The following is a 115,343-nucleotide window of genomic DNA, read 5'->3' on the forward strand; positions in this document are numbered from 1 at the left end:
TGTCGAGCATATCCAGACCGCCACCGCAGGGCTTCCGGTGTCCGCCCTGAGGAAGGGTTGGGGTTTGGGCGGCAGGATGTGAGGAAGGGTTGGGGTGGAAGCGGCAGGACGTGAGGAAGGGTTGGGGTGGAAGCGGCAGGACGTGAGGAAGGGTTGGGGTGGAAGCGGCAGGACGTGAGGAAGGGTTGGGGTTTGGGCGGCTCCTCACCTTTGGTCAGTTCGGAGGGCCGACGGCGGTTCAACAGGGCTCTTTCCGGTGGCACTCCAGCTCGTGAGAGACCGGTGATCGAGATGTCGGGACTCACAATGACAAGCGGCGTGGACCCACCGGTTACGCAGGACGATAGCGGGGTTCGCAGGCCGAGGTCAAGCGTTTTATCAAATAGTCCGCCGCTACCCCGGAAAGGCGTGGTTCGCCCCTGATTCCTCCAAAGGTGCATCCGCAGAGAACGAGAATCCAATTTTGCTAAAACGCTTGATCACGAGCAGCATTAACGCTAACTTACTCGTGATCAAACGCTTTAGCAGAACGGACATCAGCGCAGATGAAACGCCCAGTCTTCTTCCAGCCCACCGATGGATGGGTTGGGGACCTTATTCCCTTCGAGAAGGATGGAGAGTTTTGGCTCTTCTACCTTCACGAAGTCCGCTCGGACCCGAAGCCCGGCACCTCATGGAACCTCGTCACCACCAAGGACCTGACGCAGTTTGAGAACCATGGCATCGCACTGCACCACGGCAGCGAAACCGATTTGGACTTCAACGCCTACACCGGCAGTATCGTCGTCGACGGCACCGGTACCCACCACCTCTTCTACACAGGCCAGAACCCACGCAACATCGGAGCCGACGGCGCGCCTCTCCAGCTCGTCATGCACGCCACGAGCACAGACGGCATGCAAACATGGGCGAAGCACCCTGAACTCACCTTCGGCGCCCCTGAAGGCTACGAATCCGGCGACTGGCGTGACCCCTTTGTCTTCCGGGACGAGGAAGCCGGGCAGTGGAGGATGCTTCTGGCGGCGCGGCATTCCACCGGGCCGGAACGCCGCCGCGGCGTCATCGCCCAGTGCGTATCAGCTGACCTGAAGACCTGGCAGTACGCCGAGCCGTTCTGGGATCCCCGGCGCTACATCACCCATGAATGCCCGGACGTCTTCGCCTGGGGTGACTGGTGGTACATGGTCTATTCCGAGTTCTCCGAGTCATTTACCACCCGCTACCGCATGGCCAAAAGCCCCAACGGTCCGTGGACTGTGCCGAATCTGGACAGCATCGACGGCCGTGCCTTCTACGCCTCAAAGACCGCGGAGCGCCATGGACGCCGCTTCTTCTTCGGATGGATCGCCAGCAAGGAAGGCAACTCCGATCAAGGGCCCTGGCAGTGGGCCGGCACGATGTCCGTGCTGGAAGCCCGCCAGAACGCGGATGGAACATTGGGATTTTCGTTTGCGGATGAACTCGTGGACAGCTTCTGGGACGACGTTCCGGTGTCGCTGACAAACGATCTGCCCACACGGCTGAATGCGCCGGACGGATATACCGCCGTCATTTCCGACGAGGACCTGCCCAGCCAGTTCTACGCGAAGGCGGTGTTGGACATCGGTGCCAATACCAGCGAATGCGGGCTGTTGCTGCGCTCCAGCGCGGACGGAGACCGGTCCTACATCATCCGCCTGGAACCGAAACGCGGCCGCATGGTGTTTGACCGGTGGCCCCGCAACATCACCGGTGACGCACAGTGGCAGGTCTCCGGGGATGTTCCGTTCGACATAGAGCTGGAGCGACCCTGCAACCTCAGCCCCGGGGAACACATGCTCGAGGTTGTCGTGGACGGCGACCTCTGCGTCGTGGTCCTGGACCGCCAGGTGTCCCTCAGCACCAGAATTTACGACCTGCCGGAAGGCCGGCTCGGCGTGTTCGCCGGCGAAGGTTCCGCCGCCGTCACCGAACTTGAGATACGTCAGCGCTCCAACAGCTGAATAAGTCATTCACCCTCCTCGTCCGTTCCAATCAAGGAAGATTGCCGCAATGAAAAAACTGTTCCGAACCGCTGCCGTGGCAGCAGTCACCGCCCTGGCCCTGGCCGGCTGCGGCGGCGGAGGGGCCAGCAACCCCTCCAACGTCACCCCCACCGGCGAAATCAAGCCCCGCGAAATATCATGGCTGTTGTCCCGCCCGGCCGACGGCGCCGTCATCAACATCATGAAGAAGCTTGCCGACGACTACGCCAAGGACCACCCGGGGTTCTCCCTGAACTTGATCACCACGCCGGACAGGCCCTCCTACATTCAGAAGCTCGAAACCCTCGCCGCCGCGAACAAGCTTCCCGAGCTCTTTGACACCGATGCAACCCCCTTCGCCCAGCAGCTGGCCAAACAGGGCAAAATGGTCGACGCCGAGAAACTGCTCAAGACGCTCAACGTCTACGACAACTACCGGCCCGCCGCGCTGGACTACCAGCGCTTCGATGACCGCTCGCTCTACATGATCCCGTTCCAGTTCGAGCTCGAATTCATCTGGTACAACAAGTCCCTGCTACAGAAGGCGGGAGTTTCCGCCCCCAAGTCCCTGGACGACATCCCCGCCATGTGCACGTCCCTGCGCAAGGCGGGCATCACCCCGATCGCAATCGACGGACAGGACCAGTGGCCGCTGGAACGCTACGCCGCCTATCAGCCCTTCCGCGAGGCCGGCCCGGACTTCATCCAAAAACTGAAGAAGGGCGAGGCCAAGTTCTCCGACCCGGCAGGGCAGAAGACCGTTGAATGGCTGGCCGCCCTGGGCAAGGCCAAATGCTTCCAGGACGGCTTCTCGTCGCAGGGCTACTCCGATGCGCAGAACCAGTTCACCTCCGGCAAGGCAGCCATGTACAACATCGGCACCTGGGAACTGCCCAGCCTGGCCACGGAGAAGCTGAACCCCGCAGTGCGTGATGACATCGACTTCATCACCCTTCCGACGACCGAAGGATCGGCCACCACGGCCAACGAATTCGTCTCCCCGTCGGGCATCGGCATGGCAGTGAACGCCAAGACGTACGACCCGCTCGTGAGTGACTTCCTCAAGTTCGCCCTGGAGAAGTACCCCGCCGAATACGCGGCAACCGGTGCTCTCGCCCCGACGACGAACGTCAAGACGGCCATACCAGCCAACGCCACTCTGCTGTACAAGAAGGCGGTCGAGATGGCGAACGATCTCGGGGATGAGCAGGCCATGCCATGGGACACCCAGCTCGATCCGACCACCAACGGCAGGCTGCAGCAGGAGCTCGTGCTCCTGGTCCAGGGCGACATCACGCCCGAGCAGTTCACCAGCACGATGGACAGCACTGTCGCGCAGAACGCCCCGAAGTTCTTCAAGTAACTCCCAGCGGCGGGGGACTCTGCGTCCCCCGCCCGAAAGGCCCAGCCATGCTCCCCAACCGGTCCCGGCTCTCAGTCCTGGTCTTCCTGCTCCCGCCGCTGCTCCTCTACGGTGCAGCCGTGCTTTTCCCAATCCTCCAGTCCCTGTTCCTGAGCTTCTTCTCCTGGAATGGCATCAGTGACATGGAATTCGTGGGTCTGGCCAACTACGTCCGGATGTTCACCGCCGACGACGTCTTTTGGCGCTCGTTCTTCAACGCCCTCGGATACCTGGCCATCTGCCTGGTTCTGCAGTTGGGTGGCGCCCTGCTGGTGGCCAGCCTGCTGACCTCGCTGCGGCGCGGCCGCGAACTCATCAAAACCCTCTACCTCCTGCCGGCTGTCATCTCCACGGTTGCGATCGCTTTCCTGTTCGTTCGCATCTACTCCATCGACCCCGTGGGCCTGCTCAACCAGCTCCTGAACTGGATGGGCCTCGGCAACCTGGAACGCGCCTGGCTTTCGGACGTCAACACGGTCCTCGCAGCTGTCTCCGCTCCCGAAGGCTGGCGGTTCACCGGACTGTACATGCTGATCATTTATGCAGCATTGATCTCCGTCCCGAAGGAGCTGGAAGAGGCAGCCGTCCTCGACGGCGCTTCGCGGTGGACCCTGTTCACGAAGATCCGCTTTCCGCACATCCGCCCGGTATGGATCACCACCACGATCATGGCCACCACCTACGGGCTGCGCGGCTTCGACATCCCCTACCTCATGACCAACGGCGGCCCCGGCCAGTCCTCGGAACTCCTCACCACCTACATGTACAAGACAGCATTCACCAGTACAGATTTCGGGTACGCCAGCACCATCTCCGTGTTCATCGTGATCGAGTGCCTCGTCGCCGTCGGCCTCATCCTCGTCATGCTCAAGCGGAAGGCAGAGTCATGATCACCCAGACAGCCCCCGCAACACCGACCGCCCCGTCATCGGCGGCCCCGCCGCCTCAGCGCCGGCGCCGCCGCCCCAGCCCCTTCCGTACCCTGTCCCGCGTGCTTGTCGCACTCATCGTCATCGTCCAGGTCTACCCGCTCGCCTGGCTTTTCCTGACAAGCCTGCGCAGCGAACACGACTTCGCCACTGGAGACCCGTTCGGCCTGCCCAAGGCGCTCACCCTGGAGAATTACGCCCGGGCCTTTGAAACCGGGGACCTCGGAAAAAACATCCTGAACAGCTTCATCGTCACGATGGGCGCCAACGTCCTGATCGTGCTGCTGGGCATGATGGCCGCCTACGCCATCCAGGTCCTAGGCTTCCGCCTCAGCCGCCCGGTCCGGGGGCTGTTCCTCATCGGCATCATCGTCCCCGTCCAGATCGCACTGGTCCCGCTGTTCATCGACTACTCCACGGTGAACCTTCTTGATACGTACCAGTCGATGATCATTCCCCTGGCGGGGTTCTCCCTGCCCATGTCCGTCTACCTGTTCTCCTCGTTCTTCGAATACATACCGCGCGAAACCTACGAGGCGGCATCGTTGGACGGCGCCGGACCCTACCGGATCTTCGGCCTGATCACCCTGCCGCTGTCCCTGAACACCGTCGTGACCGTCGTGCTGGTCAACAGCATCTTCATCTGGAACGACTTCATCTTCGCCAACACCTTCGTCCTGTCCGAGGAACTGAAAACCATCCCACTGGGCCTGCAGAACTACATCGGCGCCATGGGCAAGGTCGACTGGACGGCAACCTTCGCAGCCGTGTGCGTCACAATCACCCCGCTGCTGCTGGTCTTCCTGGTCCTCAACAAAGCCATGATCCAGGGCCTGGAAAGCGGGGCGACCAAAGGATGACGGCCGCGGTTGACGGATATACTCCTGACGGAGGGCAGATGGTTTCAAAGGAGAAAAGTACGGGCGAGCCGGCGCCTGCGGTTCGTGCCCCGAGGACACCTGAACGCGCCCACCCGGTGACCCTCCGCGAAGTTGCTGAAGCAGCGGGTGTATCCACTGCCACGGTGTCGCTCGTGATCAACAAGAAGAAGAACGCGCGCATTGCCGAGGAGACGCGTCAGCGCGTCAAAGACGCGATCCGGCAGCTCGGCTACCGCCCCAACGCGATGGCCAAAACCCTGGTCAGCGGCACCTCAAAGTTCATCGGACTCGTCGCGGACGGCGTAGCGACCACCCCGTTCGCGGGTCAGATCATCCACGGAGCGCAGGACGAAGCCTGGAAACACGGATACGCGCTGCTGATAGCCAACACCGAGGGGAACCGCGATCTGGAAAAGGACGCGATCGCCATGATGCTGGAATACAAGGTGCGCGGCATCCTGTACTCGACGTGGTTCCATCGTCCTACCGTCATCCCGGAAACGCTGCGCGAGGCGGACTTCGTCCTCGTCAACTGCTTTTCTCCGGAGCCGGGCACGGCCCGTGCTGTGGTACCCGACGAAGAGCAGGGCGGGCAGTCAGCGACGGAGATCCTGCTCCGCGGCGGCCACCGGCGCATCGCCTTCATTAACGCCACGATCCCCGCCCCCGCCAAGGACGGACGGCTCCAGGGCTACAAAGACGCATTGGAGGCTGCCGGAATTCCGTTTGACCCCGAGCTGGTTTTGGAAGCCTATCCGGATCAGGAAGGCGGATACGGCGCAACCACGGAACTACTCACACGCGACGTCACCGCCGTGTACTGCTACAACGACCGTATGGCCATGGGCCTCTACGACGGCCTGCGGGAAAACGGGCTCTCCGTTCCAGACGACATAGCCGTTGTGGGTTTTGACAACCAGGAAGTTATCGCGGCTCACCTCCGGCCTCCGCTGTCCACGGTGTCATTGCCCCACTACGAACTCGGGGCGGCAGGAGTCCGCATCCTTCTGGGCCTGGACGAAGCCCCCAACGACTCCGCCGTGAAGATCGCGTGCCCGGCCGTTGAACGCGCATCCGTGGCTGCGCACTCGCCCGCATAGGTCACTAAGCCCAGGGTTAGATTCAGAGGCGGCCAGTGCTGGGATCCCCGTCGCCCAGCGGCGTGGTCGGGTTGATGGACGACGGCGGCACCTCCCGCCGTCGTCCGCCTACGTACGTTTCTGCCACCTCAAGATTGACCAACCCGGTTGGTTCGTGACCGCCGGGTTCCCCGGGCGTAGGATTCGGTCCTCGGAACGCCACAATCAGTCAGAGGTGGGCACAATGCAGCTTGACGAGGTCGTCGACCGGTTTCATCAAACGATGAATGAATTTGCCAAAGGAGACCCGGAACCAGCTAAGGCTTTTTTCTCCCACGGCGAGGACGGGTCCCTTGCGAATCCCTGGGGTCCTCCGGTTGTGGGCTGGGATCGGGTATCCAAGGCCCTCGATTCAGCCGCTGCCCGTTTCAGGGACGGGCGTCTCGTTGCTGTCGATGGCCTCACCAGGCACGTTACTTCCGATCTCGCCGTCTTCCTCGACATAGAACATTGGCAGGCCAAGATTGGAGGAGGAGCCGAAATATCGCAGTTTGATTTGCGTGTCACGAGCGTCTATCGCCCCGAGGGCGACAGGTGGGCATTGGTGCACCGCCATGCCGACCCGGTCATTGCCCCGCGTCCCCCGGACGCCGTCCTCTGAGGAAGCGTTGGGGATCAGACGGCGGGATCTGAGGAAGGGTCCGGTTGGAGGCGGCGGGATCTGAGGAAGGGTCCGGTGGGAGGCGGCGGGATGTGAGGAAGGGTCCGGTGGGAGGCGGCGGGATGTGAGGAAACGTTGGGGATCAGGCGGCAGGATGTGAGGAAGGGTTTGCCGTGAGGCGGCGGGATCTGAGGAAGGGTCCGGTGTCAGGCGGCGGGATGTGAGGAAGGGTTTGCCGTGAAGCGGCGGGATGTGAGGAAGGGTCCTAGGGGAGCGGGGCGAGGCGCGTTGCCAGGTGCAGGCCGGCGAGGCGGCCGGTTCCCCGGGGGTCGCCGCCGCAGAGGTCGAAGATGCGCTGCAGCCGGTGGTACATCGACTGCCGCTCCAGGTGCAGCTCGCGTGCCGCCTGCGCCGTGTTGCAGCCGGAGTCCAGCCAGACCGTCAGGGTGTGCAGGAGCTGCGAGTTCCGCTGCTCGTCGTGCTCGAGAATCGGCCCCAGCGTGCGGCGGACGAAATCGCGGCGGGCACCGCCGTCGATGCTCTCGGCAGCCAGCCGCTCGGCACTAAAAGCATCCGCATCCCGCACCTGCCGGGGTCCGCCGGCGGAGCGGCCAGTCCGCGGCGCCAGATCCAGGGTCCGGCGGGCCTCCGCCATGGACCAGGCGGCCTCGCCGATGCCCTGCCCCAGAGGTCCGACGGCGATCGCGGAACCCTCCGGGACGTCGAGGTTCCCCAGCGCCTCGATCAGCGACGCCCGCGCGGCCCGGGTTCCTTCGGGCGGGAGGCCGGCCAGTGCAATGAGCTCCAGCTTGTCCGCATAGCTCGCGGCACGCGGGACCGACTCCGCCAGAATCTTGTCCAGCGCCGGGCGCAGCCGACCGGAAGCGGCGGAACGGATCATGACGGCGGCCACCGGGCCGTCGACGGCGAACCCCGCCGCAGCCCCCAACTGCTCCAGCCGCCACGGCTGGGCGCCGGAATGGACGGCGCGCATCAGTTCCGCTCCCGCCAGTTCCTTCAGGCCCGGCGGCATCCGCTGCAGCAGTGCCAGGCCTAGTATGTCGACGGAGCGTTCGCCGGCCACCCGGACAAACGTCGGGTCGATCCCCTCGGGCGCCTCCAGCTCCAGCCGGGCGGCCAGCACACCGCGGACCGGAACGTCGACCGCCGTCGTACTCACTGGTCCCAAAGCGCCGGTTCCGGAACCGCCGGATCCCAAACCACCGGTCCCCAAAGCGCCGGTTCCGGAACCGCCGGCGGTACCGCCGGCGTCGGCCGCTCCAGTACCGTCGGCAGTACCGCTCGCGGAACTTCCGCCGGCGGAACCCCCGCCGCCGTTGGCACCCGCACTCCCCAGCGTCAGCCCCGCCGGGGACACCAGACGGACGCTGGTCCCGGTTTGCCCGGCGAGCACGGCGAGCACCTCATCCAGTCCGCCGCCGTGGGCGAGTTCGGCGGCCATGGCGTGGCTGATCTCGTCCCCGCGCTGCAGCAGCTCCACGGACTGGCTCACCAGGATGGAGTTGATCTCCTGCATGATGCCCACAAAGGGAGCCACTTTGCGCAGCTCGTACAGCGGCAGACCGTTGGACTCAGCTGTGACGAGCATCGACTCGGGAATGTCGGGCAGCGTCGGCCCGGTCTCGATGGCCAGGGCGGCGACGCCGCGGCCCGCCAGCTCGCGGACGTAGCCCACCCGCCGTTCATCGGATGCCGTCGCCAGGGCCTGCCCGCCGCTGAGGAGGAGCTCGCCGCCGCGCAGCAGGGGAGCGATGTCCAGAACCTCGCTGGAGTGGACCCACCGCACCTGCCGGCCGGGCACGCTGCCCGCGGCGGCCCGCAGCAGCGGGTCAGCCGCCTGGACGGTCCGGTGCTTCAGGACGTCTTCGAGGAACACTGATCTTACACTCCGTCATAGGCAAGGGAATTCTGCTAGACAGATCGTACCTTGTTGCTGTGATGTGGCGCACATAGGCTTGTTGCATCCCTTCTTCACGGAGGCTCTTCTTCCTCACACGGAGGCTTTTCCGATGCACAACTCCTCAACACCGCAGTCCGGGCCCGCAATGGAGCAGGCCGAGGACTTCGAAGCCTGGCTCCAGCCCATTCCGGAATCCGCGCGCACCCGCAAGGTGTCGGGCCAGTTCTGGATCTGGGCGGGCGCAAACCTTGCCCCGATCAACTGGGTCCTCGGCGCCCTGGGCATCAACCTGGGCCTGGGCTTCGCCGACACCGTCACCGTCCTGGTTCTCGGCAACCTGATCGGCATGCTGCTCTTTGGCTGCTTCGTCCTGCTGGGTCAGAAGACCGGCGCCACCGGCATGGTCCTGGCCCGCGCCGCCTTCGGCCGCCGCGGCAACTACCTCCCGGCCGCCATCCAGGCGCTGCTCGTCGTCGGCTGGTGCGCCGTCAACACCTGGATCATCCTCGACCTGGTCATGGCGCTCTTCGGCAAACTCGGCTGGGTCGATCCCGCCGCCCACAACTACGCCTGGAAGATCGGCGTCGCCACGTTCATCATGGCCGCCCAGGTCGCCATCGCGTGGTTCGGCTACAAGGCGATCGCCGCCTTCGAAAAATGGACCGTGCCGCCCACCATCATCATCCTGGTGGTCATGTCTGCCGTCGCTTGGTTCGGCCTGAAGATCGACTGGACCTACGCCGGCCCCGCGGGCAACATCCTCGAAGGCTCCGAACGCATCGCGGCCATGAGCGCCGTGATGACGGCCATCGGCATCGGCTGGGGCATCACCTGGTTCACCTACGCCGCCGACTACTCCCGCTTCGTCAGCACCACCGTCCCCAAGAAAAAGGTCTACCTGGCCTCTGTCCTGGGCCAGTTCATCCCCGTCGTCTGGCTCGGCGTCCTCGGCGCGAGCCTCGCCACCAACAGCGGCGAAGTCGACCCTGGCAAGCTGATCGTCCAGAACTTCGGCGCCATGGCGCTGCCTGTGCTCCTGATGGTGCTCCACGGACCCATCGCCACCAACATCCTGAACATCTACACCTTCTCGGTGGCCACGCAGGCGCTGGACATCACCATCAGCCGCCGGAAACTCAACCTGTTCGTCGGCGTCTTCTCGCTCATCGCCGTCGTCTTCTTCATCTTCCAGGAGGACTTCGCCTCGGTGCTGGACGCCTGGCTGATCGGCCTGGTGGCCTGGGTGGCAGCCTGGGGCGGTGTGATGCTGGTGCACTTCTTCTGGCTGGAGAAGCGCTGGCCGGGCAAGGTGGAACGGCTGTTCGACGGCGTCGGCACCCGCCGGCTGCCCGTGGTCAACTGGGCCGGCATCACCGCGCTGCTCGCCGGGATCGCAGCCACCTGGCTGTTCATGTACGGGCTCATCCCGATCATGCAGGGCCCCATCGCTGTTGCCCTGGGCGGCTGGGACCTCTCCTGGCTCGCCGGCGGACTCACCAGCGCCGCGGTCTACGCGGTTCTCGGCCCCCGGCTGCACCGGCCGTACGTGACGGTGACGGACGACGGCGGAACCACCGCCGCGGTCAGCGCACCTGACGCTGCGCAGGCACCCCAGCCCGTTCCCGCCGTCGAACTCTAAATCCTTCTCTTCCTCTCCACTTCGCCCTCTGACGAAAGGAACCCCGGCATGAGCACCAGCGCCTTCGCGGATTCCCAGCACCCCATTACCTGGCCCGCCGGTTTCACCGCCGCCGCATCCTTCACCTTCGATGTCGACGCCGAATCCTGCGTCATCGCGCACGATCCCACCAGCACCCGGCGCATGTCACTCATGAGCCACCAGTCGTACGGGCCCAAGGTCGCCGTGCCACGGCTGCTGCAGATCCTCGCGCGGCAGGATATCCGCGGGACGTTCTTCATCCCCGGCTTCACCGCGGAAAGCTACCCCGACGTAGTGCGGCAGATCGTCGACGGCGGCCACGAGGTAGCGCACCACGGGTACCTGCACGAGCCGATGCAGGGGATCGACGCAGCCACCGAGGCGGGCTACATTGACCGGGGACTTGAGGCGCTGGAGAAGGTCGCAGGGATCCGGCCGGTGGGGTATAGGGCACCGTGGTGGGAGCTGAACTGGCACTCGCCTGCACTGCTCGCGGACCGCGGCTTCCTCTACGACTCCAGCCTGCTCGACGGCGATGCACCGTACCGGATGTCTGTCTCCTCGGGTTCTCCTTCCGGTGCCGGCGACACCCGCGACATCGTGGAAATCCCGGTGGACTGGACGCTGGACGACTGGGAGCAGTACGCGTTCTATCCGGGCGTGACGGGCAGCGGCGTGATCGAAAGCCCGGCCAAGGTGCTGGAGATGTGGACCCTCGAGGCGCAGGCGCACCACTCGCAGGGAAGCTGCTTCGTGCTGACGAACCACCCGTTCATCTCGGGCCGGCCGTCCAAGGCGGTGGCCCTGGAGCAGCTCATCGAGCGGGTCAAGGGCATGGACGGCATGTGGGTGACAACCCTGGAGCAGATCGCGGAGCACACCAAGGCGACAGTCAGCGAAGTCCACACGCACGCTCGCATCGAGGTACCTGTTGCTCCCGGTTTCGGCGCCCGCTTCAAGCCGGGCCAGGTGCAAGTGCCGGCTCTTAGCTAACTCAGCTAGCGCGGCTTCTCGAGCGCGAACGGACATTTGAGGCCCTTGCTACGTGCCCAAGTGTCCGTTCGCGCTTCCTGGGTTTCCGCACGCGCGTCGCCTCGGCCCCGCAGCCGGCCGAACTGCAATGATCAATCCATGAGCAGAGTGGACGGCGCAGGACACCAGGCATCACACTTCGACCGGCCGGCGCATCATTCGCGGCTGCGGTTGCTGGTAATGGCCGTCGTCGGACTGGCCGTGGCTGGTGCCGTCGGGCTCCTGCAGTCATGGACCTATGCGCCGGCCATGGGGTGGGCGGCCGCCTCAGCCACCTACCTCATCTGGGTGTGGGCGGTCATCGGGCGCCTGCCGGCGGCGGCCACGGCGGCCCACGCGCGGCGCGACGATCCCGGCCGGGCCGCATCCGACGCCCTGGTGCTGGCCGCTACCGTGGCAAGCTTCGGTGGCGTTGCCCTGATCCTCCTGGACGCTTCCAACAGCCAAGGGGGAGCCAAATCGGGCATTATCGCGCTCGGGCTGGGGACCTCAACCTTGTCCTGGTTCCTCGTGCACACGCTCTACACGCTGCGCTACGCCTCCATCTACTACCGCGACAAGAGCGGCGTCGACTTCAACCAGGACGATCCGCCGCGCTACACGGACTTCGCATACCTGGCCTTCACCGTGGGCATGGCCTACCAGGTCTCGGACACCAACCTCAAGACCGACGCCATGCGCGGCGCGGTGCTCCGCCACGGGCTGCTGTCCTACCTGCTGGGCGCGATCGTGCTGGCCACCACCATCAACCTGGTCTCCGGCCTGGTCGCCTGACGGGTCCTCGGCTCGCCGCTATGCCAAAAAGGGCCGCTTCAAGGCCTCACTGCCTCGTCGTTTTGCCAAAAAGGGCCGTGTGGAAGCCCCTTGCCTCGACGGTTTACCAAAAAGGGCCGCTTCAAGGCCTCACTGCCTCGTCGTTTTGCCAAAAAGGGCCGTGTGGAAGCCCCTTGCCTCGACGGTTTACCAAAAAGGGCCGCTTCGAAGCCTCACCGACCGGCCCTTTTTGGCGAAACGGCGAACAGGGCAGCAACGTCCTCTAGTGCCCGGCCTTCACCGTGAGTACTTTCAGGGCGGCAGCGTTGACCGCCGCGGCGAACGCCGGATTGTGCTGGGCCAGCTGCAGCACGGCGGTGTACATTGCCGGAACGGAGCGGGCGTTCGCACACAGCAGCATGGTTCCGCCGGCGTTGATGAAGCTCGTGGCCCGCGTGCCCAGGGCCCACGGAGCCAACTGCGCCGCGTTGCAGAGATCATCGGACAGGACGACGCCGGTGAAATGCAGGTCCGTGCGCAGCATCGTCCGCATGATCAGAGGCGAGAACGGGGCGATGTGGCCGGGGTCGATGCGCGTGTAATAGGCGCTCGAGACCATGACCCACCTGGCGCCCGACTGGATCGCCGTCCGGAACGGCAGCAGGTACGGGTCGGTGCGCGTGGTCACGGTGTCCCTGACGTTCCGGCTGGTGTCCGTGTTCAGGACGACTCGGCCCAGGCCCGGAAAATGCTTGATCACGGGTGCGATGCCCGCCGAGCGCATGCCGGCCGCGAAGGCGCCGCCATGGGCCGAGACCGCCTGCGGCGTGAACCCGTATTCGCGGGCGAAAAACCCGATGGGCGCGTTGCGCGGGGCGAACTGTCTGCTCGGCACGGTGTCCAGAACCGGCGCCAGGTTCATCGTGAGCCCGGCAGCGCGCAACTGGCTTCCCCACACCCGCGCGTTTGCCTGGAGGGCCGCGGTCGTCTGTGTTCCTTGGGACAGCGCTGTGGGGATCGCCGAGAACCCCGGCCCGCTGAGGACCTGGACAAAGCCGCCCTCCTGGTCCGTCGCTACGGCAAGGCGGATGCCGCCGGTGGTGGCCGCCGACACGGTGGCGGTCATCCGGCGGACGACGGCGGCCGTCGCGGCGGTGCCCGCACGGCTGCGCCCCGCAAGATAGACATTCCCCACATGGAACCTGGTGAGGTCGGACATGGTGTTGGCGTCCGCTCCAGTGGCCGTGGCCGCCACCATGAACAGTTGTCCGACGCGCTGAGGCAGGGTGAGCCGGGCGAGCTGCTGCGCCGGAGTGGGCGCCGCCGTCACGGGCGCCGCCGTCACAGTGGCAGCATGGCGGACGGCGGCCTGGCGGACAGAACGGGGGACAGCTGCTCGCTGGCTTGTTGGGGGCTGGTTCGTTGCGGGCAGGAACGCTGCGCTCGTCGCCGATAGGGATTTACTCGTTGCGGACTGGGGCGGGCCGCCCGCTGCAGACAGAGCAAGCAAGAGCGCTGCTCCCAGAACTGACAATCTACTCAGATGACGCATGTTCACACGGCTTTGCTGGGGCACACATATACCAATGAGAGTACGCCGTTTCAGCGGCGTCGGAGCCACGCGGCTGCGCAGCGTCGTTTCACCAAAAATGGCCGCTTCGAAGCCACATCAGGCGGCCTTTTTTGCGAAACCGTGCACCGGGCTGCACTGAACGGCACGGACCCGAAGAAGGGCATGCACCCGCCGGAGGGCATAGAAATGCCGCCCTGCGGTGTTGGGGGGCCATCGCAGGACGGCATGGATCAACGGTACTGTGCCGCCCTTCGCCGCAACAGCAGCTCCTCCGCTGGCGGCGCCAATCTTAACGTTTTTTTAATGCCTCTCCAGCCTTACAGCGTCCGGGCACGCAGACACGGCGAGGCCCTGTCCGCTCTTACCGGACAGGGCCTCGAGCTCTAACGCGGGACCTTAGTGCCTTCTGAAGGCGTCCTTAATCTTTTCGCCGGCCTGCTTGAGGTCGGCCCTGATGTGGCGGGCCCTGCCCTCGGACCGGAGCCGTTCGTCTCCGGTCGCGCGCCCGGCCGCTTCCTTGCTTCTGCCGTGGGAGTTTTTCGGCGGCGTTGTGGATCTTGTCACCCAAACCCATCGTGACCTCCTGTTCGGGAAAGCCGGGGCGGCCTGCTGCCGCGGCGGCCATTCTCAGTCTATCGACGGCGGGCCGGGGCGGCCATGCCCACTTTGCGCGCCAGGGCGCTACCGCGAGGGCAGCTGCTCCGGTTCCCTTGCGGCTTCCGGTTCCAACGAACGACGACGGCGCCTGGCTTCCGCTATCGCCGCGTCCAGGAGGATGAAACCGAGCAGACTCCAGCCAAGGAGCGGCAGGAACATGCCCACGACGACCATCACCGTGATCGCGGTTAGGACTCCTGCCCAGTGTCCGCGGAGGAAGGCTCCACGCGGTGCCGGCCTGCCCATCGCCAAGGCGCTGCCGCGGGTGGGCCGGCGCTTCCACCACATCACATAACCCCAGACCACCATCGCGGCCAGACCGGCGGCCACTGCGAGCAGGACGAGCTGGTTCGGCAGGCCGAAGAGCAGGCCCATGTGCGCCGCGATGGCCCAGCGGGTCAGCTTCGCCGCCAGGCCGAAGTCCTTGAAATCGGCGCGGCTGGTGACCTTCTCGGTAGCCGGGTCGATGGCCACAGCGCTCGCCGTGGCCGGCCATTCCCTGCCTGCCTCGGTCACGGTCCAGGCCTTCCCCGCGGAGGCAGGCGGCTTGATATCGACCATCGGTGCTGTGATGATGTCTGCCCGGGCGATCCGTTGGACGGTGTCGTATGCTGCCGGGTCCGCTGCAGCGCTGGCGGGTGCCGACGACGAGCCGTGGCCGGAGTGATCGCCGGCCGGTGCTGAGGGCTGCCCGTTCAAAGATGTGGAAACGGTGGGGGTGAGCCAGCCGAGGCTGGTCCGCAGGGCCGTGATGTTGTCGCCCGCGTTGGCGGACCAGGTCAGGCCGGAGGCGGAGAGGAACAGGAATACGGCGAGCAGGACGGTGCCGGTGGTGCCGTGGAGCCAGACCGTCTTGGCCCTGCCGGAAGCGGGCCGGGTCTTCGGGGGTGATGTCCGGCGTCGGCGGATCCTGTCGATCCATAGACCCAGCCCGCCGAGCGCGACCACCCACAGCCAGGAGGCGGCCAGCTCGCTGTAGATCCGGCCGGGCTCGCCGAGGTTCAGGGAGCGGTGGAGGTTGGAGATCCAGGTGCGCATCGGCAGCGCGCCGCTGCTGCCGTAGGTGGTGAGGTCGCCGCGGATTTCTCCGGTGCCGGGATTCACGAAGACGGTCCTGTACTCGGATTCACCCAGCGATGGGTCGGAGAAGAGGACGCGGGTGGTGTCCTCGGGGCCGGGCGCCGGGCGGACGGTGACCGGCGTGGCGCCGCCGGCGGAGTCGATGGCTGCCTTCACTTGGGCCGAAAGCGGCAGCGGCTTCGCGACCGCGGGGACATGCAGTTCCTTGGTGTAGACGGCCTGTTCCAACTGGGGCGTGATGGCGTAGAGGCCGCCGCTGAGGGCGGCGATGAGCAGGAAGGGACCGGCGAGGATGCCGGCGTAGAAGTGGAGCCGGAGCAGGAACGCGCGGAACCATCCGCGGCCTTCCGGTACGTTGCCGGCGGGAACATTGTCCGGCGGGGTTGGTTGGGTGGACTTTTGAGGGTTGGCTAATACAGTCATCGTTTTGTCTTTCGAGTTTTCGTGGCGCTGCTGCAATGCGCTTTGGGAGGGCCGATCGGGGCGAGCCGGGATGGCCGCGTCGGAAGCGCTTGGATGGCCCGTTGGGCCCGTTGGGACGGCCTGTTCGCCGGCAGCGCGGCGCGTGGCACCGGCGCGTGGCGTCCCGAAGCAGGGCGGAAGGCGTTTGGGCAGCGCGAAGTGTTTGTGGGTAGCGCGAAGCAGCCTCACGCCCGATGAACCGGGCGTGAGGCGCTCAACGCCTAACCGTTGGAGGGCCGGTTACCGCTTGGGCCAGATACAGCTTGGGCTGGTACGCGGTGCCTAGTTGCCGCGGCTGGCGCGGGTACGGGCCAGCGCTGTCACGCCCGCGGCGAGGCCGATCAGTCCTGCGGCCAGCCCGACCCATCCGGCGGTGTCGCCACCTGAGGAGGAAGCCGAAGCGGCCGTCACTGCCGACGCCTGCGTGGCCGCGGGGCTAGCCTCTGCGTGCGCGCCCTCGCTTTCGGCCGCCGTGGTGACGAAGGTCGGTGCAGGGCGGGACTTTTTAGCTTCCGCGGCGGGCGCGGACGACGTTGCGGAGGCGTGGTGGTGCTCGGCTGCGGCGTCGGCCCAGTTGACGGTGGTCCCGTCCGTGTAGCCCTGCGCCGCGGGCAGGATCACCGTGGTGCCGGCTGCGGGGAGGCGGCCGACGGACAGGGTGAACATCTGGAACTGGTTCTGCCCGATCTGGTGCGCGGCGTCAGCAGTCCAGACCACGCTGGTGGGCGCCTTGGTCACGGTTGCCCCGGCGACCTCGACCGGCTTGGGCAGGGTGGTGGTGATGACCTGGGCCTTCCATCCATCGATGGGCAGCACCGAGACGGAGGTCAGCGGGGTGTCCGTGGGGAGCTTGACCTCGAGCCGGTTGGTCTTGGCGGTCTCGGATTCGTTGGGGACGCTGAACGTCAGCTTGGTGAAGCCGCCCTCGGCGGTGGCGGAGGGGTCGACGGTGACGTGGGCGGAAGCGGCGGCCGCGCCTGCGGCCAGGATTCCGGCCGCCAGCGTGGCGGCCGCGGTGCTCTTGAGGGTACGGCGAAGGGAGGTATTCATGGCAGGAGTGCCTTTCACAGGTTTAGGGGGTCAGGAAAATCAGGCCTAGGGCCTGTCCGGAAAGCGGAAGAACCGCCGTCGGAAGTTCCTGCCAGTTGTGAAAGGAACTGTCTCTACGCGGCGGCGGCGAGCAGCGGGGGTCCGCGCCGGGAAGGCAGGCGAACCGAGTGGTGCCTGGGCGGAAGGACCGCAGCAGCGGCGCATGGGAAGGGTGCACGGGCGGGAACGACGACGACCGGTTCTGGGTCCCGAAACAGCGGGCCCAGCCAGTCGGCCAGCACGCCGAGGATGCGTTCGCCATGGGCAAGGAGCAGCGCCGTGGCCAGGGTGGCGACGGCGTGGGCGGCGAACATGAGCCCGTCCGGTGCAGCCCCGTGGGCCGGGGCGGCCATCATCAGCGCCTCGTGGTTGAGGGATGCCGGCGCGTGCCCGGCGTGCCCGGAAAGCAGCGCCGGGGAAATCGCCGTCGGAGTTTCCGCGGACATGGCGTCGAACGCCCAGTGAAGCCAGGCCTGCCCGCCGCCAATCAGCCCGGTGAGAACCGGCAGCGACAGCTTGAAACGCGTCAGGGCCGCGACCGGAACCATGGTCACGGCGCACAGGGCCGCGAGGATTGCCGGCGCGGGCAGCTGGCCCCCACCGGCAAGGTGCCCGCCGGCGGCCAGGCCCAGGACGATGGATCCGATCAGCCCGGAGCGGAACAGGCGGAACGAAGCATGCGGCTTCACGGGCTGTCCTTTCTCCTGGGCGACGACATTGGCTTCAGCAGCAGAATACATTCCCCGCCATACTATGACGCGGATCACACTTTAGAGCGTTTGTGACGGATCAAAACGGAAGGACCGCTGCAACCCCTGATGGAGTCGCAGCGGCCCTGCCGTGTTCGTCTGGCCGTAGTCTATGACGAGGGTTAGCCGACCGGAGCCGGCTCACGCACCGTGATTGTCGGCGTCTTGGCGGAGGTTTTCACCGCCGTCGTAAAGCCGGGCTTGGAGCCTGTGACACTGACGCCGATCGCGTCTCCGGGAAGCATCGGCGTATAGGTGGTGCCGGTGGCCCCGGAAAGAGGCATTCCGTTGAGGTACCACTGGTACTTCAGAGTGACCGGCGCCGGCCCCCACGCCCCAGGAACAACCGTGAGGACCGATCCCGCTGTTGGCGAACCCGAGATGGTGGGCGCGGGCGCAGTCAGCACCCCGGCAGCCACCTTGACCGACATCGCGCTGGTCTTGGCAACCGTGGTGAATCCGGCCTTGGAACCCGTCACAGTCACCGTGAGGGTCTTGCCCAGCACCGCGGTTGTGGGCGTGTAGGTGCTTGCCGTGGCGCCCGTGATGGCAACGCCGTTCGCCTTCCACAGATACTTCAGGGTGACCGGAGCCGGACCCCAGCTGCCTGTTGCCGTGAGCGCGGACCCCACCCGGACGGCTCCGCTGATCACGGGAACCGGAGCGGTCAGGGTCCCGACGGCGACCCTCGCGGTGAGTGCCGACGTCTTGGCCGCCGTCGTGTAGCCCGCCTTTGCGCCGGTTACCGTCACGCTGATGGTCCTGCCGATCACGGCCGCAGCCGGCTTATAGGTGCTGGCGGTGGCGCCGGTGATGGCGACGCCGTTCGCCTTCCACTGGTACTTGAGGGTGACCGGAGCCGGACCCCAGGCGCCGGGGACCGCCGTCAGCGTGTAGCCCACCTTCGCGGTTCCCGTGATCTTGGGAACCGGTGCCGTCAGGGTTCCGACGGCGACCCTTGCGGTGAGTGCCGACGTCTTGGCCGCGGTGTTGTAGCCGGCCTTGCTGCCGGTGACCGTCACGCTGATAGTTTTCCCGACCACCGCCGACGACGGCTTGTATGTGCCAGCCGTGACGCCGGTGATGGCGACGCCGTTGGCCTTCCACTGGTACTTCAGGGTGACGGGTGCCGGCCCCCAGGTTCCCGGAGCGGCGGTCAGGGTGTAGCCCACCTTGGCCGTTCCGGTGATCCTGGGGGTCGGCGCGGTCAGGACGGGGTTGAGGGCCATGACCGTGCCGGTGGCGGCGGAGGTCTTGGTCGCCGTGGTGTATCCCGTCTTGGTGCCCGTCACGCTGAACGTCAGCGTCTTGCCCACCTGTGCCGCGGCCAGCTTGAACGTGGTGGCGGTGGCGCCGGTGATGGCGACGCCGTTGGCCTTCCACTGGTACTTCAGCGCGACTCCTGAGGGACCCCAGGTTCCGGGAGTCGCCGTCAGCGTGGAGCCCATCTTGGCCGTCCCCTTGACCGTTGGAGTGGGGGCGGTGAGGGTCTGCACAACTGCCGCGTAGGACAGGTCGTGCGTCGTGGCGCTGTTCCTGACAACGCTGACCTTCGTTGCCGTGGCCTCGGTGCCCTTGTTGCCCGAGTAGAGGTCTCCGCGTCCCGACAAGGCTCCGTGCACCTTGATGATGTAGCTGCCGGTGGTAAGACCCTTCAGGGTGTACTTGCCGGTGGCACTGGTTCCCGCGCTGCGGGTGACCAGCGAACCGTCCGGCGTGTAGGCCTGAATCAGGGCGTTGACTACCGGTTTGCTGGCCTTGTCCAGCACGGTGCCGGTCACGGAACCACCGGCTGTGAGGCTGGCGTTGACGTTCTGCACGGCCTGCCCGGAGGTTACCGGAATGGACTGTGCCTGCCCCGCACCAGCGGATTCCGGCTGGTTCTGGTAGTACTGCGCCTCGTCCTGGGTGAACCCGCTGGAGCGGTTGAACGCCACCTTGTAGGATCCCGCGGCGAGGCCGACCACGCTGTAGTTGCCGGCCACATCCGAGTAGCTGTTCTTGACCAGCTTGCCAGCTGCGTCCAGGACGCTGAGCAGGTAGCCGGGCTGGCCGCTTGCCCCGGAGACGTTGCCGCTGATGGTCGCCCCCGTAACAACCGTCATGTTCGCGCCAGCGACAGTTTGGCCCGTGGTCACCGCTATGGATTTGGCGGTGGCGGGTGTTGATCCTCCATACCAGAGGTCCTCGGCGCCGCTCTGGCCGCCGAGGAACCGCAGCTTGTAGGAGCCGGTCTCCAGTCCAATGATGCTGAAGGTGCCGTCCAGATTGACCCAACCGTAGACGGACGAATCATCGATGGTTCCGGTCTTCGTCGCGACGATTTGCGACGCATTCAGCCGGGTGCCCGCCGGAGCTGTGATCTTGCCGCTGATCACGCCGCCCTTGACGAGGGTGGCGTTGATGGCCGTGAGGGTCTGGCCGTCGGTGACCGTCACTGGAGTGGCCGTGGCCAGGGAAGTGGCCTTGTTGTGCCATTGCATCAGGGCGCCCGAATTGTAGCCGCCGAACTGCAGCTTATAGCTGCCGGCCGGGAGTCCGCGGAGCGCATAGGTTCCGTCGCTGTTGAGCTCGGTCGACATCACCGGGGAGTTGTCTGCAGCCTTGAAAATGGTGACGTTGACGTTGTAGTAGGTCACGCCGGCTGGAAGTGTGACCTTGCCGCTGATGGTTGCGCCCTTCGCCAGCGTGGCGTCGATGGCCACCTTGTCCTGGCCTGCTGCCAGGACGAGGGGTGTGGCCGCGGCCTGGGTCTGGACGTTGTTGTACCACTCATCCATCGCACCGGAGTTGTAGTTGGAGAATTTGACCTTGTACGTTCCGGCCGGGAGGCCCTTGACCTTGTACGTGCCGTCGGCGTTCACACTTGCATGCGTGCCGTACGGGCTTTCATCTCCGTTCGCGGACACCGTTACGCCCGACAGGGTTACCCCGGCCGGAACGGTGACTTTACCGCTGATGGTTGCACCCTTCACCAAGGTGGCGTTTATGCCGGTGACGTCCTGGCCCGCGGCTACGGGCAGGACGGTGGCCGTTTCACGTGAAGTGCCGTTCGCGTGCCACTGGTCCAGTGCCCCGGAGTTGTACCCCGAGAACTGGACGACGTAATTGCCCGCGGAGAGACCCGTGAGCTTGTAGCTGCCATCTGCCTGCACGCTTGAGTAAAGGGGATAGGACACAGGGTTGTTCGCGTTGTAGGCGTAGACGGACACTGCGGAAAGGTCTACACCGGCGGGTGCCGTGACTTTGCCGCTGATGGTCGCGCCCTTGACGAGTACGGTGTCGTCCAGAGCCAGCTCCTGGCTGGCGCTGGCTGTAATGACAGCCGCTGCATCTGATGTGGACGCGCCGCCGTACCACGTCTCGAATGCCCCGGAGCTGCCCGGGCTGAACTGGAGCTTGTACGATCCTGCTTTGAGGCCCGCAAATTGGTAGGAGCCGTCCGGGCTGACCTGTACTGCCCGTGCAAATGAAACGGTGTCCGCTTCGTAGAGGTACGCCCACACCCCGCCCAGGTCCACCCCTGCGGCGGAGGTGACGTTGCCGGTGATGGATGCGCCCTTCGCCAAAGCGGCGTTGATCCCGGCGCGGTCCTGGCCGGCCGTAACGGCTACCGGAGTGGCTGTTTCGAAGGACGAGGCACCGTCATACCAGTGTTCCATCAGAACGCTGTTCATCCCGAGGAACTGCACTTTGTAGCTACCGGAGTGAAGTCCATCCACCCTGTATGTGCCGTCGGCGTTTACTTGTGAGCTTCCGACGTAATTGGGGTTTGGACCAGCAGCCTCGTAGACCGTGGCTTGGACTGATGCGGGGTCGACTCCGGCGGGCGCGGTCACCGTGCCGCTGATCGAACCGCCAGTGACAAGGGTTGCGTTTATCCCGGTGCGGTCCTGGGCTGCCGTGACGACAACCTGGGTGGCTGCATCAGGTGTCGAAGCACCGGGATACCACTGTTGCAGCAGACCTCTGCCATAAGAGGAAAACTGAACTTTGTAACTGCCCGCCGGGAGGCCACGCAGGCTGTATGTTCCATCGGCGCTGGCGTAGGCCGTGCTTGCGCCGTTTCCGGCGCTGTCCAATGCCTCGACCCGTGTGCTGCTGGCGTCGAGCCCGGCCGGAACCGTAACTATGCCGCTGATGGACGCGCCCCGCAAGAGGGTGGCATTGATCCCGGTCAGATCCTGGCCGGCCGTCAACGTGACAGGCGTGGCAGTATCGAAGGACGTCGCCGCCGCATGCCACTGGGTAACCGCACCGGAGTTTCCGCCCGCAAACTGGATCTTGTAGCTGCCGGCAGGCAGGCCGCGGACTGTGTACGTGCCGTCCGGGTTAACCCAGCCGGTTGCCTGATACCACTCGTTCCCGGCCTTTTGGGCGGCAACGTTGACCGAACCGAGGTCCACACCTGCAGGGACAGTGATCCGGCCGCTGATGGTGGCAGCCTTGGCCATGCTGGCGTTAATTCCCGTGAGGCTTTCGCCTGACGCGACAGCGACAGGGGTGGCGGTTTCGAAGGACGAGGCCCCGGAGTACCACTGGTCCAGTGCGCCGGAGTTGTAACCGCCGAACTGGACCTTGTAGGCACCTGCCGGCAGTCCGTTGATGGTGTAGGTGCCGTCAGCGTTAACCTGGCTGTCGCCGGCGTTCGTGTATCCATCGGCTGTATATGCGTAGACACTTGTAGCGGCCGCATCAACGCCCGCTGGTGCCGTGATCTTTCCGCTGATGGAGGCGTCCGACAGGTCCACTGCGTTGGCCGGTGCCAACCCCGTGACTATCAGCGCCGAAAGTACTGACAATAACAATGCGATTCTTAAACGGAATCGCCCGCTCCTAACGAGCATTTTTATCCCCCCATGGGCCAGTCAACGGCGCGGCCGCCACTCTAAATTGTCAAAGAACGCCTCAGTCTAACTTTCCCGGCGAGTTTGTCCAACGAATGTGTAACGCCCATGGTTTATTTATTGCTTTCCCCGCCTGACCGAAAAGAGAGCGCGTCAGGCGGCTATTGTTGGTTAGGAACAATTTCGGGGGAAAGGCCGCAGGCGCGCATGGAACGAGTAATCTCCCGTCTTCCCGGGGCCTGCATCCTCCTGATGGCCGCCTCTCTCCTGGCCTTCCAGCCTGGCGGACTGTTCCGCTTCGTATGGGTCAAGCTCGTGGTGGTCATCCTCGCCGTAGTTGCCGGCCTGCTGTCGCCGGTTGGGGCGCGCCTCCCGCTGGCAGTGAAGGCAGTGGTGGCAGCCTGCGTGCTGTGGATCGCCGTCGCGATGCTGCTCTCCGACACGCCTCTTGCGAGTATCGGGGGCCGGTGGCCCCGTTATGAGGGCCTGCTGACACTGGCGGTGTACGTGGCGGTTTTCGCGGTGGGTGCAAAAATCCTCGGCGGTTCCGACGCGAGTCCGCGGCGCGCCCTACTCAGCCTGTCCCTGGCCGGTGCCGGCATCGCCCTGTTCGTCATAGCCGCGCTGGAAGGCGCTGGTCTGCGCCCTCTGGGCGGCGCTGAAGACGTAAGGCCGGGAGCGACGCTGGGCAACGCAACAGACCAAGGCCTGGCCGGCGTCGTGATTGCCGGTGTCCTGGCCGCGCAGGGCGAGCCGGACGGGACCTGGCAGGTTTGGCTGCGCCGCGCGGGTCTGCTGGCTGGCGCCGGAGTTGCCGTCCTTTCCGGATCCCGGGCTGCGCTGGCCGCGCTCCTGATCGTGGCTGTGTTCGCCGCCTTCACCTGGATGAAGGACAGGTCCTGGTCCGGGCCGAAAATCGCCGCCGGAGCCGCGGTCGCTGTGGCGGGCCTCGCCGTCGTCGTGCTTCTGGTGCCCGCTGCCCGGGACCGGCTGCTGTCCGCCGGAACGGTGGATGGACGGTGGCTGCTGTGGGGGAGGAGCCTCGGGCTGATCGCCGACCATCCAGTCTCGGGCGTGGGTCCGAGCGGATTCGTGGACGCGTTTCCCGAGTACCTTAACGGGGAATGGGCGCGGACTGTCGGCGACAGCTTTCCTGCGGACTCGCCCCACAGTTGGCCGCTGCAGTTGTTGGCTGCGGGTGGGGTTCCGCTGCTGGTGCTGGTTCTCGCTTTGATCGCCGTGTCAGTGCTGGTTCTGGTCCGCCGGTTGCTGGACACGCCGGTGGCGGCAGACCGCAGGTACCTCGCCGTGGTGCTGGTAACTGTCGCAGCCTACGCGCTGGCCCTGCTCACCCACTTCACCTCGATCGGTACCACGGGCCTTGTTGCCTTCCTGTGCGGAGGGCTGTTGGCGTCCGACGGCGGGAATCCTGGCGTAGCCGCCCGGAACCGGTTCTTCCCGGCCCTTGCTGCCGGCAAAATGCGGGCGGTTCCGCGACTGACGGGCGTAGTCCTGGCCCTCGCGGCACTGGCCGTTGCCGTTCCCGCCGCCATTGCGGAATGGCCCATGGGTGCCGGAGCCCGGGCGGCCGCTACGGGGAACAATGCCGGGGCGCAGCAGGCATTTGTGCAGGCCAGGCAGCTTCGACCATGGGACAGTGACACGGCACTGCTCGCAGCCCAGGCGTTCGCCGACCCGGCGACGGCGGGAGACCAGGAGGCGGCCCGGCGCGCCGTGGAATGGGGAAGGCTCGCCCGGGAACGGACGCCCGGTTCGCAGGAGGCGGGCACGGCCCTGGCTATCGGCTACCTTTACAGCGGCGACGTTCCGGCGGCCAGGGACCTGCTGGATGCCCTGGTCGCTGACGCCCCATATTCGACGGCGCTCTACGTCCACCGCGGTGTGGCGCAGTTCGGCCTGGGTCGTCCAGCCGAAGCCATCGCCGATCTTGAGCATGCGGCTTCGCTGGACCCGTCCCTGGAGACGCCGTGGCGTATTTTGGCGAATATCCATCAGCGGCTCGGCCACGCACAGGAGGCCTTGGCCGCGAGTCAGCGGGCAGATTCCCTGGCGGGGAATTAATACTCCACGATCCCGAGGCCGAGTAGCCATGAATTACCAAATACGTCCGCCCGCGATGGTGCTCAAGCTAAGAATGCCACAGGAAACCATCAAGATTGGCGCAGTTTTTTCTAATTTGGACCTTGCCGTAATTTGGGCGTGTTATTAGCGGTCCATTTTTTCGAGTCCGAACAATTCCCGAGGAATTCCACGCAATGGCCATTCTTTGGACGCTTGGCGACGACCAAAAACACTGGGACACCCGCCAGTAGCGTCGCGGTGCGCTCGCAGGCGCAGCCGGAAACAGGAATGACCCACGGCAAACACCAATGTGAAACGTTTTGGAAAACATCCTGGTGCAGGCTGGTGCCATCAACATTCCAATGGAGGGGACTGGCTGTGAACGAAGATGTGAAGCTTGAAGTGCAGTCCAGCGCGGAGCTGGAGGTGGGTGACGAGGTTGAGGCCTGGCACCGCGGGCGGCTGGCGCACCAGGGGACCGTGAGCAGCACGCTCCGGGACATCGACCTGTTCTGGATCATCGACGCCCGGACCGGCGCCCGCCGGCTTCTGGATCTTGAGCAGCTCAGCGTGCGGCGGATCCCGGCCGGAAAGGCGGCAAACGCCGTCGGGCATTTCACAGATGCCGGGCATTCCACAGATGCCGGGAAATTGACGTCCGACGCCGGGAACCCGGCTAACGCCGTCGCCAAGCCTGCCGCCCGGAGGCGGAGGCCTGTCAAGAGCCTGAGCCAGGTGGTCTTTATTGAGGCGCCGGCCACGCGGTAACCGGCCGCCGGCAAAACTCTAGGTCATGTTGCTGAACCGCTCCGCCTGCGTCTTGCTGCCCTGCACGATGATCTGGTCGTCGTCGTACAGGACGGTTTGCGCGGTGGTGTGGCCCCAGATGCCACCGGGGCGCTTCACCGCCACGATGGTGATGCCGTACTTGTCGCGCAGGCCCAGCACCCCGAGCGGACGGTCGCGGGCCTCGCTGGGCGGGCTGGTGCGGATCATCACGAAGTCGTCCTCGAACTCGACGTAGTCCAGCAGCGAGCCGCGGACCAGGTGGGCCACGCGCTTGCCCATGTCGTGCTCGGGGCGGATCACGTGGTCCACGCCGAGCTGGTTGAGGATCTCGGCGTGCGGCTCGCTGATGGCCTTGGCCCAGATCTGCGGCTTCTTGAACGTGAGCAGGCGCGACGTCGTCAGGATGCTCGCCTCGATGTCGCTGCCGATGCCCACCACGGCGCGGTCGAACTCGTGGACGGAGAGCTGGCGGAGCACCTCCTCCTTGGTGGAGTCCGCCCGGACCACGTGGGTGAGCCGGCCGTTGTAGGACTGCACGGTGTCCTCGCTGGAGTCGATGCCCAGCACCTCGGTGCCCTGCGCCTCAAGCTCCAGCGCCAGCGACCCGCCGAACCGGCCCAGTCCGATGACCACCACCGAATCCGCCTGTGCCGCGGATTCGGGTGAACGGGAGAAGAAGTTCTTAGCCAATGAGGGGCCTTTCCTTGGGGTACTCGTAAAGCAGCGGGCGTTCGCGGAGTGCCAGTGCGGCGCCCAGCGTCACGGGGCCGAGGCGGCCGATGAACATCAGCAGGATCAGTACCACCTGGCCCGCCGGCGGCATGGCGGCTGTGATGCCGGTGGACAGGCCCACCGTGGCGAACGCGGAGATCACCTCGAACAGGATCCGCTCCTGGCCGAAATCGGTGATGATCATGAGGAACATCGTTGAGCCCACCACTAGCCCGATGGCCAGCAGCACCACGGTTATCGCCTGCCGGTGCACTGCCCGGGAGAGGCGTTTGCCGAAGATGTTCACGGCCGTGCCGCCCTGCAGTTCCGTCAGAAGGATGAAGAACAGGACGCTGAAGGTGGTGATCTTCAGGCCGCCCGCGGTGCCGGCCGGGCCGCCGCCGATGAACATCAGGATGTCCATGCCCAGCCAGGACACCTCATGCATCTGCCCGATGTCGATGCTGTTGAACCCGGCCGTGCGGGTAATGACGGACTGGAAGAACCCGGCCAGGATGCGCTCGCCCGGCTTCAGCGCGCCGAGGGTGGCCGGGTTGGACCATTCGACGGCGGTGATGAAGACGGTGCCTGCGGTGAGGAGCACGGCGGTGCCCACCAGGACCAGCTTGGTGTTCATGCTCCAGTGGATGGGCCGCTGGTACTGCCGGCGCAGTTCGAACAGGACCGGGAAGCCGAGGCCGCCGATGATCACTGCGGCGGCGATGGGCAGGCAGATCCACGGGTCGCCGGCGAACCCGATGAGGTTGTCCGTGTGCAGCGCGAAACCGGCGTTGTTGAACGAGGACACCGCGTGGAAGACGCCGTGCCACAGGGCGCGCCCGGGCTCGTAGCCGTAGCCCGCGACCAGCCTGGCGGCCAGCATCCCCGCGAGCACAATCTCTACAGTGAGGCTGATGGTCAGCACCCCGAGCAGCACGCGGCGCACGTCGCCGAAGCCGGTGCTCTTTGTCTCCGCAGCCGCCGAGAGCCGTGAGCGCAACCCAAGCCGGCGGGCCATCAGCACCCCTAGCAACGTGCCGAAGGACATGACCCCGAACCCGCCGACCTGGATCAGCGTCATGATCACCACCTTGCCGAACCCGCTCCAGTACACCGGGGTATCGACGGTGATCAGCCCGGTGACGCACACGGACGAGGTGGAGGTGAACAGGGCATCGAGGAATGATGCGCCCCCGGGGCCGTTCCGTGAGATGGGCAGCATGAGCAGGATTGTGCCGACGGCGACTGCGGCGGCGAACCCGAGCACGATCACCTGGGCGGGGTGCTGGGGTGCGAAGACGTTGAGGATGCGCGGGAAGACTTTGGAGCCGCCGGGCCACAGTCCGGCGAAGCCGCGGCCCGTTCTTCCGGTCCTCCGGTCCGTCAGGTCCGCGGGCCGGGCCTTCGGGGCGGGAACGTCGCGCATACGCGTCACGCTACCACCGGGGTAATCCCTGGGGCCGGTGTGAAGGACGAGGCGTTAAGAAAGCGTTAAGATCCCCGGTTTTGGCGCTTTTCGGATTCCGGCCGGTGCTAGGCTCCCGTGGTCATCAGCAAACTGCCCATGTGAATCGAAGGACCCCGTGGCCACCTCAAGCACGCAAGGCCGTGTCCTGCCATGCTGACCGAAAGCGCCCCGTTGCTGTGGCTGATCCTCGGGATCGGCGTAACCGGCTACATGATCTACCGGCTCATCAGAGCAACGAAGTAGCCCCCGCCGTCGGACGCCTCTCCCGCGGTCCGACGGCGGGTAAGCCGTTCCCGCCGCTCTACAGCGGCCCGACGGCGAACCTTCCCCAAATCCAGAAAGACACTTCATGACCGCACCCGCCCAATACTCCGTTCCGGCCAGCGTGCCCAACCCCGAGCGGGAGAACGGCCCCGGCGGTGCGTTCACCCGATGGCTGCTGGAGCACAAGGTGCACCAGCCGGTGGGGCCGGAGTCCGCCGAGGGCACCGGGCACCAGCAGAGCTGGTGGAAGGTCATGTGCCTGACCGGCGTGGACTACTTCTCCACGCTGTCGTACCTCCCCGGCATCGCCGCGCTCGCCGCCGGGGCACTGTCGCCGCTGGCCACGCTGCTGATCGTGGCCCTGACGCTGCTGGGCATGCTGCCGATGTACCGGTGGGTGGCGCACGAGAGCCCGCACGGGCAGGGGTCCGTGGCCATGCTCGAGAACCTGCTGCCGTTCTGGCGCGGGAAGGTGTTCGTGCTGGTGCTGCTGGGGTTCGTGGCGACGTCGTGGATCATCACCATCACCCTGTCCGCCGCCGACGCCACTGTGCACATGCTGGAGAACCCGTACCTCCCGCCGTTCCTCGAGGGCCAGGCCATCCCCATCACCGTGGTGATGCTGCTGATCCTGGGCGGGGTGTTCCTGCTGGGCTTCTCCGAGGCGGTGGCCGTGGCCATTCCGCTGGTGGGCGTCTTTCTGCTGCTGAACGCGGTTATCATCGGCACCGGAATTTACGACGCCGTCACCCAGCCGGGTGCCGTCGCCGCCTGGATGGCTTCGCTTGGTTCGTTTGGCGGCGGTTTTGGGAACATCGCCGGGCCCGCGATCCTCGCGTTCCCGCTGCTGGTGCTGGGCCTCTCTGGCTTCGAAACCGGCGTCAGCATGATGCCCCTGGTGAAGGCTTCCGGTTCTTCCCCGGAAGAGATGCTGCGAAACCGGATCCGCAACACCCGCAAGCTCCTCACGACGGCGGCTGTGGTGATGAGCGTGTACCTGATCGGCAGCAGCTTTGTGACCACCGTGCTGATCCCGGCCGAGGCGTTCCAGGAGGGCGGGCCCGCCAACGGCCGTGCTTTGGCGTACCTGGCACATGAGCGGCTCGGCAACGGCTTCGGGTCCGTCTACGACGTCAGCAGCATCCTGATCCTGTGGTTCGCCGGCGCGTCCGCGATGGCCGGGCTGATCAACATCGTGCCCCGGTACCTTCCTTCCTATGGCATGGCTCCGGACTGGTCCCGCGCGGTGCGGCCCGTGGTCCTGGTGTACACGGCCATCAGCATCCTCATCACCATCGGCTTTAAGGCCGACGTCAACGCCCAGGCCGGCGCCTACGCCACCGGGATCCTGTTCATGATGGTCTCCGGCGCGGTGGCCGTGAGCATCTCCGCCGCGCGCAAGAAGAAACGCGGGGCCGCCGTCGGCTTCACCATCCTGACCCTCGTGATGCTCTACGCCCTGGTGGAGAACGTGATCGAGAAGCCGGACGGCATTGCGATCTCCGGGTTCTTCATCCTGGGCATCGTGGTGGTGTCCCTAGTGTCCCGTGTCTCGCGGACCACGGAGCTGCGGGTGGACCGGATCGAGTTCGACGAGGCCGCGCGCCGCTTTGTGACGGACACGATTGACTACGACGGGCGGATCAACATCATCGCCAACCGCCCGCAGGCCAGGGACGCCAAGGAGTATGCGGAGAAGGAGGCCGCACAGCGGGAGAACAACCCGGTGCCCGGCACTGCTGACGTGATGTTCCTGGAGATCGACGTCACGGACCCGTCGGGCTTCAGTGACGTGCTCACGGTGCGGGGCGTCGAGGTGGACGGGCACCGCGTCCTGCGCACCGAGAGCCCTGCCGCGCCCAACGCCATCGCCGCAATCCTGCTCGCCCTGCGCGACGCCACGGGAGTCCGGCCGCACGCGTACTTCGAGTGGGCAGAGGGCAACCCGCTGGCCCACCTGATGCGCTACCTGCTGCTGGGCCGCGGCGACACTGCCCCCGTGGTCCGCGAGATCATCCGCGAAAACGAGCCCGACCCCGCCCGCCGCCCCGGCATCCACGTCGGCTAACCCGCCCGCGGGTTCCTGACGCGTCCTCACCTCTCGTCGGGTTTGTCCTGACCCTTCCTCACGTTTGGTCGGGTTTGTCCTGACGCGTCCTCACGTTTGGTCGGGTTTTTCCTGACCCTCCCTCATCGCTGATCGAGCCTGTACAGGCTCAACCGGCGGCGCACGACATGTCCTGTTCACCGAGGCGTCAGCCGACAGTGGGCAAGCGTTAGCTGCTGGCGGGCAGGGTGGTGGGGCACGCCGTCGCACGTTCCCAATCCGGGAAGCGCGGCCGCGTCCTCAACCGCACTGAAGGAGAACCCTGTGCTGCTCAAAAGCACCGTCACTGCCCTCGTCGCCCTAACGGCGCTCGCCGGAATCGCCGCCCCGTCCACCGCGGCGCCGGATGCCGCCGTCGTGCTGGGGGAGCCGCATGCAGCAGCGCACGCGCACAACGACTACGAACACGACCGGCCGCTGCTCGACGCGCTGAAGCACGGATTCACCAGTGTGGAGGCGGACGTCTGGCTGGTGGACGGCGAGCTGCGCGTGGCGCATGACCTGGTTGATGCGCGGGCCGGAGTCACCCTCGAAAGCCTGTACCTGGACCCGCTGGACAAACTCGCGCGGCAGCAGGGCCACAGTGTTTACCCGGGTTGGGACGGCAGCCTGCAACTTCTGATCGACATCAAGAGCGACGGCGAAACGACCTACGCGGCCGTCGAAAAGGAACTGGCGGAGCACCCGGCGCTCATGACGCGCTACGCCAACGGCAAGGTTTCGACCGGGCCGGTCACCGCCGTCATCAGCGGCAACCGCCCGCTCGCCACGATGAAGGCAGCGGACAAGCGGTTCGGCTTCTACGACGGCCGGTCGGCTGATCTGGCTTCGGGGATGCCGGCTGGGCTGATGCCGCTGGTCAGCGACAACTGGACCAAGCTGTTCACGTGGCAGGGTGTCGGGCCGATGCCCGAGACAGAGCGCGCCAGGCTGCGCGCGTACGTGGAAACGGCCCACGCCAATGGGTACCGGGTGCGGTTCTGGGCGACGCCGGACCAGCCGGGCGCAGCGCGCGATGCGATGTGGACCGAGCTGCATAATGCCGGCGTCGACCACATCAACACCGACGACCTTCCCGCACTGGACGGGTTTCTGAGCAAGTAGCTCGGATTTTCTCGGGCGGGGACCCGGGACCCGGGGGTCGAGCCTCGGGCCTCGGGACCCGGGGGCCGGGAGCTTAGCGCTCCCTGCCCTCGTCGTCGTACCGCTTTTCGGTTGCGTTCCTGGCCAGTTTCACCGCGGTGGCGCTCATCTCATCCGAGAGGCGGACGACGTCGTGCATCCCGGCAAGCCGGCGGTCCTTGCTGAAGGCGGTGATGGCTGTACCCGCGTCCGTGGCGCTGAGGAAAAAGTGGACCGGCCCCCTGCGTTTCATTTGCGGGGCGGCTTCGCGGTGCCACCATTCCTCGGCGTGCCAGTCCTTGCCGAGCTGCACCCAAACAGTCCTGCCGATGACGCGCGCCTCGGCGCCTGGCTGTTGAAAGAGCCGGACCAGAGCCTCCTGGGTTTCGGCGAGAGACAACTCTGTCTCCCAGGTCTCGTCGTTCATGAAGCGGGTTGTGGCGGTGCCGCGCATGATGCCAATGGGGAGAGGGGCCGGCTGGTTCAGGACGGACCCGTTCGTCCAGAGGAGCACAAGGAGCGCGCCGCCCGCGTACAGGAAGAAATTGGGAACCAGGTTGAGCGGGAACTTCTCCGACCCGTCGAAGAGGACTTGGAGCAGGAGCCAGACGACGAAGAATGTGAGCCCAGCCCAGAACCTTCGACGGCGGGAGTTCAGGAAGAGTAATGCCTTCTGTTTGCGAGTGAGGGGCTCGCGGTCTGGGCCGTTGGCCGTCGGGTCTGGCTTGGCGGGTTCGGGTGTCATGTTGTGCAGCTCGAGTACACGGGGAGGCCAACTGCTGCGAGCCGGTAGATGGTCCCCTGCACCACGGCTGATTTCCAGCCCCCAGGTCCCACCGCGACCAAAGAAAACGTGCTCGTGCCAGCGTTGAGGATGTCGGGAGGCATGGGCGCAGTAGTGTTCGTTGTCGCATTCGGAGCAGAGGGCGAGCCGCCCTGGGGCGTGAGCGTCCATTCATAACCGCTGATCGGCAGTAGTCCCTCCGTCGGCGGCCTCCATGAAAATGAAGCGTTCTTGAGAAGACCTCCACTGCAGGTGAGTGATGTCGGCGGCATGACTGTCCCGGCCGTGAACGTCCCGCGCGCTTGCTGCTGCAGTGTCCAGGCCGCCGTCGTCGGCTCTGGCGGAGCCACTAAAAGGACACCAGCAAGAGTGAGCAGTCCGACGACGGCGAGGCGCTTCCGTTTCACGGCGCCGCTTCCAGCGGCTCGCTTTCACTCCGACGGCGTCGGGGCTCCTCCCGCGGCCAGAATGCCCACGTCACCACACCGGCCATAACGATAGTCAAGCTGCCGAGGACGATGGGGTTATTAGCGGCATGGACCGTATAGGCGAGCTCCGGCACGGACCAGAGAACGGTACGCACTGTTGTGACCTCGTAGGGCAGGGGATCGTCGGTTGGGTTGGCGTCGCCGCGCATCGTGATCTTGGCTGCGCCGTCCGCCGACGGCGTCACGGAGGTGACCCGGTGCGTCACTGGGAGCGCGGACGGCCTGTCGATCGTGACGACGTCGCCCACCCGCACTTCCGAGGCAGGGATCTTCTTTACGACGGCGAGTGAGCCGGCAGGGATCGTCGGGCTCATGGAGCCGGTCTTGAACATGATCAGGGTGATCTGGAAGAAGAAGGCAAGGATCGCCAGGATGATGCAGACAGTGCCGCCGAGGGCAGCGATGTTGAGGAACACGTTGCCCAGCCGGCCCCGCATGCTCGCTCCGCTCATGATTGCTCCTTCATTAGCTAGGCCGATGTCCCTGTGAAGACCCACGTCACCGCGGCGGACTTGCCCTGGAAGCTGTTGTCTGCCCCTGCCTTGATTCTCACGTCGAAGCAGTACCGGAGCTCGCTGCCGGCGCCCGGCTCGATGGGCGACACGACAGCCGTTCCCGGCGCCAACGTCGTCGGCAGGTACGAGGACGAGGACCCGGCTATGTACGTCGCCGCACTGGAGAAGGCACTCGAATCACATGTTGAGGCCGTCAGCACCGCGCGGTACTCCAGCGCGGGGGACAAGTCCCCGACGGGCGTCGAACTTGTCAGGCTAACGCTCCCGCCGACGGTTGACGCGGCTGTGGTGCGGATCTTTAACCACGCATATTTCGACGCTTCAGGGGACATTCCACCCGCGCTGACAACAAGGGAAGCGTCGTCTGCGGTGCTGTCCTTCCAGAGGTTGGGAAGTGTGCTGGATTCAAGCCGGAACGTGCTGGCCGTGAATGTGCCTGCTGCGTACTCGGAGTCAGTCCACGACGCGAGGGTCACGCTGGCGCCCACGCCAAGGACGAGGGCGCCAGCGAGGACCGCGCGCACACGGGTGTAGGTGCGATGCCACAGTGGTCTCACGTGTTTGCGCAAGGGCAAGGCGTCTTAGGAGGCTTTCGACTCCGCAAGCAGCTCCCAGGTTGCCACGGCAGCCTTGTCCTGTACCAGGGTGCTGTCTGCCGTCACCTGGAAGCACAGGTAGACGGGCGAGCCGGGGTCTGTGCCATTGGAGGATTTAGCCAAATCGAACGCTACTGCGTTGGCCACGGAATCGAGGTTCGTTCCTGCCGGAACAATCTGAGTTCCCGACGTGGACGCCGCCGTGGCGGATGGCGTGCAGTCAGTCCAGCCACCAACTGTGAATATGCCGTACTTGAGGCTGCTCTCGGCGTCGCCCGAACCCTCAGCGGAATTGACCCTGACTGTTGCTGCGTAGCCGGTGGCCGCGTCAAGCTGGACAGCGTAGGCCGCAGCGACCGTCTGACTTCGCGTTAGGTTGGCGGCGTTGATTTGGAAGTTCAATTCGGCGCCTGAATCTGCGTCATCGTGATTGACAGGGGTTTCGTTGGCGGCTGTGCTGCCCAACATCTTGAAATGGCCCCCGCCGAATTCCCCAAGGACGAACTCCGAGTCGTTCCAAGCGGCGAGAGTTACTGCTGCACCTATGCCAAGCACAAGGCCGCCGGCAAGAATCGCTTTCGCCTTCCTGCGCTTCGAATTGCGATCAGAAGGCGAGGTAATGGCAGGTGTGATTTCGGTCGTGGACATTGTTCCCCCCAGGAATTTTTTGTCTGATTTTTTCGAACCGGATACATACTGTCACGGCGCTCTCACTTGCCTGCCTCCTCACGCCTAAGATCCGCGCAGGATTCCAACAAGATTGGATCAAGCCTGCTTTGAGGTGAGGAAGCGTCCGGAAACAAGAGACGAAAGCTGAGGGAGCGTCCTGCAACAAGCGGCGAAAGGTGAGGGAGCGTTGCTATGGGGCGGGGGAGGCCGTGACCACCACGTTCTTGCCCCACGGGTCCTCGGTGTAGCAGCTGATCAGCACCACGCGGTTGGGCACGACGTTCCAGATCTCGCTGTCCTTGAGGGTGTTCTTGTCGTGCGTCGTCACCGAATCCACCACGTACTTCAGCGCGCCCTTCGCCGTGGTGACCGTGACGGCCTTGCCCACGAGGGATTTGTCGCTGAGCCTATTAAACGGTGCATCCCGGCCGTCCCAGCTGTGTCCCACGATGTATGTCGTATTGGTCGATCCCGCACCCGGCACGCCGTAGCTGGTCAGCCAGTAAGCGTCGAGAGTCAGTGGCGGCACGAGCGATTCCGAAGCCAGCTCGTCTGCAGTCGGCGTCAGCGGCAGGACCCGCACGTTCAGGTTGACGGCGTCGATCGACACTAACGTCGGCGCCGCCGCCAGCGGCCGCGTCGCCTTGCGGGCAACGGGCGCGGCACCCGGGGAACCCACCACCGAAGGAACGGCTGAAGGTACGACGGCGGCGCTGCCGCCACTTGGGGGCACAGCGTTCGACGGCGCCAGGAAGAGAGCGGCCGCCAAACCCGCCGCAGCAACTGCGGGCACGGCAAGCCAGCGCCGGCGGATGGGCCGGCGCCGGCTGGAAGTCGTCCGCGGTTCCAAGGTGAACTGCCTAGTTGCGGCTGCGCTCCAGGCGGCGCATCCTCATGGCGACGGCCGCGGGCACGGCGATGCCCGCTGCCAAGAGCCCTGCGAGGAGTGCCAGCCCGGGGTGGACGCCCGGCTCGGCTTCTGCCGCGGTCTGCACGTTGAGGCCCTTGTTCGTGGCGGCCAACGCGGTGCCACCGCCGGCGGGAGTCTCGTTGACCGCATTGGCAACGGCCGGCGTCGTGCTTCCCGGCGCCGATACCGGCGGTGTCACCGGATCAACCCCGGTGGAGTCCGGGTTGCAGGCTGCGAGGAAGGCCTCGAAGAGGCCCGCGAGGTCGGCGGCGGAAGCTTCATCGAGCGACACGGCGGCCAGCGCTGCATCGAAGTCAGCCGCCGCTGCGTTGAAAGCGTCCCGGGCTGCGATGATCTCCGGCGTGTTGATGGCCGCGTCGTACGCCGCGGTCAGGTCCGTCACAGCCTGCCGGGCTGTGTCCTCAGCGTCCTCGGCCGCTGCCGTGGCGTCCTGGGCAGCACTTATGGCGGCCGGATCGCCCGAATCCTCGGCCTCTTCCTCCGCAGCCTCGGCGGCATCGGTTGCCGCGATGGCGTCGTCCAGCGCTGCCTGTGCTGTCGCGAGTTCGGCGGCGGGGACTGCCCCGGCGGCTTCGACCATCGCGAGATAACCCGCCTCGGCGTCCGCCGTGATTGCGGCCTTGGACTCGAGATCGGCAATTGTGGCTTCAGTGATGCCGGCGGCAGAGAGGGCAGCCTCAAACTGGGTGGAGGCTTGCACACAGGCGGGATCGCCCGGTGCTGCGGCGGCTGGGGGGGCTCCGATGAGGAGCCCGCCGGCGAACACGGCCGCTGACGAACCGGCGGCGACCCATTTGGATACGGTCATGGTGTGGCGTCCCCCAAACACGAAAGTGGCCGCCGGGACAGCCCCGGCGGTACAGCGGGCGGCAGAGCGGATTCCGGCTGGGCAAGAGACGCTCGTACTGCTAACCATCCGGAGTACGACGGCGAGACCTCAGTTTTACCTGAATGCCGCCCGGAAGATTGCTGTGAGAGCAAAAATACATATCCAATGCCGTTCGTGGCAAACGTCACTGACCTAGGACGGGACTTGGGCCGCCGGTGGCGTTGCCGGCCGTGCCGGCGGTCGCCCGCCGGACCACGTGTAGGGCCAGCGGATCAAGGAGCTTCCGGCTCCCGGTCCTGGCCTCGAGAATCCAGAACATGCCCAGGACCGGCACGGTTTCCGTCACAGTCCCCATGTAGTAAAGCTGCCCGTTGTAGCGGGCCTCAATTATGTCGCCGGGGGAGAGGCTGCGGCAGTCGATAATGCGACCGGCCGCTCTGTCGGTCGCGGCTGAATCGTGCATGAAGGCTCCGTCCTGGCGCCGTCGGCGCTTCGATCGTGATGCGCCGTTGGCGCTCTTTCAGGATGGGGCTGCCACATTGCCGGATGGTTTCCGCCGGGTGATTTCCGCGTGACCTGCCTTGACGCCGGCCGGTAGGCGGCGGGAGGTGAGGAGGGGTTTGGGAAGGGGCGGCGGGAGGTGAGGAGGGGTTTGGGAAGGGGCGGCGGGAGGTGAGGAGGGGTTTGGGAAGGGGCGGCGGGAGGTGAGGAGGGGTCAGGCGGGGCCGGGGGACTGGAGGCCGGGGGCCACCGAGAGGTTGGGTTCGGGCTGCGTCAGGTCCCGGGCGCGGAGCACCGCCATGGACTTCGCGGCGACCTTCAGCACCGAGCCGGCGTCAATCGGCCCGCGTTCCACTCCGGTACCGGCCGTGTTGATCACCATGTCCCAGGCCTCGGCGAACTCACCGGAGGGGAGGGTGAACTTGATGTCGTCGTCGTGCGCGTTGAAGTACAGCAGGAAGTTCACGTCCGTGATGCGGCGGCCGCGGTCGTCGCGGCCCTGGATGCCGTCGCCGTTGAGGAACACGCCGATGGTCCGGCCGAAGCCGCGGCCCCAGTCCTCGGGGAGCATCTCCATGCCGTCCTCGTTCAGCCACACGATGTCCGGCAGCTTCTCGCCCTTGCCGCGCCGCACCGGCCTGCCGTCGAAGAAGGTGCTGCGGCGGAACGTGGGGTGCTTGGCGCGCAGCCGGTTCACTGCCGCCGTGAAATCCATGAGCGGCATGTCGATGGCGTCCCAGTTGACCCAGCTGAGCTTCGAATCCTGGCAGTAGACGTTGTTGTTGCCCTGCTGCGTCCGGCCGAGCTCGTCGCCATGCAGGATCATCGGCACGCCCTGCGAGAGCAGCATCGTGGCAATGAAGTTCCGCTGCTGCCGCGCCCGGAGCGCCAGCACCTTCGGATCCGCCGTGGGCCCCTCCACGCCGCAGTTCCACGAGCGGTTGTGGGATTCGCCGTCGCGGTTGCCTTCGCCGTTGGCGTCGTTGTGCTTCTCGTTGTAGGAGACCAGGTCGCGCAGTGTGAAGCCGTCGTGCGCGGTGACGAAGTTGATCGATGCCACCGGGCGCCGCCCCGACCGCTCGTACAGGTCCGCCGACCCGGTCAGCCGCGACGCGAACTCGCCCAGCGTGGCCGGCTCGCCGCGCCAGAAATCGCGCACGGTGTCGCGGTACTTGCCGTTCCACTCCGTCCACTGCGGCGGGAAATTGCCCACCTGGTACCCGCCAGGGCCGACGTCCCACGGCTCGGCGATCAGCTTCACCTGCGACACGATCGGGTCCTGCTGCACCAGTTCGAAGAACGTGGAGAGCCGGTCGACGTCGTAAAATTCTCTGGCCAAAGCGGCGGCGAGGTCAAAGCGGAACCCGTCCACGTGCATCTCGGTGACCCAGTACCGTAGCGAGTCCATCAGCAGCTGCAGGGAGTGCGGGTGCCGCACGTTCAGGGTATTTCCCGTGCCCGTATAGTCCACGTAGTACTGCTTGTCGTTGTCCAGCAGCCGGTAATACGCGGCGTTGTCGATCCCCTTGAAGCTCATGGTGGGTCCCAGATGGTTCCCTTCCGCCGTGTGGTTATAGACGACGTCGAGAATCACCTCGATCCCCGCACGGTGCAGTGAGCGGACCATCGCCTTGAAATCCTGAACCTGCTGGCCCATCTGGCCGATCGAGCTGTAGGTGTTCTGCGGCGCAAAGAAGCCGATGGTGTTGTAGCCCCAGTAGTTGGTGAGGCCCTTCTCCTGCAGCGTCCCGTCATTGACGAACTGGTGCACCGGCATGAGTTCGATGGCCGTGATGCCCAGCCGCTGCAGGTGCGCAATGACGGCGGGATGGGCGACGCCGGCAAAGGTGCCGCGCTGCTCCCTGGGCACCTCGGGGTGCAGCTCCGTGAGCCCCTTGACGTGTGCCTCATAGATGACGGAGCGGTGGTAGGGGATCCGGGGCGGCCGGTCCCCGGCCCAGTCGAAGAACGGGTTGATCACCACGCCCAGCATCGTGTGCGGCGCCGAGTCCTGGTTGTTGCGGGAGGACGGATCGCCGAAGTTGTAGGAGAACATCGCCGGGTGCCAGTGGACCTGCCCGGCGACGGCCTTGGCATACGGGTCCAAAAGGAGCTTGTTGGGGTTGCAGCGCTGGCCCCTGGCGGGGTCGTAGGGTCCGTGGATCCGGTACCCGTATTTCTGCCCGGGCTGGATCTGGGGCAGGTAGCAGTGCCACACGTACCCGTCCGCCTCAAGGAGTTCCACGCGGGTTTCGGTGCCGTCGCCGGCTATCAAACACAGCTCGACGGCGGTGGCCGCCTCGCTGAAGAGCGCGAAGTTTGTCCCCATCCCGTCAAAGGTCGCACCCAGTGGATACGCGCTGCCCGGCCAGACTTCCATGATCACTCCTGCGGCTGTTCAGTTGTTCCGAACCATACACTCGATGTCCAGTTGGGGTCCGCGCGCCTCGCCCTGACACAAGGCTAAGCACACTTAGTAATTTCGCCAAGCTCTGGTGGAAACCCCGTGACGTTGTATATCAAATTGTTTGTGATTCTGGCCTCGTGGGGCCGGTGTTTCCGCGGCACCTGTCCCGCCCCTGCCTAGGATGAAGGGGATGACTCCGCCCAGCAGCCCGCCGCCCTTCAGCCTGCGCGGCATCGCTGTTCCGGCGTTCGGCCCCGCGCTCCTGTTCAGCATCGGCCAGGGCGCGATCCTGCCGGTGGTGGCGCTGTCCGCCCGTGAACTGGGCGCGTCCGTTGCCGTTGCCGCCCTCATCGTCACGCTGATCGGGCTCGGCTCGTGGTTCTTCAACCTGCCGGCCTCGATGATCACACTGAAGTTTGGTGAACGCTGGTCGATTGTGGGCGCGGCCGCCGCCGGGGCGCTGGCCCTGCTGGCCGCCGGGCTGTCCCTGGTGATTGGCAACGGACTCTGGCTTCTCGCGGTGGCGATGGCCGTCGTCGGGATGTCCGCGGCCGTCTTCAGCCTGGCCCGGCAGAAGTACCTCACCGAGGCCGTGCCGGTGGAATTCCGTGCCCGTGCCCTGTCCACGCTGGGCGGCGTGAGCCGCATCGGCACGTTCATCGGTCCGTTCATCGGCGCCGCGGCCATGGCTTTCATCGGCATCAGCGGCGCGTACTGGGTGGGCGTGGCCGGCATGGCTGCTGCCGCCGTGCTCGCCATCAACGTCCCCGACCTGGTGGCTGTGGATGGGACCGCTGCCAGGACCGGTCCGGAACCCACCTTGCGCGGCGTGGCTGTCTCGCACGCCGGCGTTTTCCTGACTGCCGGAATCGGCATTCTGCTGCTGAGCGCCCTCCGTGCCTCCCGCCAGGTGGTGATCCCGCTGTGGGCCGACCACCTGGGCCTCGACCCCACGCACGCTTCGCTGGTCTATGGGCTCTCCGGAGCGATCGACATGCTGGTTTTCTATCCCGCGGGCAAGGTGATGGACCGGCGCGGGCGGCAGTGGGTGGCCATCCCGTCCACGCTGATCATGGGTGTGGCGCTGGTGCTGATCCCGGTCACGGGCGGGTTCACCAGCCTGCTGCTCGTTGCCCTGCTGATCGGCTTCGGCAACGGGATCAGCTCCGGCCTGGTGATGACGCTGGGCGCCGACTTCTCGCCCGACCGCGGCCGCGGGCAGTTCCTGGGCCTCTGGCGGTTCATGGCCGACGCCGGCTCCACCGTTGGCCCCGTGCTCCTCTCAGCGGTGACGGCCGTGGCCTCCCTCGGCGCCGGCGTGACGGCCACCGGGGTACTGGGGTTCGCAGCGGCAGGTGTGTTCGCCGTCGTGCTCCCCAGGCTCAGGCACCGCCGAAATTACTGACGCACTTACCAACTGACTCGCAGTAGTTGTCGTTTTGACTGCTGAAAACGACAACTACTGCGAGTCAGTTGGGCGGCGGCGCGGCCGTTAGGTCCTGGTTAGGTCCCGGCCCAGCGGCGGAGGGTGCTGTTGACGAGGCCGATCAGCACAGCCGTCCACCAGCATGCCTGCGAGATGCTGAGCGCTATCAGCAGGCGCGTGCGCAGCCGGCGGCCCAGTTCGCTGAAGCTGGTTTCCCGTGGAAGCGCGAACATTTTGTGCATGGCCGGGCCGATGCTCAGGCCGTTCAGCATCAGGATGAGCACGCAGCCGAGCTTCACGGCTGTCACCGGGTTGGTGATGTCGGGCTGGATAAGGGCGCCGGAGGCGAGCAGGAGTGCCAGGCCGCCCCAGATCAGAGGCTTCGTTGCGCGTTCCAGTTTTGGAGATGCGTGCATGTGCACCTTGCCCATGAGCCACAGCAGGCCCAGCCAGTCGACCACGAGGATGGTGCCGAAGGCGAGCACGAGGGCGAGGATGTGACCGGCGAGGCCGATGCGGTGCAGTACAGGACCGCAGTCCACGAAGTGCCCCACGAGAAGGGAGGCGAGCCAGCCTGCGGTGCAGAGGACGCCCAGCAGGATCAGCCGGATGGTTTGCTTGCGGGACGTGGGAGTCCTTAGCACGGCGCGGTTGCGGCGGGGAACGAACTGGCGCTGGGATTGGGATCTGGGTGCGGAGATTGCCGCGGTTCGGGTTTCAGGGCGGGTCAAGGTGGTGCGGGTGTCGGCGATCATAAATGCCGGCCTTTCATCACTGTTGTGCTCCCCTGAGAGTGGTGCCGGGAGCTGGGCTGACCGGAAGTTCCGGACAGCAGGGAACTGCTGGGCTGGGTTGGGGATTTTCCTGGGTGCCGGGAGTGGCTGGCGCGCTGCGATGCAGGGCGGGGGCTCCGAGAGTTTGTGGCTCCGGAGGAGTTTCGGGCTACCTAAATGAATACGATACAGGTTGATTTACGGATTAAGCAAAGGAAGCATGTTCTATTGATCGGCGCGTCGGTCGCAAATTAGGTCTGCTTTTCGTGTAGTGCGGGCAATGTGAGCGGGCCTCCCGCAGATGCGTAGAAGGCCCGCTTTGGGGGCTTTCGCCCTCGTGTGGATTGCGTCTTAGTCGTCCGAACCGTGTCCGCCGTTGTCGCTACCCGATTCGGACGCGTTGCGCTGTCCGCCCTGGTCAACGGCGGGTTCCGGGCGGGTGCGCAGGCCGCCTTTGTCGTCGCCTGGCTGGACGGAGACGACGGCGGGGCCGGCCCCGGTCTGGGAACCGACGGTGCCCTCGGGTTGGGACCCGGGAGGACCGGCGCCGGGCTGGGAACCGACGGTGCGGCCGGGCTGGGTCTCGGCGGGGCCGGCGTCGGACTTTCTTGTAGCAGCACCGCCTGCTTCGTCCCGGGACTCCGGCGCCCCGGCAGTCTTCGCGGGGGCGGGCGCTGTGCTGCCGCCGACGACCAGTGACGCCACATCCGGCGTCGCTTTTGCGCCGACGACGGCGGCCGGGGTCGGAGTCCTGCCGGCGTTATTCGGCAGCAGGACACTGTTCGCGTTGCCGGTGACTGCCGGCGTGGTGTTCAAAACCTGCGTATTGAAGGTGAGGGCGGCGGATCCGGTCAGAAGGATCCCGGCCACGGATAGCGCGAGGGCGGCTACGGTTTTCATCCTCGGTCGCGGATTTCGTGCAAATGCGCCAGCATTGCCTGTTCGGGGTGTCCGGGATGTTCGGAGATGTGCCTGAGCAGCGACAGCCGGATCTCGGAGTTCAGGCCTTCGTCGCCAAGGATTTCGCCGATGAGCCGCATCAGCTGGCGCTGCAGTATTCCCCCTTGGGGAGCGCGCTGGGCTGGCCGTTGGCCGGCCCGTGGCGGGTCGGGAACTGCTGCGGAGGCACCGGCGGCGTGCAGGGCAGGTAGCCTCTCCGGCGTGGGGGACTGCCAAGGGCTGTCACCGGGTGAATACGGGTCCGGGCTCATCATCTTATTTACCTTTCACCTGCGCCGCCCCGCGGGCCCTTTCGGCATGCGCTGAGACCGGCGGCGTTGCCGGCAATCCCCGTTGGCAAGAGGATGTACCTTCTGCCGCTATTGTTCCCGGGCGCCATGGTGGATTTACCGGTGAACCTTGGACTGCGGGGAGGGTGAGGTCCCCCCAGCCGGAAGGCGCGTCACCAGCCCCCGGCGGCGAGCGGCCGCTGCCGGGTTGGGGGTCCGCGTTCCCCAAGGTTAAACGGGATTTTCCTAGGTACCGCTGGCACGATCTTTCTATCTGGTCCGACGCCACAGCCGCGAGTGGTCGTTTAGCCAGCTGGCCGGCCCGGCATTGCACCCCCCTGACATGCCGGGCCGGCAACCCCCAGGCCTTTGGCCGGGCCGCCCTGGAAGGGTCGCCGGCCCCCAAACCCGCAACTCTGCCGGGACCCGCCGAACCGCAGCCCGAAGGCCTCTGCCGGGACCCGCCGTCGTCGGTCAGAACACCTGTCCCACAACCGCCCGCGTGAGTTGCCGGATGATGATGGCCTGCACGGGGATTTCCGCAACGCTGGCGCCCAGCGAATACACCACGAAGGCGTAGGCGCGCTGACCCTGGACCAGGATGCTCGCGTCGTGCAGGTTCCCGTCGAGCAGCCCGTACTTATGGAAAACGGTGACCTCGGAAGGCACCGCGGCCGGTATCAGTGACTCGTAGTTGGTGTTCTGCATGTAGGACAGCAGCTCGGCGGCATGGGCCGGACTGAGCAGGCGGCCGTTGTAGAGCAGGACCAGAATTCTGGCTGTCTCAGCCGGGGACAGCGTGTTGAAGGTCCTGTCGTACGGAATACCGAGCGACGCCGCGTAATCATGGATTCCCTGGTGGCCGATGGCACCCAGAATCAGCGCCCACGATGTGTTGTTGCTCTGCTGGATCATCTGCCGGATCTGGAACGCGGCGGTCTGGCCGCCCATCGGCGCCGCAAGGGACAGGACACCCGCCTCGGCAAGATGGTAGTACGCGGCCGCGGCCAGGATCTTGCCCGTGCTGGCCGCCACGAACTTCTCCCGGACGCCGTACTGGCGGACAACGCCGTCGGACATGTCAACAAGAGCGACCCCCAGCTGATACCGGCTGTTGACCGCGATGATGGCGTTGAGCTGTTCCTCAAGGGTCGCGTCGGCGGGTGCCGCCGGCGGCGCCGGTTGGGGTGGCGGTGCGGGCTGGGGTGGCGGTGCCGGGGCCGCTTTTGGTGCCGGCGCGGGTGCCGGAGAGGGACGGACGACGGCGGCGGGCGGGGCAGGTGCCGCCCGCTTGGCGGCCGTCGCCTTCGGGCTGGACGGTTTTGCGCGGCTGGGTGGCGCCGGAGCCGTCGCTTGCGGGGCCGGCTTGGTTGCCTGCGGTGTCGGGGTCTTGGAAGGGATAGGCGCGGCCGCCGGAGCTGCCCGTGAGTATACCGGCGGCGGGGCCAGGGCTGACCCGTAGGCAGTGGTTGCCGTCAGCACCAACGCGGCGCAGATGATCAGGAGCCGGCCGCGGGGCTCTGTCGGCCAGGGGACTGCCTGGGCGGGCTCTTTGCCAAGCCGGTGGCGGCTGCGGGCGCGATGCCGGCCGGGGACCCCGCTCATCGCCCGGACCTCATCGCCCGGACCTCATCGCCGGGACCTCATCGCCCCGGAAACACGGCCGGACCTCATAGCCCGGACCGGAAATGTGTAGCGCCTGCCACTCGCCTCACCCCAATTCGCCTGCCGCCTTCGTCAGGGGCGGCATACGGCCACGCTGGCACTCGGAGGTTGGGAAAAGGTAGGGCTCTCGCGGGGAAAAAGTTGACTTAGGCCACCAAAATGGGGGATGGCGCCGTCAGGGAAACATTCTGGGGTTCGCGGGAATGATGGGGATCAGGCCCGTGGGCAGCTTGATTTCGGCGTCCTCGGGCCGGTCCTGCCCCGCCCGTTCGATGGCCGCCCGGAAGTGGGGCAGACTGCGCTCCACCATGTCCTCGCTGGCCGTGAAGGAAATCCGGAAATACCCCGGTGTCTCGAACAGGACGCCCGGCAGCACAAAGACATCCTCCTGGCCCAGCGCCTCGGTGAAGGCCTCGTCATCATGAATGGGGGAGTGAATGAACAGGTAGAAGGTGCCCTCGGAGGGCCGGAGCCGGTATCCCATGCCGCCCAGCTCCTGGACCAGCCGGTCCCGCTTCTGCTGCAGGTGGCCGACGTCGATGGTGAACGTCTCCAGCCGCGGCAGCGCGTACTGCAGCACGGCGTTGGGGTAGATCCAGCCCATGGCCAGCTGCATGGCGTCGACGGCGGTGCCGAGCTCCCTGCGGTCCGGCATGCTTGGCGGCAGCGCCAGGTACCCGATCCGTTCGCCGGGAGACAGGTGCGTCTTTCCGTAGGAGTAGGCGAGGAGCGTGTACGGATAGAACTCCGCGGGGCTGTGGAAGCGGGCACCGTCGAAGACGATCCTGTTGTACGGCTCATCGGACACCAAGTAGATCCGCCGGCCTATCCGCGCCGACGCGTCGTCGAGGAGCACGGCCAGTTGCCGGAGGAGCTCGGGCGGGTAGATCCTTCCGGTCGGGTTGTTTGGCGTATTGATGATCACCACGCGGGTCCGCTCCGTGATGGCCGCTTCAATGGCCGCCAGGTCCAGGTCGAAGGTCTCGAGGTCGATCCGGACTTTGACAGGGACCAGTCCGGCCTCGACGGCGAGCGGCTCGTAGAGGAACCAGGGCGGCAGGCTGTAGATGACCTCGTCGCCGGGATCGGTAACCGACTTCAGCGCAAGGGCGATCGCGGTGAAGCCCCCGGTGGTGAGGTACAGGTCCTCGGGTTCGAACGGAACGTCGAGCAGCCGGCCCAGGGAATCCGCCGCCGCCTCCCGCGCATCCGCCTCGTTGGTCTTGTACGCGAACCACTGGTCGTCGTGCGGGTGGAGCGCGTCTCGGAGGGCGTCAACGTAGGCCTCCTGCGGCATCTGGTGCGGGTTGCCCAGGGTGAAGTCGCAGATGCCGGGAAGGTGCTTGCGGCGGGCATAGGTGGAATGGTTCAGGTGTTCGGAGATCCTCCGGAAGGACGGGATGGAGGCCACCTCAAGGGCGCGGCGCGAGGCGGGGGAGTTCGTCACGGCCCGGTTACCTGGGGCTTGGCGGCCTTCGCCGTGAGCAGAAGATATTCCCATTCCATCTGCGCGGGCGTATCGCCGTGGGCTTCGATGTACGTGCCGGCAAGTTCCGTGAGTGCGCCGTCCAGGGCCTTGGCCTTCTCCCCGTCGCCGGACAGCGATTTGTACACGGAGATCGTGGGGCCGTAGTGCGACTTGAAATAGTGCAGGAAGTCTTCAGGCTGGCGGAAGCTGGTGATGGCGACTGTCCGCCTTTGTGCCCGGATCTCGCCCAGCCGGTCCCCGAACAGCTCACGGACATAGTCTTCGCTGCCCCACAGCGGCGCTGGCTGCGCGCCGGGCGGTGGCGGAGGGGCGAAAGGCTTCATGGTGGTGAACATCTGCCCGATAAAGCCCTCCGGGGTCCAGTGCAGCAGGCCGACCGTCCCGCCCGGCTTGCAGACACGCACTAATTCGTCGGCGCTCGCCTGGTGGTGCGGGGCGAACATGGCGCCGAGGCAGGACATGACGACGTCGAACTCGCCGTCGGCAAAGGGGAGGTTTTCGACGTCGGCCTCCACCCACTCCAGCTCAACGCCGCGGTCGGCAGCCTGCCGCCGGCCGGCGTCGAACATCTCCGGGGTGAGATCACTGGCGATCACCCGTGCACCCATCATGGCCGCGGGGATGGCCGCATTGCCGGCGCCCGTGCCCACGTCAAGGACGCGCTGGCGCGGTTTGATGTTGCAGGCCTCCACCAGGATGGCGCCCAGATCGAGGAGGAGTTCGCTGGCGAGGGCAGGGTAGTCGCCCTGCGCCCACATGGCCCGGTGTTTTTCCTTCAGGGCTTTATCCGCCCCGGCTTGGTCGTTCATGTCCGCGCACCTCTGCTTTCGCAGGTCCAGTAAACAGCGCCCGGCTGAGTCAGTGGAGGCTGTGGTGCGACTTATTGTGGGCTTCCCGGCGGGGCTTGTAAAGGTTGCGCATCCCCAACTGGGTAGCAGCAGTGGGCGTTTTCAGGGTTCAGAACGCCATCTGCTGCGACCTAGTTGGGTGGGGGGAACTGGGGACGGTGTGGTCGGCACCTGGTTAGTCCCGGCGTCGGACGGCGTACGCGAACAGGGACGTGGTGGCCACGGTGGCCAGGTACCCGGCGATCACGATCAGCGAGATGCCCGCCCAGAAGTAGTTGGTGGTGCTGGCCTCCTGGCCGATGCCCGGAACGATCATGACCAGCGAATACACGGACACCGCAGCCGAGGCCAGCCCCAGCAGCACGGGCAGCCCGATCCACAGCCGCGCCGAACCCCAGTGCCCGCCAAAGCCGTCCCAGACATTCCACTCGTGGCCGTCGTTGCGGAGAATCAGCCAGCCCGCGGGAATCATGAAGCAGCCCACCACCAGGAACGCTGCCACCACATCGGCCGGCCGGTGCCACTGGTTCACGAGTGTGGACATGCCCGAGGCGATGGCAAACGTGCCGCCGACAAAGCCGGCCAGCGGGCGCCACCGAGGGGACGCCATCAGGAACACGGCCGCCGCCGCGGACGCCGCCAGCGTGGTGTGCCCGGACGGCAGCGAGTTCAGCTCCAGCGTCTCCACGCCCCGGTACGGCCGCAGGGGCAGCAGGTCCTTGAGCACCTGCGTGGCTATGTTCGCCGCCACGCACGCCGCAACGGCGATGCCAGCGGCCCGCCAGCGGCGGTGGATCACCGTTACCAGAAGAACGACGACGGCGGCCATCACCAGTGAGATGGTGGGCAGCCAGTCCAGGAACCGGGTGGTCACCTTGCCCGCGGGCCCGTGGATTTCCACGGCCTCCACGAGGGCCGACTCGTCGATGAACTGGCCCGTGGTGGTCCGGACGAAGTAGTAGTACGTGGCGGCGAGGCCCGTGGCGCAGGCCAAGGTGGCCACGGCGAAGAGGAAGCCGGTGCCCGCTGCCAAGCGCATCCGTCGGGCGGACGGCTGGCGGCCAGGCTTCTGACGGCCCTGCTGCTGGCGGCCTGGCTTCTTACGGCGGGGGTCCCTGAGCTGGAAAGTCATCGTAACAAGGGTGTCACAGTTTGCTGGGAGTCGCCTGTCCGCCCGGCGGGTGCGTCGCGCTATTCCCCGGCAGCCCCGGCACCGGTGGTTGCTCGACTCTGCGGGGCGGCGGGCATTACGTTGGGGGCATGACCGAAAACCCAGACGAGACCCGCACAGCTTCCGAAGAACCGGTCCGCGAGGACCCGGTCCGCGAGGCAACCGGCCGCGAAGCACCTGCCAGCGACGAAACCGACCTCAGCACCAAACTGGACCCGGAGTTCATCCCGCAGCAGGGCGAAACACCGGACGCCAGGCGGGCCCGCGAGCACCCCGAGGAAACCGGCAGCTGACGCCCTGTCTGGGGCAAGCGCGGGCCGGCTGGCGGCTAAAGTTGGTGCATGGGCGGTATCGCGGATGTACTCGGCCCCATCCTGGAACTCATGACGTGGGTGGGCTTCCTCCCCGGCGTGCCGTTGCTCGTGTGGGGACTAATTATCGAACGGCGCCGCTGCGCCTGGACCAAAACCACGGGTGAGGTGTACACCGCCGGCGGCTTCACCGGCTTCCGCTGGACTGACCAGGAAAACGTCCCGCGCCAGACCCTGGTGGACTCCGACGTCGCGCGGGGCCTGGTGGCCGGAACCAAGGTGGAGCTGCATTACGACCTCTGCCACCCGTCGCGCTGGGGCCTGAGACCCCCCAAGCACGACAACATCGTCCTGATCCTCGGCTGGATCCTGACCGGAGTGGGCATCCTGAGCACCATCGGGGGCTTCGCGCTGCTGCTCTTCTGACGGTCCAGTCCTCGTAGGGGCCGTCCCCGTCCGGCCGTCACAAACCAACCGGACAAATGGGCCGTCACAAACCAACCGGACAAGACCCACCGGGGCCGGACATGCATCGGGTACCCGTGCCGCGGCGGGTACCCGGTCTGTGGGGCAGCCGAAGCTGCGTTGCTCGTCTGCTAGACGTGCGGATCGACTCTTGAAGCCCGGCCGGTGCCCGGGGTACGACCACCGCGCCGGTTCCTGTCGCGCAGGTGGTCCAGCAGTGCCTGTTCGGGGTGCCCGGGGTTCTCCGCCAGGTGGCGCAGGAGCCGGCGCCTGACGTCGGAGCGCGGATCGGCCGTGGCGAGCACATTGTGGATGATGTCCAGGACCTGTTGATGGAGTTCCGAATCGTCCACCATCACCATGGTCGGCTGGCCGTATGGGGAGTCAACCGTGGAGCCCCATCGGTCCGGCGGAATGGGCTCATACAGATCGCGGAATTCCGTGTGCATCACTGGCTCCTTATTGCGGGGGGAAACTGCTTCTTCGGATTGCCGCCGCGTGCGCTTATTCATTGCTGCTGCCACTCCTGCCGGAGAGACCGCTAGTGCCGGAGAGACCGTTGTTGCTGGGGAGACCGCCTTTGCCGTCGAGCTCGCTCGAGGACGTTGAATCGTCAGTGGGTGCCACTGCCGGGGAAGTGACCTGGGCCGGCTCCACAAGCTCGACGCCGGGATCGTCGGAAGAAACGTCGCTGGAATTGTCCGGGTCGTCGGGTGCCGGCCCCGTCTGGGCAGGTCCCGCTGCTTTCGTGGAAAGAGGCGAGGAGGTGGCAGGGTCCAGCGGCGCCGATTTGAGCGCCGGTGACGAGGCCTTGGGCGTTGCCGTGGGGTTGGTGAGTGGCGACAGTCGCGGGGTTTCAGTGAAGTCCTTCAGGACCGAGTCGCGGGGTCCCGGTTCACGAACAATCACGCCGGGTTCCTGGCCTGTCGGCGCCCCGGTGACAGCCTGCGCCCAGACGGTGATGCTGGCGAGACCCACCAGCGGAATGCTCAGCAAGGACCACCTCTTCATCGGCCTGCCACACCTCCTTCGTGAAACAACTTTGAGGCGTGAAGGTGAGGCAGGGATGAGACGCGGATGAGAGTCTTCTCATGCACCGGCGGGCGCGTCAGGCTGCGCGCGTTAGGTGGGCAGGGAGGCCTAAAACGAGTTGCCTTCCGCATCATCAACGGTGCCGGCTGCATCGTCGGGAGCCGCTGCCGAAGGGCCGGCCAGGCACACGAGGCGGTAGCCCACGCCGCGGATGGTCTGGATGCGGTCCTGGCCGAGCTTGTGCCGGAGGTACCGCACGTAAACGTCCACCACGTTGGAGGATCCCTCGAAGTGGTAGCCCCACACCCGGCTCAGGAGCTGCTCACGGCTGAGCACCTTGCCGGCGTTCTCCATGAACGTCCGTGCCATGACGAACTCCCGCGCGGACAGGTCGATCACGCGGCCACCGATCTCGGCAGTGCGCAGGTTCACGTCGAGCGACAGGTCGCCGCAGACGAATGTCGGGGCGGAGGTCACCGATTGCGCGCCCCGGAGCCGGAGCTTGATTCGGGAAAGCAGTTCCTCGAACCGGAAGGGTTTGGTCATGTAGTCGTCAGCTCCGCCGTCGAGCGCCGCTACCGTGCTTTCGAGGCTGTCCGCGGCCGTCAGGATGATCACCGGAATCGTGGAGTGCATGTCGCGGAGATTCTTGAGGACCGTGAGGCCGTCCATCCGGGGCATGCCGATGTCCAGGATGAGGAGGTCGAACTCCCCGGACGTGGCGTAATCCAGTGCTTTCACCCCGTCGGAAACCTGGGTGGTGGTGTAGCCGGCTGCCGTGAGGCCCTTGGCGAGGAAGGCCGCGATGCGCGGCTCGTCGTCGGCGATCAGGATCCGGGTCAAGGCGCACCTCCCGCCCGGGTCGCCAATTCAATGCCCGACGCCGGTCCGGCCGGGTTCGGTTTGCCGCCTGCGGCGCCCGTTCCCTTGTGTCGCGGCCCCCTCGGAGCCGGGTCCCTAACGGCCGGGGCTTCGGTTCCGCTGCCGCTTCGGCCGGCGCTGTCCGCGGCGGCGGGATCTTCCGTTCCACCGTCGGCGTCCTTGCCGCCGGAGGGGATCCGGAGCACGAAGCGGCTGCCCTTGCCCTCCTCCGATTCCAGCAGCACAGTGCCGCCATGCGCCTCGGCGATGGCCTTCACGATGGACAGCCCCAGGCCCGAACCCTCCGAGGCTGCCGAGTTGCTGCCCTTGCCAAAGCGCTCGAAGATGCGCTCATGATCCTCTGCCGGGATGCCGGTGCCGGTGTCCGACACCCAGATCTCCAGCTCCCTGGATGCCGGGTCTGCCAGCTCCCGCACAACCGCCGCCCGACCGCTGTGGGGGGTGCCGCCGTCGTTCTCCACCCAGGCGCCCCCGACCGATATCCGGTCCGACTCGGACGTGTGTTTGACCGCGTTCGCCGCGAGCTGCTCCAGCGCCTGGGTGAGGCGGCGGCGGTCGACGCGGATCAGGCCGCCGGGCCTGGCGTCCAGGTGCCACTGGCGCTCGCCGAGAACCCGGACCCGGTTCAGGACGTCCTCCAGGAGGTCGTCGGCCTCCACCCAGGCGGGAGTCACGAAGTCCGGCCGGCCGCTGCGGGCAAGGATCAGCAGGTCATCCACCAGTACCTGCATCCGGTCCAGCTCGTCCAGGAGCAGCATGCGGGTCTGGTCGACGTCGTCGGGGTCCCCGGCCCGGAGCAGCTCCAGGTACCCGCGGATGATGGTCATGGGGGTGCGCAGCTCATGGCTGGCGTCGTGGACGAAGCGGCGCTGATTGTCGAAGCCGGACTCCAGCCGTTCGAGCATGCGGTTGAAGTTCATGGCCAGCTGGGCGACGTCGTCCGTGCTGTCCGGCACCTCAACGCGCTTTGTCAGGTCATCAAAGGTGGTGGCCTCTGTGGCCTCACGGAGCCGCCGGACCGGGCGCAGCAACCGACCGGTGACCAGGTAGCCCACCAGGCCGGTCAGCGCGAGCGTCGCCAGGGACGCCAGGGCGAAGGTCCACATGGAACCGAAAACCTCGGCCCGCTGGGCGCCGATCTCGCTTGAGGCAATCAGCAGGCCCTGGTCCTGGCGGCCGCCGGCGGTCAGCGAAACGGACGTGATCGCCAGGCGTACCTGCCGGCCGTCCAGGTCAATGTCGCGCATCACGGTCTGGCCGGGGACGCTCCAGTCCCAGACATGGTCTGTGACAGCGGCCGTGTTCAGATTGGTCGGCTGATCCGCTGCGGGCAGGATGACGTTGCCCCCACGGAGCATGGTCATCACGGACTCGAAGCCGCCCGGAGCCCCGTTGCGCAGATAGGTTCTAAAGAGGTCGTGCACGGTGGTGTACGGGGCGCCGCCGAAATTCGGCCGGCCCTGTTTGGCAAGCTCGTCCAGGTTCTTGCGCGGCAGTTGCAGCTCGGCGTTGACGCGGTCATTGAGGCTCTTCAGCTGGGCGGCGTGGGTGGCAGCGCCGGCGACAAAGAGGCCCACGGCCATGAAGACGAGCAGCGTGGCCAGCAACCGGAAGCGGACGGAATGCAGTTCCGTGCGCAGTGCGCCGGCCGCATTCATAGGAGTACCCGGGCTCTTTTAACGTGTGACGTGCGTAACGCGACGCACGGAAGGGCGGTCCGCGCAAAATATTTTTGTAATCCTGAGCGGCCGGCAAAGACGCTCATCGCCGAGTACTCGGAGTACTTGGTTGTACCCGGGCCGGCCATGGTCCGCCTCATTGGATCACCCATTTCATGCTGATTCGGCGGTCCTCCGGGGACGAGGATCGCAGTAGTACCGCTCTGACTGCGGTAATACGAATGTAGCCCCGGGTTCTTGGGAAAAACTTGGTGTTTCTGGACCCCGCTGGCATCCTCCCGGCAGGTTTCAGGGGAGCCTCGGGCCGCCCCAACCGAGTGGTGGGCCGCTCGATGCAAAAGCAACCAAGTAGTGCACCGACCGAAATTCGAGTACTCGCTACTCGTGCCCCTACTTGGCTGAGTGACAAGTATGAATCCAAGCCATTCATGGGGAATGCGGTTCATGGGGATAGTAGGTGCAGACAAATGGTTCAGACCGTTGCAGAAGATACTCGTTGGTCGCGGAGAGTCAACGACGACGAGTACATGCCCAACTCAATGGAAGACGCCGGTGGCACAACGACGAAGTTGTCCATCAACATCCTGGGTCCGCTCCGTGTCCGCCGCGGCGGCGTGGTGATCGGATCCCACGAACTTGGCGGTCCCAAGCCCCGCCAGGTCCTTGAAATCCTTTTGCTCAAGCTGGGGACCCCGGTCTCCAAGAACCACCTGATCGATGTTCTGTGGAACGGCCAGCCGCCGGCTGAGGCCCTGTCCACGCTGGAAAGCTACGTCAGCGTGCTGCGCCGCCACCTCCAGCCGGGAAGCGGCAAGGGCGGTGCCCTCCGCACGGTCACCGGCGGCTACATGATCGACCGCAGCATGGTTGACCTTGACCTGGACCGTTTCGATGACCTGCTCAAGCAGGCCGGACATGCCTCTCCGGAGGAGTCCTTCCGGTTGCTCGAGAAGGCCCTCGACATCGCTTCGGTGCCGCTGCTCGGCGATGAGCTCCTGGCCGGCTGGGCCGAGGAGGAGCGTGCGCTCCACTCCGCCCGTGTCGCCAGCATCAAGGCACGGGCCGCGGAAGCCGCTGTCGCCGTCGGACATCCGGAGCGGGCGGTGGCCCTGGCCAGCGAACTGCTGGTGGACGATCCCATCAACGAGCGCGCCTGGACTGCCCTGGTCCTGGGCCTCGAAGAATCCGGGCAGTACATGGAAGCGCTGCGGGCCTACGGGCGCTGCCGCCGGGTCATGGACCAGGAAATCGGCTGCCTCCCCGGACGCCCGCTGCGGGAAGCACATGCCCGGCTGCTGCAGGCAACGGCCGCCAGCGAGGACGAAATGGACCTCTCAGATTCTGATGCTCACATCCCGGCAACATCACAGATCACCCGGGAAATCAGCATTCTGACCATCGACGACCACAGCACGTTCACCGAACTGCTGACGGCAGCCCTGGACCGCGAACCGGACCTGCGGAGCGTCGCCTCGGCCACCACCGCGAAGAGCGGCGTGGAGCAGAGCATCGCCCTCAAGCCCGACGTCGTGATCATGGACTTCCACCTGCCCGACGGCGACGGCCTCACCGCCGCTGCCCGGATCCTGGCCGACGCCCCGAACACCCGGATCGTCATGCTCACCGGCGACCCGACGCCGGAAGCGCTGCGGACCGCCGCCTCGATGGGCATCTGCGCCTTCCTGCCGAAGGGCGGATCACTGTCCACCCTCCTGGACACACTCCGCTACGCACGGGCCGGCAACATGGTGGTCCACCCCTCGCTGGTGGCCCAGCTGGGCATGTCCACTCCCGCTCCGGCTCCCGCCGTCCGCGAAGTGGAACCCGGCGGACCGGTCCTGACGCCCCGTGAACTGGACGTGCTGCGGCTGATGGCCGGCGGCCACGGCTCGAAGGAAGTGGCCAGCAAGCTGGACATCTCGCTCAACACCTGCCGCGGCTACGTGAAGGCAATCTTCGCCAAGCTCGGAACCCACTCGCAGCTCGAATCGGTCATGGAAGCCTCACGGCGCGGCATGCTCGAGCAGCCGTCCCATGGCTAGGCCATCGCTCCGCAAACCTGCCCTGTTTCGACCGTTCGAATCGCCGGCAAACCACAACTCCGAGGTTTTCAAGGCCGTCCGGCGGTTCCTGCTGATGGGGCTGGTTGCCCTGGTGGTTGTCACCACGCCGGTGGCCTTCTGGATCTGGTCCGAGGCTGAACGCCACGCACTGGAGAACTCCAAGGAGGCCACCGACCACCTGGCCAACAACGTGGTGGGGCCGCTGCTGGACGAGGAAGTCCTGTCCGGTGCGCCCACGGCGGTTGAGCGGCTCGACGAGCGCCTCCGTCCCTGGATGGGGGAGACCTCGGTGTTCGAGATCCGGCTCTGGGACAAGAACGGTCGCATCGTCTACTCGGACGACCCCAAGCTCATCGGCCACACCTTCGGCCTGCCGCACGAGGCGCAGGAAGTCCTGGACGGCGGGGACGTCCCCGCCAACCTGGAGATGCAGAAGGACGAAGTCAACACGCCCAACGTCGAAAACGGCGAGCTCGTGGAGGTCTACGTGCCCGTCACTGCCCCCGACGGGCAAAAGCTGGTGTTCGAGACCTATTACGACGACGACGGCGTCCGCCAGGAGCAGGCTGCCGTTCTGTTCGGGATGGCCCCGCCGTTCCTCCTGTCCCTCGCCGTCCTGCAGCTGGCGCAGCTGTTCCCGGCAGTCCAGCTGGCCCGCAGGATCCAGGCCTACGAAGCCAGCCGGAGCCGGCTGCTCCGCCGGGCCATCGAGGCCTCCGAGCTGGAGCGGCAGCGCATTGCCCGGGACCTGCACGACGAAGTGATCCAGGAACTCTCGGGGCTGTCCTACGTGATGGAGTCCGAGGAACTGCACAGCCCGGTGGGCCAGCGTGCGCTCTTCTCCGACGCCCGGCGGATCCTGCAGGACAACGTCCGCAGCCTGCGGGCCATGACCAGCGAGCTGTACCCGCCGGACCTCAACCGGCTCGGCCTCCCCGGGGCGCTTGCCCGGCTCGGCGACCCGCTCGAGGAGCGCGGGATCAGCCTGGAGCTCGACCTGCCGGAGCAGTGCGAGCTGGACCGGGACCGCGCGGCCCTGTTCTACCGGGTGGCCCGCGAGGCCCTGGCCAACACCGCCAAGCATTCCCGGGCGGCCAAGGCCGAACTCCACCTCCGCCAGGACGGCGACCGTTCCGAGATCCGCATCAGGGACGACGGCTGCGGCTTTGACCAAAGCCAGGGGTCGCCGGAAGGGCACTTCGGCCTGCGCATCATGAGGGACACCATCGGCGAGGCCGGCGGCACGCTCCAGGTGAAGTCCGCGCCCGGGCGGGGAACGACGGTGATCGCGCGCTTCGGAGTCGGGGGCAACAAAGTCCCGGCCTCCTTTGACCACGAGCCGGAATCGGTGCCCTCGGCGTAACTCCCGCCCGCGCACCCCAAATGCCGCCGGTCCCTCCAACGACGTGGGGGCCGGCGTAGTTCTGTTCGCTGGTTTTGGCCCTGGCGGGTTGCCGGCAGGCGCGCCGGTACAGTGAATTCATGCCTCTCCAGTACCCGCCCCTCGAGGACCTGCTGCACAGTGCCCGCGTTGTGGTTCTGCCCATGCGCGTGAAGTTCCGCGGGATTCTGGAACGCGAAACGCTGCTTCTCCGCGGCCCGCTGGGATGGGGCGAGTTCGGTGCGTTCCCCGAGTACGGAGACGCCGAGGCCTCCCGCTGGCTTGCCGCCGCCATCGAGGCCGGCTGGCTCGGGTTCCCGGAGCCCCTGCGGACCAGCATCCCGGTCAACGCCACCGTGCCCGCCATCTCCGCAGACGCCGTGCCGGAAATCTTGGCCCGGTTCGGCCGTGTGGACGCCGTGAAGGTCAAGGTGGCAGAACGCGGCCAGACGCTCGACGACGACGCAGCCCGCGTCGCTGCTGTCCGCGCCGCGCTTCCGGACGCTGCCATCCGCGTGGACGCCAACGGCGGCTGGGACGTTCCGGCTGCGGTGGCGGCGCTGACCCGGCTGGCCGGCGTCGGGCTGGAATACGCCGAGCAGCCCGTGCCGGATATTGAGGGCCTGGCGGAAGTGCGGCGGCGGCTCCGTGCCGCGGGGGTGCCGGTACTGATCGCGGCCGACGAAAGCGTCCGCAAGGAAGAGGATCCCCTCAAAGTGGCGCGGGCCGGCGCCGCAGATCTGCTCGTGGTGAAGGTGGCGCCGCTCGGGGGAGTGCGGCGCGCGCTGGAGCTGGTTGTTCAGGCGGGGATGCCCGCTGTCGTGAGCTCCGCCCTCGATACGTCCGTGGGGATCCGGGCCGGGCTCGCGCTCGCCGCAGCGCTGCCGGAACTGCCGTACGCGTGCGGGCTGGGTACAGTTTCGCTGCTCGCCGCGGACGTCACCAACCAGCCGCTCGTGGCCGACGACGGCGCCATCACCCTGCGTGATGCGGTCGCCGACGAGGGGCTGCTTGAGCAGTACGCCGCCCCGCCCGAGCGCCGCGACTGGTGGTTCGCCCGGCTCCGCCGCGCCTACGCCGTCCTGCAAGCCCCGGCGTAGCCCGCTTCCCGCCTCACCCGCCGACCCTTCCTCAGGTCTTGCAGGTTTTTGGGTGACGCTTCCTCAGGTCCTGCAGGTTTTTTGGGTGACGCTTCCTCAGGTCTTGTCGGGTTTCGGGCGTCGCTTCCTCAGGTCTTGTCGGGTTTTGGGTGACGCTTCCTCATTAGGACGTCGAGTTCACCGGATCTTCATCTGAGTGTCGGCTTTCGGTTGGCTTTCGGTGGAAGGGTGGCGATGCCGCATCTAAACCCTTGGAAGGTCTCTCTCCCATGTCTGAAATCTCCGGACGCAAGTTCGCTCTGCTGCCCATGCTCGGCCACACCAAAGGCAAGCGCAGTCCCGTCACGTGCGCCCTCAAGTGTGACAACGCCTGCGCGGGCGACGTCTGCAACACGAGCTCGAACAGCTACTTCCGTGACATTGCCTCCACCACGTTGTCCCGCCGCGCCGCCCTGGGCTTCGGCGCCGCCGGTGCCCTCGCCGTCGTGCTCGGCGGAGCCGTAACCTCCACTGAGAAGGCCGTTGCCGACGGCGGAACGGGACTGTCTGCCGCCGCCAAGACCGGTTTTGGCCAGGGTGCGTCCAAGCTGCAGTTCACCGCCATCCCCGCCGTTGCATCCGACGTCGATGCCTTGACGGTTCCGGCAGGTTTCACCTGGCAGCCGGTGATCCGCTGGGGTGACCCGATCTTCAAGGACGCCCCGGCGTTCGAGCTGGGCAACCAGACCGCCGCAGCCCAAGAGCGGCAGTTCGGCTACAACAACGACTACTCGGATATCCTCGAGATCCCCGGCAGCAAGGGCCGGCGTGCGCTGCTGTTCGCGAACCACGAATACACGAACGAGAACATCATGTTCCCGGCCAGCATGCCGGCTGAGCAGATGCGCGCAGTGGGTGCGGCCGCCCACGGCCTGACCGTTGTCGAGCTGGAGCGCAAGAACAAGAACAAGCCGTGGAGCTACGTCCAGGGCGCTCCGCTGAACCGCCGCTACCTGAACAGCACCCGCTACGAGCTCACCGGCCCCGTCGCCGGCTCGGACCTCGTCAAGACCGTGGCCGATCCCGAGGGCCGCTGGATCAACGGCACGCTGGGCAACTGCTCCGGCGGGACCACGCCGTGGGGCACCATCCTCTCGGGCGAGGAAAACTTCAACGGCTACTTCGTTGCTCCGGGCACGTCCGCCTCGGACAAGCGCTACGGCCTCACCAACAAGGCCACGGCGCGGCAGTGGGAGCTGGACGATCCCCGCTTCAACGCCAACAACGCCGGCTACGAAAACGAGACCAACCGCTTCGGCTGGATTGTGGAGGTGGACCCGTTCGACCCCACCTCCACGCCGAAGAAGCACTCCTCGCTGGGCCGCTTCAAGCACGAGGGCGCCAACGTGATCCTGGCAAAGTCCGGGCACGTGGTGGCCTACATGGGCGACGACGAGCGCTTTGACTACCTCTACAAGTTCGTCTCCAAGGCCAAGTACCGCGAGGGCGACCGCAGGCACAACATGACGCTGCTCTCCGAAGGCGACCTGTACGTTGCCAAGTTCACGGGCAACGCCCCGGCCGCGGAGATTGACGGCAAGGGCTCCGTTCCGTCGGACGGCTCATTCGACGGCACCGGCGAATGGCTGCCCCTGGTGGTCGGCGGTAAGTCAATGGTTGCCGGCATGTCCTTTGAGGAAGTGCTCGTGTACACCCGACTGGCTGCGGACAAGGTGGGTCCCACCAAGATGGACCGCTGCGAGGACGTCCAGCCCAGCCTGCACACCGGCAAGGTCTACGTCGCGTGCACCAACAACTCGGACCGCGGCAAGCCGGGCAAGGAAGGTGCCACTGAGGTCAACCCGCGCAACGAGAACCGTGACGGCCACATCGTCGAAATCACGGAGACCGGCGACCAGACCTCCACCAAGTTCACCTGGAACCTGCTGATGGTCTGCGGCGATCCCTCCACCGGCGACGTCACCTACTTCTCCGGTTTCCCGGCCGACCAGGTGTCGCCGATATCCTGCCCGGACAACCTGGCCTTCGACTCCGTGGGCAACCTCTGGATTTCCACCGACGGCGCCCCCTCCGGCATCGGCAAGGCCGACGGTCTGTTCAAGGTCACCCTGGATGGCCCCGAGCGCGGCCGCGTGGAGCAGTTCCTCGCAGTGCCCCGCGACGCCGAAACCTGCGGACCGATCGTCCACGATACCGAGCGCAGCGTTTTCGTTTCCGTGCAGCACCCGGGTGAAGAGGGCACCTTCGAGGCGCCGCACTCGTACTTCCCGGACTACGTTGCCGCCGGTGCGACGCCCCGCCCGGGCCAGGTCCGGGCTCCCCGCCCGGCCGTGGTCCAGGTGTTCCCCACCGACGCCTAGCCTCCGCAGCGCTCTGACGCCGACGCTCCGGCACTTCTCCTGTTGAGAAGTGCGGGAGCGTTTGGCATTGGGGCGACGGGATGTGAGGAAGGGTTTGGGGTTGGGCGACGGGATGTGCGGGAGCGTTTGGCATTGGGGCGACGGGATGTGGGGGAGGGTTGGGGTTTGGGCGACGGGATGTGAGGGAGGGTTGGGCCGGCAGGAAGTAAGGGACCGTTTGAGTAGGTGGCAGACTGGTTCGGTGACTTCCCCCGAACCTGCCGAGCCTTCCGCCTCCACTGTCGGCACCCCATACGACGCTGATCCCGAGCCCACGCTGACGTCCATGGCTTCCGCACGGATTGCCGTCGCGTCGCTGCTCGACGGCGGCGTCCGGTATGTCGTAGTGGCGCCGGGCTCGCGGTCGGCGCCCATGGCCTACGCGCTGGCGGAGGCCTCCGCGGCCGGGAAAGTCGAACTTCTGGTCCGGATCGACGAGCGGTCGGCCGGGTTCACCGCACTCGGCCTGGCCCTGGCCACGGGCGCGCCGGTAGCCGTGCTGACAACGTCGGGGACCGCCGTCGGGAATCTTCTTCCGGCGGTGATGGAGGCCAACCACGCCGCTGTCCCGCTGGTGGTGGTTTCGGCGGACCGACCCGAGGAACTGCGCGGGACGGGCGCGAACCAGACCACCATCCAGCTTGACCTGTTCGGCGAGCACGTCCGGTTCGCCGTCGACGTTCCCGCCGGCGAGAGTCCGCAGCGTGCGGTGGAAACGTCGCTTGCCGCCGCGACCGGGGCCTTCGAGGACACGCCGCCGGGACCCGTACAGCTCAATCTCGCCTTCCGCGACCCCCTCGTTCCCGAACAGGGGGAGCGGCTGCCGGAGCAACGCGGCCACGGGACCTTCCGGATCGGCACCGAACCGCTCACCATGACCCTCGATCCCGCCGCGGCAGACCTTCCCGAACGGCGCACCGTGGTCCTCGCCGGGCACGACGCCGGTCCGGTCGCTGAGGCCTTCGCCCGCGCCCATGGACTGCCGCTGCTGGCCGAGCCGTCGTCCAACTCCCGCTTCGGCCCCAACGCCGTGGGGCCGTACCGCCTGCTGCTGGAGCACTTCGGCCCGGACTCGGCGCTGCCGATCGAGCGTGCCGTGGTGTTCGGGCGCCCCACGCTTTCGCGGCCCGTTTCGGCGCTGCTGGCGCGGACGGACGTCCCGGCAGCCCTCTATGAACCGGTGCCGGTGGCCTGGTACGAACCGGGGCGGCGCCGGGAAACGCCCGTCGCCAGCCTGGCGGAGCTCGCCGAGTTTGCCGGCCGGGGCCCGTCCGCCTGGCTCGACGCCTGGCTGCTCGCAGGCGCCGCGGCCCAACATGCCGTCGACGGCATACTTGCCACGGAAGAGGCAGCAACCGGTCCCGCCGTGGGCTCCCTCGTCTGGCAGCATGCCCGCGGCCAGCTGGTTCTCGGCTCGTCGAACGGCATCCGCGACGTCGATCTTGCCGGGCAGCCCGCGCCGGAGCCGTCCGCCACGGTCTTCGCCAGCCGGGGCCTCGCCGGTATCGACGGCACCATTTCCACGGCCACCGGCATCGCCCTCGGGGGCCACCAGGAAACCACCCTGCTGCTCGGCGACGTCACCTTCCTGCACGACGCCGGCGGCCTCTTCCTTGGCGCCGGGGAGGAACAGCCGCAGCTCCGCATCGTTGTCCTCAACGATTCCGGCGGGGCCATCTTTAGCCTCCTGGAACACGGCGCGGTCGCTGAGGCGGGCGGCTACGGAGACGCCGTCGAACGCCTCTTTGGCACCCCGCACTCAGTGGACATGGCGGCACTCGCCGCGGCGTACGGCGTCGGGCACTGCTCGGTGAGCACGACGGCGGGACTCGCCGAGGCGCTTGCCGCACCGTTCAGCGGACGCACCATCGTTGAGGTGCGCACCGACCGGCACGAGCTGCGGGCCCTGCATCGGCGGATCAAGGCGGCGGTAAGCGCAGCCGTGGCGGGCGTGCTCGCGGAGTAGCGGCCTCGCGACGATCCGCACCGGTTTCGGACATCCGCACCCCGGATCGGGGGTGCGGATGTCCGAAACCGCCGCGGATTCCGGTGTGCGAGCTTGTCCACATACCGCCGGTAGCCGGTGGTCAGGGCACGAATGCGGCGCAAGCATCGAAGTATGCCTCAATCAGCCCTGATCCTCACCAGCGAATATGCCAAGCTGGGCCGCGATACCCGGCAATTGGCACGGCTCGAGGCTGCCGGCGAGCTCAGCAGAATCCGGCAGGGGGTGTACGTGCCGGCCGCGGAGTGGCGGGCCCTGACGCCCTGGGAACGGTACCCGATGTTGATCCAGGCGACCGCTTCCACGCTGCGGAGCACCACCGTTTTCTGCCGGCAGTCTGCTGCCTGCGTATGGGGTGTCCCGTTGCTGGGCACTCACACGCTGGTCCACGCCTGTACCGATGACGGCCGCGGCGGGCGCTCCCGCGCCGGTGTCCGCCGGCATCGTGTGGACACCGAATCCTTGGACACCGAAGAGAGGTCCGGCCTCCTTGTCACCAGCCGAACCAGGACTGTGCTTGATCTGGCCGCCTTCGAGTCATTCGAGCAGGCCGTCGTGGCGTTTGATCATGTTTTGAAACCGGATCGGCCGCGTGGCCTGCAGGCGGTGACCAAACACGAGCTCGCGGCGGCATCGGCACCGTATAGCGATGCAGCGGTGCGGCGGATCCAGGCTGCCTTGGAATTCGCTGATCCTGCGGCGGGGTCACCAGGGGAGTCGCTGAGCCGGGCCTTCATGCACATTGCGGGCTTCAAAGCACCCATGCTGCAGTCGGAGATCCGCGATGCCAGCGGACTTGTCGGCTACCTCGATTTCGAGTGGCGGGAGGATGGGCTGGCGGGAGAGTTCGACGGCATGGTCAAGTACCAGAAGGACGAGTACTTGCGGGGAAGATCCACGTCCCAAGTGGTGATCGACGAAAAGCGCCGGGAGGACCGCATACGCGCCACCGGCCGCCGTGTCATCCGATGGACGTGGTCTGAACTGGCGGATCCGAGGAAGTTCGCGGCCTTCCTGGACCTGGCCGGGGTGCCCAGATTGAGGCGGCCCTCGTGCGGAGGGTGAGCCGGCCCCATCCCGACATACGCTACGAAAACGGACAGCAGCTACGTGGATCCACGTAGCTGCTGTCCGAAGTCGGCGCGGAATAAGGAAGCCTACTCGGCGATCTCGATGTGCGTCGGGTCCAGCACGCGGCGGAGGAATTCCTTGGTGCGGCCCTCGGTGGGGGAGGAGATGACGTGTTCGGCCACGCCTTCCTCGACCACCACACCGCCGTCCATGAAGACCACGCGGTCGGCGACTTCGCGGGCGAAGCCCATCTCGTGCGTGACCACCAGCATGGTCATGCCTTCCTTGGCCAGGTTCCGCATGACCGAGAGCACGTCGCCGACGGTTTCAGGGTCGAGGGCCGAGGTGGGCTCGTCGAAGAGCATCAGCTCGGGGTCCATGCTCAGAGCGCGGGCGATGGCAACACGCTGCTGCTGGCCGCCGGAGAGCTGGTCCGGGAACCGGTCGGCGAGGTGACCCAGCCCCACGCGCTCAAGGTTGGCGCGGGCGATCTTGTCCGCTTCGGCCTGCGGGCGCTTCAGCACCTTGGTCTGCGCGATCGTGCAGTTGCGCAGCGCGTTCAGGTGCGGAAACAGGTTGAACTGCTGGAACACCATGCCCACTTTGCGGCGCATCTTGTCGATGTCCACGTCCGGGTCGGTGGCATCGAAGCCGCCCACATGGATGCTGCCCTCATTGGGCTGTTCGAGCAGGTTGACGCACCGCAGCAGGGTGGACTTGCCGGAGCCGGACGGACCGATCAGGCAGACCACTTCGCCCGCTGCGACGTCCAGGCTGATGCCCTTGAGGACCTCGTTGGAGCCGTAAGACTTGCGCAGGTCCTTGATGGCAACACCCGCGGCGTGGACGCGCCCGCTCTGGGTGCGGGAGTGAATTTCGACGTCGTTCATGACTTCTCTGCCTAACGCTTGGTCCGCGCGGAGCGGCTTTCGAACTTCCGGGCCAGGAGGCTCAGCGGGATGGTGACCACGAGGTAGAACGCACCTGCCACCAGGAGCGGAGTGAGTCCTGCGCCGAGGCTGGAGATGCCGTCGCGGCCGAACTTGGTCAGTTCGTACTGCGACGCCGTCAGGCCCAGCACGTAGATCAGCGACGAGTCCTTGGTCAGCAGGATAACCTCGTTGGTCAGCGGCGGCAGGACAATCCTGAAGGCCTGCGGAATGACGATCGTGACCATGGCCCGCCACTGCGGCATGCCCAGCGACCGCGCGGCTTCCGTCTGGCCCTTGGGCACGGCCTGCAGCCCCGCGCGGAGTGTCTCGGCGATGTAGGCGGCCGCCACCATGCCCAGCGAGACCATCACCACAATGGACACGTTCCACTGGACACCGAACGCCAGCGGAACGCCATAGCCGAAGGCGATGAAGACCAGAAGTGCCGGGATGCCGCGGAAGAATTCGATGTAGCCCGTGGCGATCCAGCGGTACAGCGGGAAGCTGGAGAGCTTCATGAGGGCCAGCAGCAGGCCCCCGGACAGACCCACGATGAACCCAAGGAACGTGTAGATCAGGGTGTTTTTCAGGCCCGAGAAGAAGATGTCCGGGAACATCGGGCCGATCTTGCCGAAGTTGAAGACGTTGGTGGTGACGGTCTTCCAGTCGGTGGCCAGAATCAGCGCGGCCACAGCCACAACGAAAATCCCGGCCTGGACGTACAGACTTACTCTGGCCCGCTGTCTTGCGGTCATTGCCATGGTGTACTCACATTCGTTTTGCGCAGTTGAGGCCCCGCACGGACTGCTGAACAGATCCCGGACGAGGCCCCCTGCCGCGTAGGTGTCAGGCGCGCCGGCTACTTGGTGGCTTCGCCGAACCAGCTGGTCTCGAACTTCTTGAGGCTTCCGTCGTCGGTCAGGCGCTTCAGCGTGGTGTTGACCTGGCTGAGCATGGCGGTGTTGCCCTTCTTAACCGCGATGCCGAGCTTTTCCCCGGTGGCGTAGTTCTCGACGCGCTTGAACTTGGAGTCATCCTTGATCGCGTAGCCGAGGACCGACTGGTTACCCAGGGCGGCATCGATGGTGCCGGCCTTGAGCGCCTGGACCAGGAGGCCTGTGTCCTCGAACTGCTGTGCGTCGAGGCCCTTGTCCTTGGCGTACTTCGCACCCGTGGTGGCCTGCTGGACGCCCACCTTCTTGCCCTTGGCACTGTCGAGGTTCGTGATGCCGGACGCCTCGGTTGCCACGAGCGTCAGGTCGTCGTTCAGGTACGGATCGGAAAAGTCCATGACGGCCTTGCGGGTATCCGTGATGGAGATGGAGGAGATGGAAACGTCGCAACCGGTGAGTGCGGTGCCGGTCTCGATGGCCTCAAAGGAGCTGTCCACCACGTTGAGTTCGGCTTTCATGTCCTTGGCCAGTTCCCCGGCGATGTCCATGTCAAAGCCGACGATCTTGCCGTCCTTCTGGAATTCGAAGGGTTCGTAGGGGACGTCCGAGCAGACGGTGAGCTTTCCGGAATTGATGAGCTGCACGCCGCCACTGCTGCTGGCAGCCGGGGTTGCGCTGCCGCCGCCGCAAGCGGTGAGGCTGATGGCCCCGACGGCGAGGATTGCGGCTGCCTTGGCGCTGAGTTTGGCCGTGGCAAGGGACTTGAGCTGCATTTCTTTACCTTTTGTTGCAGGGGTATGCGGAACTAAATCGGTTCATAGTGTATCGCCGAAGAAGAGATGTGCATCACAGAAAACTAAGTTTGACTATTTGATAACTAAACCACAGCACTTTTCAAGGGCTTTAATCCCCCGAGTGTCTGGGATGCCGGACGGCGGCGGCAGTGCCGCTGCTGCCTAGCCGGATGAAATCAGCTGCTGATCCCCAGGGACTCAAGCATTGGCCGGAACTTGGCCCACGTTTCGGCCAGCTCCGCCTCCGGCTGCGAGCCCTCGACGATTCCGCAGCCGGCATATAGCCGGACGGTCGTGGGGGACTCGATGACGGCGCCGCGCAGCGCGATGCCCCATTCACCGTTGCCCGCGGCGTCCAGCCAGCCGACCGGACCGGCGTATGGTCCCCGGTCCAGGTGCTCGAGTTTCCGGATCAGCGCGCCAGCCACCTGCGTGGGAGTGCCGCACACGGCGGCGGTGGGGTGCAGCGCGTTGATCAGCGCCAGGCAGGTGGGGACGTGGCCCTCCACCTCGGCGAGTTCCGCCTTGACGTCGGACGCGAGGTGCCACACGTTGGGCAGCTCCAGAATGAACGGCTCGTCGTGGGCATTCATCGCCTCGGAGAAGGGTGCGAGCTGCGTGGTCAGCGACTGGATGGCGATCTCGTGCTCATGCCGCTGCTTCTCCGATCCGGCGAGGACCCGCTCGGCGTAGTCCAGCGGCAGCCCCGCCTCGCCCACGGCGTCGCGGCGGTCCAGCGTTCCGGCGAGCACGCGGGCCTGGGCGGTGCGGCCTTCCACCTGGATGAGCATTTCCGGCGTCGCGCCCACGAGGCCGTCCACGCCGTAGGTCCAGCATTCCCGGTACCGGCCGGCCAGCTGCCGCAGCACCTCCGCCGCGTTCACGCCCTCCGGGACCGTGGCCACGATGTCCCGTGCCAGGACCAGCTTCTCCAGTTTTCCGGTGCGGATGTCGGCGACGCCGGCGGTGACAGCGTCCATCCAGTCCTCTTCGCTAAGGGAACCGGTTTTCAGCGTGGCGGTGTCCGGGTTTACGACGGCGGCAGGCAGATCCGTCGTCGCCCCACCGTCCGCAGGGGAGCCGACGGCGGCAGCCGGGGCCGACTCCAGCCACCCCTTTAGGGCGGCGAATGCACCCGCCTCGGTGAGTTCGGCGTCGTCGGCCGTTATCTGGGTGAGCCAGGCGCGGCCGTCCCGGACGCCCACCACGATCTCCGGCACGATCAGGCGGGATTGGTGGTCCGAAGCCTTGGAGAAGGCGAAGGACCCGAACGCTACCGGGCCGGTGCCGGGGCACTCCACGTGATCGGTGATGTCCGCCTCGATGACCAGATGCCGCCACCAGATGTCCGCCTCGAGGAAGCGCTCGGGGCCCGTGGCCGTGAAGCGCGCGGCCTCCCCGAAGCCCACCAGGCCGGCCTCGCGGCGGGTCCAGCACAGAACGTCATCCCGGACCAGATACGGCGGTAGCCCCTCGGGGGCCGATTCTCCATCCAAAGGGACTGTCAGGGTGCGGAGCGTTCTGGTCATGATGCGTCAACACTACTCTGAATCACTTGAGCCCCACGGTGACTTCAAGTAACCCAGCACGCCCACCACGCCCGGGGATGCCCATGTCACGGAGCCTGCGGAACTTTTGAGACAATGACATGGTGAACCGAGCATCCTTGGATAAGCGTCCGGACGAAGTAGCCACGATGTTTGACGACGTCGCACCCAAATACGACGTCGTCAACGATGTCCTCTCGATGGGACAGACGCGCCGGTGGCGCAAGGTTGTGGTTGATGCCATGGATGTCCGGGCCGGCCAGCGCGTGCTGGATCTGGCCGCCGGAACCGGGACCTCCAGTGAGCCATATGCAGATGCGGGCATAAACGTGGTGGCCTGCGACTTCTCCCTCGGCATGCTCAAGGTGGGCAAGCGCCGCCGCCCCGACATCGACTTCATCGCCGGGGACGCCACCAACCTGCCCTTCGCCGACAACACCTTCGACGCCAGCACCATCTCCTTCGGCCTGCGCAACGTCAACGAGCCCAAGAAGGCCCTGGCCGAGATGCTCCGGGTGACCAAGCCGGGCGGCAAGCTGGTCATCGCCGAGTTCTCCCAGCCTGTCGTACCGCTCTGGCGCACCATGTACACCGAGTACCTCATGCGCGCCCTGCCGGCCATCGCCACCAAGGTCTCCTCCAACCCGGACGCCTACGTCTACCTCGCCGAGTCAATCCGCGCCTGGCCTGACCAGGACCACCTCGCCGCATGGCTGCAGGACTCCGGCTGGCAGGACGTCACCTACCGCAACCTGAGCGGCGGCATCGTGGCCGTCCACCGCGCCCACAAGCCGCTCACCGGCAACGGCTCGGCGGAAGCCATCGCCGCCCACACCGGCCCGGTGGCCAAGCTGCGCCGCAACCTCCCGCGGACCGCCCGCTGACACTGTGAAAGTACTGATTGTTGGCGCGGGTCCCGCCGGATCCACCGCCGCGTATTACCTCGCCAAAGCCGGCATCGACGTCACGGTCCTGGAAAAGACCAGCTTCCCGCGCGAAAAAGTGTGCGGCGACGGACTCACCCCGCGGGCTGTCCGCGAGATCCAGAAGCTCGGCCTGCCCCACCCCGAGCAGGACGGCTGGCGCCGGAACAAGGGGCTGCGCCTGCTTGCCGGCGGCCGCAGCCTCGAACTGCCCTGGCCCGAGGTGTCCGACTTCCCGCAGTACGGCCTGATCCGGTCCCGCCTCGGCTTCGACGAGGAACTCGCCCGCCACGCGCAGGCCGCCGGTGCCACCGTCCTGGAACGCCATAGCGTGACCGAGGCGCTCCGCGACGGTGACGGCCGGGTGACCGGTGTGCGCGCAGCGATCCTGGAGGAGTCCGGACGGAAGACGGGGGAGACGCTCGACTTCACGGCCGACGTCGTGCTCGCCGCCGACGGCAACTCCACCCGCACGGCCGTTTCCCTCGGCATCCAGAAGCGCGACGACCGGCCCCTGGGCGTCGCCGTGCGAACGTATTTCCAGAGCCCCCGGCACGACGACGACTGGATGGAAGGCTGGCTGGAGCTTCCCGGCCGCGACGGCAAGCTGCTGCCCGGCTACGGCTGGGTGTTCGGCGTCGGCGACGGCACGTCCAACGTGGGCCTCGGCATCCTCAACTCGTCCAGGGAATTCGGCAAGCTCGACTACAAGCAGGTCCTCCGCGAGTGGACCGCCGGCATGCCCGCCGAGTGGGGCTTCACCCCGGAGAACCAGGTGGGCGAGATCCGCGGCGCCGCCCTGCCCATGGGCTTCAACCGGACCCCGCACTACTCGCCCGGCCTGCTGCTCCTCGGCGACGCCGGCGGCATGGTGTCCCCGTTCAACGGCGAGGGCATCTCCTATGCCATGGAGTCCGCCCGCTTCGCGGCCGAGTTCATCATTGACGCCAGCTCCCGTTCCGCCTCGGGCGGCTGGAACACGTCCGACGCCGACACCCGGCTCGCGGGGTACGCGGACTATGTGCGGGATCAGTGGGGATCCCACTTCACGCTGGGGCGTGCCTTCGCGGCCCTGATCGGCAAGCCCGCCGTCATGAAGCTCGCCCTGCGCACCGGGATGCCCATTCCTGTGCTGATGCGCTTCGTAGTCAGGCTGCTGGCCAACCTGACCGACCCGTCGGCCAGGGGCTTTGAGGACCGCGTGATCCGCGTGCTCGAACTGCTGGTCCCGGCCACCTCCAACACCTCCACCCTTGCCCCCTCCGGCCCCAAATCAGCGGTTTCCGCAACAAAAAGTTAGGGTTAACCCGTGACCAACTCCGCGAACCACAGCTGGACGCACGCCGGGCACGGCCTGCCAGACTCCGAACCCAGCCTCAACACCACCGCCATCGCCACCGGACTGCAACTGCCGGCAGGTTTCGCGGCCATCGCGGAAGACCCCGATTTGGGTCCTGCCATCACCACCAACCTGGCCCGGGTGGAGAAGAAACTCCGCGAAGCGATCGCCAACTCCGACCCCCTGGCTGACGCAACGTCGCGCCACCTCGTGGAGGCAGGCGGCAAGCGCATCCGCCCCCTGCTGACCCTGCTCTGTGCCCACCTGGGTGACGCGTCGCTGCCCGCCGTGGTGCAGGCCGCCGTCGTGGTTGAGCTGACGCACTTGGCCACGCTGTACCACGATGACGTCATGGACTCCGCGCCCTTCCGCCGCGGCGCCCCCACGGCGCACGAGGTCTGGGGCAACTCCGTGGCCGTCCTCACCGGCGACCTCATTTTCGCCCGCGCCTCCATCCTCGTGTCCGAGCTCGGCTCCCGTGCGCTCGGCATCCAGGCCCGGACCTTCGAGCGGCTGTGCCTCGGCCAGCTGCACGAAACCGTCGGCCCGCGCCCGGACGAGGACCCGGTGGAGCACTACCTGTCCGTGATCGCAGACAAAACCGGTTCGCTGGTGGCGGCCTCCGGCCAGTTCGGCGCCATCTTCTCCGGCGCCGACGAGGCCTACGAGAACGTCCTGGTGGAGTACGGCGAAAAGGTGGGCGTCGCGTTCCAGCTCGCCGACGACGTCATCGACGTCACGGGAGTCAAGGTCAAGTCCGGCAAGTCCCCGGGCACCGACCTGCGCGAGGGCGTCCCCACCCTTCCCGTGCTGCTGCTCCGCAGGGCTGCAGCGGACGGTGACCAGTCCGCCGTCGAACTTCTCAAGCTGATAGACGGCGACCTCTCCTCGGATGAGGCCCTCGCCGAAGCTGTGGCCGGGCTGCGCGAGCACCCCGTCACCGCGGAATCCTGGGTTGTGGCCCGCGCCTGGGCGGCCGAAGCCATCGCCGCCCTTGCGCCGCTGCCGGAGGGCGTTGTGAAGGCCTCGCTGTCCAGCTTCGCGCACGCTGTGGTGGACCGCGCCAGCTAGCAGCTGTACTGGCTGGCAGCAGACCAGCTAGGGAAGGCCCGCCCCCCAAGGTGCGGGCCTTTCCTGTTTAACCGGAACGGCCCCGGTTTCAAGCAGCGTCACGAGTCATACGCTGCGGGGAACCGGGGCCGCCTCTCCGTTCGCATCAAATCCACCGGAGGCATTCAGTGGATCCGAGAAACACTCTATGACAGCTTTGTCACATCCGCCAAATCTTCTGTTAATCGGCGTGTCACACAGCTTTTGGTCATCCCGCTGCCGGTGCCGCGCCGTCGTGACCTTATTTGGCCACCCTCCGAGGAGGACACGCCGCTGGACGTGCCCGCCGGCGGAAATAGGCCGCGGAAGTGGGTCGCGACGGTCGCGGCCGCCTTATGCACATAGGCAAATCCGCGCCTCCCCAGCGCCGCGGGGCATGGGGACCGTGGAGGGATGGACCTTGAGAATTATCTAGTGCGGCGTGGCGGAGTGGCCAAGAGGCGTGACCTCATGCGCGCCGGGTTCTGCCGGCCCTTACTCGAAGCTGCCGTTAATTCCGGCCGGCTCTACCGGCCGCTGCGGGGAGTCTATTCACTGCACAACGCGGACGACGGCGTCCTGGCCGCCTTTAGGGCGAACGGCCGGCTCACGTGCGTGTCGGCGGTACGTTTCTACAGCCTCTGGTTGCTGTATCCACCCCGGGAATTACACCTGAGCTGCGGCAATGGAGTGCCAAAGGCCGGGGTAGTTGACCACGGGCCATGTACACACGCCCCCGACCCCACCTATCCCTTGGCTGGCCTTGCCGACGTGCTTCTTCACGCACTGAAGTGCCTGCCGGAGCTTGAAGCGCTGGCCGTGGTGCAGTCAGCCACAGGACGGGGTCAGATCACAGCCAACTTCTTGCGGTCCAAGCTCGTCGGGAACAGGAACGGCCGCGCCCGCGCGGTGCTGGATCTACTGATTCCGCGGGCAGACTCCGTGCTGGAGGTGCTGGCCCATACGCACTTTGTCCGCGCCGGCCTCCGGATTCGCATGCACGTCATTCTGCCGGGGGTAGGCGAGGTGGATTGCCTGGTTGAGGAGTGTTTGGTGGTGGAGTTAGACGGCTCCACACACTTCCAGCCCCGGCAGGTCAAGAAGGACCAGCGGAGGAACAATGCGGGCATGCTTGGGGGCTACCTAACGCTGCGCTATTACTACGACGACGTGGTGTACCGTCCCGCGGCAATGGTGGAGGAGGTCCTGGCGGTGCTCCGGCTCCGGTCTGTGGGCAAATTCGGACCTGAGTGACGCCGTCGTGACCTGCTTTGGTCTGCGGGTCCCACGACACGCCGCCTGGGCAGCGAATTGCAGGACGTCCGCGGCCAGACAGGGTCAGGACGGCAGCAGAAACTAGTCCTCGTCGTTGAAGGCCCAGTCGAACATGTCGAAGACGAACTCCGAGAAGGTGCCTTCCTCGCTCTTCCACTGGCCGCGGGCGTTGTTCCGGCGGTACACGATGGGGTCCGGGACGCTCAGGTCGCCGATGCGGAAGCCCCAGGTGAAGTTTTCTTCCTCGTCCTCGAGGAACATGAGGAAGCCTTCGTCGTCCACTTCGAGTTCCTCGGGGTCCCAGAAGTAGTGGTAGGCCTCCATGAGGTCCTCGCACCCGCCAAGCGCCAGGTAAAACTCGCGCAGCACCAGGGGGATGGTGAACTGGTGATCGGAGAGCTCCGCGTCCAGCTCCTCGGCGGACAGCCCGTCCTCGTCCTGCCATTCGTCTTCGAGATACTTCGGAACAAGCGCACGGAACTTCTCGAGGAACATGTCAGTCATGGCTCTTATCCTAACTAATCCCGGCCCCTCGAATTCCCGCTGTCGAGCCCCAGCCGGTGCCACCCGCGGACGGCCAGCGGAATGCGCCACGACCTGCGCCGGGCCACCACCCGGAACGCGAAGACCAGGGCCGCCACAGCGCACGCCGAGAGGGGATTGAAGGCGCCGATGACCCACAGGATGGTGGTGAGCGCGGCGCCCGTGAAGGCAGGCAGTGCGTAGAGGTCCCGGGCGTCGAACAGCTGCGGCACCTCGTTGGCGGTGATGTCGCGCAGCAGCCCGCCGCCCACCGCCGTCGTGACGCCGAGCAGCACGGCGGCGACGGGGTTCATTCCGAAGGACAGTGCCTTGAGCGTCCCCGTGATGCAGAAGAGGGCCAGGCCGGCGGCGTCGAACAGGATGAGGAGTGAGGTGAAGCGCTGCACGCTGGAGAACAGGTAGTACACCAGCCCGGTGGCAAGCAGGGGCGGCACCAGATAGGCCGGGTTGCTGAACGCGGCAGGCGGGCCGGAGTTCAGGATAATGTCGCGGATTACGCCGCCGCCCAGCGAGACCAGTGAGGCGAGCAGAAGGGACCCGAGGAGGTCGAACTGCTTCCGTGCGGCGAGCAGAGATCCGGACACCGCGAAAAAGAAGATGCCGGCCAGGTCCAGCCATGCCAGGGCGATGTCAAAAGAGAAAGTCATGGAGCGTCCCGGCATATTTCAAGGGGCGGACAGTGCAGCTCCAACGTTACGCTAGCCCCTATGAATAGCCCGATCCTGATCGCCTGTGCCCATGGGACCTCCAACGCGCAGGGAGCCGCCGAGGTCAACGCCCTCCGTGACGCCATTGCCGCGCTGCGTCCGGGGCTGGACGTCCGCGAAGCGTATGTGGACGTCCAGCAGCCCGATCTGGTGGACGTGGTGGCCGGGCTCCCCGGCTCCGTAGTACCGGCCGACGGCGTACCGGGCGACGGCGAGCCGGGCACCGCCGGTGCCTCCGCCGTCGTCGTTCCCTTGCTGCTCAGCGTGGGCTACCACGTGAAGGTGGACATCGCGAAGGCTGTCAAGAGCCGGCCCGGCACGGTTGCTGCGGCGCCGCTGGGGCCCGACCCCCGCCTCGCCGCCCTGCTGGACCAGCGGCTGCGGGAGGCAGGTGTTACGGACAACGACGCGATCGTCCTCGCCGCCGCGGGCTCATCCAACCCGAACGCCGCCGTCAGCGTCGAGGAACTGGCCGGGCAGCTGGGGGACCTCCGCTCCAACCGGATCGTGCCCGCGTACGGCGCCTCGGCCAAACCGTCGGTGCCTGACGCCGTCGCCATGCTCCGCGAGGAAGCCGCGGGCGGCGCCGGGGCGGGGGAGTCGGCCGGGGGCGTGAGCGTTGGCGGGCGCGTGGTAGTGGCCTCGTATCTGCTGGCGCCGGGCTTCTTCCATGACCAGCTCGCCAAGGCCGGGGCGGACCTCGTGACCGAGCCGCTGCTGCCCTCGCCGGTGCTCGCGGAGATCGCGCTGGAACGGTACGACGCCGCCCTGGCCGCCCACGCCGTCAAGTCCTGAAAAGCGCCGGGAAGCAGGCCGCCGAAAGCACAGCCGGCGGCGCCGTTCAAGGCCTCCCGGCGAGTCATGACGAAATGTTTCCTTAGGTGACTTAGCATTTCCGGTCCTTTGTGACGTATTTCGGCGCGGCTCTACAGTCGATGCATGACTGATACAGCTCTAGCCGGAGCGTCCACGGACAAGCCCGCGCGCCCCGCCCGTGCCTCCCGACCCGCCGCCAAGCCTCACGGCCAGTGGAAGGTGGACGGAACCACCCCGCTTAACGCCAACGAAACCTGGAAACAGGAAGACGACGGCCTCAACGTCCGCGAGCGTATCGAGTCCATCTACGCCAAGGAAGGCTTCGACGCCATCCCCGGCCAGGACCTGCACGGCCGGTTCCGCTGGTGGGGCCTGTACACGCAGCGCAAGCCCGGGATCGACGGCGGCAAGACCGCAACGCTGGAGCCGCACGAGCTTGAGGACAAGTACTTCATGCTCCGCGTCCGCATCGACGGCGGAGCGCTGACCACGGAGCAGCTGCGCGTCATCGGCCAGATCTCCGTGGACTTCGCCCGCGGTTCCGCGGACCTCACGGACCGCCAGAACATCCAGCTGCACTGGATCCGAGTGGAGGACATCCCCGAGATCTGGCGCCGCCTCGAGAGCAACGGCCTGTCCACCACCGAGGCCTGCGGCGACGTTCCGCGTGTCATCCTCGGCTCCCCGGTGGCCGGCATCGCCAAGGACGAGATCATCGACCCCACCCCGCTCATCGAAGAGCTGGGCGAACGGTTCATCGGCAACCCGCTGCTGTCCAACCTGCCGCGCAAGTACAAGACCGCCATCACCGGCCACCCCAGCCAGGACGTGGTGCACGAGATCAACGACTTCGCCCTCGTGGGCGTCAAGCACCCCGAACTCGGCATCGGCTACGACCTCTGGGCCGGCGGCGCACTCTCCACCAACCCGATGCTCGGCAAGCGCCTCGGTGCTTTTGTGAAGCCTGAGCAGGCCGCCGATGTATGGCTCGGCGTCACCAGCATCTTCCGTGATTACGGCTACCGCCGCATGCGCACCAAGGCGCGCCTGAAGTTCCTCATGGCCGACTGGGGTCCGGAGAAGTTCCGCCAGATCCTCGAGGACGAATACCTCGGCTACAAGCTCGCCGACGGTCCCGCCGCACCCAAGCCGTCCACCCCGGGCGACCACGTGGGCGTGCACGAGCAGAAGGACGGCAAGTTCTTCATCGGCGCCACCCCCATCGCCGGCCGCCTCTCCGGCGCGCAGCTGGTGAAGCTCGCGGACACCCTCGAGGCCCGCGGCTCCTACCGCCTGCGCACCACCCCGCACCAGAAGATCGTGGTGCTGGACGTGGAGAAGAACGAGGTGGAGCCGCTCGTGGCCGAACTGGACGCGCTGGGCCTGTCCGCACGTCCGTCCGTGTTCCGCCGCGGCACCATCGCCTGCACCGGCATCGAGTACTGCAAGCTGGCCATCGTGGAAACGAAGGTCACCGCCGCCACCGCCGTCGCCGAGCTGGAGCGCCGACTCGCGGACCTGGCCGACAGCGGCCAGCTCCCGCAGGCCCTGTCCCTGCACATCAACGGCTGCCCCAACTCCTGCGCCCGCATCCAGACCGCGGACATCGGGCTCAAGGGCATGATGCTCCCCACGCCCGACGGCGACCCCACCCCGGGTTTCCAGGTCCACCTGGGCGGCGGGCTGGCTTCCTCGGACCGCGAAGAGGCCGGCCTCGGACGTACCGTCCGCGGCCTGAAGGTCTACGTGGCCGACTTGCCGGACTACGTGGAGCGGGTTGTCCGCCGGTTCGTGGCCGACCGCGCCGAAGGCCAGACCTTCGCCGAGTGGGCGCACGCCGCAGATGAGGAGGCACTGCAGTGAGCAAGCACGCATTGGGTATCGACCCGGTGGTCGAGCCTGTCGAGACCCCAGTGGCATCCCCTGCCCCCGCCAAGCGTTCCCATGAGGAGCTGAAGGCCCTGGCCGAGGCCGGCGCTGCCGAGCTCGGCTGGGACGCCCCGGCCCGCGACGTCATCGCCTGGGTCGAGCGCAACTTCGACATGCCCGCCGTCGCCGTCGCCTGCTCCATGGCCGACGCAGTCCTGCCGGCACTGGTCGCTGACCAGCTTCCCGGCGTCGATGTCCTCTTCCTGGAGACCGGCTACCACTTCCCGGAAACCTACGCCACGCGCGACGAGGTGGCCGCGAACCTCCGCGTCAACGTGGTGGACGTGCTCCCCGAGAACACCGTGGAACAGCAGGACCGGCTCCTGGGCAAGGACCTGTTCGCCCGCGACGCCGCCCAGTGCTGCGCCCTCCGCAAGGTGGCCCCGCTCCGCCGCACCCTCGCCGGCTACGAACTGTGGTTCACCGGCGTCCGCCGCGACGAGGCCCCCACCCGCACCAACACGCCGCTGGTGACGTGGGACGAGGCCAACGGCCTGGTCAAGGTCAACCCGATGGCCGCCTGGACGTTCGACCAGCTGGTCCAGTACTCCGACGACAACCTCCTGCCCGTCAACCCGCTCCTGTCCCAGGGCTACCCCTCCATCGGTTGCCAGCCCTGCACCCGCAAGGTGGCTGCCGGCGAGGACCCCCGCGCCGGCCGCTGGGCAGGAACCAACAAGACAGAATGCGGACTACACGTATGAGCACTTTCCTAACTGAGGAGACCACCCTGGTGACCGACGCACCTGTCTCAACGCGCCTCTCCAGCCTGGACACCCTCGAATCCGAAGCGATCCACATCATCCGCGAGGTTGTGGCCGAGTTCGAGAAGCCGGCGCTGCTCTTCTCCGGCGGCAAGGACTCCGTGGTCATGCTGCACCTGGCCACCAAGGCGTTCTGGCCGGGCAAGGTCCCGTTCCCGGTGCTGCACGTGGACACCGGCCACAACTTTCCCGAGGTCATCGACTTCCGCGACCGGACCGTTGAGCGGCTGGGCCTGAAGCTCGTTGTCGGCTCCGTCCAGGAGTTCATCGACCGCGGCGAACTGGCGGAGCGTGCCGACGGCACCCGCAACCCGCTGCAGACCGTTCCGCTGCTGGACGCCATCCAGTCCAACAAGTTCGACGCCGTCTTCGGCGGCGGCCGCCGCGACGAGGACAAGGCCCGCGCCAAGGAGCGCATCCTGAGCCTGCGTGACGAGTTCGGCCAGTGGGATCCGCGCAACCAGCGCCCGGAGCTGTGGAACCTGTACAACGGCCGCCACACCGTGGGCCAGCACGTGCGCGCGTTCCCCATCAGCAACTGGACCGAGCTGGACGTGTGGCGCTACATCGAGCGCGAAAACATCGAACTTCCGGGCCTGTACTACGCCCACGAGCGCGAGGTCTTCGCCCGCGACGGAATGTGGCGCGCCGTGGGCGAGGTGTCCCAGCCGCTGCCGCACGAGGAAGTGATCACCAAGACCGTCCGCTACCGGACCGTCGGTGACATGTCCTGCACCGGCGCCGTCGAATCGGCCGCCGCCACCGTGCGCGACGTCGTGATCGAAGTTGCCGCCTCCACCATCACCGAACGTGGCGCCACCCGTGCGGATGACCGCATCTCCGAGGCCGCCATGGAAGACCGCAAGAAGGACGGCTACTTCTAATGACTACCGACATTGACACCGCCCGCGCCGCGGCGCTCCTGGACGAGGCCCCGCTCGCTTCCGCCTCGCTGTTCCGCTTCGCCACCGCGGGATCGGTCGACGACGGGAAGTCCACTCTGGTGGGCCGCCTCCTGCACGACTCCAAGGCCATCCTCGCCGACCAGCTCGACGCCGTTGCCCGCACCTCCGCGGACCGCGGCTTCGGCGGCGCGGCCGGCGGCATCGACCTGGCGCTGCTGACCGACGGCCTGCGTGCCGAGCGCGAGCAGGGCATCACCATCGACGTCGCCTACCGCTACTTCGCCACGGACCGCCGCAGCTTCATCCTGGCGGACTGCCCCGGGCACGTGCAGTACACCAAGAACACGGTGACCGGCGCGTCCACCGCGGATGCCGTCGTCGTACTCATTGACGCCCGCAAGGGTGTCCTGGAGCAGACCCGCCGGCACCTGTCCGTGCTGCAGCTGCTGCGCGTGGCCCACGTGATCGTGGCCGTGAACAAGATCGACCTCGTGGACTTCAGCGAGACCGTCTTCCGCGAGATCGAAGCCGACGTGCAGCAGGTGGGCCGCGAGCTGGGCCTCGGCTCCGACGGCATCGCCGACCTGCTGGTGGTTCCGGTTTCCGCGCTCGACGGCGACAACGTGGTGGAGCGCTCGGAGCGCACCCCCTGGTACACCGGCCCGGCGCTGCTCGAGGTGCTTGAGACGCTGCCGGCCGCCGATGAACTCGAAAGCCACCTGGAGAGCTTCCGCTTCCCTGTACAGCTGGTGATCCGGCCGCAGGGTGCGCTGGCACCGGACGCCGTTGCCGGCGGGCTCGACGTCGAGGAATACCGCGACTACCGCGCTTACGCCGGACAGATCACCGAGGGTTCCGTGAAGGTGGGCGACAAGGTTTCTGTGCTCACGCCTGGCCAGGACCCGCGCACCACCACGGTCATCGGCATCGACTTCGCCGGCGCCTCGCTGGAGGAAGCCTCCGCCCCGCAGTCGGTGGCGATCCGCCTGGCCGACGAGTTCGACGTTGCCCGCGGTGACACGATCGCCGCCGCAGGCACGGTCCGCGAAAGCTCGGCCGACCTGTACGCGCAGCTGTGCTGGCTGTCCCCGAAGCCGCTCCGCGAGGGTGCCAAGGTCCTGGTCAAGCACGGCACCCGCACCGTGCAGGCCCTGGTCCGCAGCGTCAACGGCAAGCTGGACCTGGCCACCTTCAACCTCGAAGGCGCGTCCACCCTGGAGCTCAACGACATCGGGCACGCGCAGCTCCGGCTCGCCGCCCCGCTGCCGCTCGAGAACTACCTGCACCACCGCCGCACGGGCGCGTTCCTGGTGATCGACCCGCTCGACGGCAACACCCTTGCCGCCGGCCTGGTCAAGGACCACCCGGGCGACCACGAGGACGAGCGCTACTCGATCTAATCGGCGCCGAAATCGCCGGAAACGTGTGAGGTCGCCGCAAACTTGCGGCGACCTCACACGTTTCCGGCGATTTCGCGGATTCCGGGCCCTTGCCATGCCCAGACCGGCCCACCATCATCAAGAGTGGGAGGCCGGTCGTGGAAACCATCAACAGCAAGCTCATCAACTGGGCATCGATCCTGGACGAGAAGACCCGTGAGCAGGCCCTGACCACCTCCCGCCTGCCCTTCATCTACCCGCATCTGGCACTGATGCCGGACGCGCACCTGGGCAAGGGCGCAACGGTGGGATCCGTCATCCCGACGCTCGGCGCCATCATTCCGGCCGCCGTCGGGGTGGACATCGGCTGCGGCATGATCGCCGTGCGGACCCAGTACACCCTCAAAGAGCTGCCGCGGGACCGGAAGCCGCTGCGTGAGAGCATCGAGCGTGCCGTCCCGCTGTCCGCCGGCCACAACAACCGCAGGGTGATGGCCACCGCGGAGCCGCGCATCGCCGAGCTGCACAGGCGGGCCGAAAAGGCCGGGTTCAACCCCGCGCAGTATGTGGCGAAATGGGACCTCCAACTGGGATCGCTCGGCTCCGGCAACCACTTCATCGAGGTCTGCACCGACGAGACCGACGCCGTCTGGCTATTCCTGCATTCCGGCTCGCGCGGCGTCGGCAACAAGATCGCCCAGCACCACATCAGGGTGGCGCAGGGAGTGGCCCGCGACAAGCGCATCACACTGGAGGACCCGGACCTCGCGTACCTGGAGGAGGGCACGCCGGAGTTCACGCGGTACATCAAGGAGCTGCGCTGGGCCCAGCACTTCGCCCTGTTGAACCGCGAGGAGATGATGGACCGCGTGATCCGGCAGTTCGGCGACTGGGTGGGCGGCCCCGTCCGGGAAAGCGAGCGGATCAACTGCCACCACAACTTCACCCAGCAGGAGACGCATTACGGGAAGTCGGTGTGGGTTTCGCGCAAGGGCGCCATCAAGGCCGAAGCCGGGGACCCCGGCCTGATACCCGGGTCCATGGGAACGGCGTCCTACGTTGTGGAGGGACTCGGCAACGCCACTTCCCTGAACTCCTCGCCGCACGGTGCCGGCCGGGAATATTCGCGTAATGCTGCGCGCAAAGCCTTCTCGCTGGCGCAGCTCAAGGAGGCCATGCACGGCATCGAGTTCCGGGCCAGCGAGGCGTTCATCGACGAGATCCCGGCAGCCTACAAGCCCATCGACCAGGTCATGCGCGACGCCGCGGATCTGGTGAAGGTACGGCACCGGCTGCGCCAGCTGGTGAATGTCAAGGGGGATTAGCCCCGAAATTCCAAGGGCCCGCGCGCAGGCGGTTTTTTGTGGCTGAATGTGACGTTGCATGAACCTGCGTGACCCCGGGTTTCCGCTCCGTTGAACCCCGTTTATGCCAGTCCCTATGGTGAATCCATGAGTACTTCCAGGCCGGGCATGACCCGTATTGTGGCCGGCGAAAGCCAGACGCCCAAGCGCCGCCGCGCCCTGGAAGTCGCGCTGGCGGTCGGCCTCGTCCTGCTGATCAGTGTGGGCGCGGTTGTTGCGTCGGCTGTGGCCCGGGATTCCAACGCCACGGCGGCCCCCGACGCAGCCGGCACCCCAGCAGCCGAGCTGAAGCTGGGCTACTTCGGGAATATCACCCACGCCACCGCGCTGGTTGGCGTCCAGAAGGGCTTCATCGCCAAGGAGCTGGGCGACACCAAGCTGAGCACGCAGGTGTTCAACGCGGGCCCGGCAGCGATCGAGGCGCTGAACGCCGGCGCGATCGACGCCACCTACATCGGCCCGAACCCGGCCATCAACTCGTTCGTCAAGAGCAAGGGCGAATCCATCAGCATCATCGCCGGGGCAGCCTCCGGCGGCGCACAGCTGGTGGTCAAGCCGGAGATCAAGACCGCGGCGGACCTCAAGGGCAAGACCCTGGCGTCCCCGCAGCTGGGCGGCACCCAGGACGTGGCGCTGCGCGCCTGGCTGGGCAAGCAGGGCTACAAGACCACGCCCGACGGCGGCGGGGACGTTGCGATCAACCCCACCGAGAACGCCCAGACCCTGAAGCTGTTCCAGAACGGAAAGCTCGACGGCGCGTGGTTGCCTGAGCCATGGGCCTCGCGCTTGGTGCTTCAGGCCGGAGCGAAGGTCCTGGTGGATGAGAAGGACCTGTGGGACGGGTCGCTGACGGGCAAGCCCGGCGAGTTCCCCACCACCATCCTGATCGTGAACAAGAAGTTCGCCGCGGAACACCCGCAGACGGTGGAGGCCCTGCTCAAGGGCCACGTCCAGGCCGTGAAGTGGCTCAACGACACCCCGGCAGCCGAGAAGGCAACGGAAGTGAACGCCGCCCTGAAGGAAGCTGCCGGCAAGGCACTCCCGCAGGAAGTCATTGACCGCTCGCTGAAAAACATCGTGTTCACGGTGGATCCGCTGGCCGGAGCATTCAAGAAGCTGCTGCAGGACGGCGTGGACGCCGGCACCACCAAGCAGGCCGATCTCAACGGCCTCTTCGACCTCCGGGCGCTGAACGCAGTGGCCAAGGAACAAACCACAGCTGCAGGGCTGGGCCAGGACTAGCCCGGCCTGCATCTGCACCGCTGCATTTAACGCACCACGAACAAAGGACGGGACCATGCCAGTCGTACTGGAAAACCTGGGCAAGCGCTTCGGCGAGGGTGCCCCGGTGCTGGACGACGTCAACGCCACCATCGGCAAGGGCGAGTTCGTCGCCCTCCTCGGTGCGTCCGGCTGCGGCAAGTCCACCCTGCTGAACATCATGGCGGGACTGGAGCTCCCGACGTCGGGCGCCCTGGAGGTGCCCAGCGACGGCGCCGCCTTCATGTTCCAGGACTCAGCACTGTTCCCGTGGCTCACCGCCCGCGAGAACGTGGAGCTCGCGCTGAAGCTGCGCGGCGTCGGCAAGGCGGAGCGGCGGGTCAAGGCCGCGGAGCTGCTGGACCTGGTCCACCTGGCCGAGGCGGCGGACCGGCGCCCGCACGAGCTGTCCGGTGGCATGCGCCAGCGTGTGGCCTTGGCCCGCTCGCTCGCGCAGGACCGCCAGCTGCTGCTCATGGATGAGCCGTTCGCGGCCCTGGACGCCATCACCCGAGACCTGCTGCACGACGAACTTGAGCGCATCTGGAAGGAAACCGGACGCACCATCGTCTTTGTGACCCACAACGTCCGCGAGGCGGTCCGGCTGGGCCAGCGCGTCCTGCTGTTGTCCTCGCGGCCCGGCCGCGTGGTGCAGGAATGGGAAGTCACCGAAGAACACCGTACCGACGCCGGTCTTGCCGGACAGCTGACCGGGGTCATCACCGCCCGGCTGCGAGAGGAGATCCGCCGCCATGCCAAGTAATTCATCTCCCGTGGCCGAGCCTGAGTCCCCGCTGGTCGAGCTTGTGGAGACCGAGGGCTCAACAAAGGTGCACGCCGCGCTGACCCGGTCGTCCACCGGCTCGGCGGACCTGCGCGAGCTGGAATCCGGGCTGGACTCGCTGCAGTCGGACGCGGTGCGTAAGGCCCGGGTCGACTGGAGCCGCGTTCTGCTGCCGGTCGCCGCCGTCGTGGTTCTGATCATCATCTGGCAGTTCTACGTTTCGCTGGGCATCAAGCGCCGCGACCAAGTGCCCGGCCCCATGGATGTGCTGGAGCAGTTCGGCACGCTGTGGGCTGAGGGCTCGCTGCAGGAAGCGGTCTGGACGTCGCTGCAGCGCGGGCTCCTGGGATTCCTGATCAGCGTCGCGATCGCCACACCGGTCGGCCTGCTCCTGGCCCAGGTGGCGCCGCTGCGCCGGGCGTTCGGTCCGCTGATTTCCGGCCTGCAGGTTCTGCCGTCGGTCGCCTGGGTGCCGGCCGCCATCATCTGGTTCGGCCTCACCGACGCCACCGTTTACTTCGTGGTGTTCATGGGCGCCATCCCGTCGATCATCAACGGCCTGATCTCCGGTGTCGACCAGATCCCGCCGCAGTACCGCAGCGTAGGCACCGTCCTCGGCGCCTCGCGGCTCCAGATGGCGGTGCAGATCATCCTTCCCGCAGCACTGCCGGGCTACCTCAGCGGCCTCAAGCAGGGCTGGGCCTTCTCCTGGCGTTCGCTTATGGCCGCGGAAATCATCGCCGTGGGCGGCACCATCGGCTTCGGCCTCGGCTCCATGCTGAACCAGGGCCGCGACCTCGCCGACATGACCATCGTGATGTCCGCGATCCTCCTGATCCTGGCCGTCGGCATCCTGATCGAGCTGCTGGTGTTCGCGCCCATCGAGAAGCGCCTGCTCCAGCGCCGCGGCCTCCTGGCGGGCAGCACCCGCTAAGCACCACCAGGCTGTACGTGAAAGCCCGACGGCGACTCCCGCCGTCGGGCTTTCTGCTGCCCGGACCCTGACTGCTGCCCAGCCGAGGGGCCCGCGACCAAAATGGGGCACATTGACACGGGACACGCCGAGGATTGGGCGCCCACAGGCTTCAGATTCCTGCCAAAGTGCCCCACGACGGCAGCCCCGCAAGAGCCAACCGGCCGCAGGGCACAAGAAAGCCCGACGGCGGTAACCGCCGTCGGGCTTTCAGCCAACCAAGGTCAGCCGCGGACCAATGTCCCGCAGCCGTCGACCTCGAAGCCCTTTACCCACGACGGGATAGTCACGACAATCCAGGCGGAGCCGTAGTAGTTGTCGTAGATGTCGTCAAGAGTGCCGCCGAAGCCGCTCAACATCGCCATGTAGCAGGAATCACCGGAGCCGTAGCCGTAATAGTCGCCGGGCAGGATGTCGATGCCCACCCGGTAGATTCCGTCCTTGGTGATGCTTGTGGCCCTTGCACCCGTGGACGGGACCGTGGTCCAGGCGCCACAGCCACTGGACTGGAACCCGACGTCGCCGGGAAGGATCTGGACGTAGGTCCGGGCCGATCCGTAGTAGTTGGCCTTGATCTCGGCGAGGCTGTTGCCAAAGCCGCTAAGCCGCGCCCAGTAGCAGCCGCTGCCCGTTCCCGTCGCTTTGTACAGGCCCGGCTTGATCTGCGTCCCCACCCGGTATGTGCCGTCACCGCGAAGCACCGTCACAGCCCAGACCGGGAGCTTCAGTGCCGGGCTCATCGTGACCCGGGTGTCCGAGTAGATCAGGCTGGCGGATACGCGGACCGTGATGGACCGGCCGTTGTCCGCGGCAGCGAGGCGGTAGGTGCGGTAACGCGCGCCGGAGATGGCGGCACCGTTGCGGTACCACTGGTACGCGTAGGCCGACGGCGCGGGGGAGTAGGTGCCCACGTTGGCGGTCAGTGTGGAGCCAAGTGACGTTGCCCCGGTGATTCTCGGAGCAGTTTTCAGCGTGATCAGTGCCCGGCCAACAGTGACCGCACCGGTGGTGACCGACCGTGTTGCATAGCCGGGCTTGGAAACCGTGACCTTCACGTTCACCCGTGAACCGATGTAGCTCGGGTTGAAGTACAGCGCGTAGCCGGTGCCGCCCCTGACTGCCACGCCGTTCCGGTACCACTGATAGCGGATTGTCGTGCCGGCGGGCCAGCCCTGGGACACCTTCACGGTGTTGCCGTAACGGTGGGTTCCCACGACGCTCAGGGGCTTGGTGGCAACAATTGTCCCCGCCGCGATCGTGCGTGCGGCGGAGAAGCGGTCAACGGTGACGAAGCCTGCCTTGGTTGCCCGCACCCGCACCTTGAGTGCTTTGCCGTAGTCGGCAGCGGAAGTGGTGTACGTACGGCCTACCGCGCCAGTGATGGCCGCCGTTCCGCGGTACCACTGGTAGGACAGTACGGCACCGCCGGGAGCCCACGTTCCTGCATTCGCCGTCTGCACCTGGCCCACGCGGGCGGTTCCGCTGACGGTGGGCACGGGCGCGGTTGCGAAGGTCGCGGTGACGCCGGTGACCTGAACGGAGGACAGTTCCACCGAGGTGAAGCCCGGAGCTGACAGGGTCACTTTGGCCCACAGCTTCTGCCCGACGTCTGCGGAGGTGACTGTGTAGCGCGAGGTTGTGGCCGATCCGATGGCCGCGGTGCCGCGGAACCACTGGTACGTCACGGTTCCCTGGTTGGCGGAGTTATCCCACTGCGGAGTGCCCAGCGACAGCTCCTGGCCGACGGCAGGCCTGCCGGCCACGGCGTTGCTCCAAACAACGCCTGTGAAGGCGGCCGGGCGCACAGTGACGGCTGCGGCGGACGCTTCGGTTCCGGGAGCCTGGGCCTCCGACGACGCCACGACAGTGAGCTGAACGCTCTTGCCCGCCATGGACGGGGCGATGCTCAGCACATCCGCTTCGCCGACTGCGTGACCGGCGGTCTGGACGGGAACGCCGTCGACGGTCCAGCTGTACTGGATCCAGCCCGCGCCGCTCCATTGACCGCCCGTGGATGTGAGGGTGCCGCCGACGACGGGGTCCCCGTCGATGGCCGGAAGGCTGATGTTTTCGGGAGCGGCCGGTGCCACCTCCGCAGGCACTGTTTCCGTTGGCGTGGCCTCGGCCGACGGCTGTCCTTCCGATGCCGGATCTACGGGTGCCGGGTCGGCCGGAGCCGGATCAGCCGGAGCCGGATCTACGGGTGCCGGATCTACGGGTGCCGGGTCGGCCGGAGCCGGATCAGCCGGTGCCGGATCTACGGGTGCCGGGTCAGCAGGAGCCGGTGCGGGCTCCGTAACAGTCCCGGTTTCCACCGGCAGCGCCTGTGCTGCCGGAGCCATCAGAAGTCCGGCAAGCAACGCCATGCTGCCGGCTGTGGCAATGCTCCTGGTCAGCAGACCAGGGCGCGTCCGCGTACGGACGTTTTCGTGCAGAGACAACTAGTGTCCTTCCCCCATGTTGAGACGATGTTGAGACCGATCGGTGATCCCGATCGGAGTTATTGTAGGGCCCGTCACAGACAATTTCGGTCCGCCAACCGCGTGCCGGACAGCCGCAGGGCACTTGTCGCAATATGACGCAGCGTTACCTTGCGTGAACTGGTGTTTCCGCGCCGTTGGCCGGGCCCGTAACACAGCCCTACCGTTGATCCATGGCAATTCAGGACATTTACCCCACGGCGCTGCGCCTCCTCGGCCGCCCCGTGCTGGTGGTGGGCGGCGGACGCGTTGCTGCGCGCCGCGCGAAGGGCCTGCTCGACGCCGGTGCCCGCGTCACCGTGGTCGCCCCCGAGGCCACCGCCGCGGTCCGCGAACTCGCCGATGCCGGCCTTCTCACCTGGGAGCCCCGTACCTACCGGTCCGAGGACGTCGATGGCGTCTGGTTCGTTCAGACCGCCACCGGTGATCCCGCCGTTGACACCGCGGTAGCTTCCGACGCCGAAGCGCAGCGCGTCTGGTGCGTCAACGCCTCCGACCACGAATCCTCCGCAGCCTGGACGCCCGCCGTGGCCGTGGTGGACGACGTCAAGATCGCCGTCAACGCCGGGGGAGACCCGCGCCGTGCGATGGCCCTGCGCGACGCCGTCGCCACCGCCCTGGAATCGGGCGACCTGCCGCTGCGCCGCCGCCGTATTTCGAAGGACAGTGCCCACCGGGGATCGGTGGCCCTTGTCGGCGGCGGCCCCGGCGACACCGGCCTTATCACCGTCCGCGGCCGCCGGCTGCTCGGCCAGGCCGACGTCGTCGTCGCTGACCGCCTCGGCCCCCGTGAGCTGCTCAATGAACTTGCGCCGGACGTGCGCGTCATCGAGGTCGGCAAGACCCCCGGCCACCACCCCGTGCCGCAGGCCGAGATCAACCGGATCCTCGTCGAGGAGGCGCTCCAAGGTCACCGCGTGGTGCGCCTCAAGGGCGGGGACCCCTACGTCCTGGGCCGCGGCGGTGAGGAAGCAGAATTCTGCCGCCAGCACGGCGTCGAGGTGGAAGTGGTTTCCGGTGTGACATCCGCGATCTCCGTCCCCGCGGCCGCCGGCATTCCGGTCACACACCGCGGCCTGGCGAAGGGCTTCAGCGTGGTCACCGGCCACGAGGAACTCTCCGAGGTCCCGGCCCGCGCCGACCACACTGTGGTGCTCCTCATGGGCGTGGGCCAGCTGCGCGAATCGGCGTCCGCCCTGGGCAACGCCGGCCTGCCCGCGGACACGCCAGTTGGTATTGTTGAAAACGGCTACCTGCCGGACCAGCGCGTCACCATCGGCACCCTCGGCACCATTGCCGATCAGGCCGAGGCCGCCGGTGTCGCCAATCCTGCAGTGATCGTCATCGGTGACGTTGTCCGCGTCAGCCCCTTCGCGCCGTCGCACTTCAAAACCGCTGACTACAGCACCACCAGCCCCAACAAGCCCCGCACCAGCACCACCCGCGTTCTCACCCCCTAGCCCCCGTTCCCCAACTAGGTAGCAGCAGATGTCGTTTTGAGCCCTCAAAACGACAACAACTGCGACCTAGTTGGGCGGGACCGAAGAAAAGGAACACAGCCGTGTCAACCAGCACCACCGTAGGAACCGCCGCCCGCCCGTTGCGCGTGGCCGTCATCGGATCCGGCCCGGCCGGCGTCTACGCAGCGGACATCCTCACCAAGAGCGAGGCCGTCAAGAGCGGCGAGCTGACCGTGAGCATCGACCTCTTTGACCGCTACCCGGCACCCTACGGCCTGATCCGCTACGGTGTGGCCCCGGACCACCCGCGCATCAAGGGCATCGTCAACGCCCTGCACAAGGTCCTGGACCGCGGCGACATCCGCTTCTTCGGCAACGTCGACTACGGCACGGACCTCTCCATCGAGGACCTGCGCGCGCACTACGACGCCGTCATTTTCGCTACCGGCGCCATCAAGGACGCCGACCTGAACATCCCGGGCATCGAACTCGAGGGCTCCTTCGGTGGCGCCGACTTCGTCTCCTGGTACGACGGACACCCGGACGTTTCCCGCGAATGGCCGCTGGACGCCAAGGAAATCGCCGTGATCGGCAACGGCAACGTGGCCCTCGACGTGGCCCGCGTCCTCTCCAAGCACGCCGACGACCTCCTGGTCTCCGAGATCCCGGACAACGTTTACGCCGGCCTGAAGGCATCGCCCGTCACCGACGTCCACGTCTTCGGCCGCCGCGGCCCCGCCCAGGTCAAGTTCACCCCGCTGGAGCTGCGCGAACTGTCCCACTCCAAGGACGTGGACATCATCCTGTACCCGGAGGACTTCGAGTTCGACGAGGAATCCGACCGCCAGATCCAGAGCAACAACCAGACCAAGACCATGGTCGGAACGCTCACCAACTGGATCGCCGAGCAGCCCGAGGACCTTTCCGAGCTCAAGGCCTCCCGCCGCCTGCACCTGCACTTCCTGCACAGCCCGGTGGAGATTTACGACGACGCCGAGAACCCCGGGCGCGTCAGCGGCATGAAGTTTGAGCGCACCGAACTGGACGGCACGGGCAACGCCCGTGGCACCGGCGAGTACGTCGACTACCCGGTCCAGGCCGTCTACCGCGCCATCGGTTACTTCGGTTCCGCCCTGCCGGAGATCGAGTTCGACCACAAGAAGGGCGTCGTCCCGAACGCCGGCGGCCGCGTCCTGGACGCCTCCGGCGAGCACGTCCCGGGCATCTACGCCACCGGCTGGATCAAGCGCGGACCGGTGGGCCTGATCGGCCACACCAAGGGTGATGCCCTCGAGACCGTGACCTTCCTGCTGGAAGACCGCGAGAACCTGCCGGTTGCCGAGGCGCCCGCTGACAGCGCCGTCGTCGACCTGCTTGAAAGCCGCGGCGTGGAATACACCACCTGGGAAGGCTGGCTGGCGCTGGACGCCCACGAACTCGCCCTGGGCGCCGAGGCCACCGCTGCCGGCGGTTCGCACGGCGTGGAGGTTGTGCGTGAGCGCATCAAGGTGGTGCCGCGCGAGGACATGGTCTCCATCTCCCGCGACGGGATCGCCGCCAGCGTCTAGTACCTAAAGCAACGCGGGGTCACTTCGCGCCCAATAATCCGACTGGATTGGGCGGGGAGTGACCCCGCGTTGCTTTAAGCACGCTGCTTCAAGCGCCCGCGCCGCCGGCGGCCATGAGCTCGAGGCGCTGCAGGGTTTCCCTGTTGCGCACCGTGATGATCGGGTCGCGCAGTGCCTTGGGTACCGCCAGACCGGGACCGCGGACGGCGTCCTCGGCCATCGTGACCCGGCACTGCTCGCCCAGCTCCTCGAGGGTGATGATGACCTTTGCCTCGCCGATCGGCCAGCCGCGCGCGATCAGCTCCAGCCGCTGGCCCGGCTCGGCGGCCGTCACCTTGGTTGAATCGTTGATGAGCAGCGGCCATGCACCCACGGAGTGGTGGAGCAGGGCGCCGACCTCAGGCCAGTGCGCGTCCACGGAACGGATTCTCGAGGCACCCACCACCCAGCCGGAATAGAGCCAGCCGTCCGCGATCACGGTCCAGACTGCTGACGCGGGTGAATTGAAGACCTGCGTGACGGTTGACATGGTGTTCCTTTCGTCGGCCGTACCCTGGCGCCCGGTGGTGGAGTTCCGATTCGCAGCTTTGAGCCCGGCGGGATGAGGGTCGCCAGAACCGCGCGGGACGGGGCGCCGGGCGGTGCGGTATGAGCGCTCCCGGAGCCGGCGGGCCCAAGGGTAGGTTCTGGCGCCGGGCAGGGGATGCTTCAGGGGGTCGAAGCGGATGGCCGTGTCCCCGCCATCCGTGCCCCCGCCGTCGGGAGCGGCCCTCAGGTGCAGCACGCCGGCCTGCACCCACCGGCCGGCCGGGGTGGCGTACAACAGCGCCAGTGTCCACTCACCGCTGGCCAGCGGCTCCTTGAAGTTTCCGTTCGTGTCCGGCCTGCCTGTGGCGCGACCCGGCAGAGACAGCGTGCGCAGTCCCAGAAGGATGGGGCCGTTGGTACCCTTGTACGGCATCAGCGTGGTGAACCTGGCCGTGCCAACGTCCAGCTTGGGGTGCAGCATGAACCGGCCCGGCACGCCCCAGCCGGTGGAAGCAAACAGGACATCGCCGACGTCGGCGCTGTCGCCGACGCCGTCAAAGTCACCGGAGCCGCCGGAGCCAGCACCCGTCCGCAGCGCCAGGCCCAGAATGTCCGGCAGCGATTCAGGGAGACCGACCGAACGGGAAAACCGCCCGCGCACCTGGCGCGTGCCGGCGTCGTCGAGCCAGGAGACCCCGCTCAGCCCCGGAAGACCTGCTGCTGTGCGGCCCGCGGCGCCGGTGAGCGTCAGTTCCCCAACAAGGCTGATGCCCCGCGGATGGATGGGGCGGACGGGGCGCACTGCTTTGATGGCCCGGAACACGGCGGCGAAACCGCGTCCGGCGAGGTCTGCCGCCCGGTTAGACTTCCGATTTGGCGCCCCGCCCGGATCGCCGCTGAATCGTCCTTTCATGCGTCGCCTTCCCATGACCAGAGCCTTTCCATGACTACATCGTGCCGAACTTTGACCGGACCAGGGCGAAGATTCCGTAGCAAATGAAGCCTGCGCCGATGGCAAACAGCAGGTAGGGCCCGTACTCGTGGTCGCGCAGCGCCTTCAGGCTGCCGTCGAGACCGGTGGATTCTTCGGGGGTGTGCTTGGCGGCCGCGATGGCAAATAGCAGTCCGGCCAGGAACAGTGCGATGCCTTTGGCCACGTGTCCGGTCACACCCAGGGAGTCGATGAGTTTGCCCCGGCGGGTGCCGTCGAAGTGGAAGAGCTCCTCCTTGAAGCCCCGCCGGAAGCCTTTCACCACGAAGTAGATCCCCACGCCGATGACGGTCAGGCCAAGGGCGCTGAGGATCACGCCGCCAAAGGGATTGCTGAGGAGGGCCGCGCTCACGTCCCTCGTCGACTCGCCGGAGTCACCGCGAAGCCCCACCGCAAAGCCGCCGAAACTGAGCCCTACACTGCCGTAGGCGATTGCGAGGAAGCCCGAAGAGATCAGCTTCCCGATCCGTTCCTTGTGCGGCAGGCGTCGGGCCCGGAGGGTGGCCTCGCTCAGCTGCCACAGGGAGAGTCCCGCGCAGCCGATCATGCCGGCCCACATGAGTGCCGGTCCCCAGGGGTTGGCGGCCAGTTGTTCGATGGCGCCGGTGGCCTCGGCCTCGCCGGGGTGCCCGAAGGCCAGGGCAATCGCGATGGCGCCCACGATGATGTGCAGCAGGGCCATGACAGCGAAACCTGAACGCGCGACGACGTCGAGCGCCTTGGTGTTCGATGCAGCCTCCGCGGCATCGGCCGCTTCGCTGATCGTCGAGTCGTTGTCCGTAGTGCCCTCCGGTTAGCCGTTCTGCCTTTAACCAAACGGCGCTTAGCCGTTCATTGGCCCTTCCGCGTGGATGCGCTCCGAGCCCTCACCCACGAGCTTCACCGTGCAGCGCACCACGAGGTCGTCGGGTGCCGTGTCGATGTCGACGAGCGCGTCGCCCGCGCTCAGGACGGTGAATACTTCCGAGCCAGCCTCGACGTCGAAGCCCTTGCTCTTGGCGGCCTGCGTTGCGTTGGCCAGCGCCTCACGCTTCAGCCCGTCCACGTACGACTGGTCGTCCTCGCGTTCGGAGTCGCCGAATGCCCAGCCGAAGAGTGTTCCTGTTGATCCCATGGCGTTGATTTTACGCACAGAACCGTTGAAATTACGGGCTATCGTAACGTTAGTAAGTGTGCTTACCATGTGGGGACCATGTCTTTGGTACGGCTGGCGGGCTCCTGTTCGCAGGGTCTGCGGCAGCCACTGATCCGGATTGACCCTCTCGTACTAGGAAGGACATCATGGCGGGAAATCTTTTTGCGCGGTCTGTTCATGACCTCACGGCAGCGGCCTGGTTTGGCGGCTCGCTGATGGGTGCCGTCGGCCTCAATGGAGCCGCCGCGGAGGCGAAGGACCCGGCCGAGCGCACGCGCCTCTCGAGCCGCGGCTGGATGAAATGGGCTCCGGTCCAGACGGCCGCTTTCGCAACCCACCTGCTGGCGGATCTGTTCATCGCACTGGAAAACAAGGACCGGATCGCCCAGCAGGAGGGCGTGGCCCGGGACACCATCTACAAGACGGCGGTCACGGTGGCGGGAGCCGCGGTGACCCTGTATGCCGGCGTGCTGGGTAAGAAAGTGGAAAAGCTGGCCGACCAGGGTGCCGAGGGTGCCACAGAACCGCGGCCCGGCACTTCGGAGAAGCTGCAGTCTGCGCAGAAGCAGCTGAAGGCCTTGCAGTGGACCATTCCCGCCTTTGCCGCCTCGGTTATTGTCCTGGGCGCCAAGCACGGCGAAATGCAGCGGCCCAAGAATGTCTTCAAAGGCCTGCGCTGACGGCCTCCCTGTAACGCAATAGCGAAGTAACGCAATAGCGAAGTAACGCAATAAAGAACGACGGCGGCCGGGCACCGAAAGTGCCCGGCCGCCGGCATGCTCGGTTCGCCCCCGCTGCGGGGTGATTACGTCGGCTGGCTGTCCGCCGGCTGCAGGTCCGGGTTCATGTCCTGGAGGTGGGGGTCCTCGGCGGTCCACACCTGGATGATCGCCCATGTCACGGCCGCCAGCGGAACGGACAGGACCGCGCCGATGATGCCTGCAAGGATGGTGCCCGCCGTCAGCGCCATCAGGATGACGAGGGCGTGGAGCTGCAGGGACTTGCCCATGACGATCGGCTGCAGCAGGTCGCCTTCGAGCTGGTTGACCGCGATCACCACTGCCACCACGATCAGCGCCACGACTGGCCCGTTGGCGACGAGCGCCACCAGGGCGGCGAGGATTCCGGCCACGGTTGCCCCGACCAGGGGAATGAAGGCGCCGATGAACACGATGATGGCCAGCGGGATGGCCAGGGGCACCTGCATGATCAGCAGCGCGGCGCCGATGGCCACCGTATCCACAAGTGCGACGATGGCCGTGCCGCGGACATAGCCGCCAAGGACCTCGAGGGTCCGCTTGCCGACACGCCGCAGCCTGGCCTCCCGTTCCCCGGAGAAGGGCCGCAGCAGGAAGTTCCAGATCTTCGCACCATCCTTGAGGAAGAAGAAGAGGATCACCACCATGAGGCTCGCGCCGGCCAGGAACTCGGTCACCACGGACAGGCCGGTGATGGCACCGGACCGGACCTGGCTGCTCGTGGCGAACTGGACGGCGCCTTCCCGGGCCTGGTTCAGCTGCTCCCGGTCGATGGCGACGGGGCCGGAGAGCAGGAAGGTTTCCAGTTCATCGAGCCCCTTGGACGCCTGCTGGACCAGGTCGCCCCACTGACTGCGGACGGAGAAGTAGATCACGGTGCCCACGCCAGCCAGCAGGATCAGCAGGGCCACGAATGCCACGGCCGTGGCCGCCCCGCCTGGCAGTCCGCGTCGCCGCAGCAGGTTGACGAACGGCCCGATGGCGGCGGCGAGGATCAGCGCTATCAGCACTGGAATGACCAGCAGCCGGACCTGCAGGAGGCCGTACACGGACACGGCCGCCACGGCCAGGACCAGCAGGACCTGGGCGCACCGGATCCCCACCCTTCCCAGGTTGTCGGACCACAGCTCCCGGGGCGGTCTGTGTTCCGGTTGCGGGGCTGCCTTGCGGGGCGTGGACGGGCCGGGTGCGAGTTCTTGGAGCGGGTCTTGCTCGGACAGAGGGGCTGTTCGGGCCACGGGAACTCCTTGTCGTCAGCGGGCAACGGGCACTACCTGGCTTGCCGGCCGGACAGCTTCCCAGTCAGGTAGTAAGCCTACTGATGTATCGGAGCGCGACGAAACCCGCACTGAACTTTTGGAGCAGCATCTGGGGCAGTGACCCTGGCGTCGCAGCGGCCCCCCTTCGGGGGTCCACGTGTTCGGCTACTCCCGCAGCCACTCCGCGCAGGAGTTGAGGTTCCGGTGGACGCTGGCCACGGCCGCATCGCCGTCGTGTGCTTCGATGGCGTCCACGAGGTCTCCGTGGCCGGCTTCCGGCAGCCCGTTGAAGCCGGGGCGCCGGTGCTGGTTCAGCAGGTCGGCGTGGAACACGTCGCCGAAGCTGACGTACAGCTCGTGCAGGAGGGGGTTGCCGGAGGCCTGTGCCACCCGCTCGTGGAAGCCCCAGTCGGCGGCGGCCCAGCGCGCATAATCCTCGGCGTTCCAGGCCTCCTCACGGTCGGAGAGCAGCGCGCGCATGGCCACTACGTCGTCGGCCGTTGCATGCCGGGCGGCGAGGCGGGCCGCCTGCGTGTCCAGCCCCACGCGGACCTCGAGCACGTGTTCGTCCGTGTGTTCCTTGTAGAGGCGGCGGGCGGCCCCGGAGATTTCGCTGATGGCGCGGACGTAGGTTCCGTCGCCGCGGCGGACCTCGAGCATCCCGCTGTGGGCCAATGCCTTAACCGCTTCACGCAGCGTCCCGCGGGACACGCCCAGCCCGGTCATGAGCTCGGATTCAGACGGAATGCGCTGCTGCAGCGGCCACTCGCCCGTCTGGATCATCCCGCGGAGCTTGGCGGTGACTTCGTCCGCCAGCGGCTGTCGGTGCGACGTGCTCAGTGTCATGGTGTCCTATTCTTCCATTCCGGCGGCGCTCGTTCCCGCTGTGCCGGCGCCGGTGGCGCTCACTCCACCGGCCCTGCCGCTGCTGAGCAGGTGCGCCACAACAATCTGGACCAGGGCGATGACCAGGAGCAGTGCCAGCGGCAGCGTCCAGCTTCCCGTCGCGCTGTGCAGCAGGCCCATGCCGAACGGGCCGACGGTGGCCAGGAGGTAACCGGTGGACTGAGCCAGCGTGGACAGTGCAGTGGTCTCGGCGGTGTTGCGGCCGCTGCGGCTGATGATCACCATCACCAGGGGGAAGATGCCCAGCCCGAAGCCCAGCAGAACCGCGGGGATGACGGCCAGCGAAACGGGAAGCAGGAGGAGCGCGGCAATGCCGGCCGTCATGGTGAGGGTGGCCAGGTAGACGGCGGGACGCAGCATCCGCGGCCGGGAACCGATGGCGATCAGCACCATGCCGGCCGGCACCGAGACCAGCTGCATGATGCCGAACATCAGGGCGCTATCCGCCGGGCTGAGGCCCATGGTGGTGAGCATGTACGGGAACCAGCTGAGCAGCGCATAGGCGAGCAACGCCTGCAGGGTGAAGATGCCGGTGAGCAGGCGGCCGGTCTTGGTGCGCAGCAGCGGCCACGGGGAGATGTGTCCGGCTGCTTTCCGGGCAGTGTTGCGGTGGGCGTGCAGAGTCACGGGCAGGAAACCCAGGAATGCGGACAGGGCGAGGATTCCGATGGTGCCCAGCCCGGCCGACGGCGACCCCAGCAGATGCGACAGCGGAACCACGACCACGGCCATGACGGTGGCGCCGCTGGTCATGGTCACCGTGTAGACGGCCGTCATCAGTGATGTACGTGCGGCGAAGTGCTCCCGGATGAAGGACGGCATGGACACGTTGCAGACAGCCAGGCCGGACATCCCCACCACCGTTCCCACCACCAGCATGCCGGTGGTGGGAATGCCCCGGACCAGCAGCCCGGCCGCCAGCATGCCGAGCGAGAGCAGGATGGCCTTTTCGACGCCGAGCTTCCCGGTCAGCCAGGAAGTGGCGGCTCCGGCCACGGCGAAGCACAGCGTGGGAATGGAGGGGATGATCGAGGCGACCAGCGGGCCGTAGCCCAGAACCTGCTGTAAATCGTGCAGCAGGGCCGAGGCGCCGGTGATGCCGGCCCTCAGGTTCAGGCCGATGAGCACCAGGGCAATGACGCCGGCGACGACGGCGGTGCGCGGCTTGGTCGGGTACGTGGCTGCGGTCGCGGGTGCTGAGGAAGTGGTCGCCATTCCTTAACGTTAGACGTTTGACGTTTGATGTCTAGAACTTTGTGGGGAACCTCTCGCGGGCACCCCGGCCCGGGCATAGACTCGGGCCAGCAGGCGCATCGCGCGCAGCAACCCGGCAATGGGAAAGGATGCCGCCCAGCCATGACTCCCGAAAGCCTTGAAACGGAGAAGAAGAAGAAGTACGACGTCGACGCCGGCACGGCGCTGCCCGACCTCGCCGCCATTCCCGGTGTGGGCGGCGTGGGTGAGCCGCACGCCGCTGAACTTGAAGCCGTCTACTTCGACACCGAGAACTTTGTTCTCGCCTCCCGCCGCATCACCCTGCGGCGGCGCAGCGGCGGGGCCGATGCCGGCTGGCACATAAAACTGCCGTCGGATGCCGGGGCCACGGCCGGGTCCGCGTCGGAGGAGGGGCCGGGATCCCGCCGGGAGATCCACGCCCCGCTGGGTCAGGCCGACGTCGCTCCCGAGAAACTGCTGGCGCACCTGCACGCCTACCTCCGCGGAACGGATCCCGCACCCGTGGCCCGCCTGACTACACGGCGAACCACCCATGCACTCTACGGGGACGACGGTGTGCATCTCGCCGACTTTGCCGATGACACCGTGGAAGCCGAGCTTCTTCAGGGGGCAGGCGAGAAACCGGCAGGCCAGAAGCAGCAGTGGCGCGAATGGGAACTCGAGCTGGTTCACGGCGAGCCGGAGGTGTTCAAGGCGGCAGCATCAGTCCTTGCCGCGGCCGGTGCCCGGCCGTCAGCGCACGAGTCCAAGCTTCGGCGGGCACTGGGGGCGGCGCCGAAAGCCCATGTCAAGGAAACTGAAGGCACTCGCGAAACTCAAGGCGGGGGAAAGCAGCCCGGCGGTAGGAAACCGGGCAAGAAGTGGCCGGCGTCCGCCGTCGTAAGCGCGTACCTGGCCGGGCAAATCAGCGAGATCCTGGCCAACGACGCGCGGGTGCGGCTGGAGGAACCCGATGCGGTCCATGCGATGCGCTCCGCCACGCGCCGGGTGCGGTCGGCCCTCGCTGTCTACCGGAAGCTGTACGGCCGGGGCGCAGTTGGCCGGCTGCGCGACGAGCTCAAGTGGCTGGGCCGGATACTCGGCACGCCCCGTGACGCCGAAGTCATGCTGGACCGGCTGCGGACGAATACCGGCAAGCTTCCAACGGGGGCGGCGGCCGACGACGTCAAGCGGCGGATCGAGCGGGAGCTGGACACCAGGCTGGACGCCGGTTACCGAAAAGCGCAGGAGGTGCTCCTCACCGAGCGCTATTTCCGCCTCCTCGATGACCTCGAAGACTTCCGGGACCACCCGCCCGTCCTGCCCGCGGCCGGGGCGCCGGCGCGCAAGAAGGCCCGCAAGCTGGTGGGCAAATCAGCCAAGCGGCTGCGCCGCGCCCACAAGGCTGCGTCACAGGCCAAAGACGGTGCTGGTGAAAAGCCCGGAATGGAGCTCAAAGAGGCCACGGCGCACGAAACCGCGCTGCACCAGGTGCGGAAAGACGCCAAGCGGCTGCGGCACGCGGCCGAGACCGTGGATCCCGTCTTCGGCAAGCGCGCTGCGAAGCTCGCCAAGGCGGCGCACAAGCAGCAGAAAATCCTCGGCGACCACCACGACAGCGTGATGGCGCGGATTTTCCTGGGGAAGCTCGCCGGCGGCCCGGACCTGCCGGAACCGGTGGCCGAGGCCTACGGCTCGCTCCTGAAGCGGGAACAGAAGAGCGCCGCCAAGGCCGAAGCCAAGTACCGCAAGGCGCACCGGAAGTCCCGGAAGGCAATTCGGCGCGGAGTGGGGTAGCGGGGCGGACGGTGGATGAGCAGACAGGCCGGCATGCATCGCGCCCGTGGAACACAGTCATCAGCCTGGCCCACGTGGACGCGGGCATGGTCCCTGAGGTGGGCGGCAAGGCTGCCAACCTCGGTGTGCTCCTGGCCGCCGGATTGCCGGTCCCGCGCGGCTTCTGCGTCACCACCGCGGCCTACCGGCGGGTAGCGGCGGCGGCAGGAGCGGAACCTTCCGGGCCGGCGGAGCAGACGCGCAGCAGGCTGGCGTCGGCTTCCTTGCCCGGGGACATCGTCGAGGCGATCCTTGCCGCCTACGCTGGCCTCGGCGGGGACACTCCGGTGGCCGTGCGATCCTCCGCCACTGCCGAGGATCTCCCCGAAGCGAGTTTCGCGGGCCAGCTGGACACGTACCTCAACGTCGTCGGCCCGGACGCGCTGTTGGATGCGGTCCGCCGCTGCTGGGCCTCCCTGTGGACGGACCGGGCCGTGGCCTACCGCGCCGATCACGGGATTGACCAGCGCCCGGTCGGGATCGCCGTCGTTGTTCAGGAAATGGTGGACGCCGCCGTGGCCGGGGTGATGTTCACGGCGAACCCGCTGACCGGCCGGCGCCTGGAAACCGTGATCGACGCCGCGCCCGGACTCGGCGAGGCGCTGGTCAGCGGGGCCGTAAACCCGGATCATTTCACAGTCGATGCCGCCACCGGGGAGATCCTCCAGCGCCACTTGGGCGACAAACTCATCGAAAGCCGGCCCGCACCGGGAGGCGGGACCCGGTTGCTGCACCGGCAGGACGGCGCGCGGCAGGCGTGCCTGACGGATGAGCAGATCCGCTCGCTGGCCAGGGTCGGGACCTGGGTGGAAGAGCTGTACGGGGAGCCGCAGGATCTGGAGTGGGTCATCGAACCGCGCGGCGGGATCCGGGTGGTGCAATCGCGTCCGATCACCACGCTGTTTCCCCTGCCCGAGCCCCACAGCCCCGAGCCCCACAGCCCCGACGACGGCGCCCGGGCGTACCTGTGCGCCAGCCTCCTGCAGGGGCTGACCCGGCCGCTGACGCCTATGGGCCTGGCATCCTTCACGCTGATGAGCGACACCTACCGGCCGACAGTCGCCGGGGACGGAGCGGAGGCCTACCGTTCCGCCCAGATCGGGATGCGCATGTTTGTTGATGTTACGTCGCTGCTGCGCAGCAAGGGCGGGAGGCGGGGTCTTCTGAGAGCCATGAAAGCGGCCGACGCCAGGTCCGTGGAGGTGCTGGCCTTTCTGGCTGAAGACCCCCGCTTCGCCCTCACCAAGGCCTCCAGCCTGGCGTCGCTGAAAGCGGGGCTCCGGTCCTCGCCGCCCCTTGGCCTGCTTGGGCACGTCCTGCTCGCGATGGTCAATCCCGCCGCCGGGCTGGAACGGGTCAGGGAATCGGACCAGGAACTGGACCGGATGCTGGTGTTGCCGGAGCCGGCTTCAGGCGCCGTGCGGGTGGATTTCGTGGAACGCTTCCTCACCAAAGACATCACGCCCGCCGTGATGCGGGTGCTGCCGCCGGCGGCCGCAGGGTATCTCTGGCTGGGTCTGGCACGGCTGCTGCTGGGCCGGCTCGTGCAGGCCGGCGACCTGCAGGCCGTACTGCGCGGACTGCCGCACAATGTGACCACCGAGATGGATCTGGAGCTCTGGCGGACCGCCACTTCAATCCGCGAGGACCCGGAGTCCGTCCGTGCACTCACCGGGGAAGACCCGCAGATGCTCGCCGGCCGCTACACAGAAGGATCGCTGCCCGCCGTCTGCCAGGGCGCTCTGCGTAGCTTTCTCGCCAGGTACGGACACCGCGCGGTGGCCGAAATTGACCTCGGTGTTCCCCGCTGGGGCGAGAATCCCGCCCACATCATTAACGTCCTGGCCAACTACCTGAAGCTGGCGGACGCGGAGCTTGCACCGGACCGGCTCTTCCGGCGGGCCGCAGAAAAGGCCGAAGCCAAGGTTGCCGAGCTGGCCGAACGTGCCGCCCGATCCAGGGGAAGGTTGTTCGGCAGAATCATTGCACACAGCCTGCGGCGGGCACGGGAAACCGCCGGCATGCGCGAGTACCCCAAGTTCCGGCTGATAACAGCCTTCGCCGTCCTCCGTCGCCAGCTCCAACTGGTAGGCGAGGAACTCGCGGGCGCGGGCCGGATCGCGGTGCCGGACGACGTCTTCTTCCTGGACCTCACCGAAGCCCGGGTGGCGCTGCGCGGAGCGGACCTCCGCGGCCCCGTCGCCGAACGCCGCCAGAGCTACCACCGTGAACTGCGGCGGAGGCGCATCCCCCGCCTGTTGCTTTCCGATGGCACCGACGTCGAGGCGGCCATGGCCGCGCAGACCCGTGCCGCGCCGTCCGGGGACGGGCAGCCTCCGCCGGGAACCCTGGTGGGGACGGCAGCCTCCGCCGGCACCGTCACAGGCAAGGCAAGGGTGATCCTGGACCCGGCCGGCGCGCACCTGGAGCCGGGCGAAATTCTTATTGCGCCGTCGACTGATCCGGGGTGGACGCCGCTGTTCATGACCGCCGGGGCGCTGGTGATGGAAATGGGCGGACCCATATCCCACGGTGCCGTGGTGGCCCGCGAATACGGGATTCCCGCCGTCGTTGGCGTTCCAGACGCAACCACGCGGATTCGGACCGGGGACACTGTCACCGTGGACGGAGCCGCGGGGATGATTAGGGTGGACGCGGAGAGGCAGGAGGCGCCGTGAGCACTTTCGTTCTTGTCCCGGGCGCCGGGGGAGTGGGCTGGTACTGGCACCGGCTGGTTCCGGAGCTGGAACGGCTGGGGCACCAGGCCATTGCGGTTGACATCCGCGAGGACGACCCCCGTCTGGGACTGCGGGACTACGCCGATATCGTGGTTGCGGCCATCGGTGATCACCGCAGTGTGGTGCTCGTGGGCCAGTCCCTGGGCGCCTTCACGGTCCCCGTCGTCGCGGGGCGGGTGCCGGTGGAGCTGATCGTCCTGCTCAATCCGATGGTTCCGCTTCCGGGTGAGACGCCCGGGGAGTGGTGGGAGGCCACCGGCCAGCCCCAGGCCCGCGAGCTTAATGACAGGCTGAATGGACGCACCGGCGATTTCGATGAGCGCGTGCACTTCCTGCACGACGTTCCCCCGGAGGTAATCGCCGCGGGTGCCGGCGAGCAGCGCACCCCCTCCGACACGCCGTTCGGGCAGCCCTGCGAGATCGACCGCTGGCCGGACGTGCCCACCAGGGTCCTGGTTGGCCGCGATGACCGGTTCTTCCCCCTGGACTTTCAGCGCCGCGTGGTCCGGGACCGGCTGGGCCTGGGGATTGACGAAATCCCGGGCGGACACCTGGTTGCCCTGAGCAACCCGGTGGAGCTCGCGGGCCGGCTGGATGGCTTTGCCCGCGGATCCCTGTGACGGAGCGGATCCCTGCGGCAGCGCGGTTCCCTGTGGCAGGGCGGTTCCCGTCGCAGGGCGGATCCTGGTGACAGGGCGGTGAACCGGCGGCTCAGCTGGCGTGCCGGGCCCCCAGCCGGGCCACCGCCAGTGCGAGCCACAGCTGCACCCGGTCGGCGGTGACCGAGGGGTCATACCCGGTGAGTTCGGTGATCTGCGCGAGCCGGTAGCGGACCGTGTTCCGGTGCAGGGTGAGCGCCTCGGCCACCGCGGCAACGGAGCCGTTGTTGTTCAGGTAGCTCTCCAGCGTGGCCATGAGTTCGGCGCCGTGGGCGGCATCGAAGCTCCGCAGCGGGTCCAGTGATTCGTTGGCCATGTCCGCCAGCGGCACGTCCTCACTGGCCAGGAGCAGGGAGGTCAGGCTGAGCCGTTCGGGCTCGTTCACCGGCAGCCCGTGACTGGCGGCATCACGGGCCTCGAAGTAGCTCCAGCGCAGGCCGTTCGGCTTGGTGTACGCGCCGCCGATGCCGATGGTGGCGTGGATGCCGGCCTCGGCGAGGTGGTCGCTGAGGCTCCTGGCCATCGCCGCGGCGCCGCGACCGTCGTCGGCCACCACTGTGACCAGGTCCTTTCCGACGACGGCGGTCACCGCGTTCTCCAGCGACTGCGGCAGTGAGGAGCTGACCAGCTGCTTGTGGTGCGCCTCGGAACCGGCCAGAATCACCACGTTTTTGCGCGTGCTGTTGATGCCCGTCCCGGCCAGGCGGCGCTGGGCCTCGCTGGGGTCCAGGGTCCCGTGGATCACATCCTCGAGCACCTGCCCGCAGAGCGCCCGCTCCGCCTGGCGCTGCTTGACCATGTTATTGAGTTCCACGCTGATGAGGTTCTGCGCATAGCCGATGATGCCGGAATCCTCGAACGGCTGCTTCACCCAGAGCGTGCACGCATCGCGGCGCCCGGTGGGGATGGGGTAGGTGGTCCAGGAGTCCGCGGTCGGCGGCTCGCTGCCGCTGTTGTACAGCTGGGCGGTGAACTGGGTGAGTGCGATCTCGGTGCGGAGCATGCCGCCCAGGTGCCGCAGGAGCTCGGCCAGGCCGCCGCCGGTCAGCAGCGCACGGGCCAGGATCTGGTGCCCGGCGATGAGACGCTCAAGCTTCGAATAGTGGTCGGCGGACTGTGCGTCGGCCACGAGTTTGCTGATGGCGATGAACGGGGTGCCGTACGGCACTTCGACCACCGGCAGCCCCCAGCGGTTCGCCTCGGCGACCAAAGCCGGAGGGACGGCGTCGTGCGAGAGGCCCACGCCGAAGCCGATCCCGACGGCTCCGGCGCGCTGGACCTGGCGCACGAAACGGCGCTGTTCGGGCGCACTTTTCATCCTCAGCCCGGTGGTCAGCACCAGTTCGCCGCCGTTGAGGAAGCGCTGCGGGTCCTCCAGCTCAGTAACCGCAACCCAGCGGATGTCCTGGTGCGAAGTGGTCTCCGCAAGGCTGGATTTCTTGAGTCCCAGAGAATGCACGGCCAGCAGCGCCGCGAGGGAAATTGCCATGGACCAAGGGTAGCGGCAGGCTGGCCGATCGCACTAAAGCCTTGGTTCAAGGGTGTGCAGGTGGCTATTCCCCGCTGTGTCGGGCTGGAATAGGCTCGAGTCAGCCGCATCACACCATTCAGGACGAAAGAGGTTGTACACCGTGGTTCAGACCTTGCAAAACTTCATCAACGGAGAGTTCGTTACGCCTGCGGGCACGGGCCTGATCGACATCGTGAACCCCGTGACCGGCGACGTGGTGGCCAAGTCGCCCGTTTCCGTGGCGGCTGATGTCGACGCCGCCATGGCCGCAGCCAAGGACGCCTTCAAGACCTGGAAGCACGTGACCCCCGGGCAGCGGCAGCTCATGCTGCTCAAGCTCGCCGACGCCATCGAGGCCAACAGCGACGAACTTGTCGATGCCCAGCACCGCAACACCGGCCAGGTCCGTTCCCTGATCGCGTCAGAGGAAGTGGCAGCAGGCGCCGACCAGCTGCGCTTCTTCGCCGGTGCCGCCCGCATTCTCGAAGGCAAGTCCGCCGGTGAGTACTTTGAGGGCCACACCTCCTTCGTTCGCCGCGAGCCGATCGGCGTCGTGGCCCAGGTAGCCCCGTGGAACTACCCGTTCCTGATGGCCATCTGGAAGATCGGCCCCGCCCTCGCAGCCGGCAACACCGTGGTCCTGAAGCCCTCCGACACCACGCCCGAATCCACCCTGGTCCTGGCGCGCCTGGCCGCGGACATCCTGCCGGCAGGGGTCCTGAATGTCATCCTCGGCACCGGCGAAACCGGCGCGCTGATGGTGGAGCACAAGGTCCCGGGCCTCGTGTCCATCACTGGCTCCGTCCGTGCCGGCATCGCCGTCGCCTCGGGCGCTGCGAAGGGCCTCAAGCGCGCGCACCTGGAACTGGGCGGCAAGGCCCCGGCCATCGTCTTCAAGGACGCCGACATCAAGAAGAGCGCCGCGGCCATCGCCGAGTTCGCGTTCTTCAACGCCGGCCAGGACTGCACGGCCATCACCCGTGTCCTGGTGGAGGACTCGGTGCACGACGACGTCGTGGCCGCCATGGTGGAACACACCAAGACCCTGCACACCGGCTCCCAGAACGACGAGGACAACTACTTCGGCCCGCTGAACAACGTCAACCACTTCAAGGCGGTCAGCGCCGTCGTCGATTCCCTGCCGGCGCACTGCCGGATCGAGACCGGCGGCCACCGCGCCGGCGAGAAGGGGTTCTTCTTCGAGCCCACCATCGTCACCGGCGCCAAGCAGACGGACGACATCGTGCAGAAGGAAACCTTCGGCCCGGTCATCACCGTGCAGAAGTTCAGCACGGAACAGGAAGCCGTGGACCTGGCCAACGACGTCGAATACGCCCTGGCCTCCAGCGTCTGGACGTCCGACCACGGCACGGCCATGCGGCTCAGCCGGGACCTTGACTTCGGTGCGGTCTGGATCAACACGCACATCCTGCTCACCGCCGAAATGCCCCACGGCGGCTTCAAGCAGTCCGGCTACGGCAAGGACCTCTCCATGTACGGCGTCGAGGACTACACGCGCATCAAGCACGTCATGTCCGCACTTGACGCATAGCCCCACCGGCGCCCTAACCTCGCTCCGCTCGGCCAGGGAACCCTGCCGGCGTGGGCCCACTCCTCCGCAGTAAAGAAAGAAACACCATGACCACCACCGCCAACGAAATCACTTACCGCCTCGAGCAGAAGCGCCGCGTCCAGGCCGACTTCCCGGGCCCCAAGTCCGTGGCCCTGACCGAACGCCGCAAGGCCGTGGTCGCCGCCGGTGTCGCCTCCAGTGTTCCGGTCTACGTCGCCGACGCCGACGGCGGCATCATCCACGACGTCGACGGCAACTCCTTCATTGACCTCGGCTCGGGCATCGCGGTGACCAGCGTCGGCGCGTCCGATCCCGCCGTCGTCGGTGCCGTGAAGGAGGCCGTGGAGCACTTCACCCACACCTGCTTCATGGTCACCCCCTACGAGGGCTACGTCGCGGTCGCCGAGCAGCTGAACAAGCTCACGCCGGGAGCCCACGAGAAGCGCACCGTCCTCTTCAACTCGGGCGCCGAAGCCGTGGAAAACGCCGTCAAGGTGGCCCGCCTGGCCACCGGCCGGGACGCCGTCGTCGCGTTTGACCACGCCTACCACGGCCGCACTAACCTGACCATGGCGCTGACCGCCAAGGCCATGCCGTACAAGACCAACTTCGGCCCGTTCGCGCCCGAGGTCTACCGCATGCCCATGAGCTACCCGTTCCGCGAGGAAAACCCGGAGATCACCGGTGCCGAGGCCGCCAAGCGCGCCATCACCGCGATCGAGAAGCAGATCGGCGGCGACCAGGTGGCCGCCATCATCATCGAACCGATCCAGGGCGAGGGCGGCTTCATCGTTCCGGCCGAAGGCTTCCTGCCGGCGTTGTCCGCCTGGGCCAAGGAAAAAGGCATCGTCTTCATCGCCGATGAAGTCCAGTCCGGCTTCTGCCGCACCGGTGAGTGGTTCGCGGTGGACCACGAGGGCATCGTTCCGGACATCATCACCATGGCCAAGGGCATCGCCGGCGGCATGCCGCTGTCCGCCATCACCGGCCGCGCGGACCTGCTGGACGCCGTCCACCCCGGCGGCCTCGGCGGCACCTACGGCGGCAACCCGGTGGCATGCGCCGCCGCCCTGGCCTCCATCGGTTCCATGCAGGAGTACGACCTCAACGCCCGCGCCAAGCACATCGAGGAACTGTCAGTCGGCAAGCTGCGCGAGCTTGCGGCTGCGCTTTCCGGCGGCGCCGGAGGTTCCGTGATCGGCGACATCCGTGGCCGTGGCGCCATGCTGGCCATCGAGCTTGTCCAGGCCGGTTCCAAGGAGCCCAACCCGGAGCTCACCAAGGCCGTTGCCGCCGCCTGCCTCAAGGAAGGCGTCATCATCCTCACCTGCGGAACCTACGGCAACGTCATCCGCCTGCTGCCCCCGCTGGTGATCAGCGACGAGCTGCTGCTGGACGGCCTGGAGGTGCTCGCCGCGGCCATCAAGGCCAACGCGTAGTTTACAAAGCGCTTCGAGCGCGAACTGGCAGGTAATTCCCTCGAAACGCCAGTAACGGGGCATTAGCTGCCAGTTCGCGCTGGGCTGTACGACGACGGCGGGCCGGGTACCAAAAGGTGCCCGGCCCGCCGTCGTTGTTGCCGCCGTCGGACTCCCCGTTGTATTCCGGCCCGCCGCCCGGAGAGCCGCGGTAGAGTCATCCTCACCACTGCACTTCACGCCGCAGACCGGGGAGCGCCGCCGGGAACCGGGCATCGGTCTGCACTACCCAAAGAGGGGTTTCGCATGCGATACGTAGTCGGTTACACACCCACCGAGCGGGGAGCGGACGCCGTTGCCCTGGGCACGTCACTGGCTCTGGCCCAGGGCGCCGAACTGGATTTGGTCTATGTGGTGAAGCCGGGCACCCCGTACGTGGCCCTGAACCCGGAGGGCAGCCGGGTCAGCGCCGCGGAGCAGGAGGTGCTGACGGCAGAACGGGAGGGCCTGGCCCTGGTTCCGGAGGGGTTGCCCGCGCAATTCCATGTGCGCGAGGCCGATTCCTTCGCCGGCGGCCTCATCGACGCGGCGGTGGAGTTCGACGCCGGGCTCATCGCCGTGGGCGCCGCCAGCGCCGGCCTGTTCAAGCGCTACACGGTGGGGTCTGTGGCCAATGCGCTGCTGCACGCCTCCCCGGTACCGGTGGCACTTGCGCCGCGCGGCTACCAGCGGACGGCACCCGTTACCCGCCTCACCCTGGCCGTGGGGAAGCGGGCCGGCGCCGAGGCTGCCATCGAGACCGCGATCAGGGCAGCGAAGCGGCGGGGCGTGCCGCTGCGGCTGGTGTCGCTGGTGGAGCTCGACGCCGCCGGTGACGCCGGGGAGGCGATCAATGCCGCACACATCCACGCGAACACCGTTCTGACGGCGGCATCGGGGAAGGTGCCGGCCGGGCACGAGGTCGGCGTGGCTGTAGCCCACGGCCGCACCATTGAGGAAGCCATCGACGGACTCGAATGGGACGACGGCGAGATCCTCATTGTCGGGTCCTCGCGCCTGGCCGAGAAGAACCGCATGTTCCTCGGCAGCACGGCCAACAAGGTCCTGCGCGCACTGCCGGTGCCCATGGTGGTTGTGCCGCGCGACTACGACCGCCCTGACTCGGCACCCTGATCGGTCTTGCCCTTCCGGGCGCGAACGGACAGTTGGGCCCCGGCCCGGGGGGCTTAAGTGTTCGCTCGCGCTGCGCGCCGGGCTTAAGTGTTCGCTCGCGCTTCCCTGCGGGCGAGCCGCTTGGCCGCTGAAGTCTTGCGCGTCGCGGCCAGCATGTCCACGGTGAGCACCAGCAGGGCAAGCCACACGACGCCGAAGCCGATCCACCGGTCCAGCGTCATGGCCTCGCCGAACACCACCAGGGCAACGATGAACTGCAACACGGGTGCGAAGTACTGCAGCAGCCCGATGGTGGTCATGGGCAGCCGGCGTGCGGAGGCGCCGAAGAACAGCAGCGGCACGGCCGTGATGACGCCCGACGCCAGGAGCAGCCAGAAGTGCCCGGGGCCGTGGGTGGTCAGCGACGCAGTCCCGCTCACCGCGAGGAAAATCAAGGTGGCCGCGGCCAGGGGAGCGAGGACGATGGTCTCCACGGTGAGGCTGGTGATGGCGTCGACGCGCGGCCCCACCCGCTTCTTCACGAAGCCATACAGGCCGAAGCTGACGGCCAGAGTCAGGGCGATCCAGGGCAGCTTCCCGTAGGACACGGTGAGCACGCCCACGGCGATGAAACCGATTCCGACGGCGGCCCACTGCAGCGGCCTGAGCGTCTCCTTCAGGACGAACACGCCGAGAAGGACCGACACCAGCGGATTGATGAAGTACCCAAGTGAGGCCTCGACTGCCTGCCCTGTGGTGACGCCATAGGTGTACGTCAGCCAGTTCACCGCGATGAGGCCGGCAGCGGCCGCCAGGGTCCAGAGCACGGAACGGTTCCGCAGGGCAGCGCCCAAGACCCGCCACGCCCGGGTCACCGTGATCAGGAGGGCGCAGAAGATCAGGGACCAGACCACCCGGTTGGCCACGATTTCCACCGCACCGGCCGGCTGCAGAACGAAGAAGTACAGCGGAAGCAGCCCCCACAGACCGTAAGCGCCGATGCCGAAGAGGATTCCCGCCGTCGTCTCCTTGTCCACCGCCTTGGGTGCGCCGGGCAGACTGGGTGCGCCGGGGACACTGGGTGTACCGGGCTTGCCGGGACTGGTCATGCCCGAGGGGGCGGCACCGGGTGAAGGGGCAGTCGGCAGAGCGGAGGAGACGGATCCGTCGGGGTTAGGCACAAGACCCATAACACCATCTTACGGAGCGGTATTCCGTCTGCCACGGAGCAGTGTCGCCTGCCGAAGCAATTTAGTCAGTAGGCTTGCCATTATGAGTACGACTCACCGCCGGGCGACGGCCCGATGAGGCTCCGTCACAGCAACGCTTCCGGCCGCGGTTACCGGCGGGTGAGGGCCGGAACGGGGTTCAGCTACAGGGACCTGGACGGTTCCACGCTGCCGCCCGGACCGGTCCGGGACCGGCTGGAGGGCATTGGTATTCCGCCAGCCTGGACAGACGTGTGGATAGCGCCGTTCGAGAACGGGCATATCCAGGCCACGGGTCTGGACGCCGTGGGCCGCCGGCAGTACATCTACCATCCGGAGTGGCGCGAACGGAAGGACCGCGTGAAATTCGACCGCGCGCTCCAGCTCGCCGAATCGCTGCCCACCGCCCGGCGGCTGGTCACCATGGATCTGAGGTCCGACGGCGTCACCCGCCAGCGCGTTCTGGCCGCGGCTTTCAGGATGCTTGACAGCGGCTCCCTGCGGGTGGGGTCGGAGCGGTACACGAACGAAAACGGCAGCCACGGGCTCGCCACCCTGCTCTGCGCCCACGTCCGTGTCCGCAAGGAATGCCTCTTCCTCAGTTTCCCGGCCAAGAGCGGCAAAACCTGGGAGTCCCGTATCGACGACGCGGACCTTGCGCCTCTGGCCCAGGCTCTGAAGCGGCGCGGCGGCAACGCGCGGCTGCTCGCCTACAAGAACGGCCGGACGTGGCACCCCGTGACCAGCGCCGACATCAACGGCTACGTCAAGGAGCGCACGGGCGATGACTTCACCGCAAAGGACTTTCGGACCCTCCGCGGAACCGTTGCGGCCGCCGTCAGCCTGGCCCGGAGCGGGCCGCAGAAGACCGAGGCAAGGAGGAAGCGGGCCATCAGCGTCGCCATGATGGAGGCGGCGGCGGTGCTGGGCAACACGCCGTCGATCGCCCGCAAGAGCTACGTGGACCCCCGGCTGCTGGACCACTTCGCGGCCGGTGAGACGATTGACCCCAAACGGGTGGATTCGGCGGAGTCGGAGCTGCGGGCACTGCTGTACCGCGAGGGCGATGTGGTGCCGCTGCGCAAGAGCGGCTGACGCGGGCGGGCCGTCCTGGGGGCGAGCCGGGGCCGCAGGCCGTCACGGAGCGCCGTGCGCCGTAACGGGCGGGACGCCCGTCCGGGCGGACAATTAGAATTGAAAACTGCGCGCCGGTGGGGCGCGGTCTCCCGTTCCGGAAGGGCTTACGGTGTCCAACACAGCTGAATCCACGGCCAAGCGCCCGCTCCGCGTCGCGATTGTCGGCGCCGGACCCGCGGGTGTCTATGCCGCGGACATCCTGACCAAGTCCAACGAGGTCAAGGACGGCGATTTCGAGGTCAGCATCGACCTCTTCGAGGCCTACCCGGCACCGTACGGCCTGATCCGCTACGGCGTGGCCCCGGACCACCCGCGCATCAAGGGCATCGTCAACGCCCTACACAAGGTCCTGGACCGCGGCGACATCCGGTTCCTGGGCAACGTCACCTACGGCCGGGACCTCACGCTGCATGACTTCCGAGCCTTCTACGACGCCGTCATCTTCTCCACGGGCGCCATCAAGGACGCCGAGATGGACATCCCCGGCATCGACCTCGAGGGCTCCTTTGGTGCCGCCGACTTCGTGTCCTGGTACGACGGCCACCCGGACGTCTCCCGCGAATGGCCGCTGGACGCCAAGGAAATCGCGGTCATTGGCAACGGCAACGTGGCCCTGGACGTCGCACGGATGCTGGTGAAGCACGCGGACGAGCTCCTTGTCACCGAGATCCCGGACAACGTCTACCAGGGCCTGAAGAACTCGCCGGTCACGGACGTCCACGTCTTCGGCCGCCGCGGCCCCGCCCAGGTCAAGTTCACCCCGCTGGAGCTGCGTGAACTCAGCCACGCCCGCGACGTCGACATCGTGCTCTACCCCGAGGACTTCGAATTCGACGAGGCCTCCGACGACGCGATCCGGAGCAACAACCAGACCAAGACCATGGTGAACACCATGACCAACTGGCTGGTCGAGGAGCACGCCGAGGCTGAAGAGCCGTCGTCCCGCCGCCTGCACCTGCACTTCCTGCACAGCCCGGTGGAAATTTACGACGACGGCGGGTCCGGCAAGGTGGCCGGCATCAAGTTCGAGCGCATGCAGCTTGACGGCACCGGCAACGTCAAGGGCACGGGGGAGTTCATCGACTACCCGGTGCAGGCCGTCTACCGCGCCATCGGTTACCACGGCTCCGCGCTGGACGAACTGGAATACGACGCCAAGCGCGGGGTCATCCCCAACGAGGGCGGCCGGGTCCTGGACGCCGACGGGAACCCTGTCCCGGGCATTTACACCACTGGCTGGATCAAGCGCGGCCCGGTCGGCCTGATCGGGCACACGAAGGGCGACGCCCTGGAAACCATCGGCTTCCTCCTCGAGGACAGGCTCACCCTGCCGCCGGCACAGAACCCTGACCCGCAGGCGATCATCGGCCTGCTCGAGGAGCGCGGCATCGAGTACACCACGTGGGAAGGCTGGAACAAGCTGAACGCCCACGAAGCCGCCCTCGGCGCATCATGGACGGAAGCCGCGGAAGCCGCGGAGGCCGACGGCGGCGTCGTTCGTGAACGCATCAAGGTGGTGCCGCGCGAGGAGATGATCCAAATCTCCCGCGGCTAAACCCAACTAGGTAGCAGCACAGGGCGTTCCTAGCGCTGGGAACGCCCTCTGCTGCTACCTAGTTGGGGGGACTAGACTGTTCCGGGCAAGCGTTTGGGCGAGTGGGAGTTCGATGAAGAACCTGATCCAGCCGGCGGGACCTGAAATCAAAGATTCGGTGCTGGTGCAGCGCCGCGCCCTGGCAAGCCACGAATTCCTGGACGGCCATGCGCAGAGCGAAGTCTTCCCCGACGCGGAAGAAATCCCCGGCCTGCGCCGCCTGATCCGCGAATCCTGGCAGCGGTCCGCCCAGCTGCGCGCCAACCCCGATAACCCCGAGGCGCCGCTGGCCATCGCCGCGGACGAGCTGGAGGAATACCGGCGCCAGCACCCGCTGGCCGCCATCATGCCCGTCATCCAGAAACTCCTCATCCGGCCCAGCCACGACTGCGGCCTGCTGGTTGCCGTGGGCGATGAGGTGGGCAGGCTGCTCTGGGTGGAAGGCGATACCGGCGTGCGCAGCCGCGCCGAGGGCATGATGTTCGTTCCCGGCGCCGACTGGTCGGAGGCCACGGTGGGGACCAGTGCCCCCGGGACCGCCCTCGCCCTGGGGCGCGGCATCCAGATTTCCGGTGCCGAGCACTACAAACGTTCAGTCCACCCCTGGAGCTGCACAGCGGTACCGTTCCAGGACCCCGATTCAGGCGCGCTGCTGGGGGTCGTGGACATCACGGGCACCGAGGCGGCCGTGGCGCCGCACACGCTCTCCCTCGTGGAGGCCACCGTGGCGGCGGCCCAGGCCCAGTTGCGCGTGGAACGCCTGCAGCTCGCGGCTGCCCAGGAACGCTCCAAAGCACGACGGCGGCACCCGGGTTCCGGGGCGGCCGGCGGTTCAGCGCGGGAAGGCAGCCTGTACCGCAACAGCCTGCAGCTGCTCGGCCGCGACCAGGCGCTGCTCAGCATCGAGGGCCGCAGCGTGGTGCTGTCCGCCCGGCACAGCGAGATCCTGGCCCTGCTCAGCACCCACCCGGACGGCCTCAGCGCCGAGGAACTGAGCGTCCTGTTGTACCCGGGGGACGGCTCCACGATCACCCTGCGGGCCGAGATGGTGCGGCTCCGGAAGGTCCTGCAGCAGCTGAACCCCGCTGCGGTTCCGGAGTCGCGGCCGTACAGGCTGGCGTTGGAACTCTTGCCGGACAGCAGCCAGGTGCTCACCTGCCTGCAGCGTGGCGCCCACCGGATCGCTTTGGAAATCTACCGCGGCGCCGTTCTGCCCCGCTCGGAGGCCCCCGGCGTCGTCGAGCTCCGGAACCGCGTGTCCGCGCTGCTGCGGGAGGCCGTCCTGACGGACGGCAGCGCGGAGTCGCTGCTCAAGTATGCGGAACTGCCGGAGGCAGCGGACGACGTCGACGTCCGCCGTGCCGCCCTGAAGCTCCTGCCGCCGCGCTCGCCCAAGCGTGCCGCCGTCGTCGCTGATCTGGAGCGGCTGGAAGCGGAACTGAGCGCCTAACTTCTCGCGGGCGGGGAAGTTAGGGTGATGTGGGTCACGTGGTTGCAACCTGGCTGCAACCTGCCCGCTCCTAGGCTCAGTGCATCGGCGATCACCATGCGGATCGCCACGATGTTGCAGAGCAAAGGAGCCAGCAATGACCGTATACGCGCAGCCCGGTACCGAGGGTTCGAAGGTCACGTTCAAGGACCGCTACGAGAACTGGATCGGCGGCGAATGGGTTGCACCCGTGAAGGGCCAGTACTTCGAGAACATCACGCCCGTCACCGGCAAGCCTTTCTGTGAGGTGGCCCGCGGCACCGCCGAGGACATCGAACTCGCCCTCGACGCCGCGCACAAGGTGGCTCCCTCCTGGGGCCGGACCTCGGTGGCCGAGCGGGCCGCGATCCTGAACAAGATCGCCGACCGCATAGATGAGAACGTCGAACTGCTCGCCGTCGCCGAGACCTGGGACAACGGCAAGCCGGTCCGCGAGACCCTCAACGCGGACATCCCGCTGGCCGCCGACCACTTCCGCTACTTCGCCTCCGCTGTCCGCGCCCAGGAGGGCCGGCTGTCGCAGCTCGACGACGACACCACGGCCTACCACTTCCACGAGCCGCTCGGCGTCGTGGGCCAGATCATCCCGTGGAACTTCCCCATCCTGATGGCCGTCTGGAAGCTGGCCCCTGCGCTCGCCGCGGGCAACGCCGTCGTCCTCAAGCCCGCGGAACAGACACCGACCTCCATCCTGGTGCTGATCGAACTGATCGGTGACCTGCTGCCGGCAGGGGTCATCAACGTGGTCAACGGCTTCGGCGTCGAGGCGGGCAAGCCGCTGGCCTCCAGCCCGCGGATCCGCAAGATCGCGTTCACCGGCGAGACCACCACCGGCAGGCTGATCAGCCAGTATGCCTCCAACAACCTGATTCCGGTGACGCTGGAACTCGGCGGCAAGAGCCCGAACATCTTCTTCAACGACGTCGCCGACTCCAACGATGCGTTCTACGACAAGGCCCTGGAAGGGTTCGCGCTGTTCGCCTTCAACCAGGGCGAAGTCTGCACCTGCCCGTCCCGCGCCCTGGTCCAGGAAGGCATCTACGACTCCTTCATGGCCGATGCGCTGGCCCGAACCGAGAAGATCATCCAAGGCAACCCGCTTGATACGGAAACGCAGATCGGTGCGCAGGCCTCCAACGACCAGCTGGAAAAGATCCTTTCCTACATCGACATCGGAAAGCAGGAGGGCGCCAAGGCGCTCACCGGCGGCGCCCGTGCTGAACTGTCCGGGGACCTGGCCGGCGGCTACTATGTCCAGCCCACGATCTTCGAAGGCCACAACCGGATGCGCATCTTCCAGGAGGAGATCTTCGGCCCCGTGGTGTCCGTCACCCGCTTCAGCGACTACAACGACGCCATGGGCATCGCCAACGACACCCTCTACGGCCTCGGCGCCGGCGTCTGGTCCCGCAACGGCAACGTCGCCTACCGGGCGGGCCGCGAGATCCAGGCCGGCCGCGTCTGGGTCAACAACTACCACGCCTACCCGGCCGGCGCCGCGTTCGGCGGCTACAAGTCCTCCGGCATCGGCCGTGAGAACCACGCCATGATGCTGGACCACTACCAGCAGACCAAGAACCTCCTGGTCAGCTACAGCGAAAACAAGCTCGGCTTCTTCTAAAGCCGTCCCAGCCCGGGCGGGGACGGATCAGCTCCACCCGTCCCCGCCCGCACCATGCTTCCCGCCCTACCGCGGCGGAAGAACCAACCCCTGACCACCCCTCAGGAAGGCACCATCACCCGTTCCGCACCACCCAAACAACGCTCTAACGACGCAAGGATTTCGCCAATGACGACGACAATGCAAGCAGCCGTAGTATCCGAATTCGGCAAGGACCTTCAGATCCAGGCCATTCCCGTCCCCTCGCCCGGCCGCGGACAGGCCCTCATCAAGGTGATCACCAGCGGGGTCTGCCATACCGACCTCCACGCCGCGGAAGGGGACTGGCCGGTCAAACCGTCCCCTCCCTTTGTGCCCGGCCATGAAGGCGTGGGCGAGGTGGTGGCCCTCGGCGAGGGTGTCACCGATCTCGCGATCGGGGACCTGGTGGGCAACGCCTGGCTCTGGTCCGCCTGCGGCGACTGCCAGTACTGCCGCACCGGCTGGGAAACGCTGTGCGAGGCCCAGAAGAACGCCGGCTACAGCGTGGACGGCTCCTTCGGTGAGTACATGCTGGTGGACAGCCGGTTTGCCGCGCGGATTCCGGCCGGCTCGGATCCCGTGGAAGTCGCCCCGGTGCTCTGTGCCGGCGTCACGGTCTACAAGGGACTGAAAATGACCGAGGCCAAACCGGGGGAGTGGGTCACCATCTCCGGCATCGGCGGCCTGGGCCACATCGCCGTCCAGTACGCCGTGGCCATGGGCCTGCGCGTCGCAGCCGTCGACATCGCGGACGACAAACTCGCCCTTGCCAGGAAGCACGGCGCCGAACTCACCGTCAACGCGCTCCACGAGGATCCCGCGGAGGTCATCCAGCGTGAAACGGGCGGCTGCCACGGAGTCCTGGTCACGGCGGTGCACCCGTCGGCCTTCGGCCAGGCCATCGGCATGGCCCGTCGCGGCGGCACCATCGTGTTCAACGGCCTGCCGCCGGGTGACTTCCCCGCACCGATCTTCGAGATCGTGCTCAAGGGCCTGACCGTCCGCGGCTCCATCGTGGGCACCCGGCAGGACCTCGAGGAAGCGCTGGATTTCTACGCGCAGGGCAAGATCCACCCCACCGTCTCCACCCGGGAGCTCTCGGAAGTCAACGCCGTCTTTGATGAGATGAAGCACGCGAAGATCGACGGCCGTGTGGTGCTGAGGTTCTGATGTCCCACACCAGGCTGGACGCCGCTGTGACGCTGCCCGGGGAGGACTTCTCCCGGGTGGCGCTCACCGCGGAGGCGGTGCGACTGCTGCGGAAGCTCTGGGCGCAGCACGGCCCGCTCATGTTCCACCAGTCAGGCGGCTGCTGCGACGGATCCGCGCCCATGTGCTACCCGGCGGGGGACTTCCTCACCGGGGAGTCGGATGTGCTGCTCGGGCGGTTTGATCTCTTGGCGGACGACGGCGGACGGTCCGGTTCCGTGGACGACGGCGGCTTCCGCGGCGCCCGCGACGGCGGCCAGCCGCTGGAGTTCTGGACGTCCAGGGAACAGTTCGGCTACTGGAGCCACACCCACCTGACGGTGGACGTGGTGCAGGGGCGGGGGAGCGGATTTTCCGTCGAGGCGCCGGAAGGCAAGCGCTTCCTAATCCGCTCCGCACTCATGGACTGGCCGGTCTGAGCGAACTCAGACCGGATGCGATACTCCTCGGCAGATGATGCTCAGGTGGGGCCGCGAACTAGCGGCCCCGCCTGAGCGTTGCCGGTTAATTGACTGGTTGAAAACCCCCAATTTGGGTGGACCAACAGCGCAAAGAGCTCCGGTTCGGCCGCATCCACAAGGTTTTCACGGGCAGGCCCCCGCACGATGGCACGGTTACATCCCTCCTAGCGGCAGGTGTGCCATGAATCTCTCAGTCTGGAAGTCAGACGGGGGCGCGGATCAAAGTCGATCTGCGTCACCCGCCGATCCACAAACAAACCGGCGTCAACGACGCAAGAAGCACCGCAAACAAGCCATCTCCATGCGGACGGTGGCAGCAGCAACCACATTGATGATGCCAATCGCCATGGGGTTGCCTGTGGTGGCGGCCAACGCCGTGCAGGCACCGGTGGGGGAGGGATTCACCATCACCCCTTCCGATCTCTCCTTCATCCTGAAGCAAATCAAGATCGCTGAAGCACATGTGGCCAATACGACCTCAGCCACCGGCCCCTGTGGTGCGCTGATCGGCACGGGCCCCAACCAGATCCCGAGCCCCTTGGTCTCCCAGGGGCTCCGGACGGTGGATGGGTCATGCAACAACCTCCAAGCGGGCCAGGAGACGTTCGGCGCAGCCGACCAGAAGTTCCCGCGCCTGACCACACCGGTGTTTAAGAGTGCCGAGAACTCGCCTCCCGCGTTCGGGCCTTCCCAGCCGACGTCGTACGCGCAGAAGAAGGGCAACGTCTTCGACTCCGAGCCCCGCGTGATCAGCAACCTGATCGTGGACCAGACCTCGACCAACCCGGCGGCGGTCGCCGCGGCCGGTAACCCGGTCCGGACACAGGGCAACACGGGCGTCGTACCCTGCACCACGGACCCGGATCCCCTGGCCACCCCGCCCGTCGTCGGCGTTCCCGCAGACTGCGTGCCGTCCCACAGCACGCTGTTCATCGAGAACGTGACCACCGACGTCGGCCTCTCCCCGCCCTACAACTCGATGTTCACGCTGTTCGGCCAGTTCTTTGACCATGGGGTGGACCAGACCGTCAAGAGCGGCGGAACCGTCTTTGTTCCGCTGAAGGATGACGACCCCTTGATCGCAGGCCCGGACCATGTCTTCGGCAACGCGGACGATCTCGATCCGAACCTGCGCTTCATGGTGTTGACCCGGGGCCAGAACCAGCCCGGT

93 protein-coding genes and 1 pseudogene (1 of these 94 only partly in view) are annotated in these 115,343 nt (G+C 66.9%); 51 read left to right on the forward strand and 43 right to left on the reverse strand.

What is annotated here, in order from left to right:
• The first annotated feature begins 545 nt into the window (after positions 1-545).
• The 6 genes from AC57BR_RS20780 to AC57BR_RS20805 all read left to right on the forward strand — a co-directional run bounded on the left by AC57BR_RS20780 (position 546) and on the right by AC57BR_RS20805 (position 6,955).
• Complete coding sequence (locus AC57BR_RS20780; RefSeq protein ID WP_496364038.1) at positions 546-1,982, forward strand: glycoside hydrolase; 1,437 nt, start codon at positions 546-548, stop codon at positions 1,980-1,982.
• Positions 1,983-2,031: 49 nt separating this feature from the next.
• Positions 2,032-3,366, forward strand: a complete 1,335-nt coding sequence (locus AC57BR_RS20785) for an ABC transporter substrate-binding protein (RefSeq protein ID WP_496364040.1) — start codon at positions 2,032-2,034, stop codon at positions 3,364-3,366.
• A gap of 47 nt (positions 3,367-3,413) precedes the next feature.
• Entirely contained in the window at positions 3,414-4,295 is an 882-nt protein-coding gene (locus AC57BR_RS20790) for a carbohydrate ABC transporter permease (RefSeq protein WP_496364042.1), read from the forward strand.
• Positions 4,292-5,194 carry a carbohydrate ABC transporter permease gene (locus AC57BR_RS20795; RefSeq protein WP_496364044.1) on the forward strand — a complete coding sequence of 301 codons (903 nt, stop codon included), beginning with the start codon at positions 4,292-4,294 and terminating at the stop codon, positions 5,192-5,194. The genes AC57BR_RS20790 and AC57BR_RS20795 overlap by 4 nt, the downstream gene beginning before the upstream one ends.
• Positions 5,195-5,232: 38 nt before the next feature.
• Positions 5,233-6,315 (forward strand): LacI family DNA-binding transcriptional regulator, encoded by a 1,083-nt coding sequence (locus AC57BR_RS20800; protein ID WP_496364046.1) that lies wholly within the window; start codon positions 5,233-5,235, stop codon positions 6,313-6,315.
• Between the two features lie 223 nt (positions 6,316-6,538).
• Positions 6,539-6,955, forward strand: coding sequence for a YybH family protein (locus tag AC57BR_RS20805; protein WP_496364048.1), 417 nt, complete (start codon positions 6,539-6,541; stop codon positions 6,953-6,955).
• A 265-nt stretch (positions 6,956-7,220) separates the two neighbouring features.
• On the opposite strand, the gene AC57BR_RS20810 is transcribed toward AC57BR_RS20805, so the two are convergent.
• Entirely contained in the window at positions 7,221-8,852 is a 1,632-nt protein-coding gene (locus tag AC57BR_RS20810) for a PucR family transcriptional regulator (RefSeq protein ID WP_496364050.1), read from the reverse strand.
• Between the two features lie 133 nt (positions 8,853-8,985).
• On the opposite strand from AC57BR_RS20810, the gene AC57BR_RS20815 reads away from it, so the two are divergent.
• The 3 genes from AC57BR_RS20815 (at position 8,986) to AC57BR_RS20825 (ending at position 12,342) form a co-directional block, all read left to right on the forward strand.
• Entirely contained in the window at positions 8,986-10,515 is a 1,530-nt protein-coding gene (locus AC57BR_RS20815; RefSeq protein ID WP_496364052.1) for a purine-cytosine permease family protein, read from the forward strand.
• A 48-nt stretch (positions 10,516-10,563) separates the two neighbouring features.
• A complete protein-coding gene (locus AC57BR_RS20820; protein WP_496364054.1) occupies positions 10,564-11,529 on the forward strand; it encodes a polysaccharide deacetylase family protein in 966 nt (321 codons plus the stop codon).
• 138 nt (positions 11,530-11,667) lie between these two features.
• Positions 11,668-12,342: a DUF1345 domain-containing protein gene (locus AC57BR_RS20825; RefSeq protein ID WP_496364056.1), complete on the forward strand. Its 675-nt coding sequence runs from the start codon at positions 11,668-11,670 to the stop codon at positions 12,340-12,342.
• Positions 12,343-12,604: 262 nt separating this feature from the next.
• Here AC57BR_RS20825 and AC57BR_RS20830 read toward each other — a convergent pair whose 3' ends face one another.
• The 6 genes and pseudogenes from AC57BR_RS20830 to AC57BR_RS20855 all read right to left on the reverse strand — a co-directional run bounded on the left by AC57BR_RS20830 (position 12,605) and on the right by AC57BR_RS20855 (position 22,700).
• Complete coding sequence (locus tag AC57BR_RS20830) at positions 12,605-13,666, reverse strand: glycoside hydrolase family 3 N-terminal domain-containing protein (protein WP_496364058.1); 1,062 nt, start codon at positions 13,664-13,666, stop codon at positions 12,605-12,607.
• Between the two features lie 624 nt (positions 13,667-14,290).
• Positions 14,291-14,468: pseudogene (locus tag AC57BR_RS20835) on the reverse strand (CsbD family protein).
• A gap of 107 nt (positions 14,469-14,575) precedes the next feature.
• Positions 14,576-16,054, reverse strand: coding sequence for a PepSY-associated TM helix domain-containing protein (locus AC57BR_RS20840; protein WP_496364060.1), 1,479 nt, complete (start codon positions 16,052-16,054; stop codon positions 14,576-14,578).
• 321 nt (positions 16,055-16,375) lie between these two features.
• Positions 16,376-17,143 (reverse strand): YcnI family copper-binding membrane protein, encoded by a 768-nt coding sequence (locus AC57BR_RS20845; RefSeq protein ID WP_496364062.1) that lies wholly within the window; start codon positions 17,141-17,143, stop codon positions 16,376-16,378.
• A gap of 113 nt (positions 17,144-17,256) precedes the next feature.
• Complete coding sequence (locus AC57BR_RS20850; RefSeq protein WP_496364064.1) at positions 17,257-17,871, reverse strand: hypothetical protein; 615 nt, start codon at positions 17,869-17,871, stop codon at positions 17,257-17,259.
• Positions 17,872-18,053: 182 nt separating this feature from the next.
• Positions 18,054-22,700 (reverse strand): beta strand repeat-containing protein, encoded by a 4,647-nt coding sequence (locus AC57BR_RS20855; protein WP_496364066.1) that lies wholly within the window; start codon positions 22,698-22,700, stop codon positions 18,054-18,056.
• Positions 22,701-22,985: 285 nt separating this feature from the next.
• Here AC57BR_RS20855 and AC57BR_RS20860 point away from each other — a divergent pair, with 285 nt between their 5' ends.
• Positions 22,986-24,860 (forward strand): O-antigen ligase family protein, encoded by a 1,875-nt coding sequence (locus AC57BR_RS20860; RefSeq protein WP_496364068.1) that lies wholly within the window; start codon positions 22,986-22,988, stop codon positions 24,858-24,860.
• Between the two features lie 378 nt (positions 24,861-25,238).
• Complete coding sequence (locus AC57BR_RS20865) at positions 25,239-25,628, forward strand: hypothetical protein (protein ID WP_496364070.1); 390 nt, start codon at positions 25,239-25,241, stop codon at positions 25,626-25,628.
• Positions 25,629-25,646: 18 nt separating this feature from the next.
• On the opposite strand, the gene AC57BR_RS20870 is transcribed toward AC57BR_RS20865, so the two are convergent.
• A complete protein-coding gene (locus AC57BR_RS20870; protein WP_496364072.1) occupies positions 25,647-26,339 on the reverse strand; it encodes a potassium channel family protein in 693 nt (230 codons plus the stop codon).
• Positions 26,332-27,786 carry a TrkH family potassium uptake protein gene (locus AC57BR_RS20875; RefSeq protein ID WP_496364074.1) on the reverse strand — a complete coding sequence of 485 codons (1,455 nt, stop codon included), beginning with the start codon at positions 27,784-27,786 and terminating at the stop codon, positions 26,332-26,334. Before AC57BR_RS20875 ends, AC57BR_RS20870 begins: the two co-directional genes overlap by 8 nt.
• Before the next feature lie 391 nt (positions 27,787-28,177).
• On the opposite strand from AC57BR_RS20875, the gene AC57BR_RS20880 reads away from it, so the two are divergent.
• Positions 28,178-30,160 carry an APC family permease gene (locus AC57BR_RS20880; protein WP_496364076.1) on the forward strand — a complete coding sequence of 661 codons (1,983 nt, stop codon included), beginning with the start codon at positions 28,178-28,180 and terminating at the stop codon, positions 30,158-30,160.
• Between the two features lie 303 nt (positions 30,161-30,463).
• Entirely contained in the window at positions 30,464-31,303 is an 840-nt protein-coding gene (locus tag AC57BR_RS20885) for a phosphatidylinositol-specific phospholipase C/glycerophosphodiester phosphodiesterase family protein (RefSeq protein WP_496364078.1), read from the forward strand.
• Between the two features lie 73 nt (positions 31,304-31,376).
• On the opposite strand, the gene AC57BR_RS20890 is transcribed toward AC57BR_RS20885, so the two are convergent.
• From AC57BR_RS20890 to glgX, 8 genes are all read right to left on the reverse strand, one after another.
• The gene (locus AC57BR_RS20890; RefSeq protein WP_496364080.1) at positions 31,377-32,066 is read right to left on the reverse strand and encodes a hypothetical protein; all 690 of its coding nucleotides are present in this window, start codon (positions 32,064-32,066) and stop codon (positions 31,377-31,379) included.
• 442 nt (positions 32,067-32,508) lie between these two features.
• A complete protein-coding gene (locus AC57BR_RS20895; RefSeq protein ID WP_496364082.1) occupies positions 32,509-33,045 on the reverse strand; it encodes a signal peptidase I in 537 nt (178 codons plus the stop codon).
• A gap of 17 nt (positions 33,046-33,062) precedes the next feature.
• Positions 33,063-33,665, reverse strand: coding sequence for a SipW-dependent-type signal peptide-containing protein (locus AC57BR_RS20900; RefSeq protein ID WP_496364084.1), 603 nt, complete (start codon positions 33,663-33,665; stop codon positions 33,063-33,065).
• Between the two features lie 24 nt (positions 33,666-33,689).
• The gene (locus AC57BR_RS20905; RefSeq protein WP_496364086.1) at positions 33,690-34,352 is read right to left on the reverse strand and encodes a SipW-dependent-type signal peptide-containing protein; all 663 of its coding nucleotides are present in this window, start codon (positions 34,350-34,352) and stop codon (positions 33,690-33,692) included.
• Positions 34,353-34,563: 211 nt separating this feature from the next.
• A complete protein-coding gene (locus AC57BR_RS20910; RefSeq protein ID WP_496364088.1) occupies positions 34,564-35,223 on the reverse strand; it encodes a class F sortase in 660 nt (219 codons plus the stop codon).
• A gap of 10 nt (positions 35,224-35,233) precedes the next feature.
• Complete coding sequence (locus AC57BR_RS20915) at positions 35,234-36,112, reverse strand: hypothetical protein (protein ID WP_496364090.1); 879 nt, start codon at positions 36,110-36,112, stop codon at positions 35,234-35,236.
• Between the two features lie 205 nt (positions 36,113-36,317).
• A complete protein-coding gene (locus tag AC57BR_RS20920) occupies positions 36,318-36,596 on the reverse strand; it encodes a hypothetical protein (RefSeq protein WP_496364092.1) in 279 nt (92 codons plus the stop codon).
• Positions 36,597-36,848: 252 nt separating this feature from the next.
• Positions 36,849-39,014 carry a glycogen debranching protein GlgX gene (gene glgX / locus AC57BR_RS20925; RefSeq protein ID WP_496364094.1) on the reverse strand — a complete coding sequence of 722 codons (2,166 nt, stop codon included), beginning with the start codon at positions 39,012-39,014 and terminating at the stop codon, positions 36,849-36,851.
• A 217-nt stretch (positions 39,015-39,231) separates the two neighbouring features.
• Between glgX and AC57BR_RS20930 the strand changes: the two genes are divergently transcribed.
• Positions 39,232-40,446: an MFS transporter gene (locus AC57BR_RS20930; RefSeq protein WP_496364096.1), complete on the forward strand. Its 1,215-nt coding sequence runs from the start codon at positions 39,232-39,234 to the stop codon at positions 40,444-40,446.
• 98 nt (positions 40,447-40,544) lie between these two features.
• Here AC57BR_RS20930 and AC57BR_RS20935 read toward each other — a convergent pair whose 3' ends face one another.
• The 7 genes from AC57BR_RS20935 to AC57BR_RS20965 all read right to left on the reverse strand — a co-directional run bounded on the left by AC57BR_RS20935 (position 40,545) and on the right by AC57BR_RS20965 (position 47,603).
• Positions 40,545-41,222 (reverse strand): hypothetical protein, encoded by a 678-nt coding sequence (locus AC57BR_RS20935; RefSeq protein WP_496364098.1) that lies wholly within the window; start codon positions 41,220-41,222, stop codon positions 40,545-40,547.
• Between the two features lie 369 nt (positions 41,223-41,591).
• The gene (locus tag AC57BR_RS20940; RefSeq protein ID WP_496364100.1) at positions 41,592-42,140 is read right to left on the reverse strand and encodes a hypothetical protein; all 549 of its coding nucleotides are present in this window, start codon (positions 42,138-42,140) and stop codon (positions 41,592-41,594) included.
• On the reverse strand, positions 42,137-42,454 hold the full coding sequence (locus tag AC57BR_RS20945) for a hypothetical protein (protein ID WP_496364102.1): 318 nt from the start codon (positions 42,452-42,454) through the stop codon (positions 42,137-42,139). Before AC57BR_RS20945 ends, AC57BR_RS20940 begins: the two co-directional genes overlap by 4 nt.
• 489 nt (positions 42,455-42,943) lie before the next feature.
• A complete protein-coding gene (locus AC57BR_RS20950; protein ID WP_496364104.1) occupies positions 42,944-44,074 on the reverse strand; it encodes a serine hydrolase in 1,131 nt (376 codons plus the stop codon).
• Between the two features lie 235 nt (positions 44,075-44,309).
• On the reverse strand, positions 44,310-45,581 hold the full coding sequence (locus AC57BR_RS20955) for an aminotransferase class I/II-fold pyridoxal phosphate-dependent enzyme (protein ID WP_496364106.1): 1,272 nt from the start codon (positions 45,579-45,581) through the stop codon (positions 44,310-44,312).
• Positions 45,578-46,432, reverse strand: coding sequence for a class I SAM-dependent methyltransferase (locus AC57BR_RS20960; RefSeq protein WP_496364108.1), 855 nt, complete (start codon positions 46,430-46,432; stop codon positions 45,578-45,580). The genes AC57BR_RS20955 and AC57BR_RS20960 overlap by 4 nt, the downstream gene beginning before the upstream one ends.
• 214 nt (positions 46,433-46,646) lie before the next feature.
• Entirely contained in the window at positions 46,647-47,603 is a 957-nt protein-coding gene (locus AC57BR_RS20965; RefSeq protein WP_496364110.1) for a phosphatase PAP2 family protein, read from the reverse strand.
• A gap of 128 nt (positions 47,604-47,731) precedes the next feature.
• Here AC57BR_RS20965 and AC57BR_RS20970 point away from each other — a divergent pair, with 128 nt between their 5' ends.
• On the forward strand, positions 47,732-47,935 hold the full coding sequence (locus AC57BR_RS20970; protein WP_496364112.1) for a hypothetical protein: 204 nt from the start codon (positions 47,732-47,734) through the stop codon (positions 47,933-47,935).
• Positions 47,936-47,983: 48 nt separating this feature from the next.
• Complete coding sequence (locus AC57BR_RS20975; RefSeq protein WP_496364114.1) at positions 47,984-48,379, forward strand: hypothetical protein; 396 nt, start codon at positions 47,984-47,986, stop codon at positions 48,377-48,379.
• 170 nt (positions 48,380-48,549) lie between these two features.
• Here the strand turns inward: AC57BR_RS20975 and AC57BR_RS20980 are convergent, their stop codons facing one another.
• From AC57BR_RS20980 to AC57BR_RS20995, 4 genes are all read right to left on the reverse strand, one after another.
• Complete coding sequence (locus AC57BR_RS20980; protein ID WP_496364116.1) at positions 48,550-48,867, reverse strand: hypothetical protein; 318 nt, start codon at positions 48,865-48,867, stop codon at positions 48,550-48,552.
• A 55-nt stretch (positions 48,868-48,922) separates the two neighbouring features.
• Positions 48,923-49,429, reverse strand: a complete 507-nt coding sequence (locus AC57BR_RS20985; RefSeq protein WP_496364118.1) for a hypothetical protein — start codon at positions 49,427-49,429, stop codon at positions 48,923-48,925.
• A 129-nt stretch (positions 49,430-49,558) separates the two neighbouring features.
• The gene (locus AC57BR_RS20990; RefSeq protein ID WP_496364120.1) at positions 49,559-50,293 is read right to left on the reverse strand and encodes a response regulator transcription factor; all 735 of its coding nucleotides are present in this window, start codon (positions 50,291-50,293) and stop codon (positions 49,559-49,561) included.
• Complete coding sequence (locus tag AC57BR_RS20995; RefSeq protein WP_496364122.1) at positions 50,290-51,990, reverse strand: sensor histidine kinase; 1,701 nt, start codon at positions 51,988-51,990, stop codon at positions 50,290-50,292. Before AC57BR_RS20995 ends, AC57BR_RS20990 begins: the two co-directional genes overlap by 4 nt.
• A 488-nt stretch (positions 51,991-52,478) precedes the next feature.
• Between AC57BR_RS20995 and AC57BR_RS21000 the strand changes: the two genes are divergently transcribed.
• The 6 genes from AC57BR_RS21000 (at position 52,479) to AC57BR_RS21025 (ending at position 62,024) form a co-directional block, all read left to right on the forward strand.
• The gene (locus tag AC57BR_RS21000; RefSeq protein ID WP_496364124.1) at positions 52,479-54,053 is read left to right on the forward strand and encodes a BTAD domain-containing putative transcriptional regulator; all 1,575 of its coding nucleotides are present in this window, start codon (positions 52,479-52,481) and stop codon (positions 54,051-54,053) included.
• Positions 54,046-55,437, forward strand: a complete 1,392-nt coding sequence (locus AC57BR_RS21005; protein ID WP_496364126.1) for a sensor histidine kinase — start codon at positions 54,046-54,048, stop codon at positions 55,435-55,437. Before AC57BR_RS21000 ends, AC57BR_RS21005 begins: the two co-directional genes overlap by 8 nt.
• A 119-nt stretch (positions 55,438-55,556) precedes the next feature.
• Positions 55,557-56,555 carry an o-succinylbenzoate synthase gene (locus tag AC57BR_RS21010; RefSeq protein WP_496364128.1) on the forward strand — a complete coding sequence of 333 codons (999 nt, stop codon included), beginning with the start codon at positions 55,557-55,559 and terminating at the stop codon, positions 56,553-56,555.
• A 269-nt stretch (positions 56,556-56,824) separates the two neighbouring features.
• Complete coding sequence (locus tag AC57BR_RS21015; protein WP_496364130.1) at positions 56,825-58,915, forward strand: PhoX family protein; 2,091 nt, start codon at positions 56,825-56,827, stop codon at positions 58,913-58,915.
• A 325-nt stretch (positions 58,916-59,240) separates the two neighbouring features.
• Positions 59,241-60,920: a 2-succinyl-5-enolpyruvyl-6-hydroxy-3-cyclohexene-1-carboxylic-acid synthase gene (menD, locus tag AC57BR_RS21020; RefSeq protein ID WP_496365197.1), complete on the forward strand. Its 1,680-nt coding sequence runs from the start codon at positions 59,241-59,243 to the stop codon at positions 60,918-60,920.
• A 153-nt stretch (positions 60,921-61,073) separates the two neighbouring features.
• Positions 61,074-62,024, forward strand: coding sequence for a hypothetical protein (locus AC57BR_RS21025; RefSeq protein ID WP_496364132.1), 951 nt, complete (start codon positions 61,074-61,076; stop codon positions 62,022-62,024).
• Between the two features lie 92 nt (positions 62,025-62,116).
• Here AC57BR_RS21025 and AC57BR_RS21030 read toward each other — a convergent pair whose 3' ends face one another.
• The 4 genes from AC57BR_RS21030 to AC57BR_RS21045 all read right to left on the reverse strand — a co-directional run bounded on the left by AC57BR_RS21030 (position 62,117) and on the right by AC57BR_RS21045 (position 66,178).
• Positions 62,117-62,920, reverse strand: coding sequence for an amino acid ABC transporter ATP-binding protein (locus tag AC57BR_RS21030; protein ID WP_496364134.1), 804 nt, complete (start codon positions 62,918-62,920; stop codon positions 62,117-62,119).
• Positions 62,921-62,931: 11 nt separating this feature from the next.
• Positions 62,932-63,723, reverse strand: a complete 792-nt coding sequence (locus tag AC57BR_RS21035) for an amino acid ABC transporter permease (protein WP_496364136.1) — start codon at positions 63,721-63,723, stop codon at positions 62,932-62,934.
• Positions 63,724-63,821: 98 nt separating this feature from the next.
• Positions 63,822-64,628, reverse strand: coding sequence for an ABC transporter substrate-binding protein (locus tag AC57BR_RS21040; RefSeq protein ID WP_496364138.1), 807 nt, complete (start codon positions 64,626-64,628; stop codon positions 63,822-63,824).
• Positions 64,629-64,825: 197 nt separating this feature from the next.
• On the reverse strand, positions 64,826-66,178 hold the full coding sequence (locus AC57BR_RS21045; protein ID WP_496364140.1) for an isochorismate synthase: 1,353 nt from the start codon (positions 66,176-66,178) through the stop codon (positions 64,826-64,828).
• 122 nt (positions 66,179-66,300) lie between these two features.
• On the opposite strand from AC57BR_RS21045, the gene AC57BR_RS21050 reads away from it, so the two are divergent.
• The 4 genes from AC57BR_RS21050 to AC57BR_RS21065 all read left to right on the forward strand — a co-directional run bounded on the left by AC57BR_RS21050 (position 66,301) and on the right by AC57BR_RS21065 (position 70,801).
• The gene (locus AC57BR_RS21050; protein WP_496364142.1) at positions 66,301-67,080 is read left to right on the forward strand and encodes a demethylmenaquinone methyltransferase; all 780 of its coding nucleotides are present in this window, start codon (positions 66,301-66,303) and stop codon (positions 67,078-67,080) included.
• 4 nt (positions 67,081-67,084) lie between these two features.
• On the forward strand, positions 67,085-68,419 hold the full coding sequence (locus AC57BR_RS21055) for a geranylgeranyl reductase family protein (protein ID WP_496364144.1): 1,335 nt from the start codon (positions 67,085-67,087) through the stop codon (positions 68,417-68,419).
• A 9-nt stretch (positions 68,420-68,428) separates the two neighbouring features.
• A complete protein-coding gene (locus AC57BR_RS21060; RefSeq protein WP_496364146.1) occupies positions 68,429-69,529 on the forward strand; it encodes a polyprenyl synthetase family protein in 1,101 nt (366 codons plus the stop codon).
• Between the two features lie 432 nt (positions 69,530-69,961).
• Positions 69,962-70,801 carry a DUF559 domain-containing protein gene (locus AC57BR_RS21065; protein WP_496364148.1) on the forward strand — a complete coding sequence of 280 codons (840 nt, stop codon included), beginning with the start codon at positions 69,962-69,964 and terminating at the stop codon, positions 70,799-70,801.
• A 102-nt stretch (positions 70,802-70,903) separates the two neighbouring features.
• Here AC57BR_RS21065 and AC57BR_RS21070 read toward each other — a convergent pair whose 3' ends face one another.
• Positions 70,904-71,326: a hypothetical protein gene (locus AC57BR_RS21070; RefSeq protein ID WP_496364150.1), complete on the reverse strand. Its 423-nt coding sequence runs from the start codon at positions 71,324-71,326 to the stop codon at positions 70,904-70,906.
• Positions 71,327-71,340: 14 nt separating this feature from the next.
• Positions 71,341-72,012: a trimeric intracellular cation channel family protein gene (locus AC57BR_RS21075; protein ID WP_496364152.1), complete on the reverse strand. Its 672-nt coding sequence runs from the start codon at positions 72,010-72,012 to the stop codon at positions 71,341-71,343.
• Positions 72,013-72,072: 60 nt separating this feature from the next.
• Here AC57BR_RS21075 and AC57BR_RS21080 point away from each other — a divergent pair, with 60 nt between their 5' ends.
• The 9 genes from AC57BR_RS21080 (at position 72,073) to AC57BR_RS21120 (ending at position 82,207) form a co-directional block, all read left to right on the forward strand.
• Entirely contained in the window at positions 72,073-72,867 is a 795-nt protein-coding gene (locus AC57BR_RS21080) for a sirohydrochlorin chelatase (protein ID WP_496364154.1), read from the forward strand.
• A gap of 144 nt (positions 72,868-73,011) precedes the next feature.
• The gene (locus AC57BR_RS21085; RefSeq protein WP_496364156.1) at positions 73,012-74,751 is read left to right on the forward strand and encodes a nitrite/sulfite reductase; all 1,740 of its coding nucleotides are present in this window, start codon (positions 73,012-73,014) and stop codon (positions 74,749-74,751) included.
• 50 nt (positions 74,752-74,801) lie between these two features.
• Positions 74,802-75,521 (forward strand): phosphoadenylyl-sulfate reductase, encoded by a 720-nt coding sequence (locus tag AC57BR_RS21090; protein WP_496365198.1) that lies wholly within the window; start codon positions 74,802-74,804, stop codon positions 75,519-75,521.
• A complete protein-coding gene (gene cysD / locus AC57BR_RS21095; protein ID WP_496364158.1) occupies positions 75,518-76,465 on the forward strand; it encodes a sulfate adenylyltransferase subunit CysD in 948 nt (315 codons plus the stop codon). The genes AC57BR_RS21090 and cysD overlap by 4 nt, the downstream gene beginning before the upstream one ends.
• Entirely contained in the window at positions 76,465-77,886 is a 1,422-nt protein-coding gene (locus AC57BR_RS21100) for a sulfate adenylyltransferase subunit 1 (protein ID WP_496364160.1), read from the forward strand. The genes cysD and AC57BR_RS21100 overlap by 1 nt, the downstream gene beginning before the upstream one ends.
• A 137-nt stretch (positions 77,887-78,023) precedes the next feature.
• The gene (locus AC57BR_RS21105; RefSeq protein ID WP_496364162.1) at positions 78,024-79,190 is read left to right on the forward strand and encodes an RtcB family protein; all 1,167 of its coding nucleotides are present in this window, start codon (positions 78,024-78,026) and stop codon (positions 79,188-79,190) included.
• A gap of 147 nt (positions 79,191-79,337) precedes the next feature.
• Positions 79,338-80,471, forward strand: a complete 1,134-nt coding sequence (locus AC57BR_RS21110; RefSeq protein ID WP_496365199.1) for an ABC transporter substrate-binding protein — start codon at positions 79,338-79,340, stop codon at positions 80,469-80,471.
• 55 nt (positions 80,472-80,526) lie between these two features.
• Entirely contained in the window at positions 80,527-81,252 is a 726-nt protein-coding gene (locus tag AC57BR_RS21115) for an ABC transporter ATP-binding protein (RefSeq protein ID WP_354257471.1), read from the forward strand.
• Entirely contained in the window at positions 81,242-82,207 is a 966-nt protein-coding gene (locus AC57BR_RS21120) for an ABC transporter permease (RefSeq protein WP_496364165.1), read from the forward strand. The genes AC57BR_RS21115 and AC57BR_RS21120 overlap by 11 nt, the downstream gene beginning before the upstream one ends.
• 263 nt (positions 82,208-82,470) lie before the next feature.
• Here the strand turns inward: AC57BR_RS21120 and AC57BR_RS21125 are convergent, their stop codons facing one another.
• A complete protein-coding gene (locus tag AC57BR_RS21125) occupies positions 82,471-84,687 on the reverse strand; it encodes an Rv1352/Rv1906c domain-containing protein (RefSeq protein WP_496364167.1) in 2,217 nt (738 codons plus the stop codon).
• A gap of 212 nt (positions 84,688-84,899) precedes the next feature.
• Here AC57BR_RS21125 and cobA point away from each other — a divergent pair, with 212 nt between their 5' ends.
• Both cobA and AC57BR_RS21135 read left to right on the forward strand, forming a co-directional pair.
• The gene (gene cobA, locus AC57BR_RS21130; protein WP_496364169.1) at positions 84,900-86,186 is read left to right on the forward strand and encodes a uroporphyrinogen-III C-methyltransferase; all 1,287 of its coding nucleotides are present in this window, start codon (positions 84,900-84,902) and stop codon (positions 86,184-86,186) included.
• A 101-nt stretch (positions 86,187-86,287) separates the two neighbouring features.
• Positions 86,288-87,754 carry an FAD-dependent oxidoreductase gene (locus AC57BR_RS21135; RefSeq protein WP_496364171.1) on the forward strand — a complete coding sequence of 489 codons (1,467 nt, stop codon included), beginning with the start codon at positions 86,288-86,290 and terminating at the stop codon, positions 87,752-87,754.
• Positions 87,755-87,842: 88 nt separating this feature from the next.
• Here AC57BR_RS21135 and AC57BR_RS21140 read toward each other — a convergent pair whose 3' ends face one another.
• The 3 genes from AC57BR_RS21140 to AC57BR_RS21150 all read right to left on the reverse strand — a co-directional run bounded on the left by AC57BR_RS21140 (position 87,843) and on the right by AC57BR_RS21150 (position 90,387).
• Positions 87,843-89,195, reverse strand: coding sequence for an SRPBCC family protein (locus tag AC57BR_RS21140; RefSeq protein WP_496364173.1), 1,353 nt, complete (start codon positions 89,193-89,195; stop codon positions 87,843-87,845).
• A 34-nt stretch (positions 89,196-89,229) separates the two neighbouring features.
• Positions 89,230-89,955, reverse strand: coding sequence for a DUF1206 domain-containing protein (locus tag AC57BR_RS21145; protein ID WP_496364175.1), 726 nt, complete (start codon positions 89,953-89,955; stop codon positions 89,230-89,232).
• Positions 89,956-90,096: 141 nt separating this feature from the next.
• On the reverse strand, positions 90,097-90,387 hold the full coding sequence (locus tag AC57BR_RS21150) for a hypothetical protein (protein ID WP_496364177.1): 291 nt from the start codon (positions 90,385-90,387) through the stop codon (positions 90,097-90,099).
• Between the two features lie 167 nt (positions 90,388-90,554).
• Here AC57BR_RS21150 and AC57BR_RS21155 point away from each other — a divergent pair, with 167 nt between their 5' ends.
• Positions 90,555-91,088 carry a hypothetical protein gene (locus tag AC57BR_RS21155; RefSeq protein ID WP_496364179.1) on the forward strand — a complete coding sequence of 178 codons (534 nt, stop codon included), beginning with the start codon at positions 90,555-90,557 and terminating at the stop codon, positions 91,086-91,088.
• A 125-nt stretch (positions 91,089-91,213) separates the two neighbouring features.
• On the opposite strand, the gene AC57BR_RS21160 is transcribed toward AC57BR_RS21155, so the two are convergent.
• From AC57BR_RS21160 to AC57BR_RS21170, 3 genes are all read right to left on the reverse strand, one after another.
• Positions 91,214-92,293, reverse strand: coding sequence for an AI-2E family transporter (locus AC57BR_RS21160; protein WP_496365200.1), 1,080 nt, complete (start codon positions 92,291-92,293; stop codon positions 91,214-91,216).
• A gap of 297 nt (positions 92,294-92,590) precedes the next feature.
• Complete coding sequence (locus AC57BR_RS21165) at positions 92,591-93,271, reverse strand: FadR/GntR family transcriptional regulator (RefSeq protein ID WP_496364181.1); 681 nt, start codon at positions 93,269-93,271, stop codon at positions 92,591-92,593.
• Positions 93,272-93,277: 6 nt separating this feature from the next.
• Complete coding sequence (locus AC57BR_RS21170) at positions 93,278-94,546, reverse strand: MFS transporter (protein WP_496364183.1); 1,269 nt, start codon at positions 94,544-94,546, stop codon at positions 93,278-93,280.
• A 141-nt stretch (positions 94,547-94,687) separates the two neighbouring features.
• Between AC57BR_RS21170 and AC57BR_RS21175 the strand changes: the two genes are divergently transcribed.
• Genes AC57BR_RS21175 through AC57BR_RS21185 form a run of 3 tightly spaced genes read left to right on the forward strand, consistent with a single transcriptional unit; the run spans position 94,688 to position 99,740 of the window.
• Positions 94,688-96,343 carry a CYTH and CHAD domain-containing protein gene (locus tag AC57BR_RS21175; protein WP_496364185.1) on the forward strand — a complete coding sequence of 552 codons (1,656 nt, stop codon included), beginning with the start codon at positions 94,688-94,690 and terminating at the stop codon, positions 96,341-96,343.
• An 11-nt stretch (positions 96,344-96,354) separates the two neighbouring features.
• Positions 96,355-99,060, forward strand: coding sequence for a PEP/pyruvate-binding domain-containing protein (locus tag AC57BR_RS21180; protein ID WP_496364187.1), 2,706 nt, complete (start codon positions 96,355-96,357; stop codon positions 99,058-99,060).
• Complete coding sequence (locus AC57BR_RS21185) at positions 99,057-99,740, forward strand: alpha/beta fold hydrolase (RefSeq protein ID WP_496364189.1); 684 nt, start codon at positions 99,057-99,059, stop codon at positions 99,738-99,740. The genes AC57BR_RS21180 and AC57BR_RS21185 overlap by 4 nt, the downstream gene beginning before the upstream one ends.
• Positions 99,741-99,831: 91 nt before the next feature.
• Here the strand turns inward: AC57BR_RS21185 and AC57BR_RS21190 are convergent, their stop codons facing one another.
• Positions 99,832-101,268 carry a PucR family transcriptional regulator gene (locus AC57BR_RS21190; RefSeq protein ID WP_496364191.1) on the reverse strand — a complete coding sequence of 479 codons (1,437 nt, stop codon included), beginning with the start codon at positions 101,266-101,268 and terminating at the stop codon, positions 99,832-99,834.
• A 142-nt stretch (positions 101,269-101,410) separates the two neighbouring features.
• Between AC57BR_RS21190 and AC57BR_RS21195 the strand changes: the two genes are divergently transcribed.
• The 3 genes from AC57BR_RS21195 to AC57BR_RS21205 all read left to right on the forward strand — a co-directional run bounded on the left by AC57BR_RS21195 (position 101,411) and on the right by AC57BR_RS21205 (position 105,453).
• Positions 101,411-102,841: an aminobutyraldehyde dehydrogenase gene (locus AC57BR_RS21195; RefSeq protein ID WP_496364193.1), complete on the forward strand. Its 1,431-nt coding sequence runs from the start codon at positions 101,411-101,413 to the stop codon at positions 102,839-102,841.
• Between the two features lie 86 nt (positions 102,842-102,927).
• Positions 102,928-104,301, forward strand: coding sequence for a 4-aminobutyrate--2-oxoglutarate transaminase (gene gabT / locus AC57BR_RS21200; protein WP_496364195.1), 1,374 nt, complete (start codon positions 102,928-102,930; stop codon positions 104,299-104,301).
• 285 nt (positions 104,302-104,586) lie between these two features.
• Positions 104,587-105,453, forward strand: a complete 867-nt coding sequence (locus AC57BR_RS21205; protein ID WP_496364197.1) for a universal stress protein — start codon at positions 104,587-104,589, stop codon at positions 105,451-105,453.
• An 83-nt stretch (positions 105,454-105,536) separates the two neighbouring features.
• Here AC57BR_RS21205 and rarD read toward each other — a convergent pair whose 3' ends face one another.
• On the reverse strand, positions 105,537-106,622 hold the full coding sequence (gene rarD / locus AC57BR_RS21210) for an EamA family transporter RarD (RefSeq protein WP_496364199.1): 1,086 nt from the start codon (positions 106,620-106,622) through the stop codon (positions 105,537-105,539).
• 114 nt (positions 106,623-106,736) lie between these two features.
• Between rarD and AC57BR_RS21215 the strand changes: the two genes are divergently transcribed.
• The 7 genes from AC57BR_RS21215 to AC57BR_RS21245 form a co-directional block, all read left to right on the forward strand.
• A complete protein-coding gene (locus AC57BR_RS21215) occupies positions 106,737-107,735 on the forward strand; it encodes a DNA topoisomerase IB (RefSeq protein WP_496364201.1) in 999 nt (332 codons plus the stop codon).
• Positions 107,736-107,886: 151 nt separating this feature from the next.
• Positions 107,887-109,332, forward strand: a complete 1,446-nt coding sequence (locus AC57BR_RS21220; protein ID WP_496364203.1) for an FAD-dependent oxidoreductase — start codon at positions 107,887-107,889, stop codon at positions 109,330-109,332.
• Positions 109,333-109,444: 112 nt separating this feature from the next.
• Positions 109,445-110,821: a GAF domain-containing protein gene (locus AC57BR_RS21225; protein WP_496364205.1), complete on the forward strand. Its 1,377-nt coding sequence runs from the start codon at positions 109,445-109,447 to the stop codon at positions 110,819-110,821.
• A 136-nt stretch (positions 110,822-110,957) separates the two neighbouring features.
• Positions 110,958-112,481 carry an acetaldehyde dehydrogenase ExaC gene (gene exaC / locus AC57BR_RS21230; protein WP_496364207.1) on the forward strand — a complete coding sequence of 508 codons (1,524 nt, stop codon included), beginning with the start codon at positions 110,958-110,960 and terminating at the stop codon, positions 112,479-112,481.
• Between the two features lie 168 nt (positions 112,482-112,649).
• Positions 112,650-113,672, forward strand: a complete 1,023-nt coding sequence (adhP, locus tag AC57BR_RS21235; RefSeq protein WP_496364209.1) for an alcohol dehydrogenase AdhP — start codon at positions 112,650-112,652, stop codon at positions 113,670-113,672.
• Positions 113,672-114,130, forward strand: a complete 459-nt coding sequence (locus tag AC57BR_RS21240; RefSeq protein WP_496364211.1) for a DUF779 domain-containing protein — start codon at positions 113,672-113,674, stop codon at positions 114,128-114,130. Before adhP ends, AC57BR_RS21240 begins: the two co-directional genes overlap by 1 nt.
• Before the next feature lie 343 nt (positions 114,131-114,473).
• Positions 114,474-115,343, forward strand: partial view of a peroxidase family protein gene (locus AC57BR_RS21245; protein ID WP_496364213.1) — the 5' end (the start) only. The gene runs 4,626 nt beyond the window's last position; the window shows 870 of its 5,496 coding nt (coding positions 1-870); its start codon is at positions 114,474-114,476; its stop codon lies off the right edge, out of view.

The organism is Arthrobacter sp. BGA-UO-ETr-C19 (assembly GCF_059568005.1).

Coding starts and splice junctions, on each gene's coding strand:
- AC57BR_RS21070 (WP_496364150.1), bottom strand. CDS start 71,326: ATGACTGACATGTTCCTCGAGAAGTTCCGTGCGCTTGTTCCGAAGTAT.
- AC57BR_RS21080 (WP_496364154.1), top strand. CDS start 72,073: ATGAATAGCCCGATCCTGATCGCCTGTGCCCATGGGACCTCCAACGCG.
- menD (WP_496365197.1), top strand. CDS start 59,241: ATGGCTTCCGCACGGATTGCCGTCGCGTCGCTGCTCGACGGCGGCGTC.
- AC57BR_RS20970 (WP_496364112.1), top strand. CDS start 47,732: ATGACCGAAAACCCAGACGAGACCCGCACAGCTTCCGAAGAACCGGTC.
- AC57BR_RS20995 (WP_496364122.1), bottom strand. CDS start 51,990: ATGAATGCGGCCGGCGCACTGCGCACGGAACTGCATTCCGTCCGCTTC.
- AC57BR_RS20825 (WP_496364056.1), top strand. CDS start 11,668: ATGAGCAGAGTGGACGGCGCAGGACACCAGGCATCACACTTCGACCGG.
- AC57BR_RS20845 (WP_496364062.1), bottom strand. CDS start 17,143: ATGAATACCTCCCTTCGCCGTACCCTCAAGAGCACCGCGGCCGCCACG.
- AC57BR_RS21165 (WP_496364181.1), bottom strand. CDS start 93,271: ATGACACTGAGCACGTCGCACCGACAGCCGCTGGCGGACGAAGTCACC.
- AC57BR_RS21120 (WP_496364165.1), top strand. CDS start 81,242: ATGCCAAGTAATTCATCTCCCGTGGCCGAGCCTGAGTCCCCGCTGGTC.
- AC57BR_RS21150 (WP_496364177.1), bottom strand. CDS start 90,387: ATGGGATCAACAGGAACACTCTTCGGCTGGGCATTCGGCGACTCCGAA.
- AC57BR_RS21110 (WP_496365199.1), top strand. CDS start 79,338: ATGACCCGTATTGTGGCCGGCGAAAGCCAGACGCCCAAGCGCCGCCGC.
- AC57BR_RS21140 (WP_496364173.1), bottom strand. CDS start 89,195: ATGAAAGGACGATTCAGCGGCGATCCGGGCGGGGCGCCAAATCGGAAG.
- glgX (WP_496364094.1), bottom strand. CDS start 39,014: ATGGAAGTCTGGCCGGGCAGCGCGTATCCACTGGGTGCGACCTTTGAC.
- AC57BR_RS21075 (WP_496364152.1), bottom strand. CDS start 72,012: ATGACTTTCTCTTTTGACATCGCCCTGGCATGGCTGGACCTGGCCGGC.
- AC57BR_RS21170 (WP_496364183.1), bottom strand. CDS start 94,546: ATGGCGACCACTTCCTCAGCACCCGCGACCGCAGCCACGTACCCGACC.
- AC57BR_RS21145 (WP_496364175.1), bottom strand. CDS start 89,955: ATGGCCCTGCTGCACATCATCGTGGGCGCCATCGCGATTGCCCTGGCC.
- AC57BR_RS20860 (WP_496364068.1), top strand. CDS start 22,986: ATGGAACGAGTAATCTCCCGTCTTCCCGGGGCCTGCATCCTCCTGATG.
- AC57BR_RS21240 (WP_496364211.1), top strand. CDS start 113,672: ATGTCCCACACCAGGCTGGACGCCGCTGTGACGCTGCCCGGGGAGGAC.
- AC57BR_RS20895 (WP_496364082.1), bottom strand. CDS start 33,045: ATGAGCGGAGCGAGCATGCGGGGCCGGCTGGGCAACGTGTTCCTCAAC.
- AC57BR_RS21085 (WP_496364156.1), top strand. CDS start 73,012: ATGACTGATACAGCTCTAGCCGGAGCGTCCACGGACAAGCCCGCGCGC.
- AC57BR_RS21010 (WP_496364128.1), top strand. CDS start 55,557: ATGCCTCTCCAGTACCCGCCCCTCGAGGACCTGCTGCACAGTGCCCGC.
- AC57BR_RS20805 (WP_496364048.1), top strand. CDS start 6,539: ATGCAGCTTGACGAGGTCGTCGACCGGTTTCATCAAACGATGAATGAA.
- AC57BR_RS20935 (WP_496364098.1), bottom strand. CDS start 41,222: ATGATCGCCGACACCCGCACCACCTTGACCCGCCCTGAAACCCGAACC.
- AC57BR_RS20875 (WP_496364074.1), bottom strand. CDS start 27,786: ATGCGCGACGTTCCCGCCCCGAAGGCCCGGCCCGCGGACCTGACGGAC.
- AC57BR_RS20815 (WP_496364052.1), top strand. CDS start 8,986: ATGCACAACTCCTCAACACCGCAGTCCGGGCCCGCAATGGAGCAGGCC.
- exaC (WP_496364207.1), top strand. CDS start 110,958: ATGACCGTATACGCGCAGCCCGGTACCGAGGGTTCGAAGGTCACGTTC.
- AC57BR_RS20980 (WP_496364116.1), bottom strand. CDS start 48,867: ATGCACACGGAATTCCGCGATCTGTATGAGCCCATTCCGCCGGACCGA.
- AC57BR_RS20785 (WP_496364040.1), top strand. CDS start 2,032: ATGAAAAAACTGTTCCGAACCGCTGCCGTGGCAGCAGTCACCGCCCTG.
- AC57BR_RS21015 (WP_496364130.1), top strand. CDS start 56,825: ATGTCTGAAATCTCCGGACGCAAGTTCGCTCTGCTGCCCATGCTCGGC.
- AC57BR_RS21040 (WP_496364138.1), bottom strand. CDS start 64,628: ATGCAGCTCAAGTCCCTTGCCACGGCCAAACTCAGCGCCAAGGCAGCC.
- AC57BR_RS21065 (WP_496364148.1), top strand. CDS start 69,962: ATGGACCTTGAGAATTATCTAGTGCGGCGTGGCGGAGTGGCCAAGAGG.
- AC57BR_RS20940 (WP_496364100.1), bottom strand. CDS start 42,140: ATGAAAACCGTAGCCGCCCTCGCGCTATCCGTGGCCGGGATCCTTCTG.
- AC57BR_RS20780 (WP_496364038.1), top strand. CDS start 546: ATGAAACGCCCAGTCTTCTTCCAGCCCACCGATGGATGGGTTGGGGAC.
- AC57BR_RS21225 (WP_496364205.1), top strand. CDS start 109,445: ATGAAGAACCTGATCCAGCCGGCGGGACCTGAAATCAAAGATTCGGTG.
- AC57BR_RS20800 (WP_496364046.1), top strand. CDS start 5,233: ATGGTTTCAAAGGAGAAAAGTACGGGCGAGCCGGCGCCTGCGGTTCGT.
- AC57BR_RS20930 (WP_496364096.1), top strand. CDS start 39,232: ATGACTCCGCCCAGCAGCCCGCCGCCCTTCAGCCTGCGCGGCATCGCT.
- AC57BR_RS20840 (WP_496364060.1), bottom strand. CDS start 16,054: ATGACTGTATTAGCCAACCCTCAAAAGTCCACCCAACCAACCCCGCCG.
- AC57BR_RS20985 (WP_496364118.1), bottom strand. CDS start 49,429: ATGAAGAGGTGGTCCTTGCTGAGCATTCCGCTGGTGGGTCTCGCCAGC.
- AC57BR_RS21025 (WP_496364132.1), top strand. CDS start 61,074: ATGCCTCAATCAGCCCTGATCCTCACCAGCGAATATGCCAAGCTGGGC.
- AC57BR_RS20790 (WP_496364042.1), top strand. CDS start 3,414: ATGCTCCCCAACCGGTCCCGGCTCTCAGTCCTGGTCTTCCTGCTCCCG.
- AC57BR_RS20950 (WP_496364104.1), bottom strand. CDS start 44,074: ATGAGCGGGGTCCCCGGCCGGCATCGCGCCCGCAGCCGCCACCGGCTT.
- AC57BR_RS20880 (WP_496364076.1), top strand. CDS start 28,178: ATGACCGCACCCGCCCAATACTCCGTTCCGGCCAGCGTGCCCAACCCC.
- AC57BR_RS20795 (WP_496364044.1), top strand. CDS start 4,292: ATGATCACCCAGACAGCCCCCGCAACACCGACCGCCCCGTCATCGGCG.
- AC57BR_RS21030 (WP_496364134.1), bottom strand. CDS start 62,920: ATGAACGACGTCGAAATTCACTCCCGCACCCAGAGCGGGCGCGTCCAC.
- AC57BR_RS21045 (WP_496364140.1), bottom strand. CDS start 66,178: ATGACCAGAACGCTCCGCACCCTGACAGTCCCTTTGGATGGAGAATCG.
- AC57BR_RS20920 (WP_496364092.1), bottom strand. CDS start 36,596: ATGCACGATTCAGCCGCGACCGACAGAGCGGCCGGTCGCATTATCGAC.
- AC57BR_RS21190 (WP_496364191.1), bottom strand. CDS start 101,268: ATGGCAATTTCCCTCGCGGCGCTGCTGGCCGTGCATTCTCTGGGACTC.
- AC57BR_RS20965 (WP_496364110.1), bottom strand. CDS start 47,603: ATGACTTTCCAGCTCAGGGACCCCCGCCGTAAGAAGCCAGGCCGCCAG.
- AC57BR_RS21035 (WP_496364136.1), bottom strand. CDS start 63,723: ATGGCAATGACCGCAAGACAGCGGGCCAGAGTAAGTCTGTACGTCCAG.
- AC57BR_RS21175 (WP_496364185.1), top strand. CDS start 94,688: ATGACTCCCGAAAGCCTTGAAACGGAGAAGAAGAAGAAGTACGACGTC.
- AC57BR_RS21215 (WP_496364201.1), top strand. CDS start 106,737: ATGAGGCTCCGTCACAGCAACGCTTCCGGCCGCGGTTACCGGCGGGTG.
- AC57BR_RS21115 (WP_354257471.1), top strand. CDS start 80,527: ATGCCAGTCGTACTGGAAAACCTGGGCAAGCGCTTCGGCGAGGGTGCC.
- cysD (WP_496364158.1), top strand. CDS start 75,518: ATGAGCACTTTCCTAACTGAGGAGACCACCCTGGTGACCGACGCACCT.
- AC57BR_RS20915 (WP_496364090.1), bottom strand. CDS start 36,112: ATGACCGTATCCAAATGGGTCGCCGCCGGTTCGTCAGCGGCCGTGTTC.
- AC57BR_RS20890 (WP_496364080.1), bottom strand. CDS start 32,066: ATGACACCCGAACCCGCCAAGCCAGACCCGACGGCCAACGGCCCAGAC.
- adhP (WP_496364209.1), top strand. CDS start 112,650: ATGACGACGACAATGCAAGCAGCCGTAGTATCCGAATTCGGCAAGGAC.
- AC57BR_RS20960 (WP_496364108.1), bottom strand. CDS start 46,432: ATGAACGACCAAGCCGGGGCGGATAAAGCCCTGAAGGAAAAACACCGG.
- AC57BR_RS21000 (WP_496364124.1), top strand. CDS start 52,479: ATGGTTCAGACCGTTGCAGAAGATACTCGTTGGTCGCGGAGAGTCAAC.
- AC57BR_RS21100 (WP_496364160.1), top strand. CDS start 76,465: ATGACTACCGACATTGACACCGCCCGCGCCGCGGCGCTCCTGGACGAG.
- AC57BR_RS20820 (WP_496364054.1), top strand. CDS start 10,564: ATGAGCACCAGCGCCTTCGCGGATTCCCAGCACCCCATTACCTGGCCC.
- AC57BR_RS20975 (WP_496364114.1), top strand. CDS start 47,984: ATGGGCGGTATCGCGGATGTACTCGGCCCCATCCTGGAACTCATGACG.
- rarD (WP_496364199.1), bottom strand. CDS start 106,622: ATGGGTCTTGTGCCTAACCCCGACGGATCCGTCTCCTCCGCTCTGCCG.
- cobA (WP_496364169.1), top strand. CDS start 84,900: ATGGCAATTCAGGACATTTACCCCACGGCGCTGCGCCTCCTCGGCCGC.
- AC57BR_RS21005 (WP_496364126.1), top strand. CDS start 54,046: ATGGCTAGGCCATCGCTCCGCAAACCTGCCCTGTTTCGACCGTTCGAA.
- AC57BR_RS21205 (WP_496364197.1), top strand. CDS start 104,587: ATGCGATACGTAGTCGGTTACACACCCACCGAGCGGGGAGCGGACGCC.
- AC57BR_RS20945 (WP_496364102.1), bottom strand. CDS start 42,454: ATGATGAGCCCGGACCCGTATTCACCCGGTGACAGCCCTTGGCAGTCC.
- AC57BR_RS20905 (WP_496364086.1), bottom strand. CDS start 34,352: ATGTCCACGACCGAAATCACACCTGCCATTACCTCGCCTTCTGATCGC.
- gabT (WP_496364195.1), top strand. CDS start 102,928: ATGACCACCACCGCCAACGAAATCACTTACCGCCTCGAGCAGAAGCGC.
- AC57BR_RS21155 (WP_496364179.1), top strand. CDS start 90,555: ATGGCGGGAAATCTTTTTGCGCGGTCTGTTCATGACCTCACGGCAGCG.